This window comes from Mycolicibacterium monacense (assembly GCF_010731575.1).
In the GTDB taxonomy this organism is placed as follows: domain Bacteria; phylum Actinomycetota; class Actinomycetes; order Mycobacteriales; family Mycobacteriaceae; genus Mycobacterium; species Mycobacterium monacense.
The window spans coordinates 2582566-2691789 of sequence record NZ_AP022617.1 but is presented as its reverse complement, the minus strand read 5'-3'; the positions used below and the strand labels follow the sequence as shown (position 1 = coordinate 2691789).

The window sequence follows — 109224 nt, the reverse complement described above, 5'->3', positions numbered from 1 at the left end:
TGTAGTGGTCGGCGATCAGGTCGACACCGTCGCGCATCGGCACCCGCACCCCGCGCTCGACGGCGAAACCACTGGTGTGCGAGGGGACGGAGAGCAGCCGGCTGATTGCGTTGCCGACGGAACGGCGCAATACCGCGGGACCGGTTGACGTCATCCGGCCAAGGGTAGTCAGCGGGGCCCGACCGCCCTTCGGTAGATGTGTCAGTAGATGTAGTGCGGCGCCAGTTCGTGCGCCTTCTGCAGGTTGGTCTGCATGCAGTCGACGTCGGGCTGCGAGTAGATCGGCGAGTAGAACAGCACCTGCTGGATGACGCCGTAGCTGGTGTCGAACGCGACCGCGCAGGTGGTCCACCACCGGTTGTTCCAGTCGGTGGGCTTCATGATCCAGTACTGCGCGGCCCGGTGACCGGCGATGTCGAGTTGGACGGCGTCGGGCGGCAGGGTCTCCTCGTAGGTCCGCCAGACGAATGCCTCGATGGTCATCTGGTAGTTGCCCGCGTCGTACTTGCAGCGCAGCGCGTCCTCCGGGGCAGGCGGCGTGTAGGCCAGGCCGGCCCGCTGGACGACGTCGAACGGGATGTCGCGGCACGGGTCGAACGGTGACGGGTCGACGGTTTCGACCACCGGGTACTTGATGGTCGTCGATCCGGTCAGCGGCAGGAACGTCGAGCGCAGGTCGACCCGGCCGGTGGCCGATTCACCCGTCGGGTTGGTCGCGATCACCACCATGACCGCCGCGAACAGCGCACACAACGCCGAGAGCACTCTCAGCTTGGCGGCCATGTCACCCCCTGTGATTCTGGCGGAGCGCCGCCGTCGTGATCCGACCCTGGAAGGGGAGTGTAACCGTCCGCACTCTCGCGCAGAACCGGGAATGAGAACACGTTCTAGTTGCTCGGGTCGGCGGTCGGCGGCGGATCAGTAGGCTGGTGGGCTGTGGCGACTCACCAGAACTCCCGCGACCGGCGACCGGTGCTGTGGGCGATCAGCGACCTGCACACGGGTCACACCGGGAACAAGCCGGTCACCGAGTCGCTCTATCCCTCCTCCCCGGACGACTGGCTGATCGTCGCCGGTGACGTCGGGGAGCGCACCGACGAGATCCGCTGGGCGCTGGACCTGCTGCGGAAGCGTTTCGCGAAGGTGATCTGGGTGCCGGGAAACCACGAGCTGTGGACGACGAGCAAGGATCCGATGCAGATCTTCGGCCGCTCGCGCTACGACTACCTGGTCACGATGTGTGACGAGATGGGCATCGTGACCCCGGAGCACCCCTTCCCGGTGTGGACCGAGGAGGGTGGTCCCGCCACGATCGTGCCGATGTTCCTGCTGTACGACTACAGCTTTTTGCCGCCGGGCACCGCGTCCAAGGCCGAGGGGCTGGCCCTGGCCCGCGAACGCAACGTCGTCGGCACCGACGAGTTCCTGCTGTCCGCCGAGCCCTACGCCACCCGGGACGCCTGGTGCCGCGACCGGGTCGACTTCACCCGCAAGCGTCTCGAGGATCTCGACTGGATGACGCCGACGATCCAGGTGAACCACTTCCCGATGGTGCGCGAACCCTGTGAGGCGATGTTCTACCCGGAGTTCTCGCTGTGGTGCGGTACGACGGCGACCGCGGACTGGCACACCCGGTACAACGCGTCGTGTTCGGTGTACGGCCATCTGCACATTCCGCGCACCACCTGGTACGACGACGTGCGCTTCGAAGAGGTGTCGGTCGGCTATCCGCGAGAATGGCGGCGCCGCAAGCCGTATCGATGGCTGCGCCAGATCCTGCCCGAGCCGAGGTACCCGACCGGCTACCTCAACGAATTCGGCGGCCACTTCCAGATCACCCAGGAGATGCGGGAGAACGCCGCGAAGATGCAGGAGCGGATCAGGGCGAGGCGCGGATGAGCCCGCAGGTGACGCTGCTGCCGGAGGTGTTGGGGGACAAGGCCGTCTCCGCTGAACGCTACGACGATCCGCCCGACATCGCGCCGCTGCCCGAAGAGGAACCGTTGATCGCGCGCTCGGTCGCCAAGCGCCGCAACGAGTTCGTGACCGTACGGTTCTGCGCGCGCGAAGCGCTCGGCGAACTCGGCCTCCCTCCGGTGCCGATTCTCAAGGGAGACAAGGGCGAACCGTGTTGGCCCGACGGGGTGGTGGGCAGCCTCACCCATTGCGAGGGCTTTCGCGGTGCCGCCGTCGCCCGCCGCGGTGACGCGCGCTCGATCGGGATCGACGCCGAACCGCACGGCGTGTTGCCCAAGGGTGTCCTCGACGCGATCAGCCTGCCCGCCGAGCGCAGCGCACTGGCGGCGCTGCCCGGCGGCCTGCACTGGGACCGGATCCTGTTCTGCGCCAAGGAGGCCACCTACAAGGCCTGGTTCCCGCTGACGCATCGATGGCTCGGCTTCGAGGATGCCCACATCACCTTCGACGTCGACGGGTCCGGGCAGACCGGACGGTTCGTCTCCAAGGTGCTCGTCGATCCGGCCGCCGAATCCGGTCCGCCGCTGAGCACCCTGGAGGGCCGGTGGTCGGTGCGTGACGGGCTGGCGCTGACGGCGATCGTGCTGTGAGCGGTGCGGGGGTGGGCGGCGGCATCGTCATCGTCGACAAACCCGCAGGCATGACCAGCCACGACGTGGTCGGCCGGTGCCGGCGGATCTTCGGCACCCGCAAGGTCGGTCACGCGGGCACGCTCGACCCGATGGCCACGGGGGTGCTCGTCGTCGGCATCGACCGCGCCACCAAACTGCTCGGGCTGCTCACCGCGACCGACAAGTCCTACGAGGCGACCATCCGGCTCGGGCAGACGACGACGACCGAGGACGCCGAAGGCGACGTCGTCGAGACCACACCGGCGACCGGGATCACCGACGAGCAGATCGGACACGCGGTCGCAGCGCTGCGCGGGGAGATCGACCAGGTGCCCTCTGCGGTCAGTGCCATCAAGGTGGGCGGCCAGCGCGCCTACAAGCTCGCGCGGGAGGGGCAGACGATAGAACTGGCGGCCCGGCGGGTGCGCATCGACCGTTTCGAGGTGCTCGCGATCCGCCGGGTGGACGGGTTCGTCGACGTTGACGTCGCGGTGGACTGTTCCAGCGGCACCTACATCCGCGCTCTGGCCCGTGATGTCGGCGACACGCTCGGGGTCGGCGGGCATTTGACCGCGCTGCGCCGCACCCGGGTGGGACGGTTCGGGCTCGACGAGGCGTACCCGCTGGATGCACTGGCCGACGAACCGCGGCTGAGCCATTCGCTGGACGAGGCGTGTCTGCTGTCGTTCCCGCACCGCGACCTGACCCCCGCGGAGGCGGAGTCCACCCGGCACGGGCGGGCGCTGGCGCCGGCGGGGATCGACGGCGTCTACGCGGCCGCCGCGCCGGACGGATCGGTTCTCGCGCTGCTCGAGGACGGACCGCAACGGACGAAATCGGTGGTGGTCCTCCGCCCGGCCACCCTTTAGCGGCAGGGGTCGTCAATGCGAGCATGGTGGCATGACTGACCTTCCCTCCGCAGGTTCGATTCAGGTCTCGACACTCACCGGTGACGCGGTCGTGCGTGTGCCCGCCGACGCCACGGTGGCCGACGTGGCGACGGCGATCATCGACAAAGAGGTGGGCGCCGTCCTCATCGGGGACGACGATCGGCCCACCGCACTGGTGTCCGAGCGCGACGTCGTCCGCGTGGTGGCCTCCGGTCGTGACCCGGCCACCGTCCGTGCCGACGAGGTGGCCACCACGAACCTGGTGTGGTGCGAAGGCGACGCGACGGTGGACTTCGTGGCGACGCGGATGATGGATCGCTACATCCGCCACGTGCTGGTCGAGCAGGACGACAGGTTGGTCGGCATCGTGTCGGCCCGCGACCTGCTCGGGGTGTACGCCGCCGACGCGGATCTGCCTCGCTGACCGCGTCTTTCGCGCCGGGTTCTCGCGACTAGCCCGCGACGACCCAGATCGCCTCGGCGGCGGGGCTGCCCAGATCGACGGTGGTCTCGGTGTCGGTGGCGCCGCCGTCGGCGCTCTCGGGGCTGTCTACGGCGACCGTGATCAGTCCGGCGAAGTCGCGCCGGGCCAGCACCCGCAGTCGTGAGTCCAGGCTGATCCCGACGCTGTCGAAGTACCGCAGCATCTCCGGGTCGGCGTCGGAGATCCGGGCGACCGTGCCCGCGTCGCCGTCCTCGCACTCCGACAGCTGGCGCGCGGGCGGGGTGGGCACCCGCCCGTCGGCGGCCGGTATCGGATCGCCGTGCGGATCGCGGGTCGGGTGGCCCAGTTTGGCGTCGATGCGCGTCAGCATCAGATCCGACACCGCGTGCTCGAGGACCTCGGCCTCGTCGTGGACCTCGTCCCAGCTGTAACCCAGCTCGTTGACCAGGAACGTCTCCATCAGCCGGTGCCGTCGCACCATCTGCAGGGCCGCATGCCTGCCCGCATCGGTCAGCGTCACCGCGCCGTATTTCTCGTGGTTGACCAGACCCTGGTCGGCGAGTTTGCGGATCGACTCCGACGCGGTGGACGCCGACACGCCGATTCGTTCGGCCAGCAACTTCGTGCTGACTTTTTCGTGCGACCACTCCTGCGCGGTCCAGATGGTCTTGAGGTAGTCCTGAGCGACCGTCGTCAGATCGCGGGAGTTGCTGTCAGGACTCACAGTCACAAAGTTTAGGCATTCGGCGGCCGATCCGGTGATCTACCGGAGCCGGTGAGTGTGGCGCGCCGTAGGCTTGCGGTCGTGCAGCGCTGGCGGGGTCAGGACGACATCCCCACGGACTGGGGGCGATGTGTCGTCACCATCGGAGTGTTCGACGGTGTCCACCGGGGGCACGCGGAGTTGATCGACAACGCGGTCAAGTCGGGCCGTTCCCGCGGTGTGCCGACGGTGTTGATGACGTTCGACCCGCATCCCATGGAGGTCGTGTTCCCGGGGAGCCATCCGGCCCAGCTGACGACGCTGACCCGCCGGGCGGAGCTCGTCGAGGAACTCGGCATCGACGTGTTCCTGGTGATGCCGTTCACGGCGGACTTCATGAAGCTGACGCCCGAGCGCTACATCCACGAACTGCTCGTCGAACGGTTGCACGTCGTCGAGGTCGTCGTCGGCGAGAACTTCACGTTCGGCAAGAAGGCGGCCGGCAACGTCGAGCTGCTGCGCAAGGCGGGGGAGCGGTTCGGCTTCGCCGTCGACAGCCTGTCGCTGGTCGCCGAACACCACCGCGACGAGACCGTCACCTTCTCGTCGACCTACATCCGCTCCTGCGTCGACGCCGGTGACGTCGTCGCGGCCGCGGAGGCATTGGGCAGACCGCACCGCGTCGAGGGTGTCGTGGTGCGTGGCGACGGCCGGGGCCGGGGGCTGGGCTTTCCGACCGCGAACGTGGCCCCGCCGATGTACTCGGCGATTCCGGCCGACGGCGTGTACGCCGCCTGGTTCACCGTCCTGGGGCACGGTCCGGTGATGGGGACGGTGGTGCCCGGTGAGCGCTACCAGGCCGCGGTGTCGGTGGGCACCAACCCGACGTTCTCCGGGCGCACCCGCACCGTCGAGGCGTTCGTCCTCGACACCGCCGCCGACCTCTACGGACAGCACGTCGCCGTCGACTTCGTGGCCCGCATCCGCGGGCAGGAGAAGTTCGACTCGGTCGACGACCTGATCGCCACGATGGGCACCGACACCGAACGGGCCCGCACGATCCTGCGCAATTCTGTCTAGCGGCACCTCGCTGTTAGACTTCTCGGCGTCAACGACGTGTGCTGCAGTTCGCGGCGGCCGCGTCGGCCTTCTTGTGAGGGCACTGTTTTGTTTCCCGCGGACCGATGGATGGAGTTGTTTTCGTGGCGCTTACCGCCGAGCAGAAAAAAGAGATCCTGGGCCAGTACGGCCTGCACGAGTCGGACACCGGCTCACCCGAGGCGCAGGTCGCCCTGCTGACCAAGCGCATCTCGGACCTCACCGAGCACCTCAAGCAGCACAAGCACGATCACCACTCGCGGCGCGGACTGCTGCTGCTGGTCGGTCGTCGCCGCCGGCTGCTGAAGTACGTCGCGCAGGTCGACGTCGAGCGCTACCGCTCGCTGATCGAACGACTGGGTCTGCGTCGCTGACGCCCGATCCGCTCGACCCCGGCCGCGGCCGGGCCCGTCCACACGTCGGGTCCGCCGCGGCTTCGTCGTACATGGGGGCGAATCGCCGCTCGGTCGTCCGGGCTCGGGTCGCAGATACCCGCCATGTAGCATTGGTGTGTTCGACGCGATGCGCGAACACAATATTGGGTGCGAAACACGCGGTCCGCGGGCTTCGTTCCCGTGTGTCATGCCAGGAGCCGCCTGATCGGGCGGTCTTCGGTAGTGGCTGCCGGTGACGCGAGTCCCCGGCCGCTTCGATCGACGGCCGTAGCCGCATCAAGGCCGGTGGTTCATCCGCTGTGAGTGTTCCCGGCGTGACGACGCGAAACAGCTGAATGAATTCAGAGAGGCTGTACGGACGTCAATGTCTGTAGTTGAAATTGAAGACGGTGTGTACGAATCGACCGCCGTCATCGACAACGGGAGCTTCGGCACCCGCACCATCCGTTTCGAGACCGGCCGGCTGGCCCAGCAGGCCGCCGGCGCCGTCGTCGCCTACCTCGACGACGAGACCATGCTGCTGTCGGCCACCTCGGCCAGCAAGAGCCCGAAGGACCACTTCGACTTCTTCCCGCTGACGATCGACGTCGAAGAGCGGATGTACGCCGCGGGTCGCATCCCCGGCTCGTTCTTCCGTCGTGAGGGCCGTCCCTCCACCGACGCCATCCTGACCTGCCGGTTGATCGACCGTCCGCTGCGTCCGACATTCGTGTCCGGACTGCGCAACGAGATCCAGGTCGTCGTCACGGTGATGAGCCTGGATCCCAAGGATCTGTACGACGTGGTGGCCATCAACGCCGCGTCGGCGTCCACGCAGATCGCCGGGCTGCCGTTCTCGGGTCCGGTCGGCGGCGTGCGCGTCGCGCTGATCGACGGAACCTGGGTCGCGTTCCCGACCGTCGAGCAGCTCGAGCGCGCGGTGTTCGACATGGTCGTCGCCGGTCGCAAGACCGCTGACGACGTGGCGATCATGATGGTCGAGGCCGAGGCCACCGACAAGGTCGTCGAACTGGTCGCCGGCGGTGCCCAGGCGCCCACCGAGGCCGTCGTCGCCGAGGGGCTGGAAGCGGCCAAACCGTTCATCAAGGTGCTCTGTGAGGCCCAGCAGGAGCTGGCCGGGCGCGCCGCCAAGCCGACCGCCGACTACCCGCTGTTCCCCGAGTACGGCGAGGACGTCTACTACGCGGTCGCGTCGGTGGCCACCGACGCGCTGTCGGAGGCGCTGACCATCGCCGGCAAGGAAGAGCGCAACAACCGCACCGACGAGATCAAGGTCGAGGTGCTCGGACGGCTCGCCGACCAGTTCGCCGGCCGCGAGAAGGAGATCGGCGGGGCGTTCCGCTCGCTGACCAAGAAGCTGGTGCGCCAGCGCATCCTCACCGACCACTTCCGCATCGACGGCCGCGGCGTCACCGACATCCGGGCGCTGTCGGCTGAGGTCGCGATCGTTCCGCGCGCCCACGGCAGCGCGCTGTTCGAGCGCGGTGAGACCCAGATCCTGGGCGTCACCACGCTGGACATGGTCAAGATGGCCCAGCAGATCGACTCGCTGGGACCCGAGACCAGCAAGCGCTACATGCACCACTACAACTTCCCGCCGTACTCGACCGGTGAGACCGGCCGCGTCGGTTCGCCCAAGCGTCGCGAGATCGGCCACGGTGCGCTGGCCGAGCGGGCCCTCATGCCGGTGCTGCCGAGCGTCGAGGAGTTCCCGTACGCGATCCGCCAGGTGTCGGAGGCGTTGAGCTCCAACGGTTCGACGTCGATGGGGTCGGTGTGTGCGTCGACGCTGTCGCTGCTGAACGCCGGTGTGCCGCTCAAGGCCCCGGTCGCGGGTATCGCGATGGGTCTGGTGTCCGACGACGTCGAGGTGGACGGCAAGACCGAGCGCCGCTTCGTGACGCTGACCGACATCCTCGGTGCCGAGGATGCGTTCGGCGACATGGACTTCAAGTGCGCGGGCACCAAGGACTTCGTCACCGCCCTGCAGCTCGACACCAAGCTCGACGGCATCCCGTCGCAGGTGCTGGCGGGCGCGCTGGCGCAGGCCAAGGACGCACGCATCACGATCCTCGAGGTGATGGCCGAGGCCATCGACGCGCCGGACGAGATGAGCCCCTACGCACCGCGGATCACCACGATCAAGGTGCCCGTCGACAAGATCGGCGAGGTCATCGGGCCCAAGGGCAAGATGATCAACTCGATCACCGAGGAGACCGGCGCGTCGATCTCCATCGAAGACGACGGCACCGTGTTCGTCGGCGCCTCCAACGGCGAGGCCGCCCAGGCCGCGATCGACAAGATCAACGCGATCGCCAACCCGCAGCTGCCGAAGATCGGCGAGCGGTTCCTCGGCACCGTGGTGAAGACGACCGACTTCGGCGCCTTCGTCTCGCTGCTGCCGGGCCGCGACGGTCTGGTGCACATCTCCAAGCTGGGCCGCGGTAAGCGCATCGCCAAGGTCGAGGACGTGGCCAAGGTGGGCGACAAGCTGCGCGTCGAGATCGCCGACATCGACAACCGCGGCAAGATCTCCCTGGTCCTCGTTGCCGAGGAGGAGGCCGCGGAGGCTTCGGACAACGGTTCGGCCACGCCGTCGGACAAGGCGCCCGCGACCGCTGATGCGACCACTGCCGGCAATTAGTCGGCAATCGCTGCGGCGCAGCACAGCAAGCGTGGAGGCGGCCACCGTGGATGACACCACGGTGCGCCGCACCACGCTGCCCGGTGGCCTGCGGGTGGTCACCGAACGCATTCCCTCGGTGCGGTCCGCGTCGGTCGGGGTGTGGGTCAACGTCGGTTCCCGTGACGAGGGACCGACCGTGGCGGGCGCCGCGCACTTCCTCGAGCATCTGCTGTTCAAGTCGACACCGACCCGCACCGCCGTGGACATCGCCCAGGCGGTGGACGCCGTCGGCGGTGAGTTGAACGCCTTCACCGCCCGCGAGCACACCTGCTACTACGCCCACGTACTCGACGCCGACCTCGAGTTGGCGGTCGACCTGGTCGCCGATGTCGTGCTCCGCGGCCGGTGCGCCGTAGAAGACGTCGAGGTCGAGCGCGACGTGGTGCTCGAAGAGATCGCCATGCGCGACGACGATCCCGAGGACACCCTCGGCGACGTGTTCCTGTCGGCGATGTTCGGGTCGCATCCGGTCGGCCGGCCGGTGATCGGCAGCGTCGAATCGATCGAGGCGATGACCCGCAACCAACTGCATTCCTTCCACGTCCGGCGCTATGTGCCCGAACGGATGGTGCTCGCGGTCGCGGGCAACATCGAACACGACGACGTCGTGGCGATGGCGCGGAAGTACTTCGGGCCGAGGCTGATTCGCGGCCAGTCTGCGGTGCCGCCACGTAAGGGCACCGGACGTGTTCCGGGGCGCCCGACACTGCAGCTGATCAACCGCGACGCCGAGCAGACGCATCTGTCGATGGGTGTGCGCACCCCCGGGCGGCACTGGGATCACCGGTGGGCGTTGGCCGTGCTGAACACCGCTCTCGGCGGCGGGCTGAGTTCCCGTCTGTTCCAGGAGATTCGCGAGACCCGCGGTCTGGCGTATTCGGTGTACTCGACGGTCGACACCTTCTCCGACAGCGGGGCGCTGTCGATCTATGCGGCGTGTCAGCCGGAACGCTTCGACGAGGTGGTCCGGGTGACGACGGCCGTGCTCGAGAACGTGGCTCGCGACGGGATCACCGAGTCCGAATGCCGCATCGCGAAAGGCTCGTTGCGTGGCGGTCTGGTACTGGGACTTGAGGATTCCGGCTCCCGTATGCACCGAATCGGCCGCAGCGAACTGAACTACGGTAAACACCGCAGCATCGACCACACGCTCGAGCAGATCGGCGCAGTCACCCGCGACGAGGTCAATGCCGTTGCGCGGCAACTGCTCACACGTTCATTCGGCGCGGCGGTGCTGGGCCCGCACCGCACGAAATCGTCGCTGCCGAAGCCACTTCAGACCGTCGGCCGCTGACCCCCGTCGACCGCACGGCCGCCAGCCGGGTGACAATCGGGGTATGACGTATTCACTGACGCGCAGACGGTTGTTGTCGGCCACGGCGGTGCTCGGCGGCGCCGCGGCGTTCGCCACCTATGCCGGCAGGCCCGCGTACGCCCAGCCCGTCGCAGGGCTGGATGCGCTGGAACGCGCCAACAACGCCGTGGTAGGCGTGTTCGCGGTGAACCTGGACACCGGCCGCACGGTGGCGCACCGGGCGCAGGAGTCGTTCGCGATGTGTTCGACGTTCAAGGCCTACCTCGCCGCGCATGTCCTGCAACTCGTGGGTCGGGGTGAGCGTTCGCTCGAGCAGGGGCTGTACGTGGATGCGGCCGACATCCTGCCGAACTCGCCGCGCACCGAACCCCGGGTGGGCGGCGAGATGACGCTGGCCGAGTTGTGCCAGGCGATCCTGCAGGTCAGCGACAACGCCGCCGCGAACATTCTGCTGCGCGACGTCGGCGGGCCGCCGGCCGTCACCGCCTTCGCCCGCGGGATCGGGGACCCGCGGTCACGCCTGGACCGCTACGAGATCGAGTTGAACTCGGCGGTCCCGGGAGATCCGCGGGACACCAGTACACCGGAGGCGCTGGGCGGCGGGTTCCGGACTCTGCTCACCGGCGACGTACTCGCGCCGCCGCAGCGCCGCCTGCTCGAGGATTGGATGCGGGCCAACGAGACCTCGAGTATGCGGGCGGGGCTGCCGCCCGGCTGGACCACCGCCGACAAGACCGGCAGCGGCGACTACGGCACCACCAACGACGTCGGCATCGCGTACGGGCCGCAGGGTCAGCGGCTGCTGCTGGCGGTGATGACGCGGTCGGCCACCGACGATCCGGATGCGGAGAACATGCGGCCGCTGATCGGTGAGGTGACCGCGGCGGTGCTGCCGGAGTTGTTGCGCGGCTAGTGCAATTCACCGATCCGTGCCCGTGCGGTAGCGGCGATCCGTACGGCCGGTGCTGCCGGCCGCTGCATGTGGGGGAGCGCCACGCCGACACCGCCGAACAGCTGATGCGGTCGCGCTTCAGCGCCTACGCCGTCGGCGACTCGGACTACGTCTGGCGGACGTGGCATCCGCGCACGCGACCCGCCACGATCACCCTCGACCCGGGTCTTGAGTGGGTCGGGCTCGAGATTGTCGACGTCGCCGCGGGAGGGCGCGACGACGACACCGGGGAGGTCGAGTTCCTGGCGGTCTACCGCCAGGGCCGGCGAACGGGGACCCTCCACGAGCGGTCCCGGTTCGCCGTTCGCGCCCGGCGCTGGTTCTACCTCGACGGTGACGTCGGATGACGGTCAGGCGAGGACGGTCGCCGGATCGGTAAAGGGCAGGTCGAGGTCGGCCGCCACCTGCTCGCTGAGTAGCGCACCGGCGTGGGTGGACAGACCCTTGGCCAGGGCGGGGTCGGCCTGGCATGCGCCGCGCCAGCCCTTGTCGGCCAGTTTGAGCACGTAGGGCATGGTCGCGTTGGTGAGGGCAAACGTCGAGGTGCGCGGCACGGCACCCGGCATGTTGGCCACGCAGTAGAAGACCGCGTCGTGCACCTTGAACGTCGGGTCATCGTGCGTGGTGGGCCGTGAGTCCTCGAAGCAGCCGCCCTGGTCGATCGCGATGTCGACCAGTACCGCACCCGACTTCATCTGCGCCACAGTCGAATTGGTGACGAGCTTCGGTGCTTTCGCGCCGGGGATCAGCACGGCGCCGATCACCAGGTCGGCCTGCGTGACGGCCTCCTCCAGTTCGAGGCGAGAGGAGTAACGGGTCTCGATGGCGCCGCCGTACTCGGCATCGATCTTGCGCAGGATGTTGATGTTGACGTCGAACACCGTGACGTGTGCGCCCATTCCCCAGGCCACGGCGGCGGCGTTGTCGCCGGCCATACCGCCGCCGATCACCACGACCTTGGCCGGGGCGACGCCGGGGACGCCGCCCATCAGCACGCCGCGGCCACCCTGCGTGCGCATCAGGTGGTAGGCGCCGACCTGAGCGGAGAGCCGGCCGGCCACCTCGCTCATCGGCGCGAGCAGCGGCAGCGCACCGTCAGCGGTCTGCACGGTCTCGTAGGCGATCGACGTCGTCCGGGATGCGAGCAATGCGTCCGTGCAGGGTTGGGACGCGGCCAGGTGCAGGTAGGTGAACAGCGTCTGGCCCTCCCGCATGCGGGAGTACTCGGGTTCGATCGGCTCCTTGACCTTCAGCAGGAGGTCCGCCTCGGCCCACACTTCGTCCGCACCCGCGATGAGTTGGGCGCCTGCCGCTTTGAAGTCGGCATCAGAGATGGCCGACCCTTCGCCTGCGCCGGATTGGATCAGCACATCGTGTCCGTGGCTGGTCAGTTCCGCCACCCCGGCGGGGGTGATGGCGACGCGGTACTCGTTGTTCTTGATCTCGGTCGGGATCCCGACGCGCATGATTCTCCTCAAGTAGGTGGTGTCAAAATTGTGAAGAAACTTCGGCTTGAGCGCAATCGTAATGACGGCTCTTCGGTATATTGATCCGATGGTTGAAGAAACGTCGAATTCGGGGGTCAGGGCGGCGCGCACGTCGAAGGATGTTCGGCCCGCGGACATCGACGAGGTCGACCGCCGAATCCTGGCCGCTCTGCACGCCGACGCGCGGATCTCCAACAGCGCGCTGGCCGAGTCGATCGGGATCGCGCCGTCGACCTGTCACGGCCGCGTTCGGCGACTGCAGGAACTCGGCGTGATCCGCGGCTTCTATACCGACATCAATCCGTCGGCCATGGGTCTGTCGCTCCAGGCGATGATCTCGGTGACCCTGCAGTCGAACGCGCGCGGCAAGATTCGCAACTTCATCCAGCACATCCGGAGCAAGCAGCAGGTGATGGACGTGTACTTCCTCGCCGGCGCTGACGATTTCATCCTCCACGTCGCAGCGCGAGACACCGAGGATCTGCGTGCGTTCGTCGTCGAGAACCTCAACGCCGATGCGGACGTGGCCGGGACGCAGACGTCGTTGATCTTCGAGCATCTGCGGGGTGCCTCGCCACTCTGATTGCAGCGCCGCGTTATTCGGGCTCGTCGTCTTGACCGTCGTCATTGTCGGTGAGGTAGCGGTGGGGGTGGAAGTGGTTGTTGATGCGGGGTTGGCCGGTGTCGTGGTCTTCGGGTGGGGTCCATTGGGTGCGGCCGTTGCCGGGGCGGTGGGTGGTCCATCCGGTTTTCTCGATGAGCAGGTTGGCGGGTTGACACGCCAGGGTGAGGTCGTCGATGTCGGTGCGCCCACCGCGGGAGTAGTCCTCGGTGTGGTGGGCCTCGGTCCAATAGAACGGCACGGTGCAGCCGGGGTGGGTGCAGCCCCTGTCGCGGGCGAACAGGGCTAGGCGTTGGGCGGTGGTGGCGCAGCGTTTGGCGCGGCCGAAATAGAGGATTTCTTCGGTGTGGTCGTCGAAGACCGCCAGGTAGTGCCGGGAGTGGGCGGCCATCCGGATCAGATCGCGGATGGGGATCTTGTTGCCGCCGCCGGTGTGCGCCCACCCGGCGGCGCGTTCAAGCTCGCTGAGCGTCATCGTCGCGACGATGCTGGCGGGAACGCCGGCGACCTGGCCGAGGGAGCCGGAGGCGACCGCGTCGCGTAGGACGGTGGTGATCGCGTCGTGGTGGCGTTGGCCGGTGGTGCGGTCGTCGCGGCCGGTGTGGGTGTCGTCGTGGGGCAGGTTGGTGCCGGGGGCGGCGTATTTGGCGGCGATGAGGTCCCAGTGCGCGCGGGCTTCGGGGGTGAGCCAGCCCGTGACCCGGCTCATCCCGTCGGCCTGTTGGCGGCCGACGGTGAACTCGCGGCGGCGTTGGTGGGTGTGGTGGTCGGGTTCGGTGCCGTCCTGGTCGATGAACCCCAGCAGGGTGTCGGCGACCTTGCGGAAGTCCTCGGGCCGCAGTGCGCTGGCGTGGCCGACCAGGTCGCGTTCGTAGTGGTCGCGGCGCTCCCAGGACACCCATGCCGGAAGTTTCTTGACGAACTCCTGAATGATGCGCACGTGGGCGGTGCCGATGTCGCCGCGGGCGACCGCATCGGCGGTGTGGGCCAACTCGGTCTGCACCCGCTCCCCGGTCAGGGTGTAGCGCGGCCCCAACTGGCGCGCGTCAGTGAGGCGATCACCGGCGGCTTTGCGGGAGATGCGTAGGTGGTTGGCCAGCACCTCCTTGATAGAGGTGGCGCCGAGTTCATGGGGGTCGGCGTCCATCAGCCGCGCGGTCAGGCGGTGCTCCACACTGGGCACCGCCCACACCGCTGCTTTGATGCGGTCCAGTTCGGTGATCACCTGCGGGTGTGTCAGATCGTCGACGGGGGCGCTCTGCAGCTCAGCGACCGCGGCCAGTAGGCGGTCGACGGCGCCGGGAAACCCTCCATCCATGCTTCGAACACTAGTTCGACCCACCGACAAAACCGCCAGCAATGTGACTGTGGAAACCACTGTGACGAAAGAGGTTTCGAGCAATCCGCGAAGGTGGGCAAACTGCTGCGAAACCTGCGGCGCGTCGGGTGTAGACACGCACCCTCGCGCGGACCCGGAAGGGGTGTTGGGCCGCCTATTAGGGTGAGCGCATGCGAGTAGGCGTGCTGGGTGCGAAAGGCAAGGTCGGGGCGACGATGGTGCAGGCGGTCGAGGCCGCCGACGATCTGACGTTCACTACCGGCGTCGACGCCGGCGATCCGCTGAGCGCGTTAGTCGACACCAGAACCGACGTCGTCATCGACTTCACCCACCCCAGCGTGGTGATGGACAACCTGAAGTTCCTGATCGACAACGGTATTCACGCGGTGGTGGGCACCACCGGCTTCACCGACGAGCGGATCTCGCAGGTGCAGGACTGGCTCGCGGACAAGCCCGAGTCGGCCGTGCTGATCGCCCCGAACTTCGCGATCGGCGCCGTGCTGTCCATGCACTTCGCTCAGCAGGCGGCGCGGTTCTTCGAATCGGTCGAGGTGATCGAACTGCATCACCCGCACAAGGCGGACGCCCCGTCGGGCACCGCGGCACGCACCGCGAAGCTCATCGCCGCCGCGCGAAAAGACATGCCGCCCAACCCCGATGCCACCAGCACCGGCCTGGAAGGTGCGCGCGGGGCGGACGTCGACGGTATCCCCGTGCACTCGATCCGACTGGCCGGCCTGGTCGCGCACCAGGAGGTTCTGTTCGGCACCCAGGGTGAGACCCTGACCATCCGGCACGACAGCCTCGACCGGACCTCGTTCGTCCCCGGAGTCCTGCTGGCGGTGCGCAAGGTGTCCGAGCGTCCCGGCCTGAGCGTCGGTATCGAGCCGCTTCTCGACCTGACATGACCGACGACCGGCGCGCCCTGCGCACACAGGTGCTCATCGGCCTCATGTGCGTGGCGCTGGTCGTGTACTTCCTCCTGCTCGGCCGGATCGCGTTCGCGTTCATCGAGACCGGTGAACTGGCCGCCGTCGGACTGGGTGTCGCGCTGCTCGCGCTGCCGTTGATCGGGGTCTGGGTCATGGTCAGCACCCTGCAGGCAGGCTTCGCCCACCAGCGGTTGGTGCGATTGGCCCGGGAGCAGAACATGGACCTCGACGTGAGCGATCTGCCGCGCCGCCCGTCCGGGCGGATCGAGCGCGACGCCGCCGACGCGCTGTTCGAGCTTGTTCGCGCCGAACTGCACGAGGACCCGGACAACTGGATCCGCTGGTACCGCCTCGCGCGGGCGTACGACTACGCGGGCGACCGCGGCCGGGCACGGGCGGCGATGCGCAGGGCGGTCGAGCTCGAAGAGTCCGCGTGAGCACCCTGCTGATCGTCCACCACGCCCTGTCGCCCGCGACGCACGAACTCCTCGAGGCGGTGCTCGCAGGCGCGCGCGATCCGGACATCGAGGGGGTGGACGTCGGGGTGAGGCCCGCGCTGGCGGCCTCGCTGCCGGACATGCTCGACGCGGACGGCTGCCTGTGCGGCACCACCGCGACCCCCAATGTCGGGCGCGCTGAGACACTATTTGGGCGAAAACCCGCTTATTAGGCGAAGGGGCTAGCCAGTGCCACGTCTGCTGATCATCCACCACACACCGTCTCCGCATTGCCAGGAGATGTTCGAGGCAGTGCTGGCCGGAGCGACCGCCCCCGACATCGAAGGCGTGGAGGTCGTGCGGCGACCGGCACTGACGGTCTCAGCGGTCGAGATGCTGGAGGCCGACGGCTACGTGCTGGGCAGCCCGGCGAACCTGGGCTATATAAGTGGCGCCCTCAAGCTGGCGTTCGACCAGTCGTACTACCAGCTGCTCGACTCCACCCGTGGCCGACCGTTTGGGCTGTGGCTGCACGGCAACGAGGGCACCGAGGGGGCCGAGCGCGCGGTGGAAGGGATCACCGCGGGGCTGGGATGGGTGAAGGCGGCGGAGACGGTCGTGGTGATGGGCAAACCGACCAAAGCCGACGTCGAGGCGTGCTGGAATCTGGGCGCGACAGTCGCCGCGACGTTGATGGGGTGAAACACCTACGAGGTGTTGACCTTGTCCGACCGCGGCGCCGCCGGGGTGTACGCGCGTTCGCAGACGAACGCGCAGAAGCACGGCAGGCTGCTGCAGGGTGAGCCGAATCTGAGAACAAATGCAGCATTTTCTCGCAGGTCAAATTTCCAACGCGGCGTTGAAAGATCGTCGATTCCGATCACCTGGGGTGCCCGGCGCCGGCGCGTCGGCGCGTGGGTGCTGCGCGGCGGCGAGCGCGGCCAGTCGCGCCATGTCACCGCGTAGTGCATCGGTGCGGTCGTCGTGAGTGGGTATCAGCACCGAGACCAATCGTGATAACCACAGCGGCATCGACACACCCTGGAACGCCTGCGTGAGCCGGGTGCCGGTGGCGGTGGGCTCAAGCCGAAAGTGCCAGGCCGTTGCGTCACCGAGACCGCCGGAGGTGACGTAACCGAACTCGAGAGGCTCGTCGTAGGTGAAGATCGTGCAGTTGCGCGACCATCGATAGCGGCCGCTGCGGTTGGTCCCGCGGAATCGCCGGCCCAACCCCGCCGACGTCGTACCGTCCAGGAATCGCACCCGGCGACACTCGTGGCTCCACCGCGGAACACGCACCGGATCGGCGACCTGTTTCCATACTGCTTCGATCGGGGCGGCGATCTCCACGCTGATCTGCCCATTGAATTTCCGGTGCAGTCGGGTGTGCTGCGGCAGGTACCAACAGCGCCATACGCAGCGCTCATACCTACGGGTGGTGAAGGTCTCGATCGCCCACGCAACGGGCTTGGGCACCAGGGATCGGACCACCTCACGGTCCTCCTCGCTGGCGTCATCGAACAACCACAGCGCGGTGAAGGCCAACTCGGCAGGCTTGAGCGGCTTGACGGCAGAGGCCTGCTCGATAGCCTCCCATTCCGCCCTTGTCACCGCCGCCGACACTACCGGCATCATCTCGGTCTCCTCGCGCTGCAGATGCGGCAGCATCACCGCCGCAAGCTCGTCAAGCGCGGTGGCCACTTCGGTTCGCGCAGAGGGATTTTGGATGTAGCGACCGGCGGTTTCGGTGAGCCGGTCGATCGCCGGTATCAATGCGTGGTGGTCGGCCTCCATCGCGTCCAGAATCTGAGCTGCCCCAGGGACGCGTTCCCGCACCAGGGGATACAGGCCATCATCCTCGATGTGATGGTGGCGATGAAGGAACTCCATCATCCACGCCAGGTGCTTCGCGATCGCGGCGCGCTGGCTGGGATCGGGATAAGGCCACCGCGTCAGCGCGGATTGCGCGCGAGCGATGTCGCGGCGCAACGCGTTGTGGACAATGCCCATCATCCGGGTGTCGGCGGGCTGAGCGTCGGGTGTCACAGCACGGTCCTTCTGGCGCTTGGTCTTATTGAAGCCGAGTTCGTCGAATCGCGGCACCCGCTGCCCACGTCGCTGCGCCTCGGAGTCCAGCCGCAGCCGCAGCCGCCGACCCGCAGACATCAGGTACGCGGCCCGACGCACAGGATTGGCAGAAAGGACGAAGTCGTTGAGCGCTCGCTCAGCCGTGAACTCGACGTATTCACCGACATTGCGGCATTGCCCCGTCACGCTGATGTTTTCTTGGCTTTCAAACGCCGGCCCATGTGTGTGGAACGTCAGGCAGGCCGCCCCGTCGACGATCTCGCAGCCGACGGGTGGACGCAGCCGGAAGCCGCCGGGGATCTGCTCGGCGTGGCGCACGCGGACGGGTATCGGCCAGCCGTCGGGTGTCACGCTGGTCAGGACCGGCATGCCTAGCCGGTCGAGCGCACCGCGCACCCGCACCCGCCAGTCCTCCGGTGCGCGCGTGTTCCAAGACCCGGCACCGGGTCCGACCGGCGCAGGATCAGACGGCGGCGCGGTGGGCGGGATCTCTGGCTCCCAGAGCTGCGGGCGGTGATCGAGATTCCCGCCCGGCCACCACAGCACCCGCACAGGGGTGACTTCGATCCAGATGCGGGCCCAGTACCAAGCCATCCGACGCAGCACCACAGCGGGGATCCTGTCGAAGGCTTCGGGTAAACGCGTTGCGACTTCGGCGAGGTAGCGGGCCGAGTTGGCCCGCAGGTCGGCGTCGCGGACCGTGGCAAGCCCATGGATCACGAACGTCGCGGGGTCGGCGAGCCCCGAGCCGAGCGGCTGCGAAAACGACAGCGTCACTTTCGGATTGCGCCGAGCCCGCTCGGCCTTGAGGGGGTAGGTGAGGCCGGTAGCCACATCGATGGTGCGCCCATCGGCGCCCAGATACGGCGTGACCGGCCAGGTGATCGGGGCGCCGCGGCGGTCCAGCGACGCGTACTCCGTGGTCACGAACGCGGCCGCCTGCTCACGGATGATGGGCCAGTCCAAGGTGGCTTGGGTGTCGGCTATGGCTGCCATGGCAACCTCCGAAGTATGCTTAACTGGAGCTAGACGTATTGAATAGAGTCAACTATAGGAACTGCCTACCATAGTGTCAACGACATCCCGGCCCCGGCCATCTCGCAAGTACGACAACAGTCGGCGCCGCGCCGACGCCGAGGCGCGTCAGCGCAGAATCGTCGACGCGGCGACCGACCTGTTCGTTGAACAGGGGTTCAGTGCCACCTCGATCGACCAGATCGCGGCCGCAGCCGATGTGTCGGCACCAACGATCTACGCAACGTTCGGCTCAAAGTCCGGTGTGCTGGCCCGTGCGATCGACGTCGCCCTCGTCGGCGACTACAGCGACGTCCCGGTGGTGGACCGAATTCTGAGTCTTATCGAAGAGTCCGGCACCCAAGAACTCCGACAATTTGCCGCGGTCGCACAGTTCATCCGCACCGTCAACGAGCGCGTGGCACCGTTGATCCGGGTGATGGAGCAGGCGGCCTCGACCGACCCGGCCCTGCAGAAGCTGCGCACCAGATTGGTCGGCGCGATCCGTGCCGACTGCGCACCGGTGATCGAGAAGTTTTGGCGAACCTCACTCGGTCCTGGGCTCTCCGCGGACGAAGCCGCCGATGCGATGGCGACGATGATGTCACCAACTGTGTATTCGATGCTCATCGTCGACATGGGCTGGTCACCCGATCGCTACCAAGAGTGGTTGGCTCATGCGTTACCGCAACTGCTCCTGCGGGCGGAACTCTTACGTGAGTGACCCGACCGATGAGTCCGACGTTCCAGTGCAACCAGCCACGAGCTGATCAAGGCGTCCCGGCAACAACGACACCGTCGGAGCGGTCAACGCGGTAGAAAGACTCGCGACGGGGTTGGGTCTCGAGAAGTCGGCCGATGTCCTGGAGGTGGTCGGCACCGTCGACGCCGCGGTCCGCGAACGTGCCTACGAACTGGGCGGCACGCTGGCGGCCATGTTGATGGAGTGAAGGGATGAACGTATGCCGGGAATCGCCGATATCGCCCTGGGGGCCGCTCCGATCGCCGGCGGCGCACTGCTCGGTATCGCCGCGGGAGGTCTGAGGGGACCCGACGTCCGCGGCATGATCGCCAAGGACATGGAGCTGCTCGAGCGACTTCCCGAAGAGCAGGTGGAACTGCGTGCGCGGCTCAGGCGAAGCATCGACCAACGCATCGAGGACCTCGTCACCACCGCCGAGCGCAGCCGCGAACTGCGCATCGCCGCGATGTCGTACGAGGGCAACTGGCGCGACGTCCTGGTGTTCATCTGCACCGTGCTCTTCACGGTCGTGTGGTGGCATGTCAGCCACAGCCGCTCCAACTGGCTGGTGATGTTCATCGTGCTGATCGTGCTGACGGTTGTCGCAGGCGCTTATGCGGCGCGAGGAATCCGCCGCGCGCTGGGCCGAAAACGGCGCAACCGCAGGGGTGCCCTCTAACTCGGCAGCGAGCTCGCGAACAGCTCCTGCATCGCGATCCAGTGCCGCTGCGCCGCCTCCTCGTCGTAAGGCGCGTTGTCGGGCACCGCGAACCCGTGGCCCGCCGGGTAGATCTCCACGGTGTGCCGCACACCCGCCGCGGTGAGCGCCTTGTCGAGCGTCTCGGCCTGTTCGTTGGTGAAGGAATTGTCGTTCTGCGCGCCGGCCACGTACACCGTCGCGGTGATGCGGTCGGCGAGCAGGTGTGGGCTGGTCTCGTCATCGGTGACCAGCCCGCCGCCGTGGAACGATCCGGCGGCCGCGACCCGCTCGGGGACCCGGCCCGCGACGATCAGCGCGGTCCGCCCACCCATGCAGTAACCGCACACCCCGAACCGGTCACCGCGCACCTCGGGCCGGCCGGCGAGGAAGTCGAAGAAAGCCGCGGCGTCGGTGGCCATCTTGTCCGGGGTCACCGATCCGATCATCCCGAACAGCCGGCGGCGTTCGGCCTGGTCGCCGAACACGGTGCTCATGTCGAACGGCTCCCACTCACCGCGGCGGTAGTACACGTCCGGCAGCAGCACGGCGTGGCCGAATGCCGCCAACCGGTCCGCCATCTCGTGGAATGTGGGGCGCACGCCGCCGGCGTCGGGATACATCACCACACCCGACCACGGACCGGGTCCGTTCGGCGTGTGCAGGGTCACGGGGCAGGCGCCGTCGGGCGTCGTGACGGTCGCGGTGATAGTCGGCATGCCATCCGTTCTACTCGCCGCCTCTGGAAGTAAGCTGGCCGACGTGCCGATCCCCACGCCCTACGAGGATCTGCTGCGTCTCGTATTCGAGCGCGGCACCCCCAAATCGGACCGCACCGGAACCGGCACCCGCAGCCTGTTCGGTCACCAGATGCGCTATGACCTCGCCGCGGGGTTCCCGTTGATCACCACCAAGAAGGTGCACCTCAAATCGGTGGTGTACGAGCTCCTGTGGTTCCTGCGGGGTGAATCCAACGTGCGCTGGCTGCAGGAGCACGGCGTCACGATCTGGGACGAATGGGCCAGCGAGACCGGTGAGCTCGGCCCCGTCTACGGCGTGCAGTGGCGGTCGTGGCCGACCCCGTCGGGCGGGCACGTCGACCAGATCAGCGCGGCTGTCGACCTGCTGCGGACCGACCCGGACTCGCGCCGCAACATCGTCTCGGCGTGGAATGTGGGGGAGATCCCGCAGATGGCGCTGCCGCCGTGCCATGCGTTCTTCCAGTTCTACGTCGCCGACGGCCGGCTCTCCTGCCAGCTGTACCAGCGCAGTGCCGACCTCTTCCTCGGCGTGCCGTTCAACATCGCCAGCTATGCGTTGCTCACCCACATGATGGCCGCGCAGGCCGGACTGGGTGTCGGTGAGTTCGTGTGGACCGGCGGCGACTGCCACATCTACGACAACCACGTCGAGCAGGTCACCGAGCAGCTCTCCCGCGACCCTCGCCCGTATCCGGAACTCGTTCTCGCGCAACGAGATTCAATATTCGACTACACCTACGAGGACGTCGTCGTCAAGAACTACGATCCGCACCCGGCGATCAAAGCCCCGGTGGCGGTATGAGGTCTGCTTGCAGGACCGAGAGTCGATGATGACGGTCGGACTCATCTGGGCGCAGTCGACCTCGGGCGTGATCGGACGCGACGGTGGGATCCCGTGGCATCTGCCCGAAGACCTGGCCCGGTTCAAGGAGATCACCCTCGGTCACCCCGTCGTGATGGGCCGGCTCACCTGGGAGTCACTGCCACCGAAGGTCCGGCCGCTGCCGGGACGGAAAAATGTCGTACTCACCCGGCAAGCTGACTACATGGCTGAGGGAGCTGAGGTCGTGACGAGCCTCGACGACGCGTTGGGTGACGAGGAGACGTGGGTGATCGGCGGTGAGCGCATCTACACGCTGGCGCTCGGCCGGGCCACGCGATGCGAGGTCACCGAGGTCGAGATCGAACTCCACCGGCAGGACGCCGACGCCGTCGCACCCGTCCTCGGGGAGGCCTGGGTCGGTACCGCGGGGGACTGGCTGACCAGCGTCTCCGGCTTGCGCTACCGGTTCCACAGCTACCAGCGCGCATGAGGCTCACCGGCGCCCAGGCCCGCCGGATCGCCGTCGCCGCGCAGGGGTTCGCCGAACCCAAACCGCGCGGCCCGGTCACGCGCGCGCACCTGCGCAGGCTGGTCGACCGCATCCAGGTGCTGCAGCTCGATTCGGTGTCGGTGGCGGTGCGGGCCCACTACGCACCGGTGTTCAGCCGGCTCGGCCCCTACGACCGCGGTGTGCTGGACGGCGCCGCCTGGTCGCATTCGACGCGGGCGCCGCGGCTGCTCGTCGAGTACTGGGCGCACGAGGCCGCGCTGATGGCCGTCGACGACTGGCCGCTGCTGCGCTGGCGGATGCGCGAATACACCCACGGCCGGTGGGGCACCCACATCGTCAAGGCCAACCCGCAACTCGCCGATGACATCGTCACCGCGGTCACCGAACTCGGGCCCGCCACCGCCGGCCAGATCGAGGAGTACCTCGGCGCCGAACAGCGCGGTCGTAAAGGGCCGTGGTGGGACCGCAGCGACACCAAATGGGTGACCGAGGCGCTGTTCGCCTCCGGTGTGCTCACCACCGCGACGCGCGTCGGCTTCGCGCGCCACTACGACCTCACCGAGCGGGTGCTGCCCGCGGACGTGGTGGCCCGTCAGATCGACGACGCCGACGCGGTGCGAGAACTGTGCCTGCGGGCGGCCGGCGCGCTGGGCGTGGCCACCGAAGCCGACATCCGCGACTACTTCCGGCTGGCGGCCAAACAGGTCAAACCGGCGCTCGCCGAGCTGGTCGCCGCCGGTGAACTCGTGCCCGTCGAGGTCGACGGCTGGGCGGCGCCGGCCTATCTGCGGGCCGGGCAGACCGTCCCGCGCACCGACCGCGGCACGGCGCTGCTGTGCCCGTTCGACCCGCTGATCTTCTTCCGCCCGCGGGTGGAGCGGCTCTTCGGATTTCACTACCGCATCGAGATCTACGTGCCACAACACAAACGGCAGTACGGCTACTACGTGTGGCCGTTCCTGCTCGACGGCCGGCTGGTCGGCAGGGTCGATCTCAAGGCGGAGCGGACCCGCGACGCGTTGCACGTGGTGGGCGCATTCGTCGAACCCGGGGAGGACCCCGCACGGGTGGCCGTCGCGCTGGCCGGCGAGCTGAAGACGATGGCGCAGTGGCTGGGACTGGCCGTCGTGACGGTCGGGGACCGCGGCGATCTCGTGGCGACCCTGCGGGAGTCCGCCGCGTTAGGGTGACGCCGTGGCCGAAACCGCGCCGCTGCGCGTGCAGCTGATCGCCAGGACCGAGTTCACGGTGCCGCCCGACGTGCCGTGGGAGACCGACGCCGAGGGGGGTGCCGCGCTCGTCGAGTTCGCGGGGCGGGCCTGCTACCAGAGCTGGTCGAAACCCAACCCGCGCACGGCCACCAACGCGTCGTACCTGCGCCACATCATCGAAGTGGGACATCTGTCCGTGCTCGAGCACGCGTCGGTGTCGTTCTACATCACGGGCATCTCCCGGTCGTGCACCCACGAGCTGATCCGCCACCGGCACTTCTCGTACTCGCAGCTCTCGCAGCGCTACGTCCCCGAGAACGACTCACAGGTCGTCGTGCCACCAGGTATCGAGGGCGACGCCGAACTCGAGGGACTGTTCACCGCGGCCGCCGACGCCAGCCGCGCCGCCTACGCCGAACTGCTGGCGAAGCTGGAGGCCAAGCTCATGGGCGATGAGCCCAGAGAGGGACGGGCCACGCTGCGCCGTAAACAGGCCAGGCAGGCGGCCCGATCGGTACTGCCGAACGCCACCGAGACCCGCATCGTCGTCACCGGCAACTACCGCGCCTGGCGCCATTTCATCGCGATGCGGGCCAGTGAGCACGCCGACCTCGAGATCCGCCGGCTGGCCATCGCCTGCCTGCGGGAACTGGTCGCCGTCGCACCCGCGGTGTTCGCCGACTTCGAGATCTACCCGCTGGCCGACGGCACGGAGGTGGCGACCACCCCGCTCGTCACCGAGGCCTGAGCCCAAGCGGGTAATCTTGTCACCCGTGAGTATCAGCGGATTCGACGTGACGGCCCGGTTGGGCACCGTGCTCACCGCGATGGTCACTCCGTTCAAGCCCGACGGCACCCTCGACACGGACGCCGCCGCCCGTCTGGCGAACCACCTCGTCGATTCCGGCTGCGACGGTCTGGTGCTGTCCGGCACCACCGGTGAGTCCCCGACCACCACCGATGACGAGAAGCTCGCGCTGCTGCGCACCGTGCTCGAGGCGGTCGGCGACCGCGCCCGTGTCGTCGCCGGCGCGGGCACCTACGACACCGCCCACAGCGTGCACCTGGCCAAGTCGTGTGCGGCCGAGGGCGCGCACGGTCTGCTCGTCGTGACCCCGTATTACTCCCGCCCGCCGCAGGCCGGCCTGCTCGCGCACTTCACCGCGGTCGCCGACGCAACCGACCTGCCCGTCGTGCTGTACGACATCCCGCCGCGGTCGGTCGTCCCGATCGCCTGGGACACCATCCGCACGCTCGCCGAGCACCCGAACATCGTCGCGATCAAGGATGCCAAGGGCGACCTGCACGGCGGCGGTCAGATCATCGCCGAGACCGGTCTGGCGTACTACTCCGGCGACGACGCGCTGAACCTGCCGTGGCTGGCGATGGGCGCCGTCGGCTTCATCAGCGTGTGGGGCCACTTCGCGGCCAGCCAGCTGCGAGAGATGCTGTCGGCGTTCAACTCCGGCGACATCGCGACCGCGCGCAAGATCAGCGTGGCGCTCGGCCCGCTGAGTGACGCGCAGGCGCGTCTGGGTGGCGTGACGATGTCCAAGGCCGGGCTGGGCCTGCTGGGCTTCGACGTCGGGCTGCCGCGGCTGCCGCAGATTCCGCCGACGCCCGACGAGCTGACGGCGCTGGCCGAGGACATGCGCGCCGCGGCGGTGCTGCGGTGACGCCGTGAACAACGACCTCGTCCCGCCCGGCCCGCTCGCGGTCGGCGGGTTGCGCGTGACCGCGCTGGGCGGCATCAGCGAGATCGGCCGCAACATGACCGTTTTCGAGCATCTCGGCCGTCTGCTCATCATCGACTGCGGGGTGCTGTTCCCCGGCCACGACGAACCCGGTGTGGACCTGATCCTGCCGGATCTGCGCCACGTCGAGGAGCGTCTCGACGACGTCGAGGCGCTGGTGCTCACCCATGCGCACGAAGACCACATCGGCGCCGTGCCGTTCCTGCTCAAACTGCGGCCCGACATCCCGGTCGTCGGTTCACGGTTCACCCTCGCCCTGGTGCGCGAGAAGTGCCGCGAACACCGGATCAAGCCGAAGTTCGTCGAGGTGGCCGAGGGGCAGCGCAGCACCCACGGCGTCTTCGAATGCCAGTATTTCGCGGTCAACCACTCGGTGCCGGGATGTCTGGCCATCGCGCTGCACACCGGCGCCGGAACCGTGCTGCACACCGGTGACATCAAACTCGATCAGCTCCCGCTCGACGGGCGGCCCACCGATCTGCCGGGGATGTCGCGCCTCGGTGACGCCGGCGTCGACCTGTTCCTCTGTGATTCGACCAACGCCGACCGCCCCGGTGTCGGACCGTCGGAGAGCGAGATCGGGCCGACGCTGCACCGGCTGATCCGCGGCGCGGACGGACGCGTGATCGTCGCGTGCTTCGCCTCCAACGTCGACCGGGTGCAGCAGATCATCGACGCGGCGGTGGCGCTGGGCCGTCGGGTGTCCTTCGTGGGCCGCTCGATGGTGCGCAACATGGGCATCGCCCGCGAACTGGGATACCTCAAGGTCGACGACAGCGATCTGCTCGACATCGGCGCCGCCGAGATGATGCCGGCGGAGAAGGTCGTGCTGATCACCACCGGAACGCAGGGTGAGCCCATGTCGGCGCTGTCGCGGATGTCGCGCGGGGAGCACCGCAGCATCACGCTGACCGACGGGGACCTGATCATCCTGTCCTCGTCGCTGATCCCCGGCAACGAGGAGGCCGTCTACGGCGTCATCGACTCACTGTCCAAGATCGGGGCCAGGGTCGTCACCAACGCCCATGCGCGCGTGCATGTCTCGGGTCACGCGTACGCCGGCGAGCTGCTGTTCCTCTACAACGGCGTCAAACCGCGCAACGTGATGCCCGTGCACGGCACCTGGCGGCACCTGCGCGCCAACGCCGCGCTGGCCGAGCGCACCGGGGTTCCGCCCGAGTCGATCGTGTTGGCGGAGAACGGCGTCAGCGTGGATCTGGTCGCCGGGAAGGCGAGCATCGCCGGTGCGGTCGGCGTCGGGAAGATGTTCGTCGACGGGCTGGTCACCGGTGACGTGGGTGAGACCACACTGGGTGAGCGTCTCGTTCTCTCTTCGGGTTTCGTCGCGGTCACCGTCGTCGTGCATCGGGGGACCGGCCGCCCGGCCGGCCCGGCCCACCTGGCGTCCCGAGGCTTCTCCGAGGACCCCAAGGCGCTCGAACCGGTCGCGCGCAAGGTCGAAGAGGAACTCGAGAGGCTGACCGCCGATACGGTCACCGACCCGGGCCGCATCGCCCAGGCGGTGCGGCGCACCGTCGGCAAGTGGGTGGGCGAGACCTACCGACGCCAGCCGATGATCGTGCCCACGGTCATCGAGATCTGACCCTCCTCTCGGGCGCAATCAAAGATCACCCGTTCGTACGAGGTGCTGCGCGGCCGATGGTGGTTTCTTTGGCGGTAGCGTCAATTCGAGGAGATCACGATGCCGAGAGTCTGTCGCCGGTAGACCCCGAAGCCGTCCTCCGCCGATGTGCGGAGAGCCCGCGGATACCCGCCATTCGCCCCTTCGATCTTGGAAACACCATGCATGCCAACCAATTGATGCACCCGCGGCAGTTCGTGACGACGTGGATCGTGCATCGGCCCCCGAAGCATCAGACCGTGATCACCGTTCAAGAGGTGGAGCTCGCCACCGCCGCTGCGGCGGCACCGGCCGCCGCTGCCCTGGCGCGGGCCGAGTCCCGACACCGGGTGTTGAAGTGGCCGGCACCGCATGTCCTGCCGGAGAGCCGTTCGCACTACTACCCGCGCCGGTGTGCGTACTTCGAGACCTCGACGATGTCCCGCTTGATGGATCACCTCTGACGAGGTGACCGGACTGATCAGCGCTTGTTGACGAAGCCCGCGTCCACCGGCAGCGTGACGCCGGTGATGTAGCGCGCCTCGTCGGACGCCAGGAAGGCGACGGCGGCGGCGATGTCCTCGACCTCGAGGGCCTGCACCGGCAGGGCGTTCGTCATGTTCGGCGCCATCTCGCCCCTGCCCCGGGTCTCCTGCGCGAGCCCCTCGAGCCAGCTGCGGGTGAACTCGTTGTCGATCATCGGGGTGTTGACCCCCGCGGGGTGCACCGAGTTCACCCGGATGCTGTGGGTGGCAAGGATGTTCGCGTACACGCGCATGATCCCGACGATGCCGTGTTTGGCGGCGGCGTAGCCGATCGACCCGGCCATCGGCGACGCGAGGCCGACGAGGCCGGCGACCGAACTGGTCAACACGATCGATCCGCCGTTGCCCGCCTTGATCATCGGCCGCATCGCGACGTCGACCGTGTGGAAGACCCCGGTGAGGTTGACGTCGATGACGTCCTGCCAGGCGTCCTCGCCGGCCATCGGCGCGATCCCGGCGTTGGCGACGACGACGTCGAGCCGCCCGCCGAGCCGTTCCACCCCGTCCATCAGTGCGGTCTTGAGCGCGGCACGGTCCCGAACGTCGGCCTGCGAGGCGACGATCCGCCCCCCGGTCTCCTCGACGAGCTTGACCGTGGCCGCCAGGTCGTCCGGAGTCGCCAGCGGATACGGCACCGAGGCGATCTGATCGCACAGGTCCACCGCGATGATGTCGGCGCCGTCGGACGCCAACCGCACGGCATGGGCTCGGCCCTGGCCGCGGGCCGCGCCGGTGATGAAGGCGACCTTGCCCTCCAGGGGGCGCACCGGTGTCGTCACCGTCAGGGCCGCAGCCGGCCCTTGGCCGGGTCGCCGGCCGGGACCGGTTCCAGCATCTTGATGTCGGGGGCGCCGTCGAGGTGCTCACCGACCTCGGCGAACAGCGTCGTGACGCCCGGCGCGGTGCTGTGGGTCTTGAGCGCATCCGCGTCGGCCCACTGTTCGACGAACACGAACGTGCCGTTGGCCTCGTGCAGCGAGTAGAGGTCGCAACCCGGCTCGGAGTGGACGCTCTCGATGGCCTTCTTGCAGGCCTCCCGCACGGTGTCGACCGATTCGGGCTTGGCGGTCATGGTGGCGACGACGACTACGGGCATGCGCGGTGAACTCCTCGATGAGTGGCGGCCGGACCGGACAGGTGTCCACCCTACTCACGGCTACGCGGCCGAGATGCAGGTGAAACCATTCTGTGACCCGTGTGGCTGATGGTGATTGTGGGGCCAATGCGACTAGGCTGGCACCCATGGCTGGTAAGACCGTCGCCCGCTCTGGCGCCCGTACGAGCAGGTCAAAGGCCGGAGCGCGGAGTGGTGCCCGGCCCGGTCGGCCCGCGAAGGCCGCACCCCGGCGCAAACCCGCGTCGCGGCGCGGGCCGTCCCCCGTCGGCGCCGCCGGCGCCGCGGTCGGGCGCGGAGCCCGGGCCGGGTGGCTGATGTTGGCGCGCGGAGCGGGCAGCACGGCGCGCTCGGTCGGCCGCGCCCGCGAGATCGAACCCGGGCACCGCCGGGACGGAATCGCCCTCGCGTTGCTGGGCATCGCGGTCGTGGTGGCCGCCGGTTCGTGGTTCGACGCCGCCCGTCCCGTCGGGCAGTGGATCGACACGGTGCTGCGCACACTGGTCGGTGACGCCGTGGTCCTGGTGCCCGTGGTACTCGCGGCCATCGCCGTCGTGCTCATGCGCAGCGAACCCGATCCGGAGGCCCGTCCCCGTCTGATCCTCGGCGCGGCGATGATCACCCTGCCCGCGCTGGGACTGTGGCACCTGTGGTCGGGGTCCCCGCAGGCGCCGGGGGAGCGGCAGCAGGCGGCCGGATTCACCGGCTTCGCCATCGGGGGCCCACTCGCCGACGGCCTCACCGCCTGGATCGCCGCACCCCTGTTGTTCATCGGGGTGCTGTTCGGTCTGCTTCTGGTCACCGGGACGACGATCCGGGAAGTGCCGGAGACCGTGCGCGCGATGTTCTCCACCCGCGGATACCGCGACGAGGACTACGACGAATACGACGATTACGACGACGAATACGACGCTGACGACCCGGATTCCGCTGCGCCCGAGGACTTCTCGGACGGCTACTACGACGACCCGGCGACGTCGCGCGACGAGCAGCTCTGGCCGTCGGGTTCGCCGATGGACAACTATCCGCTCGACCCGCAGGACGCCGACGCACCCACGTTGCCCGAGGTGCCCGCCCTGCCCGCCGCGCCTGCGGCCGAGGTCAAGCCCAAGCGCAAGAAGGCAGCCCAGGAGAAGAAGCCGGTCGAGGATCAGGACACGCTGTCGCTCGACCGCGTCGTCGAAGGGCCCTACACGCTGCCGTCGCTGGACCTGCTGATCGCCGGTGACCCGCCGAAGCTGCGCAGCACGGCCAACGACCGCATGATCGATTCGATCAACTCGGTGCTGCAGCAGTTCAAGGTCGACGCCGCGGTCACCGGCTGCACCCGCGGGCCGACCGTCACCCGCTACGAGGTCGAACTCGGACCCGGTGTGAAGGTCGAGAAGATCACGGCGCTGCAGCGCAACATCGCCTATGCGGTGGCCACCGAGAGTGTCCGCATGCTCGCCCCGATCCCGGGCAAGTCGGCCGTCGGCATCGAGGTGCCCAACACCGACCGCGAGATGGTGCGGCTGGCCGATGTGCTCACCGCACCGTCGACCCGCCGCGACCACCACCCACTCGTGATCGGGTTGGGCAAGGACATCGAGGGCGACTTCATCTCGGCCAACCTGGCCAAGATGCCCCACCTGCTGGTCGCCGGCTCGACCGGCTCGGGTAAGTCGAGCTTCGTCAACTCGATGCTGGTCTCGCTGCTGGCGCGGGCCACCCCGGACGAGGTCAGGATGATCCTGATCGACCCGAAGATGGTCGAGCTGACCCCGTACGAGGGCATCCCGCACCTGATCACGCCGATCATCACCGAACCGAAGAAGGCCGCCGCAGCGCTGGCATGGCTCGTCGAGGAGATGGAGCAGCGCTACCAGGACATGCAGGCCTCGCGGGTGCGCCACATCGACGTGTTCAACGAGAAGGTGCGATCCGGTGAAATCTCCACGCCGCTGGGCAGCGAGCGCGTCTACAAGCCGTACCCCTACATCCTCGCGATCGTCGACGAACTCGCCGACCTGATGATGACCGCTCCGCGCGACGTGGAGGACGCGATCGTGCGGATCACCCAGAAGGCCCGCGCCGCCGGTATCCACCTGGTGCTCGCCACGCAGCGACCGTCGGTCGACGTCGTCACCGGTCTGATCAAGACCAACGTGCCGTCCCGGCTGGCGTTCGCCACCTCCTCGCTGACCGACAGCCGCGTCATCCTCGACCAGCCCGGCGCGGAGAAGCTGATCGGTATGGGCGACGGCCTGTTCCTGCCGATGGGCGCCGGTAAGCCGATCCGCCTGCAGGGTGCGTTCATCACCGACGAGGAGATCCAGGCCGTCGTCTCGGCGACCAAGGATCAGGCCGAGCCGGAGTTCATCGAGGGCGTCACCGCCGCCAAGGCCGGTGAGCGCAAGGACGTCGACCCCGACATCGGCGACGATATGGACGTCTTCCTGCAGGCCGTCGAGCTGGTGGTGTCGTCGCAGTTCGGCTCGACGTCGATGCTGCAGCGCAAGCTGCGGGTCGGGTTCGCCAAGGCCGGCCGGTTGATGGATCTGATGGAGACCCGCGGGATCGTGGGACCCTCGGAGGGCTCGAAGGCGCGCGAGGTGCTGGTCAAACCCGACGAGCTGGCGGGCACGCTGGCGTTGATCCGGGGCGGCAGCGATGCGAACGGCGCGGACGCCGACGAGGAGTTCTGACGTCTAGAGGGTGAGCAGCATTCGGGTGTTGCCCAAAATGTTGGGTTTGACGTAGGACAGGTCGAGGAACTCCGCGACGCCGGTGTCGTACGACCGGCACATCTCCTCGTAGACCTCCGCGGTGACCGGGGTGCCGTCGATCTCGGCGAAGCCGTGGCGGGCGAAGAACTCCACCTCGAAGGTCAGCACGAAGATCCGCTGCAGACGCAGTTCGCGCGCCACGTCCAGCAACCGCTCGACGATCAGATGCCCGACCCCGCGGCCCCGGACCTTGGGGTGCACCGCCACCGTGCGAACTTCGCCGAGGTCGGCCCACAGCACGTGCAGGGCGCCGCAACCGATCAGCTCGTCGTCGAGTTCGGCGACCCAGAACTCCTGCACCGCCTCGTAGATGTTGACGAGGTTCTTCTCGAGCAGGATCTTGCCGGCGTAGATGTCGACGAGTCCCTTGATCGCCGGGACGTCGGAGGTGCGCGCCCGGCGCACAGTGACTTCCCCGGCGACCTCGTCGGCCGGTTTCTGATCCGCTGCACTCACGCTGCGAGAATATCGGCAGAGCCAACCGATATTCTGTTGCGGTGTCGGGCCCGTCTCCTACTGATCCGGTGGTGCCGCGCGCCCGAGTGGCCAATATCGCCAATGTGCTGACCGGTGTGCGCTTCCTTCTGGTACCGGTGTTCCTCGCCGCGCTCTTCGTCGGCGACGGGCATGAAACGTATTGGCGCGTCGTGGCTTTCGTGGTGTTCGCGGTGGCGGTGATCACCGACCGGTTCGACGGTGCACTGGCGCGCAGCTATGGCATGGTCACCGAATTCGGCACGCTCGCGGACCCGATCGCCGACAAGGCGCTCATCGGCGCCGCGCTGATCGGCCTGTCGATGCTGGGGGATCTGCCGTGGTGGGTGACCGGGGTCATCCTCGCCCGCGAACTCGGTGTGACCGTGCTGCGCTTCGCGGTGCTGCGCCACGGGGTGATCCCGGCCAGCCGCGGCGGCAAGGTCAAGACGCTCGTGCAGGCGGTGGCCATCGGGCTGTTCGTGCTGCCCCTGGCGGCCTGGCCCGGACCGTGGCTCGCGGTGGCGTGGGTGATCATGGTGGCCGCCGTCGTGCTGACCGTCCTGACCGGGCTGGACTACGTGCTGTCGGCGATTCGGGACTCCCGTGAACGACCCGCTGGTCACTGACGACGCCCGCGCACTGGTCGCCGATCTGACCGTGCGGCATCAGAGCGTGGCGACCGCCGAATCGCTGACCGCCGGGCTGTTGAGTGCGACGCTGGCCGGTGTCCCCGGCTCGAGTGCGGTACTGCGCGGCGGTCTGGTGACCTACGTCGAGGACACCAAGATCGCGCTCGCCGGGGTGGCCCCACAGGTGCTCGACGCCGTCGGACCGGTCGCCGCCCCCACCGCGCGGGCGCTCGCGGTCGGCACACGCCAGCGCTGCGGGGCCACCTGGGGCGTGGGGCTGACCGGTGTGGCCGGACCGGAACCGCACGGCGGGCACCCGGTGGGCACCGTATTCCTCGGCCTGGCCGGGCCGGTCGACACCAAGGTGGTGGAACTGCACCTGAGCGGTACGCGCTGGGACATCCGCAAGGCGGCGGTCGACGAGGCGATCGCCCACCTGCGGGCACTGGTCGAAGCGCAGTGATCTGAAACTCTTCCGGGGCCGGGAACCGGGTCGGCGCCTCCGGCGTTGTGCAGTTAGCAACCCAGCCAACGAAGGAGGGCACGATGGCGGCATTGCTGCGCGAGGTGATCGGCGACGTGCTGCGCCGTGCCCGCACCTCGCAGGGCCGGACCCTGCGGGAAGTCTCCGACACCGCCCGGGTCAGCCTGGGGTATCTCTCCGAGGTCGAACGCGGCCGCAAGGAAGCGTCCAGCGAACTGCTCAGTGCGATCTGCGGGGCGCTCGACGTCCCCCTGTCGCAGGTGCTCTCCGATGCGGGCGAGGAACTGGCTCATCTCGAACACGCCGCAGGCGTCCCGAACATCGACGTGACGACGAAGGTCGTGATTCCGCAGGCCGTCTCGATGGCGGTGGCGTGAACCCGGGCCCGAACCCGGCCTGAAACCGTCCCCTCATCTCTCGACGGGGTGTGGGGACGTGCGCAGAACCGATAAGTTGGCAGCAGGACCCAGTCGACAAGACCCGAAGGCGGAGTGAAGCGATGGCCAACCCGTTCGTCAAGGCGTGGAAGTACCTGATGGCGCTGTTCAGCTCGAAGGTCGACGAGTACGCCGACCCGAAGGTGCAGATCCAGCAGGCGATCGAAGAGGCGCAGCGCCAGCACCAGGCGCTGACCCAGCAGGCCGCCCAGGTCATCGGCAACCAGCGCCAGCTGGAGATGAGGCTGAACCGCCAGCTCGCCGACATCGAGAAGCTGCAGGTCAACGTCCGCCAGGCGCTGACGCTGGCCGATCAGGCCGTGGCGAACGGTGACGCCGCCAAGGCCACCGAGTACAACAACGCCGCCGAGGCGTTCGCCGCCCAGCTGGTGACGGCCGAACAGAGCGTCGAGGACCTCAAGGCGCTGCACGATCAGGCGCTGCAGGCCGCCGGCCAGGCCAAGAAGGCCGTTGAGCAGAACGCGATGATGCTGCAGCAGAAGATCGCCGAGCGCACCAAGCTGCTCAGCCAGCTCGAGCAGGCCAAGATGCAGGAGCAGGTCAGCTCCTCGCTGCGGTCGATGAGCGAACTGGCGGCGCCGGGAACCACACCCAGCCTCGACGAGGTGCGCCAGAAGATCGAGCGGCGTTACGCCAACGCGATGGGTGAGGCCGAGCTCGCGCAGAACTCCGTGCAGGGCCGCATGCTCGAGGTCCAGCAGGCCAGCGTGCAGATGGCCGGCCATTCGCGGCTGGAGCAGATCCGCGCGTCGATGCGGGGTGAGGCACTGCCGTCCGGTGGCGCCACCCCGGCGGCCAGCCCCGCCACCCCGGCCGCAAATCCGGCTCAGCAGGCGCCGGAAAACCCGTTGTCACAGTAGTTCTCGTGAGGTGAGGCAGTGAAGACGCAGACCAGGCAGGCCCCCACGGCGTGGCGCTCGATGCTGCAACGCGGGGTGGACACCGCTGCCGAACTGTCCGACGTGGTGGCCGACAGACTGCACGCCGCCGCCGATCCGCGCGCCAAGCTGCTGCGCAAGCGGCGCTGGGCGTTGCGGCTCGGGTTGTTCTTCACGGTCACCAGCGTGTTCTGGATCCTGGTCACCGCCGTGCTGGCCGCCTGGAGCACCCCGTTCTGGGTGTTCATCATCACCGGGGCGATCGCCGCGGGAGCGATGTTCCCGGCCACCCTGCTGCTGCTTCGCTACCGGTGGCTGCGCGCCGAACCGCTGCCGCCCGCCCGCAGCAGGGCGTCGCGCCGGCTGCCACCGTTTCACTCCGCCGCCCGCGCTCCGATGGCGGCCCTGGCCTCCGCCGAACGCGGGTTGTTCTCCCTGCTCGGGGTGATGGAGCGGGGCCGGATGCTGCCTGCCGAGGAACTGCGGGAGCTGACGATGGCCGCCCAGCAGAGCGCGGCGACCATGGCCGCCACCGCGGCCGAGGTGGTGTCGATGGAGCGCGCGATGGCCTCGACGCCGATGTCGCGTGGGCACCTGATGCCGACGGTCCGCGCGTTCACCGCGCAGATGGATCAGGGTGTGCGCCAGTACCACGAAATGGTCGACGCGGCAGCGCAACTCGTGTCGGCGGCCAACACCGGCACGATGTCGAGTTCGCCGCTGTCCAACAACACGATGTACGGACGGCGCTACCGCGACGAACTGGTCAACGCCACCGACCGGCTGCAGGGCTGGGCGCAGGCATTCGACGAACTGGGAGCGGCCACGCCGCATCAATACAGGTCAGCCTGACCGGCTACCGGCGTCGACCCTAGAGCGTGGGCCGAAGCGCCGGGAACGGCACGGCCAGCAGCCCGCGCACCGTCGCCTTGAGGAAGTCGACCGTGTCGAAGTAGTCCCGCCACAGCGTGATCCGGCCGGCGTGCACCTCGAAGACCCCGCAGACCCAGAACTGCAACCGCACCGGGCCGAGGACCAGGACGTCGGTGCGTTCGGTCAGCACCGCGTCGCCCTCGGCGGCGATGCGGTGGATCTTCACCTCGAACCCGAGCTTGCCCTGACCGCGCCGGAACAGCTTGGTGATGCGTTCACGACCGCGGATCGTCGGGAACCCCACGTTCTGCCAGGCGATGTGGTCGGCCATCAGCGAATCCGCGGCGTCGAAATCCTCGTCCTGAAGAGCGAAAAGGAACGTCTCGACCGTGCGCGCGTTGGTGGTGCTCTGCAGGGCCGAGGTGGACCCGTTGCTCGATTCGGTCATGCTGGCCAAGGGTAGTCCCTCACCCGGGCGCCGTCGGGGGAACAGCTGTGGCAGGGTGGGCGGGTGCGTGTCGCCGTCGTCGCCGGTCCCGACCCCGGTCACGCCTTCCCCGCGATCGCGCTGTGCCAGAAGTTCGCCGCCGCCGGTGACGAACCGACCCTGCTGACCGGGGTGGAATGGCTCGACACCGCGCGGACGGCGGGGGTGCCCGCCGAGGAGCTGCTCGGCCTCGACCCCACCGAGGCGGACGACGACACCGACGCCGGGGCCAAGATCCACCGGCGGGCCGCACGGATGGCGGTGCTCAACGCGCCGGTGATCGACGCGCTGGCCCCCGACCTCGTGGTCTCCGACGTCATCACCGCCTGCGGCGGCCTGGCCGCCGAACTGCTCGGGCTGCCCTGGGTCGAACTCAACCCGCACCCGCTGTACCGGCCGTCGAAAGGGCTGCCGCCGATCGGCAGCGGCCTCGCCCCCGGTCGGGGTGTGCGCGGGCGAGCGCGGGACGCGGTGATGCGGGCGCTCACGGCCCGGTCCTGGCGGCAGGGGCTGCGTCAGCGCGCCGAGGCGCGGGCGGGAATCGGCCTGCCCGCCGAGGACCCCGGCCCCCTGCGGCGGCTGATCGCCACGCTGCCCGCGCTGGAGGTTCCGCGTCCGGATTGGCCGGCCGAGGCGGTCGTGGTGGGTCCGCTGCACTTCGAGCCGACGGCGCAGGTGCTGCCGATACCGCCCGGCGACGGGCCGGTGGTGCTGGTAGCGCCGTCGACGGCGAGCACAGGGGAGCGGGGTGTCGCCGAGGTGGCGCTGGAGGCGCTGACGCCGGGTGAGGTCCTACCCGCAGGTGCGCGGGTCGTGGTCTCCCGATTGTCGGGTCCCGACGGGTTGGTGCCACCGTGGGCGGTCGTCGGGCTGGGCCGCCAGGACGAACTGCTCAGCCATGCCGACGTGGTGATCTGCGGCGGCGGGCACGGCATGGTGGCCAAGACGCTGCTGGCCGGGGTGCCGATGGTGGTCGTGCCCGGTGGCGGAGACCAGTGGGAGATCGCCAATCGCGTTGTGCGTCAAGGCAGTGCGCAACTGGTGCGGCCGCTGAGCGCCGAGGCGCTGGCGACGGCTGTGCGTGAGGTCCTCGAGGCGCCGAGTTACCGGGCGGCGGCCCGGTCGGCGGCGGCGACCGCGGGTCAGGTCACCGATCCGGTACAGGTGTGCCACCGGGCGCTCGCGTAATTTGGTGTCGTGCGACTGACGGAATTCCGCGAACTCGTCGATGGCCAGTTCGGCTCGATGCGCGGCCGGTCGCTGCTCGTCGACCATGTCCTGAGTGGGCTCGGCGGACGCACCGCGGCCCAGGCCATCGAGGACGGCGTCGAACCACGCGACGTGTGGCGCGCGCTGTGCGCCGACTTCGACGTCCCGCGCGACCAGTGGTGAGGCGGGTCAGTCCGCGGCGGACCCCGGCTTGACCGCACCGCCGGTGCGCGCGTCGCCGCCGTCGTCCACCCCGCTGTCCGGTTTCGCGGTCGTCTGGCGACCCTCGTAGGGCGGTACGGCGGGTTCGGCGTCCGACGGCGGCGCCTCGGTCTTCTCGCGTCCGGTCTGTCCGGACCCGCCTCCCTCGTGGGCCGGCACCGTCTCGTCGCCGTGGTAGGTGCCCGACGGCCGGTCGGTCGGCCCGCCCGACGGTTGGTCGGAGCCGGTGTCGCGCGAACCCGGTGCGCCCCGCTGCTCCTGAGGTTCTTCGGACAGGTGTTCGTTCGAGGTGCTCATCTCGCCTCCTCTCGAGCGGCCGTAGCACACGGCCGCGGGTCATCTACTGTGTGGGCGCCCCTTGGTTGACGGCGGTGCGGATCTCGTTGACGAGGTCGAGCGTCGCCTGCGTCGCGGCCGTCAGCGCCGCGACGTCGTCCTCGGTCAGCGCGTCGCAGACCCAGTCCCAGTGCGCGGCGACAGGGTCACCCGGTCGCGGGGCGGGGATCAGCGACGATCCGTCCCTGCGCCACCGCACCCGCTCGGAGACGGCCGCGCCGAGCGCCAGCGTGCCGCCGTCCACCGTCAACGGACGCGTACTCACGACGACATGGTCGCCGTCCACGGATTCGACTGTCCCCGAACGGATTCGACATTGCTGCATGATCCGTATCGGTGTGGTCGGGTCGCGGTCGAGGAAACGCGCCCACGGATAGACGACGAATACGTGAAAGCTGTGGTGGGCCAGCGCCGTCCCGGCGGGTACGGCATCGAGCAGACCCGTCACCTGTCCGGTGAAGGCGCGTCGCAGCGCCACCAGGAGTCCCTCGGCATCGACGTCATGCAGCAGGCCGCCGCCGATCCAGTAACTGCGCACCACGTCCTCGTCGAGGACGTCGGTGTCTCCTGCGGCCGCGGCCAGTGCTCGCAGGTACGGCCACGCGCCGTCGAACTCGCGGGCCTGTCCGGCCAACTCGGAGACCCCGCCGACGGTCGCGCTACCCGGCGGACCGCAGTATCCGAGTTCGTTCGGCGGGAAGGCGTACCGGGCGAAGAGCGTGTCGCCGCGGCGCCGCGTCGGCAGCATGTCAACAGATCCGGGGTAGCTGTTCGCCGATCGGCAGGTCGACCACCCGCGTACCACCCAGTGCGGTGCGGGCGACGACCATCCCGGGGTGGTCGGAGACGCAGGTGCCGATGACGGCGGCGTGGGCGCCCAGCGGGTGTGCCCGCATCGCCTCGACCACACGATCGGCGTCGGCGGCCGGCACGAACGCCACCAGCTTGCCCTCGTTGGCCACATACATCGGATCGAGGCCGAGCAGGCCGCAGGCGTCGCGCACCTCCGGTGGCACCGGAATCGATCGTTCGTCGAGCACCATGCCCACCTCGGCGGCCTTGGCGATCTCGTTCAGAGTGGCGGCCATCCCGCCGCGGGTGGGGTCGCGAAGTGCGTGGATGTCGGCGCCGGTCTCGATCATCGCCGCCACCAGACCGTGCAGGGGCGCGGTGTCGCTGGCGATGCTGGTCGCGAACTCCAGACCTTCGCGGCAGCTCATAACGGCGACCCCGTGGACGCCGATGTCGCCGCTGACGATGACCGCGTCGCCCTCGGTGGCGCGCTGTGGCCGGATGTCGGCCCGCCGGTCGATCACCCCGATACCGGTGGTGTTCACATAGATTCCGTCGCCGTGCCCGGAATCGACGACCTTGGTGTCGCCGGTGACGAGTTTGACGCCGGCGGCCAAGGCCGCGGTGCCGACCGCATGAGCGACCCGCGCCAGATCGTCGAGTGAGGTGCCTTCCTCGAGGATGAACGCCGTCGACAGCACCATCGGCGTCGCGCCGGCCATCGCGAGGTCGTTGACCGTGCCGTTGACCGCCAGCTCGCCGATCGTGCCGCCCGGGAACACCATCGGCTTGACGACGAACGAATCGGTGGAGAACGCCAGCCGGGTCCCGCCGATTTCGACGACGGCCGAATCGCCCATCGCCGCGTCCGCGGCCGGACCGAACGCGGGCAGGAACAGATGCTCGATCAGCTCACCCGACATCGCGCCGCCACCGCCGTGACCCATCACGACGTTCGGCGAATCCCGCAGCGGCGCCGGGCACACCCAGCTCTCCATGTCGATCGCCGCGCGGGTCTCACGCATGGCTGACCTCGAGGCGACGGTAGAGGTAATAGGCCGCGCAGGCGCCCTCGGAGGAGACCATCGTGGCGCCCAGCGGATTGCGGGGTGTGCACACCGTGCCGAAGGCCGCGCATTCGTGCGGTTTGATCAAGCCCTGCAACACTTCTCCCGATCGGCACAGCGTCGACTCGTCGGTGTGGATGCCGGTCACGGCGAAGCGGTACTCCGCGTCGAAGTCCCGGTACGCCGGTGACAGCCGCCAGCCGCTCTGCGGGATCATCCCGATACCGCGCCAACTGCGGTCGGTGACCTCGAAGACATCCGCCAGCATCGTCTTGGCCGCCGGATTGCCCTCGGCGCGTACCGCGCGCGGATAGGCGTTCTCCAGTTCGTGTCGGCCCGCCTCGAGCTGCACAACCGTGCGGCGGATGCCCTCGAGGATGTCCAGTGGCTCGAAACCGGTGACCACGATCGGGATCCCGTACTTCTCGCACAGCGGCGGGTACTCGGCAGTGCCCATCACCGAGCACACGTGACCGGCCGCCAGGAACGCCTGCACGCGGCACGTCGGGGACTCCATGATCGCCGCGATCGCCGGCGGCACCAGGACATGGGACACCAGCAACGAGAAATTGGGGATGCCCTGCCGCTTGGCCTGGTAGACGGTCATCGCGTTGGCCGGGGCGGTGGTCTCGAAGCCGATACCGAAGAACACCACCTGCCGGTCCGGATTGTCCTTCGCCACGGTCAGTGCGTCGAGCGGTGAGTACACCACCCGCACATCACCGCCACGGCTCTTGATCTGGAAGAGGTCGCTCTCGCTGCCGGGCACCCGCAGCATGTCGCCGAAGGAACAGAAGATCACCTCGGGACGCGACGCGATCTCGAGCGCCTTGTCGATGATCTCCAGCGGAGTGACGCACACCGGGCAGCCGGGGCCGTGGATCATCTCGATCTGGTCGGGGAGCAGCTGGTCGATGCCGTGCCGGATGATCGAATGCGTCTGCCCGCCACAGACTTCCATGATCGACCAGCGCCGAGTCGTGACGGATTTGATCTGCTCGATGAGCTTGCGCGCCAACTGCGGATCGCTGAATTCGTCGAGATACTTCATCCCTGTGCCCTCTCACCATTCGGGTTGGCCAGCCCGGCCTGACGTGCGGCGAGTTCGAAACCGTCACCGAACTCCTCCTCGAGCACCCCGAGGTGCTCGAACTCCCGCAGCGTGCGCATCGCCGATTCCTCGTCGAGACGCTGGATCGCGAAACCCACGTGCACCACGACGTACTGCCCGACCTGCGCGTCCGGGATGTACTGCAGGCATACGTCTTTCTTGATGCCACCGAAGTCGACGACGGCCATCAGCGTGCCGTCACGGTCGGTGACGCTGTCGATCTTTCCCGGTACCGCCAAACACATCAGCGTCCTCCTCTACTCCGGCCTCACCCTGCGTTGGCCACCATCAACTGACCCAGTGCGATGCCGCCGTCGTTCGGCGGCACCCGCCGGTGGGTCAGCACCTCGACACCGCGTTCGGTCAACGCGCGCAACGTCATGCGCAGGAGCAGGGCGTTCTGAAACACCCCGCCCGACAGCGCCACGGGGTCGCGGGCTCCTTCGGCCAACCGTACGACGAGGTCGGCCACCGCACGGTGGAATCGCCATCCGATCACCGCGGCCGCCGTGCCGCGCCTGCGGTCGGCGACGATCGCCTCGACCACCTCGGCGGCGCCGATCATCGCCGTCGCCGAGGTCTCGGTGACGGTGAAGGCGTAGGGCGCGGGATCGTCGTCGACGGTGCGCGCCAGCGCCTCGAGCTCGATCGCCGCCTGCGCCTCGTAGGCGACGGTCTGCCGGACCCCCGCGAGCGCGGCGACGCAGTCGAACAACCGCCCCATGCTGGAGGTGGGCACGCAGTTCAGGCCGGTCTCCAATTGGTGGCGCAGCACCCGCCGCTCGTCTTCCGGACACGCCTGCACCGGCGGCAGGTCGTCGGCCCACGGCAACCCGGCGGCCCACAGATGTGCGAGCGCCATCCGGTACGGCCGCAGGACGCTGACATCGCCGCCGGCCAGTGGCACGTACTGCAGCGCCGCGATCCTGCGGAAGCCCTTGTAGTCGGCGAGCAGCACCTCCCCGCCCCACACCGCGCCGTCGGGTCCGTATCCGGTTCCGTCGAAGGCGAATCCGAGTACCGGCGCCGAACCGTCGAGCCCGTGCTCGGCCATCACCGCGGCGATGTGGGCGTGGTGGTGCTGCACCGCCCGCACCGGCCGGTCACCGGCGTGCCGGTGGGCCCATCCGGTCGAGCGGTACCGCGGGTGGGCGTCGGTCGCGAGGATCTGCGGGGCCACCCCGGTGAGTTCGCGCAGATGCCGTTCCGCGGCGGTGAACGCCGACAGTGTCGCGACGTCGTCCATGTCGCCGATGTGCTGGCTCAGCCAGGCGTATCGCCCGTCGGCGACGGCCATGGTGTTCTTCAGGTCCGCACCGACCGCGAGTGTCGGCGGTACCGCGACGGGCAGGGCCACCGGCAACGGGGCGTACCCCCGGGAGCGCCGGATCGGCAGTTCGACGCCGTCGACCACCCGGACCACCGAATCGTCACAGGGCACCAGGATCTCGCGGTCGTGCATCAGCCAGCCGTCGGCCAGTGCGCGCAGCCGGGTGACGGCGTCGTCGTCGGCGTAGCAGAGGGGTTCGCCCGCGAGGTTCCCCGACGTCATCACCAGCACCTGGGGGCCCGGTTCGTCACCGGGCAGCCCGAAGAGCAGCGTGTGCAGCGGCGAATAGGCCAGCAGCACGCCCAGGTCCGGGTTCCCGGGCGCCACCGCGGCCGCCACCGTGGTCGGTGTCCGTCGCGGCGCCAGCACGATCGGCCGCTGCGGCCCGCCCAGCACGTGCTGTGCCACCTCGTCGAGCACGGCGATCCGGCCGGCCGCGGCCGCATCGGGCACCATGACCGCGAAGGGCTTGTCGCCGCGCTGTTTGCGGCGGCGCAGTTCGGCCACGGCGGTGTTGTTCTCGGCATCGCAGGCCAGGTGGTAGCCGCCGATGCCCTTGACCGCGACGACACCCCCGTCGCGGAGCAGCCGCCGCGCCCGGCGCAGACCGTCCTCGCCCGCGGTGTGGCGTCCGTCGGCGTCGCGGAAGGTCAGGGTCGGGCCGCAGTGCGGGCAGCACACGGGTTGTGCGTGGAAGCGGCGGTCGGTGGGGTCGGCGTACTCGCGGGCGCAGTCCGCGCACATCGCGAAACCGGCCATCGACGTGGCGGCCCGGTCGTAGGGCAGCGACGCGATGATGGTGAACCGGGGTCCGCAGTCGGTGCAGTTGACGAACGGGTGCCGGTAGCGCCGGTCGCCGGGGTCGCGCTGTTCGGCGGCGCACTGCGCGCACATCGCGACGTCCGGTGAGGCCAGCGTGCGGCCGCGGCCGCGAGAGGTGTCGGCGATGAAGAACCCGGTGCCGCCGACGGGCGGAAGGTCTTCGGTGTCAACGGATTCGATGACCGCGAGCGGTGGCGGCCGGGTGTGCAGCCGCTCGACGAAGCGGGTCAGCGCGTCCGGGTCGCCCTCGATCTCGACGACCGCGCCCGCGCTGTCGTTGCGCACCGACCCGGTCAGTCCGAGCGCCGTCGCGGTGGTGTACACGAAGGGCCGGAAGCCGACGCCCTGGACCACGCCGCGCACACACAACCGCATCCGACGGCGGGTCACGGTGCGGCCTCCGGGTCCGGCGGTCCGCCGCGGCCCATGAGTTCGAGTCCGGCCATCGCCGCGTCGGCCCCCGCCCGGTCGGTCTTCTCCACGACGAATCCCATGTGGATGATCACCCAGTCGCCGGGGCCGAACGTCTCCTCCGGCAGCATCCCGATGTTGACCCGGCGGTGTTCGCCCGCGACGTCGACGAGTGCGAGTTGACCGCCGTAGCCGTCGAGCATCCCGACGACCTGTCCGGGGATTCCGAGGCACATGGCGTCACACCCGACCTGGTTGCGTCGTCTGCCCGGACACCACTGCGCCGACCGCCCGCACGGCTTCCGGCACCGCTGCCGCGACGGGCGGGGACAGCCCGATGCCCTCGGTGACGTCGGCGGCCTCGCACCCGATGACCACGGTGCGCGGTGGGGCGCCGCCCAGTGCGGTGAGGCTCGCGAACACGGCGGCGGGATCCATCGCGTGTGCGTCGAGACCGCCTGTCGCGCAGAGCGCGTCATGATCGGCTTCGAAGACGTGCAGGGTGCCGGGCGACCCGCGGTCCGGCAACGCGTCGACGAGCACCAGCAAGTCCCAGGGCTCGAGCAGGTCGTAGGCGAGGTGCATACCGCGGATGCCGTAGTCGACCGCGCGTACGCGGGGGTCGGTGATCAGCGGCGCGGCGCGGCGCAGCACCTCGGGGCCGAAGCCATCGTCACCGAGGAAGATGTTGCCGATTCCGGCGATCAGCATGTCGGACGTGGTGTCACCCTGCTACATCCGGCGCATCTTGAGGTAGCGCTTGGCGTCCGGTATGGAGCGCAGCCCCAGGGATACGGCCAACAGCGTGACGATCGCCGCGATGATCACAGCGATCCAACCGACTACTTGCATGACGGGCTCCCATCGTTGAGCGGTTCCACTTCGTCGGGTGCGAAGTACAGGTAGCGGCCGTACCAGTCGTGCAGGTCGGCGGCGGGGTCGTCGTCGAGCACGACGCCGATCTGCGCATCGCCGTCGACGGTCTCGTGCACGGAGGTCACCCGCGCGAGCCGGTCGGCGTAGAACAGGTCCTGGGCGTCGGCGCGCCGCGCCGGGTGCAGGCGCACCCGGCTGCCACGGCTCACCCGCACGCCGCCGACCAGCACCGCATCGCGGTCGGGCGCGACGGCACTGTCGGCCAGCGGATCCCACCAGTCGACACCGTCGGGGACCTCGGGGATCAGGTCGGGCCCCGGCGCGGCGTGCGGATCACGCAGCACCCCGTGCAGGTTGAGCATCGCCTCAGGAGACATGCTCTCGCAGCGGTCCACGATCGCGGCCGCCCGCGGGTCGGTCGCGCGCGCCTGCGCCTTCTCCTCGTCGGTCATGGTCATGACGCGCAGGGTCAGGATCTCGTCGATCTCCGTCGCGTCGTAGAGGTCGCCTCCACTCTGCTCGGCGATCTCGGGGTGGTCGTAGAGGATGATCGGCGAGATCAGCATCAGGTCCCGGTCGCCGGGGGCGCCGGCCAGGACGGGGAAGCAGCGGTGGTGGTGGCACCGGGTGACCGCGTCGACGGCGGTGGCCGGCGGGTCGAGCAGGGAGACGAACTCGCCGTCATGGACCTCGGCGATGACGTGGGTGCCGATCAGGGAACGCGCGATCGCGGTGTCCTTGTCGTGGACGTCGTGGACGTCGGCGCCCGCGCCGGTGTTCCGCACGCTCACCGTCACCCGGGTGAGGTCGCCCTCGGGCTGTGCGTGGACGGTCAGTTCGGCGTGCAGATCGCACCGGCCGCGCACCAGGCGGCCGCCGTCGACCGGTTCCACGTCACGACCGGATGCGACGGTGAACGGCAGCGTCATCGTCACCTCGACCAGGGAGACCGGGTCCACGGCGACCTCACGGGCGACCGCCTCGTCCCACGTCACCCATGAGCCGTCCGCGGTGCGCAGTTCCTCGACGGGGACGAATGTGCCGTCCGCAGTGGACTTCTCGGCGCGCCGGTGCTGCAGCTGCAGGAAGCGGACCGCCAGGGAGATCGAGGCCTGCCCGGTGTGGTCGACGAGCAGCTGGGCGCTCAGGTGATCGTCCTCGCCGATTCCGGCCGCCGCGGCGCCCGGTGGGCCCAGCACCCCGAACTGCCACCGCGCCTGGTTCTTCCGCGACGTCGCGCGGTACGGGTACAGCAGGTACCCCTCGTAGAGAACAGCGTCGGCGACCTTGCGCGCCCTGGCCCAGTCGGCGTTCACGGCACCTCCTGCCTGGCCTGTGACAACAGCGCGGTGACGGCGTCGTCGCAGGACAGGAGTCCGTGTGCGGACCGGTAGGCGGTGAGCGCGGCGATCGTGTCGTGCGACAACCGCAGCCAACCGGTGTTCGGGTAGTGCAGTGCGATCAGGTCACGCCACACCGTCACCGGCAGCCGGTAGGTGTCCTCGCGGTCCCACGAAATCTGCGTCACGGCGAATCCCCGCTCACCGCGGGTGAACAGCGTTCCGCTGAACAGGAACTGCAGCGGGATCACACCGTCGCGCAGGGCGTGCATGTATTTCGCCGCGGCGACCTCCACGTCGTACGTGCACTCCAGGGGCAGGTCGACGTGCGTGCCGCCGGAGAATCCGGGCACCATCGTCACGCTGTGCTGCCACAGGAACGTGTGTTGGGTGGTGCCCCAACGCTCGCGTGGACCGAACAGGTCGGCGAGACCTTCCGCCTCCTCGTCGGTGTAGCCGCGCCGCAGCGGGTCGATGCGGACCTGACAGCGCAGCGCGATCGCGTGCACCGGGTCGTCACCGGTGGCGGTGACCTCGATCCGTGCGGTCAGAACCGGTGTGACGGCGTAGCGTTCGGGCGTCACATCCTGCACGGTGAACCTCACATCGGCGGTCACCGCGACACCGTCCTGCACCGTTCGGCGACCGCGTCGAAGAACCCGGTGAGATAGTCGCGGACCTCGGCGCCGCCGTCGAACCCGTGCCACAGCATGCGCATCCGGCCGACCAGTTCGTAACAGGCGTCGATCGGCAGCAGGTAGCCGCGCGGCGAGGCGTCGGTGTCGGTGCGCTCCGGCATGCGCACCAGCAGTGCCTCGGTGTCCTCGGCGGGCAGGTCCACCCGCGGGTCGGCCAGCCGGATGTCCTGCCATGCGGTGAGGTCGAGTTCGGATTCGGTCGCACCGGCGGGTCCCGGATAGAACGCGACCACCCGCCCGAGGGCCGAATTGCGGAAGAAGAACGCCAGACCGACAGGAATCTGCAGCGCCTCCCAGTGCCGGCGGTCGAGTGCGAAGTCCTCGAAGACGAGGTAGCGGTCGGGCACCGCGCGATACCGCAGCGCGGCGTGCGTGTCGGTGAACAGCAGATAGCAGCCGCGGCAGACGCACATCAGTTGCCGGCCCTCGACGTTCACCACGTGCTGGTGCTCGTCGGCGATCGGCTCCGCGCACATCTCGCACCGCTCGCCCGCGGGCCGGGGTTCGGTGCGGGCGGCCCGGATCCGGGCCAGGATGTCGTAGGCGGAGGTCGTCATCAGGCCACGCTCTCGGCGATCGCGACCGCCCACACGCCCTGACGCCGCAGTACCGGCACCGGTTCGAGCCGGTCGAGACCTTCGAGGCCCGCCCCGGCGTGCACCACGTCGAACCCGGCGTCGCAGCGCGGGCACCGCAGCACCTCGCCGGTGAGGCGTGCGCCCGCCATCGAGGCATCGCAACGGCCACACCGGTCGCGGTAGGCGTAGAGCGTCTCGTCGAGCCGGCAGACCAGGACCGGCGTTCCGGCGACGGCGAACCCGCCGACCTCTCCGGGCAGGATCTCGGCCAGCCCGGGTACGGGCAGCCAGGACGCCGAACCGTGCACCCGGGTGAACAGCGACTCGGCGGGGATGACCGTATCGGCCGGATCACGGTCTTCTGCAACGACTTCGATGGTCTCGATCTCCGGCGCGGCGGCGCGGATCGCGTCCTCCACGGCCAGCTCGAGGGTGACCGCCGAGGACGGACAGCTCTTGCAGCTGCCGGCGAACCGCAGCCGCGCCGTGTCCCCGTCGACACCGAGCAGGTGGACATCGCCACCGTGCGAGCCGAGGTAGGGCCGGACGGTGTCGAGCGCGTCGGTGATCCGCCGCTCGACGCTGTGCGGGTGCATACCGTGTACCAGCAGCAGGCTGGCGACGAGCGGGTCGGCCGCGACGGCGTCGACGAGGTCGGGATCGGCGCTCACCGCGAGGTCGAGCATCCGGCCCAGCGCCGCCCCGTACAGGTCGGTGACCTCGCCGACCAACTGCTCGGCGCGTTCCCGCGCGGCGGCGCCGCCCGCCGAACTGGCGTCCAGCAGCGTCTGGATGCGCTCGCCCGCCGTGCGCCAGCGCGTGTCCGCGTCCGCATCGTGTTCACTCGGCGCGGCCGGACACATGCCCTATTCCCCGGTGACGGACTGGGTGGGGGAGTGCAGCAACTCCAACGACTTCCCGCCGCCCAGGTACATGTGCACCCCGCAGGGCAGACACGGGTCGAAGCTGCGCACCGTCCGCATGATGTCGATGCCCTTGAACTTCTCCCGACCGTTCTCCTCGAAGATCGGTTGACCCTGTACGGCGTCCTCGTACGGTCCCGGTGTGCCGTAGCTGTCGCGCGGGTTGGCGTTCCACGGCGTCGGCGGATACGGGTGGTAGTTGGCGATCTTGCCGTCGCGAATCACCATGTGGTGGCTGAGCACCCCGCGCACCGCCTCGGTGAAGCCGCAGCCGATACCTTCGTCGGGCACCTCGAAACGCTCCCACGTCTTGGTGCGGCCGGCCCGGATCTCCGTCAGCGCCTTCTCGGCGAAGTGCAGCGCGCACGCCGCCGCATAGGCCTGGAAGTACGTGCGGGCCCGGTTGCGTTCGAGCGTGTTGCTGCCGTACTGCGGGATCTTCCACTCGAGTTCCACCGGACCCTTGAGCGCGGTCTTGGGCAGGTTGATCTGCACACTGTGACCGGTGGACTTCACGTAGCCGATGTCGACGAGATTCGCCAGTGCCGTCGACCACAGACGCGCCAGCGGCCCGCCGCCGGTGTCCAGTGCCAGGTGGTCGTTGCCGTCGAACCAGCGCGGTGACATCACCCAGCTGTAGTTCTCGTCGAAGTCGCGCTTCTGCGGTTTGGGGTTGGTGTGCTGATTCCACGGGTGCCGCCGGTCGACCGGATTTCCCAACGGGTCGGTCTTGACGAACATCTCCTGATCGGTCCAGTCCTCGTAGTAACTGTGACCCAACAGGATTCGGATGCCCAGGTTGATGTCGACCAGCGATGTGGTGACGAGTTTGCCGTCCACCACGACGCCGGGGGTGACGAACATCTTGCGACCCCAGGCCTCCATGTCCTTGTAGCTGAAGTTGCAGTGCTCGGGATCCTGGAACGAACCCCAGCAGCCGAGCAGCGTGCGTCGCAGCCCCACCTGGTCGTAGCCGGGTAGCGCTTCGTAGAAGAAGTCGAACAGATCGTCGTGCATCGGCACGACCTTCTTCATGAACTCCACGTAGCGCATCAGCCGGGTCATGTAGTCGGTCATCAGCTGGACGGTCGCCGTGGTGCCGATCCCGCCGGGATACAGGGTCGACGGGTGGACGTGCCGACCTTCCATGAGACAGAACATCTCTCGTGTCCACCGGCTGACCTGCAGTGCCTCCCGGTAGAACTCGCCGGTGAACGGGTTGAGCGCCCGCATGATCTCGGCGATCGTGCGGTAGCCGTGCATGTCGGCGTGCGGCGCCTGGGCGTTCTCCGCCTTGGCCAGCACCGACGGGTTGGTCTCGGCGACCATCTTCTCGCAGTAGTCGACCCCGACGAGGTTCTCCTGGAAGATGTTGTGGTCGAACATGTATTCCGCGGCCTCGCCGAGGTTGACCAACCACTCGGCCAGGTGCGGGGGCTGCACCCCGTAGGCCATGTTCTGCGTGTAACACGAGCACGTGGCGTGGTTGTCTCCGCAGATACCGCAGATCCGGCTGGTGATGAAGTGGGCGTCGCGCGGATCCTTGCCCTTCATGAAGATGGAGTAGCCGCGGAAGATCGACGAGGTGCTGTGGCACTCCACGACTTCGCGGTTCTCGAAGTCGACCTTGGTGTAGATGCCGAGGCTGCCGACGATGCGGGTGATGGGGTCCCAGGCCATCTCCACCAGTTGGCCGGGTTCCCGCTTGACGTGCGACGGGTCGGGGATAGTCGTGGTCATCGAATCCTTCTCTCGTGCTCAGCAGTCCGCGCGCCGACGGGGATCAGCCGACTCCGGCGCGCAGGTGCGGACGCGACGACGCGCACCTACCAGGTGCGCGTCGCGCCCGTCTCGAGTTTCGTTCCGGGGTGGCGCCACTTCGGTTCTTTGTCGACGGTGCGGCCGGTGACGTGGCGCAGGCTGCGGATGACCGATCCGTACAGGGTGGATGCGGTGGTCGAGACCTTGCCGCCCGGTGGTTCGTCCATGAACGGCATGAACTTGTCCGGGAAGCCGGGCATGGTGCATCCGATGCAGATGCCGCCGACGTTGGGGCACCCCCCGACACCGTTGATCCATCCTCGCTTGGGCACGTTGCATTTCACCACCGGGCCCCAACAGCCCAGCTTCACAATGCATTTCGGCGACCCGTACTCGGTGGCGAAATCACCCTGCTCGTAGTAGCCGGCGCGGTCACACCCCTCGTGTACTGACTGACCGAAAAGCCACTGCGGCCGCAGAGCATCGTCCAACGGGATCATCGGCGCCTGATCGGTGGCCATGTAGAGCAGGTAGGTGAGCGTCTCGGCCAGGTTGTCCGGATGTATCGGGCACCCCGGAACGCAGACGATCGGTATGCCCGCCTTGCTCTTCCAGTCCCAGCCGAGATAGTCGGGCACACCCATGGCTCCGGTGGGATTACCCGCCATGGCGTGGATGCCGCCGTAGGTCGCGCAGGTGCCCACCGCGACCACTGCGGTCGCCTTGGGCGTCAACCGGTCGAGCCACTCGCTGGTGGTCATCGGTTGGCCGGTGGCCGGGTTGTTACCGAACCCGCACCAATATCCCTCGTCCTTGATCGCCTCGTTCGGGATGGATCCCTCGACGACCAACACGAACGGTTCCAATTCGCCTCTGTCCGCTCTGAAGAACCATTCGAGGAAGTCGTCGGCGCCCCCGTTCGGTCCGCATTCGAAATCGATCAGGGGCCAGTGAACGGCGATCTTGGGCAGTCCGGGGAGGGCGCCGAGCGCGATCTCCTCGATACTGGGCTGGGTGGCGGCAGTCAGCGCCACAGAATCACCGTCGCAACTCAATCCGGCATTGATCCAGAGAACATGGATCAGCGCCTCTTCCGCTTTGACTGCTGCCTCAGTCGGCATCGCCACAGCTTTCCGGGGTCGGGGCTGACGACCCCTGCGCCGCCGGAGTCGACCCTCGGCCCACTTGCGCGGCGCTAAGTTCTGGGTCTACTCCGACGCGATTGTTCTGTCAACGGGTCTCACGACATGATCGGGTTCTTGGACGGGTTTGCCAGGAATTCGATCCACCCGTACCACTGCTCGAGACCTCGGCCCGTGGTGGCCGACACCGGCAGCACGCCGACGCCCGGGTTCAGCGATTGGGCGTAGCGGGTGCACGCGTCGACGTCGAACTCCACGTACGGCAACAGATCGGTCTTGTTGACGATGATCAAGCCGGCGGCGGCAAACATGTGCGGGTACTTCAACGGTTTGTCGGTGCCCTCGGTGACCGAGATGATGACCACCTTGCCGTGCTCACCGAGGTCGAACAGCGCGGGGCAGACGAGGTTGCCGACGTTCTCGATGAACAGCAGCGTGCCGGGGTCGGGGTCGAGCGCCTCGAGGGCGCGGCGCACCATCAGCGCGTCGAGGTGGCACCCGGCGCCGGTGTTGACCTGCACGGCCCGGGCGCCTGCCGCCCGGATGCGATCGGCGTCGAGCGCCGTCTCCTGGTCACCCTCGATCACGGCGATGGGGCGGTGCGCACCGAGTTCGCGGATGGTCCGTTCCAGCAGGGTGGTCTTGCCCGCCCCCGGGGAACTGGTGACGTTGAGCGCGAGGATGTCGCGCTCGGCGAGCCAGCGGCGATTGTGCGCGGCGATGTCGTCGTTGCGCGCGAGCACCTTCTGTTCCAGGGTCACCGTCTCGGTGTGGGGGTGGTCGTGATCATGGTCGTGCTGGTGCGGGTGGTCGTGCTGGTGCGGGTGCGGGTGATCGTGGCCCAGGGTGATCACCGCGTCGTCGCCGCCGCAGCCACAGGTTGCGCACATGGTCAGCTCACTTCCATCGAGAGGATCCGCAGGTCGCGTCCGGCGCGCACTTCCACGTCGGCGCTGCCGCACGGGCACAGCAGGATCAGGTCGGTCAGTTCGAAGTCGGTGTCACAGGTGCGGCAGCGCGCGAGTCCCGGCCGCACATCGAGGTCGAGGCGGGCGCCGTCGGCGGCGGTGCCCTCGGTGGCCAGCTCGAAGCAGAACCGCATCGCATCGGGCACCACGGCGCACAGTGCGCCCACCTCGAGCCGGACGCTGTGCACGCGTCGGCCGGCGGCGTGGTCACAGACCGCGTCGACAACGCTCTGGGTGATCGCCATCTCGTGCATCGGTGTGCCGTCCTCGACGGGGGCGGTGCCCTCACGATAGGCCGGTGCGCAGCCCCGGCGGGTGGAATCACCGATCGCCGTGGTGGCCATCGGCGTGTCCACTTGAGTCGAACAGGTGTTCGTCTATGGTGGGTGGTGTTCGACGGCTAGATGCCTGCTCACGCCGACTTGTCGGTGGGTCCCTCTAGCGTCACGGCCAACTGACCGGCACCGGTCAACCGAACATCACGAGGATGGAGACAGACATGGCACCGCAGGCACCCGATCGCGAGAAGGCCCTCGAACTGGCGCTCGCGCAGATCGAGAAGAGTCACGGTAAAGGCTCGGTGATGCGGCTCGGCGACGAGGTCCGCGCGCCGATCTCGGTCATCCCGACCGGCTCCATCGCCCTGGACGTGGCGCTGGGCATCGGCGGCCTGCCGCGCGGCCGCGTCATCGAGATCTACGGTCCGGAGTCCTCCGGTAAGACCACCGTCGCATTGCACGCGGTGGCCAACGCCCAGGCCGCCGGCGGCATCGCGGCGTTCATCGACGCCGAGCACGCGCTGGATCCCGACTACGCCAAGAAGCTCGGGGTGGACACCGACTCGCTGCTGGTCTCCCAGCCCGACACCGGTGAGCAGGCTCTCGAGATCGCCGACATGCTGATCCGCTCCGGTGCGCTGGACATCCTGGTCATCGACTCGGTCGCCGCACTGGTGCCCCGCGCCGAGATCGAGGGTGAGATGGGCGACAGTCACGTCGGTCTGCAGGCCCGGTTGATGAGCCAGGCGCTGCGCAAGATCACCGGCGCGCTGAGCAATTCGGGCACCACCGCGATCTTCATCAACCAGCTCCGCGAGAAGATCGGCGTGATGTTCGGCTCGCCCGAGACCACCACGGGCGGTAAGGCGCTGAAGTTCTATGCCTCGGTCCGCATGGATGTCCGCCGCATCGAGACCCTCAAGGACGGCACCGATGCGGTGGGTAACCGCACCCGGGTCAAGATCGTCAAGAACAAGGTGTCGCCGCCGTTCAAGCAGGCCGAATTCGACATCCTCTACGGCAAGGGCATCAGCAAGGAAGGCTCGCTCATCGACATGGGCGTGGAGCACGGCTTCATCCGCAAGTCCGGTTCCTGGTTCACCTACGAGGGGGAGCAGTTGGGCCAGGGCAAGGAGAACGCCCGTAAGTTCCTGCTGGAGAACGGCGATGTGGCCAACGAGATCGAGAAGAAGATCAAAGAGAAGCTCAACATCGGTGCCGTGGTGACCGCTGATGACGTCCTTCCCGCACCCGTCGACTTCTGAGTCCGGTCCCGACCCCGACTCCGAGCCGAACCGCGAGGAGCAGGCGCACGCCTACTGTCTGCGCCTGCTCACCGCGCGGGCCCGCACTCGCGCGGAGTTGTCAGGCAAGCTGACACAGCGCGGCTACGACGAACCCGTCGTGGCCCGGGTGCTCGACCGGTTGGTCGAGGTCGGGCTCGTCGACGACGAGGACTTCGCCGAGCAGTGGGTGCGGTCGCGCCACCTGTACGCCGGAAAAGGCAAGCGCGCGTTGGCCGCTGAGCTGCGCCGCAAGGGTGTCGACGACGAGGTGATCAGTTCGTCGCTCGCCGACATCGATGCCGGGGCCGAACGCGACCGGGCCGAGCGATTGGTCCGCGACCGGCTGCGCCGCGAGAAACTCGACGACGAACCGGGTTCGGACCTCAAGGTCAAGCGGCGGATGGCCGGCATGCTGGCCCGCCGCGGCTACAGCCAGTCGATGGCGCTCGACGTGGTCACCGTCGAGCTCGCCGGCGAGCGGGAGCGGCGCCGGGTCTGAGCTCAGCGCCAGTCATCGGTGAGCTGTTGCAGCAGCCGAACGAACGTGGCGCGGTCCGCGGCCGACAGCCTCGACAGCCAGCGGTTCTCGCCGCGCTGAATGTCGTCCTGCGCGGCATCCTTCACGGCGCGGCCGGCCTCGGTGATCGCCAGCAGGCGCACCCGGCGGTCGTCGGGCGCGGGGTGACGCTCGATGTAGCCCCGGCTCTGTAGGTCGTCGAGGGTCGGGATGATGCGGGTCTTGTCCGCGTTGATCGCCTCGGCCAGCGCGGCCTGCGTGCGCATCGGTGAGCGGTCGAGCGCCACCAGCACGCTGTAACCCCACATCGTCAGGCCATGCTCTTCGAGTATCGGCACCTCGGCGGCGGCCAGGTCGCGGAGCAGTGGCGCCAGCATCGCCGCGAGGTCGGGACGCTTGCGCCGCGATGTCATCAGTCGATCTTAGGCATTGTCAAATAATAGGCGTACGCATACGATATGCACATGCTTACAAATATCGACGTACGCCCCTATCACCGCACCGCTGTCGAGACCTCGGTGCGGATCGTCTCGACCGTCACCCCGGCCGATCTCGGCCGGCCGACCCCGTGCGCGGGCTGGGATCTGGGCGACCTGCTCGTACACATGACCGTGCAGCACCGCGGGTTTGCGGCGGCCGCGCGTGGCCGCGGTGCCGACCACGGCGTGTGGGATCCCGCCACCGTCGCCGACGCCGTGCGATCGCGGCCTGCCGACAGCTATCGGGCCGCCGCCGAGGACGTGGTGGCGGCCTTCGCGGCCGACGACGTGCTCGACGCACCGTTCGCGCTACCCGAATTCGGTTCCGACGCAACGTTCCCGGGGGCGATGGCGATCCAGTTCCACTTCGTGGACTACGTCGTACACGGCTGGGACGTCGCACGTGCGTCGGGGTTGTCGTTCGACATCCCGGCCGACGTGGTGAGCGCGGCCGCGCCGATCGCCTTCGCCGTGCCCGACGGCGAGATCCGCGGTGCGGACAACTCGCCGTTCGCGCCGGCACTGCCCGCCTCGCAGGGCGGGAACGAACTCGACCGGATGCTGCGTCACCTCGGCAGGTCGCCGGACTGGCGGCCGTGACCGCCTCAGCGCACGCCGGCGTGCCGCCGACCGAGCCCGGACATCAGGGTGCGGGTGAGAAGGTGGCGGAGGAGGACCACCGCGGCGGTGACGGCGATCACCGGCCACCCGGCATCCGACGTCAAACGTAGGAGCCCAGCGGCGAGAAGCAAATCGAGCAGCACGTGCAGGGCGAGCGCGGGCCGCCGGAACACCACCAGACACGCGGTGCCCAGGACGATCCCCGCGCCGGCGATCAGCCACGAGAGATCGGCGACGGTCATCGCGGGGACGCATCGGGCGCCGACCGCGCGGCCCGGGCCTCCTCGACCGCGCGCTGCTCCTCGGCGATCTCACGGGCGAGGAAGTAGTTGAACGCGGTGCGGATCGCGGCGATCGCCGCGAGCTTCCCGATCTCCTCGAACGACGGAGAGATCGCCGTGCGCAACACGTCGCTGGCGAGCTGGAATTCCAGACCGAGGGCGAGGAACCGGCCCAGTGTCAGCCGGACCGAGGAGAACTCGCCGATATCGCGGCGTGCCAGCGTCACAGCGAATTTCACGATCGCGATGACGGCCCCGACCACGATCACCACGGCGCCGCACGCCTCGACCAGGCGGACCATGACGTCGACGGCGCTGCGCAACGTCGACTCGGGAAGGATGTCCAGCGCCGTAACGGTCTCGATCATCCGATCAGTCTGTCGCGGCCGGGGTCGCTACACCACCTTCGCGCCCGGCGCGCCTTCCTGCTCGATGGCCTCGGTGTCCAGCGGCGCCGGTCCGCGCCGCGACCGCCGCATCCGGCGTTCGAGTTTGGTCGCCAGGGCGGACAACGCGAAGTTCACGCTGATCATCAACACGGCGATGACCATGAGGGCGGGGATGTAGTTGCCGTAGGACGAGCCGACGACGGTGCCCTGACGCACCATCTCGACGAACGTGATCTGGTAGCCGATCGCGGTGTCCTTCAGGACCACCACGAGTTGGGACACCAGGACCGGCAACATCGATGTGACAGCCTGCGGCAGCAGGATCGAGCGCTGGGTCTGCCCCCAGCGCAGGCCCAGCGCCGAGGCGGCCTCGGCCTGACCGCGCGGCAACGCCTTCACCCCGGCCCGGACGATCTCGGCGATCACCGCGCCGTTGTAGAGCGTGAGGCCGGTGATGACGCCGGCCAGCGCAAGGTGTTTGGAGGGGAAGACGTCGTAGAACGCGTACAGGAAGTACGCGAAGATCATCATGATCAGCACCGGGACCGCGCGGAAGAACTCCACGATCACCGCGCACACCCAGCGGATCGGGGTGATCACCGACAGCCTGCCGACTCCGAGCCCGAATCCCAGGATCAACGCCAGCACGATCGACACCGCCGCCGCGGTCAACGTGCCCTGCACGCCGGGCAGCACGTAGGTGGTCCACAGGTTCGGCGTCAGGAACGGCTCCCACTTCGCCGCGGTGAGCTGACCTTTCGCGTCGAGCCGCGAGTACACCACCCAGACGATCAGCGCGGTGATCGCCAACGTGATGAGCGTGATGACGACGTTGCGTCGCCGGGCGCGCGGCCCGGGCGCGTCGAACAGGACGGTGCCGCTCATCGGTTCCGTCCGTTCTTCGCGCAAGCGCTCATCGGTTCCGTCCGTTCTTCGCGCAAGCGCTCATCACCGAGCCACCGCCAGGCGTTTCCCGAGCCATCCGAAAACCAGCCCCAGCGGCAACGTCAGGATGATGAAACCCAGGGCGAAGATCGACCCGACCACGAGCAGTGCCGCGGTGTTCTCGATCATCTCCTTCATCAGCAGCGCCGCCTCGGCCACGCCGATCGCCGAGGCGATCGTCGTGTTCTTCGTCAGCGCGATCAGTACCGAGCCCAGCGGGATGATCACGGAACGAAAAGCCTGCGGCAGCAGGATCATTCGGAGATTCTGACTGAACGTCAGGCCCAGGGAGCGGGCCGCCTCGGCCTGGCCCAGCGGCACCGTGTTGACGCCCGAGCGCACCGTCTCGCACACGAACGACGCGGTGTACACGGTCAGCCCGAGCACCGCCAACCGGAAGTTGCTGTCCTCGATCGAGGTGCTCGACTGCGGGTCGACCAGCGTGATCCCGAGGGTCTGGGACACCCCGAACGAGCAGAACAGGATGATCAGCGTCAACGGCGTGTTGCGGATGACGTTGACGTAGGCGGTGCCCAGCCAGGACAGCATCGGCACCGGCGACAGCCGGATCCCGGCCAGCACCGTGCCCAGGATGAGCGCTCCGACCGCGGAGTAGACCGTGAGCTGGATGGTGGTCCAGAACGCCTCGAAGATCTGCGCGCGGTACTCGGTGAATATCTCCACGGCCGGAGCCAGACCCTCGACTCAGTTGCTGTCGACCGGCGGCGGGGTGGGCGCCGTGATACCCGCCGGGCCGAGGTTCTTGTCGAAGGCTTCCTTCCAGGCGCCGCTGGACTCCATCTTCTCGATCGCGGCGTTGATCTTGGCCCGCAGTTCGCTGTCGTCCTTCTTCAGCCCGACGCCGTAGCGCTCCTCGGAGAACGTGTCCCCGACGATCTTGAAGGCGCCCGGGGTCTGCGCGGCGTAACCGGCCAGGATCACCTCGTCGGTGGTGACCGCGTCGATGGCGCCGTTCTTCAGCGCCTCGATGCACGCCGAGTAGGTGTCGTACTGCTGCAGCTGCACACCCGGGTACTCGTCCTTGATCTTCTGCGCGGGAGTCGAACCCGACACCGAGCACAGCCGCTTGTTGTTGGCCAGCGACGCGGCGCCGGTGATGTCGGTGTTGTCGTTGCGCACCAGCAGGCTCTGGCCGGTGATCAGGTACGGCCCGGCGAAGTCGACCTTCTCCTTGCGGGAGTCGGTGATCGAATAGGTCGCCACGATGTAGTCGACCTGGTCGTTCTGGATCAACGTCTCACGCTGTCCGGACGGCGATTCCTTCCACTCGATCTGCTCGGGGGTGTATCCCAGTTCGCCGGCCACGTAGGTCGCGACGTCGACGTCGAAGCCGCTCATCGAACCGTCGGGGTTGCGCAGGCCCAGGCCCGGCTGGTCGAACTTCGTGCCGATGACGATGGTGTTCTCGTCACCGCCGCCACCTCCGCACGCGGTGGCCGCGAACGGCACAGCGAGCGCCAGCGCGACGGCGGCCGTGACGCGCCTGCGAGACAGCATCGAGAAGGACGGCATGGGTGGGGTTTCCTTTCGCCGGGCGTTTAGTGATGGAGGATCTTGCCGAGGAAGTCCTTGGCGCGGTCGGTCTGCGGATTGTCGAAGAACTGGGCCGGCTCGGCGTCCTCGACGATCGCCCCGTCGGACATGAAGACCACCCGGTCCGAGGCGCGGCGGGCGAAGCCCATCTCATGGGTCACCACCAGCATGGTCATACCCTCGCTCGCCAGCGCGGTCATCACCGACAGCACCTCGTTGATCATCTCGGGGTCCAGCGCGCTGGTCGGCTCGTCGAAGAGCATCACCTTGGGGTTCATCGCGAGCGAGCGGGCGATCGCGACGCGTTGCTGCTGACCGCCCGACAACTGGGCGGGGTACTTGTCGGCCTGATTGGCGACCCCGACCCGCTCCAGCAGCGCCATCGCGGCCTCCCTCGCGGCGTCCTTGCCGAGTCCGCGCACCTTCATCGGCGCCAGCGTGACGTTGTCGAGGATCGTCTTGTGCGCGAACAGGTTGAACGACTGGAACACCATGCCGACGTCGGAGCGCAACTGTGCGAGCTTGCGTCCCTCGTCGGGAAGCACCTCGCCGTCGATGGCGATCGTGCCCGAGTCGATGGTCTCGAGCCGGTTGATCGTGCGGCACAGCGTGGATTTGCCGGACCCCGACGGGCCGAGCACCACCACGACCTGACCCCGCTCGACCCTCAGGTTGATGTCCTTGAGCACGTGGAGATCGCCGAAATGCTTGTTGACCTCCTGCATCGAGATCATCGGCACCGCCTGACTGGCGTGCCCGGCCGTTTCCATGGGTGCTGACCTTACCCACGGAACGCCCACTGTGCCCGGAACTGATCAATCCGACGCCCCGTACCATGGGGCCGTGACTTCGACGGTGACGCAGCAGGCGGCGAACGCGCTGCCGCCGGTGGCGCGCACCTATCAGGTTCGCACCTACGGCTGCCAGATGAACGTGCACGACTCCGAGCGACTGGCCGGGCTCCTGGAGGATGCGGGCTACCGGCGCGCCGCGGACGGCGCCGACGCCGATGTGGTGGTCTTCAACACATGTGCGGTGCGCGAGAACGCCGACAACAAGCTCTACGGCAACCTGTCTCACCTCGCGCCGCGCAAGCGGTCCGAACCGCAGATGCAGATCGCGGTCGGCGGCTGTCTGGCGCAGAAGGACCGCGACGCCGTGCTGCGCCGCGCGCCGTGGGTGGACGTCGTATTCGGCACCCACAACATCGGCTCCCTGCCGACGCTGCTCGAACGCGCCCGCCACAACCGGGCCGCGCAGGTCGAGATCGCCGAAGCCCTACAGGAATTCCCGTCGACGCTGCCCGCCGCGCGCGAATCTGCCTACGCCGGATGGGTGTCGATCTCGGTGGGCTGCAACAACACCTGCACGTTCTGCATCGTCCCGTCGTTGCGCGGCAAGGAGGTCGACCGCAGGCCGGGCGACGTCCTCGCCGAGATCCAGACGCTGGTCGACCAGGGCGTCCTCGAGGTGACGCTGCTGGGCCAGAACGTCAACGCCTACGGGGTGTCGTTCGCTGCGGACGAGCGCTTGCGCGAGGACCCGAGGATGTGGCAGAGCGCGCCGCACCGCAATCGCGGGGCGTTCGCCGAACTCCTGCGCGCGTGCGGGCGGATCGACGGGCTCGAACGCGTCCGGTTCACCTCCCCGCATCCGGCAGAGTTCACCGACGACGTGATCGAGGCGATGGCCGAGACGCCGAACGTCTGCCCGGCCCTGCACATGCCGCTGCAGTCCGGATCCGACCGGATCCTGCGCGCCATGCGCCGGTCCTACCGCGCGGAGAAGTACCTGGGGATCATCGACCGGGTGCGGGCGGCGATCCCCGACGCGGCGATCACCACCGACCTCATCGTCGGCTTCCCCGGCGAGACGGAGGAGGACTTCCAGGCCACGCTCGACGTGGTGGCCGCCTCCCGGTTCTCCAGCGCCTTCACGTTCCAGTACTCCAAGAGGCCCGGGACGCCCGCCGCCGATATGCCCGGTCAGCTCCCGAAAGCCGTTGTGAGCGAACGCTATCAGCGTCTGATCGAGCTGCAGGAGCGGATCTCGCTCGAGGAGAACCAGGCCCAGGTCGGCCGTACGCTCGAACTGCTCGTGGCCACCGGCGAGGGCCGTAAGGATGCGGCCACCGCGCGCCTGTCCGGACGCGCCCGCGACGGCCGGCTCGTGCACTTCGCACCGGGTGCTGCCGCCGATGAGCCGCTTGCGCGAAGAGCATTCGACCAAGTCCGCCCCGGTGACGTCGTCACCACCACGGTGACCGGCGCGGCCCCGCACCACCTCATCGCCGACGGCGCCCTGTTGACCCACCGACGCACCCGCGCCGGCGACGCCCACGCGGCGGGCCTGCGGCCCCGCACCGGGGTCGGGCTGGGCATCCCGGGTGTCGGGGCGCCCGCACCCGCCCCCGTGACCACGGGATGTGCGCTGTGAGCACCCCGGACGGCCCCGACGGATTCGACTCCTACAAGGGCGACATCGAAGACGTCGAGCGGCGGGTGGCCGGTGAGTTCGACCCGGGCGCGCGCGCCCTGGTCGTCGCCGTCCTCGTCTTCGTCGTACTGCTGTCGTTCGTGTTGCCGCACGCCGGCGGCGCCAGGGGCTTCGACGTGCTGACCGGCACCGACGCCGCCGCCGAGGCGGGGATCTCCCTGCCGTCGCGGGTGTTCGCCATCCTGGCCATCGTGTTCTCGGTCGGGTTCTCGATCGTCGCTCTGCTCACCCGGCGCTGGGCGATCGCCTGGGTGGCGCTGGCGGGTTCGGCGGTGGCCAGCGCGATGGGCATGCTCGCCGTGTGGTCCCGCCAGACCGCGGCCGAACCGTATCCGGGCCCGGGCATCGGGCTGATCATCGGTTGGCTGGCGGTGATCGTGCTCACCTTCCACTGGGCGCGGGTGGTGTGGACGCGCACCGCGGTGCAGTTGGCCGCGGAGGAGGAGCGCCGCCGCCGCGCCGCGGAGAACCAGGGCAAGGGGCTGCTGGACTTCGGCGACGAGCCCCGCGACGACCAGGACGGCCCCGCCCGACCGGGCGTCTAGCGTCGCTTGCCCAGCGCCTCGACCGCGGCGTCGGCCCACTGACGCCACTGTTCGGCGTTCGCGCGCGCCTGTTCGGCGTCCTTGGTGCGACCCGCGGCCTCGGCCTTCTCCGCCTGCCGCTCGTACTGTTCGGCACGGACCCGGAACTGGTCGGCGCGGGCCTGCGCCTCGGGGTCGGTCCAGTTCGACGACGCGGCGTCGCGGACCTTCTTCTCCACCGCGCGCAGGCGTCGATCGAATTCGGCGACCCGCTCGCGGGGCACCTTGCCGATGGCGTCCCATTTGTCGCCGATCGCGCGGAACGCGGCGCGCGCGGCGTCCGGGTTGGAGGTGTCGATCTGTTCGGCCTGCGCGAGCAGGGCCTCCTTGGCCGCGGCGTTCGCCTTGAACTCCGCGTCGCGCTCGGCGGTCGCGGCGTTGCGTGCCGAGAAGAAGACGTCCTGGGCGGCCTTGAACCGCTGCCAGAGGGCGTCGTCGACATCTTTGGCCGCCCGGCCCGCGGCCTTCCACTCCGCGAGCAGGTCACGGAACGCGGCGCTCGTCGCACCCCACTCGCGGGACCCGGACAGCTCCTCGGCACGTTCGCACAGCGCCTCCTTGGCCTGCCGTGCCCCCGCGCGGCCCCGGTCGAGTTCGGCGAAGTGCGAACCGCGCCGCCGGTTGAACGTCTCGCGGGCCGCCGAATAACGCTTCCACAGCGCATCGTCGGTCTTGCGGTCCAGGCCGGTGATCGTGCGCCACTCGTCGAGGATCTCGCGGAGCCGGTCGCCTGCGGTCTTCCACTGCGTCGAGTTGGTGGCGATGTCCTCGGCCTCGGCGGCCAGCGTCTCCTTGCGCGCCAACTGGGCGGCCCGCTGTTCGTCGCGGCGGGCCCGCTCGGCCTGGGCCTCCTCGTCGGCGTGTTCGACGATCGCGGTCAGTCGCGTCGCCAGCGAGTCCACGTCACCGAGTACGTGGGCCTCCGGCAGGCTCTCGGCGAGTGCGGCCGCGGCGGTCTTGATCTTGCGGGCGTCGCCGGCGTGGGTGACCAGCCGCTGCTCGAGCAGCACCACCTCGGTCTGCAGATCGTCGAAGCGGCGCCCGAAGTGGGCGTACGCCGCTTCGGGTTCACCCGCCTGCCAGGAACCGATGACACGCTCACCCGATCCCGTGATCAGCCACACGGTGCCGTCGGGATCGACCCGGCCGAACCGGTGCGGGTCGCTGGCCGGTGGCGCCACCACGGCGGGCACCGGTGTCGACCGGCCCGGTCGAGGGGCAGGCCGCGGCGGCCCCGGTCGGGGTGAGGGCCCGGGCCGGGGCGCGGGCCCCGGCGCCGGACGTGGCGTCACCTCGTTGTTCGCCTCCGAGGTCGCACCCGGCTCGCTGGTTGTCATCTCTCGTTCCTCGCACCCTCCGCGCGGTGGACCGCGCACTGCCGCGCAACGCGGCGCCCTTGCCTGTCGATATGGATCGGTCTGCCTGGCCGTCGGAGCCATTGAAGGCTATTGAAACAGGTCGGCCGGGGGTCTGCGCACACCTTCGGCGCGCCGGTTTGCGGGACCACCCGCCGTCCGGGCACGCTCATGCCCGCTACGACGACGAGGAGATTGCGATGGCCAGGGCGGATATCGCCGCGCTGCTGGCGCTGGGCGCCGCCTTCTTCATCGCGATCGGCGATGTCATCCACCAGCGCTCCGCACACGAGGTGACCGACGAGGCGGTCGGGCATCTGCAGCTGTTCCTCCAGCTGTTGCGCGACCGGCAGTGGTGGCTGGGCAGCACCGTCGCGGCCCTGGGCTTCGGTCTGCAGGCCGCCGCGCTGGGGTTGGGGTCGGTGCTGCTGGTGCAGGCGCTGCTGGTGACGTCGCTGCTGTTCGCGCTGCCGATCAACGCCCGGCTGACCGGACGGCGGGTGACGCGCTGGGAGTGGTTGTGGGCCGCCCTGCTCGCCGGTGCGGTGGCGGTGATCGTGACGGTGGGCAATCCGACCGCCGGGCAGGCCCGCGCCTCCTGGGAGACGTGGATGGTGGTGCTCGCGGTGCTGGTCCCGGCGCTGGTGGTGTGCGTCGTCGGGGCGCGGATCTGGTCGGGTCCGCCCAGTGCGGTGCTCCTGGCGCTGGTGTCCGGTGCGCTGTGGGGTGTCTTCGCCGTCCTGACCAAGGGCGTCGTCGACCGGCTCGACGACGGTCTGTGGGCGGTGCTGCAGATGCCCGAGCTCTACGCGCTCGCGGCCGTGGCCGTCGCCGGGACGGCGTGGCAGCAGGCGTCGTTCCGGTCCGGCGCCCTGACGGCGTCGCTGCCGACGATGACGGTGACCGAACCGGTGGTCGCGTCGGTGCTCGGGGTGGCGGTGCTCGGGGAGACCATGCGACCCGGTGAGTCCGGATGGTTCACGTTGGTCGTCGCGGCCGCGGCGATGGTCCTGGCCACCGCGGCGCTGGCTCGCGGCGAAGCGGCCGGCGCCGAAGCCCAGGCCTCCGTCGCGCACTAGTTTGGTGGCGTGCTCACCGCGATCGCCCTCGTGCCGTCCGCGCCGGTGATGGTGCCCGAACTGGCCGGCGGCGCGGCCGGTGAGCTGGCCGACCTGCGCGCGGCGGTGGCGCGCTGTGTCGAAGGACTGCCCGACCGCTGGATCGCGATCGGCGTCGGGGCCGTCGACGAGGTGCTCACCCCGCCCAAGGTCGGGACGTTCGCCGGCTACGGCGTCGACGTGCGGGTGGCCCTCTCACCGGACGCCGACGCCGCACCCGTCGAGCTTCCCCTGTGCGCGCTCATCACGGCGTGGGCGCGCGGTGAATACGCCCCGCGGGCCGCCGCGGAGGTCCGCGTCTTCTCCGGCGACCTCGCTGCCGACACCGCACACACCAGGGGCCGGGAGCTGCGCGCCCTGCTCGACGACGCCGACGGCCCCGTCGGGGTGCTGGTCGTCGCCGACGGTTGCCACACCCTCACCCCGCCCGCCCCGGGCGGGTACGACCCCGACTCCGTCGCCGTCCAGGCGCAGCTCGACGAGGCACTGGCCGCGGGTGATCCCGCCGCGCTGAGCCGGCTGCCGGACTCGGTCGTCGGTCGGGTCGCGTATCAGGTGCTGGCGGGACTGACCGGACCCGCGTCCGGTGCCGCCGAGGAGTTCTACCGCGGGGCGCCGTACGGGGTCGGCTACTTCGCCGGTCGCTGGACGCCATGAGGCCGCTGGCGATCATCGGGCCGACCGGAACCGGCAAATCGGCGCTGGCCCTCGACGTCGCCGAACGGCTCGGCGGCGAGATCGGCGTGGAGATCGTCAACGCCGACGCCATGCAGCTCTACCGCGGGATGGACATCGGCACCGCGAAGTTACCTGCCGCGCAGCGCCGCGGTGTCCCGCACCACCAACTCGACGTCCTCGACGTCACCGAGACCGCCTCGGTGGCGCGCTACCAGAGCGAGGCCGCCCGCGACATCGAGACCATCGCGGCCCGCGGCGCGGTCCCGATCATCGTCGGCGGGTCGATGATGTACGTCCAGGCCCTGCTCGACGACTGGGCGTTCCCCGCCACCGATCCCGCAGTCCGAGCCAGGTGGGAGCAGCGGCTCGTCGAGGTCGGGGTCGCGACGCTGCACGGTGAACTGGGCAAGGTCGACCCGGACGCAGCAGCATCGATCCTGCCCACCGACGGCCGCCGAATCGTGCGGGCGCTGGAGGTGGTGGAACTCACCGGGCAACCGTTCGCGGCGTCGGCGCCCACCATCGGCGCGCCGCGCTGGGATACGGCGATCATCGGGTTGGACTGGGAGACATCGGTTCTCGACGAACGGCTGGCGGCTCGCACCGATTCGATGTTCGCCGAAGGGCTGGTGGCAGAGGTGGCCGGCCTGCTGCGGCACGGCCTGCGTGAGGGCGTGACCGCGTCGCGGGCGCTCGGGTACGCCCAGGTCCTGGCCGACCTCGACGCCGGCGGCGACGGCTCGGCGGCGCGCGAGCCCACGTTCGTCGGCACCCGCCGTTACGTGCGCAGGCAGCGCTCGTGGTTCCGCCGCGACCACCGGGTGTGCTGGCTCGACGGTGGGTCACCGGACAACGTCGACCGCACCCTGCGCGCCTGGCGCGCCGTATCCTGACCAGGTGCAGTTCGCCAAAGGTCACGGGACGCAGAACGACTTCGTGCTGCTGCCCGATCTCGACGCCCGGCTGGCTCTGACGCCGGCCGTCGTCTCCGCGCTGTGCGACCGGCGCCGCGGGCTCGGCGCCGACGGCGTGCTGCGGGTCACCACCGCGAAGGCGGCACTGTCGGCCGGTGTGTTCGAGCGGCTCCCCGAGGGTGTCGGGGCCGGCGACTGGTACATGGACTACCGCAATGCGGACGGGTCGATCGCCCAGATGTGCGGTAACGGCGTGCGCGTGTTCGCCCACTACCTGCGCGCGGCGGACCTGGAGTCGCGCGACGAGTTCGTCGTGGGGTCGCTGGCCGGGCCGCGGCCCGTCGTCCTGCACGGCTTCGACCTGGCCCACCGGTCGCGGGCCGAGGTGACCGTCGAGATGGGCAAGGTCAACCTGCTCGGCAGCGGGTCGGCGGTGGTCGGCGGGCGCCGATTCACCGGGCTGGGAATCGACGTCGGCAATCCGCACCTGGCCTGCGTCGACACGACGCTGACCGAGGCTGAACTCGCGGCGCTCGACGTGGCCGCCCCGGTCGACTTCGACCCCGCCCAGTTCCCGGACGGGGTCAACGTCGAGGTGCTCACCGCGCTGCGCGATGGGGCGGTGTCGATGCGGGTACACGAACGGGGTGTGGGCGAAACGCGTTCGTGCGGTACCGGGACAGTCGCTGCCGCCGTCGCGGCGTTGGCCCAGGAGGGAGCCGCGGTGGGCACGCTCGACGTCCGCATCCCCGGTGGCGTGGTCACCGTCTCGGTCACCGACACCACGAGTTTCCTGCGCGGACCGTCGGAACTGGTCGCCACCGGCGAACTCGCCGGGGAATGGTGGCAATCTCATCAGCGTTAATTGGGGTGCATGAAAAGTGATCTCCGTGCGAACCTTGATTCGCTCATGACGTTTCCCGAATTTCCCGCACACCAGACCCCCAGCGCCGGCGAACTGGCGCTCGAGGACCGCTCCGCGCTGCGCCGCGTCGCCGGGCTGTCCACCGAACTGGCCGACATCTCCGAGGTCGAATACCGCCAGCTGCGCCTCGAACGCGTGGTGCTGGTGGGCGTGTGGACCGACGGCAGCGCGGCCGACGCCGAAGCCAGCCTCGCCGAACTCGCCGCGCTCGCCGAGACCGCGGGTTCCGAGGTGCTCGAGGGGGTCGTCCAGCGGCGCGACAAACCCGACGCGTCGACCTACATCGGCTCGGGCAAGGCGGCCGAACTGCGCGAGATCGTGCTGGCGACCGGCGCCGACACGGTGATCTGCGACGGTGAGCTCAGCCCCGCTCAGCTCACGGCGCTGGAGAAGATCGTCAAGGTCAAGGTCATCGACCGCACCGCGCTGATCCTCGACATCTTCGCCCAGCACGCCACCAGCCGCGAAGGCAAGGCCCAGGTGTCCCTGGCGCAGATGGAGTACATGCTGCCCCGGCTGCGTGGCTGGGGTGAATCGATGTCACGGCAGGCGGGCGGGCGCGCCGGTGGCGCCGGTGGCGGTGTCGGCACCCGCGGTCCCGGTGAGACGAAGATCGAGACCGACCGTCGCCGCATCCGCGAGCGGATGTCCAAGCTGCGCCGCGAGATCAAGGACATGAAGAAGATCCGCGACACCCAGCGCAGTGGGCGTCGGCGCACCGAGGTGCCCTCGGTCGCCATCGTCGGCTACACCAACGCGGGTAAGTCCAGTCTGCTCAACGCTCTCACCGGCGCCGGCGTGCTGGTCGAGAACGCGCTCTTCGCCACCCTCGAACCCACAACGCGCCGAGGCGAATTCGACGACGGTCGGCCGTTCGTCCTGACCGACACCGTCGGTTTCGTGCGGCACCTGCCGACCCAGCTCGTCGAGGCGTTCCGCTCGACCCTCGAGGAGGTCGCCGACGCCGACCTGCTCGTCCACGTCGTCGACGGTTCGGATGCCAACCCGCTGGCCCAGATCAGCGCGGTCCGCGAGGTGATCAACGAGGTCATCGCCGAACAGAACGCCAAACCCGCGCCGGAACTGTTGGTGGTCAACAAAATCGACGCGGCCGACGGGCTCTCGCTGGCGCATCTGCGGCGCGCCCTGCCTGAGGCGGTGTTCGTCTCGGCGCGCACCGGACAGGGCCTGGACCGGCTCTCGGCCCGGATGTCGGAGCTGGTCGAGTCCACCGACGTCACCGTCGACGTCACGATTCCCTACGACCGGGGCGACCTTGTGGCCCGGGTGCACAGCGAGGGACGCATCGACGCCACCGAGCACACCACGGACGGCACGCGGGTCAAGGCACGGGTGCCGGTGGCGCTCGCTGCGGGCCTGCGGGACTTCGCAACATTCTGATGCGCTAGACTGTCCTCAACGCCGACGTCACCGACGACGGCTCGTCGTGGAACGCTTACCATCGCGTCCGGCTCAAGCTCTTCTCGCGGCGATCGATGTTGCCGACCGGCAATCTCGCCACTTGTGTACCCATTTCCTGTGCCGTCCGACGGCGCTGCGCGGGGTGCGCGACACTGCCCTGAAAGGCAAACACCTGCATGACAACTGCACAATCATTCGCCGACCTCGGTGTGCGCGGGCCGCTGCGCCGTGTCCTGGAGAACCGGGGCATCGACAGCCCGTTCCCGATCCAGGCCGCGACGCTGCCCGACAGCCTGGCCGGCCGTGACGTGCTCGGCCGCGGCAAGACCGGCAGCGGTAAGACGCTGGCCTTCTCGCTGCCGCTGGTGAGCCGGCTCGCCGACGCCAAACGGCGTTCGTCGCGCCCCTCCGGCCTGGTACTCGCACCGACGCGTGAGCTGGCCACCCAGATCACCGCCGTACTCGAACCCCTCGCCGCCGCATACGATTTGAAGGTCGCCACCATCTTCGGCGGCGTTTCGCAGAATCCGCAGGCCTCAGCGCTGCGGGCCGGTGTCGACATTGTCGTCGCCTGCCCCGGCCGCCTCGAGGACCTGATGCGCCAGCGGATCATCTCGCTCGACAGCGTCGAGATCACCGTGCTCGACGAGGCCGACCACATGGCCGACCTCGGCTTCCTGCCCGGTGTCACCCGGATCCTGGCCGCCACACCCGCGGGTGGTCAGCGGCTGCTGTTCTCGGCGACGCTGGACAACGGCGTCGACAAACTGGTGCGCCGCTTCCTGCGGGAGCCCGTCACCCACTCGGTCGACGAGGTCAACGCACCGCCGCCGGCGATGACCCACCACGTGTTCCACGTGGCCGGTGCGCACGAGAAGAAGGCGCTGGTGCACACGCTCGCCGCGGGCACCGGACGCCGAATCCTGTTCATGCGCACCAAACATCAGGCCCGCAAGCTGGCCCGACAGCTCACCGAGTCCGGGGTGCCCTCGGTCGACCTGCACGGCAACCTGTCCCAGAACGCCCGCGAGCGCAACCTCGCCGCGTTCTCGGCGGGAGACGCCAAGGTGCTCGTCGCCACCGACATCGCGGCGCGCGGTGTGCACGTCGACGAGGTCGAACTCGTGGTGCACGTCGACCCGCCGGTCGAGCACAAGGCCTATCTGCACCGCTCGGGCCGCACCGCGCGCGCCGGCAGTGCCGGTGACGTCGTCACCGTCGTGCTGCCCGAGGAGCGGCGGGACACCGCCGCGCTGCTGCGGCGCGCCGGCATCAACGTCGCCCCCCAACAGGTCGGTGCCGATTCACCGTCGGTGGCCGCACTGGTCGGCGAGGTCGCGCCGTACCGCGCGCCCGTCGCCAAGGCCGTCGAGCAGCCCCGCGCCGCCTCTGACCGTCCCCGTAGGCGCTCCACGCCGCAGGGCCACGGCGAGCGGCAGGGACGCCCGCAGGGTGGCGGCGCCGGTACGCGTTCGCGCGGTCCGCGCCGACGCCCACAGGCCGCCCGCTAGATGTACCGAGACAGGACGTTGGTAGCGGGCGTGTTGGCTTGATGTGAGGAGAACCTCCGGGTGGGGTGTGGCTTGTCTAGGTCCATACCGTCCGGAGGTTCTCGTGTCCCACCGTAATGTGACCTGTTCCCGGTTGTCCGGACGGTTTCTGTTGGGTGTTCACGCCGCCGTGTTGGTGGTGTGAAGTCTTTCGTAGTCGATGGGGCTGCGGTAGTCCAGGGCGCTGTGGCGGCGCACGGGGTTGTAGAACGCTTCGATGTACTCGAAGATCGCTGTTGCGAGTTCGGCGCGAGCAGTCCAGGTTCGGCGGTCAAGGAGCTCGATCTGCATCGATCCGAAGAACGATTCGATCATGGCGTTGTCGAATGCTGAGGCCACTTTACCCATCGAGCCCAGCAATCCGGCCTCTCTCAGACGGTGGCCGAAAAGCCAACTGGTGTATTGGGTTCCGCGATCCGAATGGACCACCGTGCCGACGGGTTTGCGGCGCAGCCGGGCCATGTCGAGGGCGTCGGCGACCAGTTCGGTGCGCAGGTGATCTGCGATCGACCAGCCCACCACCCGGCGAGAGTAGACATCGAGGACGACCGCGGCGTAGACCCAGCCCTCGGCGCTGCGGTGCTGGGTGATGTCGGTGACCCACAACCGATCGGGCGCCTCGGCCCGGAACTGGCGGTTCACCAGGTCCGGCCACGATGCCGGCGAGGGCTTATGCCGGCGCCACCGTCTGCGGTGCACGCCCTGCACACCCACCAGTGTCATGCATCGCCACACCCGCTTGTGGCTGATTGCCAGGCCGTAGCCGTAGCGTAGTTCGGCACGGATTCGGCGCACCCCGTAGGTCTGGCGCGAATCGGTATGGATCGCGGCGATCGTGTTGGCCAACTCGGCATCCGCGCGGTCGCGCGTCGAGGCCGGCCGGGATCGCCACTCGTAAAAGCCTGAGGTCGATATCTTCAGGATCCGGCAGGTCACCGCGACAGGGAAACCCTGCGCAGCCAGCTCACAGACCAGCCGGAACCCTATTTTGGGAGGATGTTTTCCCGGGCGAAGTTGGCGCTGGCCCGCTTGAGGATTTCCACTTCCATCTCTAACACCCGCTTCTCGCGGCGTAGCCGGACGAGTTCGGCGCGCTCATCGCGGCTCAGGCCCTCCTTATGACCCTCATCGACATCGGCCTGGTCCATCCAGCGACGCAGACAGGACTCACTGATACCGAGGTCCTTGGCGATCTGGGCGATCGGCTTCTCCCGCAACCGGGCCAATTCCACCGCACGGCGGCGGAACTCCTCGGGATGAGCAGCAGGCATACGGACTCCTCTCCAAGACGATCATCGCCTCAGAATCGGTGTCCGGGAAACCGGGAACAGGTCAGAGCCGACACAGGAACACCGCCCCACACCGGGGCGGTGTTTCTCTGTCAGCGCTGCCGGATCACCGGCGGTTCGTGCGCCCGCACCGGCGGGATCGGGCCGGAGAATTTCTCGACCTGCACCAGCACATGGGCCCCGGTGCTGCCACGAGCCAGCGACGAGGTGCCGACGTCGTCGGTCAGCACGTTGGGATTGCCGTGCACGCACATCGCGTCGTAGTCGGCCGGATCGGCCGGATCGAACCAGGCGCCCGTCGGCAGCTGTACGACACTGCGCCGCAGGCGGTCATCGATCACCGCACCGGCGAGGCAGGCGCCGCGGTCGTTGAACACCCGCACCACGTCGCCGTCTGCCACACCGCGGGCGGCGGCGTCATCGGGATGCATCCTGATGGCTTCGCGGCCAACGACTTTCGCGGACTGACTGGTGGAACCGCCGTCGAGCTGGCCGTGCAGCCGGGTCGCCGGCTGGTTGGCGACGAGGTGTAGCGGATACGTCGCGGCACGTTCGCCGCCGAGCCACTCGGTGGGCTCGAACCAGGTGGGATGTCCCGCGCAATCGGCATAGCCGAAACCCGCGATGTCCTCGGAGAAGATCTCGATGCGGCCACTCGGGGTGCCGAGCCGGTGCGCGACGGGGTCGGCGCGGAAGTCGCCCAGCAGCGTCAGGCCCCGTTCGGTGGGCAGGCGGAGGCTGCCGTCGCGCCAGAACTGCTCGAAGGTCGGCACCGCGAAATCCAGCTCCGCCGACCACTTCTCGTAGAGGTGGGCGAGCCACTGCCGGGCGGTGCGCCCTTCGGTGAACTGTTCGCCGAATCCGAGCCGATCGGCCAGCGCGGCGAACGTCGTGTAGTCGTCGCGGCTGTCGGCATACGGTTCGACCAGTTTCGGCATCGCCATCAGCACGGGATCGTTCTTCGAACCCGAGTAGTCCTCGCGTTCGAACGCCGTGGTGGAGGGCACCACGATGTCGGCGTGTTTGGCCATCGCGGTCCAGTACGGATCGTGCACGACGACGGTGTCCACGCGGGCCAGCGCCCGCCGCAGCCGGGGGATGTTCTGGTGGTGGTGGAACGGGTTGCCGCCGGCCCAGTACACGCAACGGATGTCGGGGTAGGTCAACCGCATCCCGTTGTAGTCGAACGTCTCACCGGGGTGCAGCAGCATATCGCTGACCGCGGCGACCGGGATGAACGTGCTCACCGGGTTGATGCCCTGCGGCAGCCGCGGCAGACCACAACGCAACGGCGGCAACCCCGGTTCGTTCATCGATCCGTAGCCGTGCCCGAAACCCCCTCCGGGAAGGCCGATCTGACCCAGCATCGCGGCCAGCGTCAAACCCAACCACGGGGCTTGCTCACCGTGCCGGACCCGCTGCAGCGACCAGCTGACGGTGACGATGGTGCGCTGCGCCGCCATCCGCCGGGCCAGCGCGGTGATCTCGTCGGCGGGCAGACCGCAGATCGCCGCCGCCCACTGCGGGCTCTTCGCGACACCGTCGTCGGCGCCGAGCAGGTACCGCTCGAAACGGTCGTAGCCGACGCAGTGAGTCTCGAGGAACCCGCGGTCGGCCAGTCGTTCGGTGGCCAGCACATAGGCCAAGCCCAACATGATCGCGACATCGGTGCCCGGCACCGGTGCGTACCATTCACACTCACCGTCGACGTCGTCGCGCAGCGGTGAGAACGACACGATCCGGCCGCCGCGGCCGCGGAACCGGCGCAGTGCGTCGCGGGCCGGATGTGCCGTCGTTCCACCGTGATTGGTGCCGGTGTTCTTCATCGCCAACCCGCCGAAGCACACCAGCAGATCGGTGCGCGCGGCGATGACGTCCCAGTCGGTGGAGCGTTTGAACAGATCGTCGTGGGTGCCGACGACGCGTGGCATGATCACGCCCGTCGCGCCGAGGCTGTAGGAGTGACGCGAATAGGTGTATCCGCCAAGCATTTTCAGGAAGCGGTGCACCTGGCTCTGGGCGTGGTGGAACCGGCCTGCGCTGGCCCATCCGTACGAACCGCCGTAGATGGCCTCGTTGCCGTGGGTGTCGACCACACGGCGCAGTTCGGTCGCGAGAAGGTCGGTGAGCTCCTCCCACGACACGGCGACGAATTCGTCCGCGCCGCGTCGCCGGCTGGGGCCCGGCCCGTCGTCGAGCCAGCCGCGCCGGATGGCCGGACCCGCGATGCGCGAACGGTGCCGCACCGAACCGGGCAGATTGCCCAGCAGGGGAGAGGGATCGTCGTCGCCGGGCAGAGGTGTGACGGCCGCGATGTCACCGGACGAAACCTCGGCGGAGAAACCGCCCCAATGGGTGAGGCTGGTCGGGCGGGCGGGCATGGCGGGAAGTCTAGGACCGCGCGATCTCACACCGCAGCGCAGCGGGCCGCCGCGCGGTCGGCAGCACCCGATCGCACGGTTTCGGGCCCCTATGGTCGGAATACGCGTTCACATGGGCCCGATTTGCAAGTATCTTGCCGAAAATTGCCTGTCGTGTCCGCGAAAAGGACGTCGGCTGTCACAAGATTGGCTGGCGCGATACTTTCGTGACACTTTCGCGCCGAATACGGGAGGTTCGATGAGCGGGCGGCGAACCCTGCTGCACACGGCGCTGACGCGCGTGACGGTCGGTCTGGCGGTGGCGGCGGCGGGACTGTTCTTCGCACCTCTCGCGACGGCGGATCCGGCTACCGAGGCCAACGACGCGATCACTGCGGCCTACGACGGCAGCGGTGGTCCCACCGGTCCGCTCGGCATGCGCGAAGGCGGTGTCTACCCCGTCGGCGACGGATTCGGCCAGAACTTCGCGGCGGGCAAGATGTTCTTCACCCCGGCGACCGGTGCGCACTGGATGCAGGGCGCAGTCCTCGAGAAGTACGAATCCCTCGGCGGACCGGCCGACAGCGACCTGGGCTTTCCGACCATCGACGAGGGTCCCGGCCGGGTCGGGCCGGACAGCCGCAACGCCACCTTCTCGGCCGCGGACAAGCCGGTCATCTTCTGGACGCCGGCCACCGGTGCGCGCGTCGTGCGCGGTGCGATCAACGCCGCGTGGGACCGGCTCGGCGGGTCGGCCGGCGTGCTCGGTGTACCGGCCGAGGACGAGGTGTACCGCGGTGACGTGGCCTCCCAGAAGTTCACCGGCGGGCAGCTGTCGTGGAACCGCAAGGACAAGACGTTCACCACGGTTCCGCCCGAACTCGCCGACCAATTGAAGGACCTGCAGGTCCCGGAGGACGCGACGTCGGCCATCGCGGCCGCGCGGCGCGCTGCGGGCGGCGCCCTGGGACCGCTGGGCGCCAAGGACGGGCCGCAGTACAAGATCGGCGAGGACGGGGTCGGTCAGAACTACACCGGCGGCAAGATCTTCTACACCCCGCAGACCGGGGCGAACGTGGTGACCGGTCAGGTCCTCGAGAAGTACGAGAGCGTGGGCGGGCCGGAAGGCGATCTGGGCTTCCCGACCAGCAGCGAAGCCGACGGCGGGCTCGGGTCGAACAGCCGCATCAGCACGTTCGCCGCCAAGGACGAGCCGGTCATCTTCTGGACCCCCGACTACGGCGCCGTGATCGTGCGGGGCGCGATGAACGCGGGGTGGTCGAAGCTCGACGGCGCGAAGGGCCCGCTGGGCGCGCCCATGGCCGATCAGACCGAGAACGGCGACGTCGTCACCCAGCGGTTCAGCGAAGGGGTGCTGTCCTACGACCGGTCGACGGGCAGGTTCAGCACCGAGCCGGCGAATCTCGCCGCACGGCTCGCCGGATTGGAGGTGCCGGGCGAGGACGTGCCGAACGCACCGGCGGAGCCGCAGTCCTCGGCCGCCGAGGACGACGGTGAGTGGTTGAGCTGGCGGTGGAACTGGTGGTGGCTGCTCGCGCTCATCCCGGTGCTGCTCGTGGTCGGTCTGATCGTGGGGGCGGCGCTGTGGAGGCGCCGACGCGACGACCGGGACCACCACTTCCGCGACGACGAGGACATCTTCGCCGACGCCGCGCGATACCGGCCGTCCGACGGTGGCCCGTCGGACGACGGCGAGGGCGCCGACGAGCACGGGCGGTATCTCGGTGGCTACGGTGCGCCGGCGACAACGGCGAACCCGTGGGACCCCCGTGCCGACTCCGCGGACGAGGCCGTTGCGGCCGACCGGCCATCCGCGCCCGACCGGCCATCCGCGCCCGACCTCTTCGGAGGGCAGGACGATCCCGACTCGATCGACACCGCGCCGACGCGTATCGAGGCGCCGATCAGCGACGAGGAGCGTGCGCAGTCCGCGTTGGAGGAGCCCTCCCTGCCCGCGCCCACGCTCGGGGGGTCGACCGCGCCGGAGCCGGCGGACATCGAACCGGCCGACGTAGGAACGGCTGACGAAAAACCGGCGGACATAGAACCGGCTGACGAGGAACCCACGGACGAGGCATCGTCGGTGCCCGGGGCGTTCGTGGTGGCTCCCTTCGTCGACGATGCGCCGAGCGGCAGGCATGCGGCCATCGACATCGACGAGCCGACGCCCGGCCGCACCGCGATCCAGTTGGCCGTGGACGCTTCGGGTGTGGCGCCGACCGGTTACCCGGTGAAGGCGGATACCAGGACGGGCCTGTACTGGGTGCCGGGCAGCCGTGGCTACGACGACGCGGTCGCGGAGATCTACTTTGCCAGTGAGGAGTTCGCCCGCACCAACGGGTTCGTCCGCGGCGACTGAGCCGGCGTCAGATCTTGCGGATGACCGTGACGACCTTGCCCAGCACCGCCGCGTCGTTACCGGGGATGGGCTCGAACGCGGGGTTGTGCGGCATCAGCCACACCTGACCGCGGCTGCGTTTGAAGGTTTTCACGGTGGCCTCGCCGTCGATCATGGCCGCGACGATGTCGCCGTTGTCGGCGACGGCCTGTTGCCGGACGACGACCCAGTCGCCGTCGCAGATCGCGGCGTCGACCATCGAGTCGCCCACCACCTTGAGCAGGAACAGCGACCCCTCGCCGACGAGTTCGCGCGGTAGCGGGAACACGTCCTCGACCGCTTCCTCCGCCAGGATCGGCCCTCCGGCGGCGATCCGGCCGAGCACCGGTACGAACGTCGGTTCGGGTAGCGCGTCGCTGCCCGCGACGTCCGTGGTGACCACCGGCGTCGCCGGCTCGTCGGACAGGCGTACGTCGACGGCGCGGGGCCGGTTGGGGTCACGCCGCAGATAGCCCTTGCGTTCGAGTGTGCGCAGCTGATGCGCCACCGAGGACGTCGACGTCAGGCCGACGGCGTCGCCGATCTCCCGGATGCTCGGGGGGTAGCCGCGGCTGGTCACCGAGGCGCGGATGACCTCGAGGATGGTGCGTTGTCGTTCGGTCAGGCCGGCGTCTGCGCCGCGGCGCCCGCCGGTCCGGGTCTCGCTGCTGTCGTCGCTCATGGGCCTGAATCTAGTCGCCCGACGCCCGATGATCAAACATGTGTTCGACGCGTGTCGTGGTCGGACGGACTTGTCGGACCCCTCGCTTATCGTCGGCAACAGTTCGATCACACGTTCTATCCATCGAACACCTGATCGACTACATTCGAACACACAGGCGAACACCCACCAGGGAAGGGGCACGCACATGACGATCCTCGAAGTGAGGCAGACCCAGCAGCATCCGGCCGCGCGCGGGGTGCGCCGCCCGGTCGACGCCCGGCGGCCGCGGGCAGGTCGGCCCGCCGGGGCGGCGCTGCGCCACCGGGGCAACGGTGTGCTGGTCTCACGTGCCTCGCACCGGCGCCGTCCCATCACGCCCGCGACGACGGTGCTGCTCGCACTGGTGGCCGCCGGCATCACGGTGTGGCTGGGGCTGGTCGCGAACCTGGGCGGCGTCGCGGGCCAGCAGGCGCCCGTACCCGCTGACCTGGCCGTGGTGCAGGTGCAGATGGGGGAGAGCCTGCATCAGGTCGCGCAGCGGGTCGCCCCCGACGCCCCGGTCGGTGCGGTGGTCGAACGGATCCGCGAGCTCAACCAGCTGGATTCGGCGGCCATCGACGCCGGGCAGACGCTGATCGCCCCTGTCGGCTGACGTGCGTCGTGGACAGTGAATCGTGGTGCGGGGCACCGTCGCTGCTCTGCGCGCCGGATACGGGGTGGCCCTGGGCCCGCGCCGTCGGCGGTGGCGATGGCACCCGAGTAGGCTCGGAGAGGTTCGAAGGACGAACCCGGTGGTCTGGCGAAGGAGCGGTGATGCACTGTCCGTTCTGCCGTCATCCTGATTCGCGCGTCGTCGACTCCCGTGAGACCGATGAAGGTCAGGCGATCCGGCGCCGCCGGTCCTGTCCGGAGTGCGGCCGGCGGTTCACCACCGTTGAGACCGCGGTGCTCGCGGTGGTCAAGCGCAGCGGTGTGACGGAACCGTTCAGCCGCGAGAAGGTCATCAAGGGTGTGCGCCGGGCGTGCCAGGGGCGCCAGGTCGACGACGACGCACTCAATCTGCTCGCCCAGCAGGTCGAGGATGCGGTCCGGGCGACCGGTTCACCGGAGGTTCCCAGCCACGAGGTGGGCCTCGCCATCCTCGGGCCGCTGCGCGATCTCGACGAGGTCGCCTATCTGCGCTTCGCCTCGGTGTACCGATCCTTTGAATCCGCAGCAGATTTCGAGCGCGAGATCGAAGCCCTGCGCGCACACCAGGACGTCACGCGGTCGGGCTGAGAGAGGTCAGTCCACGCGGCGCCCGGCGTCGGCGACGACCCGCCCGGCGATGCTGACCCACCCGTCGGGACTCCACACGGTGTGGATCACCGAACCCTTGCCCTGCACGATCGTCAGATCGCGGCTCAGGTAGTCGGTGATGCGCACGGCCGCAGCGCCGGTCGCCTCATCCTCCGGCACTCCGAGATCCGGGGCGAACATGCGCGCGCGGATGTGCCCGGCATCGCGGTCGGTCCACGTCCACAGGTAGTGGTGGGCGTCGTCGGAATAGTCGCCCGGATCGGCGGCGGCCAGGACCTCGGTGGAGGACAGATCGTGGATCGCGAACTCCGGCGCCCAGTCGGAGCGCGCCCTGACCACGGTGAGGTCGCCCTCGTAGCCGACCTGCACGATGCCGGCCGGAACCTGCAGGGTGTGCACCGGCAGCCCGTTCTCCCGCAGCCACCACGCCGCGCCGACCGTGGGATGCCCGGCGAACGGAAGTTCGGTGGCAGGGGTGAAGATCCTGATGTGGGCGGTCGTCGCACCGGCCTGCGGGATGTCGACGAAAATCGTTTCGCTGTAGCCGAGTTCACGGGCGATGCGCTGCCGGTCGCCGGGATCGACGGCGGCCGCGTCGACGACGCCGAGCGGGTTGCCGTGGTTGCCGTCGGGATCGGTGAAGACACGCAAGACCTGGACATCGATGGCCATGCGCCGATGCTACGTGTTCGGCGGTGACGGGGCGGTCAGGTCGCGCTGCGTTCGTCGCTGCCCATCGCGTCGAGGACCGCGACGCGGGTGTCGACGGACCCGCTGATCGCCGATTCGCTCAGGCCGGTCCGCAACAACTGGCGCAGGAGTTCCTGGTCGTGGTTGGCCGGCTCGGTCGAATCGATGAAGCGCTCCACGATTTCGACGAACCGGTCCGGATCGTCGTGGAAGGGGAAGTGTCCGGCCCCCTCGAAGACCTCCAGCCGGGATCCGGGCATCGCCGCGTGCGCCAGCCGGGCATGGCTGACCGGGATCACCGAATCGTGGGTGCCCCAAACCAGCTGCACCGGAACGGATTCGGTGAGATAACACCGGTCGAGCATGGTGACCACCTGACCGCGCCAGTCGACCACTGCGCGCAATGTCCTGGCGAACGCCGATGACGCCGTCGGTTCGGGCAGATCGGCGAGTATCCGCATCATCTCGGCGAGATCCCGGCCCATCTTGGTGGTGCCGAGCACCGTGCCCGCGAGCCGTCCGGCGACCTGCAGCGTCGGCAACACCAGCGGCAGGCGCAGCAGTGCGAGCGCCTCACTTCCCATCGGCAGGGAGGCCACCCGCAGGGCGATGTTGACGTCCTTGGTGACTCCACCGGCGCCGACCAGGATGAGGCGGTCGACGAACTGCGGGAACTGGTAGGCGAACTGCATGGCCACGCCGCCGCCCAGCGAGTGGCCGACCACCGTCACCCGGTCGATGTCGAGGACGCTGAGCAGATCCCGCATGCCGTTGGCGTAGGCGGCCACCGAATAGTCCGCGCGCGGTTTGTCCGACTTGCCGTGTCCGAGCAGGTCGGGTGCGATGACGGTGAAGCGCTGCGCGAGTTTGGTCTGCACCGTGTTCCACGTCGTGGAGTTGTCGCCGATGCCGTGGATCAGCAGAATCGCGGGACCCTCGCCGGCGATCCGGAAGGCTCGGCGGTATCCGTGGATGGTGCGGTAATGCAGCGTGGGCGTCACGTCGCGGACCGGGCGGAGGTTGGGTGTGCGGTCAGTCAATTCGCCAACCTCGTCATCGGGCCGCGAACACTCCGGCGGCGTGCGGTCTGTTCAGCTACGGTCCTCGCCGTCGGAGAACCCGTCCCGGTACCGGTCCTCTTTGTCCTTCTCGCCGGCCTGCTGCGCGAGGAACCGTTCGAATTCGGCGCCGAGTTCGTCACCGCTTGGGAGGTCTTCGTCGTGCGCGAGCAGCGACCGGTTCTCTTGAGCGGCGACGAACGCATCGTACTGGCGCTCCAGTGCGGTCACCACCTGAGCAACCTCGACGCTGGCCTCGACCTGCTCGTTGATCTTGGTGTAGACCTCCGCCCCGGCCTCCCCGAGTGCGGTCAACGGGATCTGCAGTGCCGCCGTCTTGGCGACCTCGGCGAGCAACGACTCGGCCGCGGGCGGGTACGCCGTCTGGGACAGGTAGTGCGGCACGTAGACGGTGTAGCCGACCACCTCGTGGCCATGCTGGGCCATCCGGAACTCCAGCAGGCTCGACACACTCGCCGGTACCTGCACCTCGCCCACCCACGGTGTGTGTTCGGCGATCAGCTCTTTGTTGTTCGAATGTGCAGTCATGGTCACCGGCCTGGTGTGCGGTACCGCCATCGGGATCGAGCCCAGCCCGATGGTCTGGCGGACGCCGAGCTGTTCGGCCAGCAGTCGGACCGCGGTGATGAACCGCTCCCAGCGCAGGTCCGGTTCCATCCCCGCCAGCAGGAGGAAGGGTGTGCCGACGGTGTCGTGCATGGCGTAGAGGTTGAGTTCGGGTTCCTCGTAGGCGGAGAAGTGGTCGGTCTTGAACGTCATCAGCGGCCGACGCGAGCGGTAGTCGAGGAGTTCGTCGATCGCGAACGACGCGACGAGTTCGGTGTCGAGGCTGTTCTTGAGGTGCGCGGTGGCCAGCCGGACCACGTGACCGGCATCCGAGAAGCCTTCCAGCGCATGGAGCAACACCGGTCCGCGCCCGTCGGCCGCCGACAGCTGCGGAGCGGGGAACTCCAGCTCGTACATGCCGGTCTGCTCCGGTTGGTACTGCTGCTCTGGGATGTCTGGATGGTCTGCCATCTCGTTCGCCTCCTCGCCGCGGTGTCAACGCCTCTAACAACGTCGCGCCGTGACCATAAGTGTCCCGCATTTTGCGGTGCCCACTGACGCGGGTACCGCACCCGGGCCCCATACGGTACGGGTGATACCGCGTGCCATGCAGGATGCCCGGATCGGCCTCGGCTGAACCGGTTGTCGCCGTCGGGCACCCGACTGTGACCGGGGGGCGTTCCGCCCGGTGCGCCTGACCCGCACGGTGGCGACGCGGTGAGACGATGACCGCAATGGACGGCGTGCTCGTGCGGGGTGCATCGGGTGCGGTGGTGGCGCTCGCGGGCGTGCTGCTGTGCGGGTGCGTACGGGTCACCGACGGCACCGCGTCGCTGGCCGCCGATGCGAAACCCGTCGTACTCGCCGATGCGCTCCTCGAACCGTTGCGCTTCCCACCGGCCTACCGGGCGGCCGTCCTCGACCCCCAGGCCACCGGTGAGGCCGTCGCCGCCGTCGAGGGTGTGCCCGTCGGCGCCGCCGTCGAGCCGCCCGGATGCGCACCGCCCCGCGTCGGACCGGGACCCGAGCACGCGGTGGCCGCCCAGGGTGTCGACTCGGCCACCGGGGCCGCGCTCACCGTCATCCTCACCCGCACCGATACCGCGCTCTCCGCCCGGCGTGACCAAATCGCCCGGTGCGCGGCGCTGACCGCCACCGCGGGCGAGGTGGTCAGCACCGTCGACACCGTGTTGCTGGCCCCGCCGCCGGTGGATGCCGACGAGTCGTTGGCGAGCGAGGCCACCATCCTGCGGTCCACCGAACCGGCGGTGCGGGTGCTGACGTTGAGCGCCCAGATCGACGAGGCGCGGCTGACCGTCGCATGGCTGAACAACGACCCCGCCGTCGAACCGGACACCTCCGCGCTCGACGTCCTGTTCACCGACGCGCTGCTGACACTGCGGCGCGCCGCCCGGTGACGCCCGAATTCCCCAGCGGCGAATTCATCCACAGATGAGGCCGGCGCAGAGGTCGCGGCGGCCGGACTGACGGCGGGGGCCGCCACTGTTCGAGCATGACCACATCGCATACCCCCGACTTCGAACTCGACCGTCCGGGCACGCTCATCGCAGCCGTGCCCGCCGTCCTTGGCTTCGTGCCCGAGATGTCCCTCGTGCTGATGACCGTGGAACGCGGCGACCTCGGCTGCGTCCTGCGGATCGACCTGGGTGACGACATGGAGGAACAGATCGCCCACCTCGCCGAGGTGGCGGCGGCCGGCCGGCCCGACGGCGCGGTCGCCGTGATCGTCGACGAGCACGGGGCGGGCTGCCACCCCTGCAACGACGACTACCGGGAACTCTCCGATCTGCTCGCCGAGCAACTGGCCGCCTGGGATATCGCGCTGCTCGGCGCGCACGTGGTCGACCGGGTTGCCACGGGCGGGCGGTGGCACTGCGCCGACGGTTGCGGCCGCGGCGGTGTGATCGAGGATCCGTCGGCGTCGCCGCTGGCGGTGGCCGCAGTGCTCGACGGCCGCAGGCTCTACACCCGCCGGTCCGAACTGCAGGCGGTGGTGGCCGCCGACCCGGAGCGCAGTGCGGAACTGTCCGAGCTGATCTCGGCCGGTTCGGAACGCTTCGGCACGATGACCGACGGAGAGGCCTGCGCGGCGATCGAGGAAGCGCGGGCCGCGGCGGCGCACGTCGCCGACGGCGGTGCGTTGTCCGACGGAATGGCCGCGCGGGTGGGCCGCGCACTGCGCGACGTGCGGGTGCGGGACACCCTGTTCGCGCTGGCCGTTGGGAAGGACGCCGACCGGGCCGAGGCGCTGTGGGTGACGCTGGCGCGTATCTTGCCCAACCCGTGGCGCACCGAGGCGCTGGTGTTACTGGCGTTCTCCGCCTACGCCAGGGGCGACGGACCACTGGCCGGTGTGTCGCTGGACGCCGCGTTGCGCGTCGACCCCGGCCACCGGATGGCCGGAATGCTCGATCAGGCGCTGCAGTCCGGGCTGCGTCCGGAACAGATCCGCGAACTGGCCGTCACCGGATACCGGCTGGCCGAGGAACTGGGTGTGCGGCTGCCGCCGCGGCAACGGATACGTCGCCGCGCGGGTTAGACCTTCTCGACCTTGACGGCGTGGGCCATGTGGTGCGGCAACTCGACCTGTTCATGGCCGGGGATCACGATGTTGACCCCGCCGTGGTCGGCGGACTCGACGGTGACCCGGGCGTTGGGCACCACACCGGCGTCCTTGAGCCGCGCGATGAGGTCGGCGTCGCCCTGTACGTGTTCGGTGAGTTGGCGGACCACCACCGCGACCGGCATCCCGGCCGGCAGTTCGGTGAGCCGGACGAGGTTGACGACCTCCGCCCGCGACAGCGAGTCGAGCCCGAGTTCGGACAGGCCGGGGATCGGGTTGCCGAACGGGGAGGTGGTGGGGTTGTCGAGCACCTGGACCAGGCGCCGCTCGACGTCCTCGCTCATCACGTGCTCCCAGCGGCAGGCCTCGGCGTGCACTTCCTCCCACGGCAGGCCGATCACGTCGACCAGCAGCCGCTCGGCGAGGCGGTGCTTGCGCATCACCGCGATGGCGAGTGCGCGGCCCTTCTCGGTGAGCTCCAGATGCCGGTCCCCGGCGACCTGCAGCAGCCCGTCACGCTCCATGCGCGAAACGGTCTGGCTGACCGTCGGACCGCTCTGGTCGAGGCGCTCGGCGATGCGCGCGCGCAGCGGCACCACGCCCTCTTCCTCGAGGTCGTAAATGGTGCGCAGGTACATCTCAGTGGTATCGACCAAGTCGTTCATTCGGCGCCTCTCAAGACCCTCTGTCGTGTCGAGTCTACCGGTTGACCCGCCTCATCTGCGGTCTCCATCGGCGACGACACACACGGCCGGATGTCGGGTTGACGACATCGTGCCCGCCGGTGTGATCGGCGGGCACGATGCATGTTGGGGTTTCGGTCAGCTCGCGTAGGAGCGCAGTCGGTCGGCGCGTTCGCCGTTGCGCAGCTTGGCCATCACTTCGCGCTCGATCTGGCGGACCCGTTCGCGGGAGAGCCCGAAGAGCTTGCCGATCTGGTCCAGCGTGCGCGGCTGCCCGTCGTCGAGTCCGAACCGCAACCGGATGACCTGCTGCTCACGCTCGTCGAGCGTGGCCAGCACGTGCCGGATGTCGGTGTGCAGCAGTTCCGAGATCACCGCGTTCTCCGCCGACATCGCCTCGGCGTCCTCGATGAAGTCGCCCAGCGGGGCCTCTTCGTCGCTGCCGACCGGCATGTCCAGGCTCACCGGATCGCGGCTGTGCTCGAGCAGATCGGCGATCTTCTCGGCCGGGATCCCGGACTCCTCGGCGAGTTCCTCGTCGGTGGCCTCGCGGCCCAGGTTCTGGTGCATCTCGCGCTTGATCCGGGCCAGCTTGTTGACCTGTTCGACCAGGTGCACAGGCAGCCGGATGGTGCGGCTCTGATCGGCCATGCCGCGGGTGATGGCCTGACGGATCCACCACGTCGCGTACGTCGAGAACTTGAAGCCCTTGGTGTAGTCGAACTTCTCCATGGCGCGGATCAGACCGAGGTTGCCCTCCTGGATGAGGTCGAGCAGCGGCATGCCGCGGCCGGTGTACCGCTTGGCCAGCGACACCACGAGGCGCAGGTTGGCCTCGAGCAGGTGCCGGCGGGCGGCCTCGCCGTCGCGGACGACCGCGGCCAGATCGCGCTTGCGGCTCTCGCCGAGACGCTTCTTCGTGTTCAGCAGATGCTGGGCGTACAGCCCGGCCTCGATGCGCTTGGCCAGCTCGACTTCGTCGGCGGCGTTCAGCAGGGCCGTTTTGCCGATGCCGTTGAGATACACGCGCACGAGGTCAGCGGCCGGGCTCTGAGCGTCCAGATCGCTATCGACGCGGCTTGTGGTGGCATTTGCCATAACGGCCTCCTGATCAGCTCGGTCTGTCATGAGCTTCAACGTTCAAGTGCCGTCAGTAGTTCCCGGGTATCGCCTGCTTCACACGTCTTGATCAGCGGTTTTTTGCCGACGACCTGAGAATGGACTGAGAATGGCCGGTGGCGACATTCAGCGCGCGGCGTCGGGCTCTTCGCCCGGGATGTCCGGTTGCGGTGCCGGACGGGTGGGATATTCCAGTGCGGGCCGCTCCGCGGTGGGGAACAGCGGGATCCGCCTGTTGTCGAAGCGGCGGGGCTCCTCGGCGCGCCGCGGCGGGCGGTCGTTGGCGATCAGAACGGCCATCCACGGCAGCGGGATCGACAGCACCACGATGCCCAGCGAGATGAGGCCGTTCTCCCAGATGCTGTAGGCGACCGCGGCGAGGATGAGTGCCGGGATGCGGAACGACATCAGCGTCAGGTACTTGCGGACGCGGGCACGATGCTGCTCCTCGTACGCGGGTGCGGCACGAGTGATCAGTACCGGCCGACCCTCATCGTCGAAACTCAGCTCGGAGCCGTGTTTCATACCTCCACTGTTCCACACGAACCACCCGCGGCGCCCGTCGCATTTATTACCAAATTTATTACCGGATCCTGGCCGGGCACAATGGGTGTATGCAGACGCAGACGATCGAGCGCACCGACACCGACGAACGTCTCGACGACGGGACCGACAGCGACACCCCGAAGTTCTTCCACTACGTCAAGAAGGACAAGATCGCCGAGAGTGCCGTGATGGGAACCCATGTCGTCGCGCTGTGCGGCGAGGTGTTCCCGGTGACGAAGTCGGCCAAGCCCGGTTCACCGGTGTGCCCGGACTGCAAGCGGATCTACGAGGCGCTCAAGAAGTAGCGGGTTCGTCCGGCGCGACGGGCGGTGCGGACCGCTCGGGCGAGGTCCGTTCCTCCAGCCAGACCTTCGCGCGGCGCGCATGGGTGCTGGGCGCCGGCCACTGCTCCTCGACCGCGGCATTGAGTTCGGCGCCGATCATGATGGCGAAGCCGAGGAAGAACGCGAACAGCAGGAAGGCGATCGGCGTCGCGAGCGCGCCGTAGGTGTAGCCGGTGCTGGTGATCCACGTCAGGTACACCCGCAACCCGAGTGTGGTGACCAGGAACACCACCGTCGCCAGTATCGAGCCGAGGATCAGGCGGTGTGACGGCAGCGGTTTGGGCAGTGACACCCGGTAGAGGATGTTGACCGCGACCAAGAGGCTGAGGAACAGCGCCGGCCAGTAGCCGAACCGTAGGACGGCATCCCACTCGTCGGGGATCAGCGCCGCGACCTTGCGGGGGCCCAGGGCGAGCAGGGGAGCGGTGCCGACCGCGAACACCAGCATCACCACGTACAAGCCCAGCGCGTAGAAGCGTTGCCGGACCGGATGCCGCAGGGGCGTCTGGTCGTGGGCCTCCACGATCGAGTCGACGAACGCCGAGATCGCCGACGACCCCGCCCACAGCGAGATGACGAACCCCAGGGACACCACCTCGCCGCGGGCACCCTTGACGATGTCGCTCACGGTCGGAGCGATGATCTCGTTGACGACGTTGGACGAGAAGAAGCTGTTCGCGGTCCTGATCAGCTGGTTCTCGATCGTCGGGAGGACGTCCGGGCCGAACAACGGCGCGATATAGGCCAGGCTGCCGAGCATCCCCAACAGCAGCGGGGGCAACGACAGCGCGCACCAGAACGCCGCCTGGGCCGACTCCGAGAAGATCGAGTCGTCCCAACTCTTCGACAGTGTGCGAACGAGGGTGCGGCGAACGTGGTGGCGGGTCGTATTTACCGGCGGGGGCTGGTCTGTCATTACCAGACCAGCATTACTGACGACGGGCGGGAAACCCCTGAATGGCTGATGCCGTGTTGGCGGGCCGTGGTCGGACTTACGCCTCGACAGGACTCACTTCGAGGACGGCTGCGAGTTCGACCAGCTTCGCCTCGTGCTCGTTGGCATGATGCTGGCAGAACAGCAATTCCGCGCCGGAGGGCAGCTTTGCGCGCACGCGCGCCGCGGCACCACAGCGATCGCAGCGATCAGCCCGCGTGAGTTCGGGGCTGGTCAGAGTTGCGGTCATGGCTCCTCCGTTTCCTCTTCTGCGATCGGGCGGTTCACCCTCTCGCGTATCTCCACTCTGTCAGACGTATTCAGTTCCGGCCTTGTTCCCTAGGGGTTCACCGGTGTGTCGTGTCTCACGTCAAGCCGGGTTGCCGGACAGGCAGGCTAGACGTATGTACCCACATTCGACCCCGAAACCACCTGTCCTCTTGCACTTGTGCAGTGCGGCCGAGTGGCAGGCGATTTCAGCCGAGGGCGAACATCGGCCGGACTCGCTCGGCAGTGTCGGCTTCGTCCATCTGTCGACACCTGAGCAGGTGCACCTGCCGGCCAACCGACTCTTCGCCGGCCGAACCGATCTGGTGCTGCTCCACATCGACCCGGCCCGGTTGACCGACCCGGTGCGTTGGGAGCCCGGTCTTCCAACGGATCCCGAGGCGATGGTGTTCCCGCACCTGTACGGCCCGCTGCCCGCCGAGGCCGTGAGAGATGTCACCCCCTACCGGCCGGGACCCGACGGCAGGTTCGCACCGTTCGATCAACCGACGTGAGCGTCGGCCTCGATCTCGACGTACAGGTCAGGGGAGATCAACGCCGACACCTCGACCATCGTCGACGCGGGCCGGACCGCGCCGAACACCTCCGCGTGCACGGCACCCACGTCGCGCCAGCGGGCGATGTCGGTGACATAGATGCGGGTGCGCACCACGTCCGACAGTGACGCGCCGGCCTGGATCAGTGCGGATTCGATGCGGCGCAACGCGTCTCGTGTCTGCGCGACGATGTCGTCGCCCGAGCCGGTGGTACCTGCCACCAGGACCTGGTTCCCGATCCGCACCGCGCGTGAATAGCCCACCAGCGCCTCGTACTCGGAACCGGACCCGAAATCGGTCCGGTCGCCGGGCATCAGACGGGCTCGGCTTCCAGGATCGACAGCGGAGTCACGGTGCCGGTGACGTGCGTGAGTCGAAAACCGGTGCGTGACAACAGGTTCGCGTACTCACCGCGGGTGCGTTCGCGTCCGCCCGCGGCGACCAGCATCTCGAGGTCGAGCAAGAGCCCGATGAATGCGTTGGCACGTTCGGGCAGCACCATCTCGATCAGGAGGAGTTTGCCGCCGGGCGCCATGGCGGTCCGGATGTTGCGCAGGATCGTCGCCGCGTCGTCGTCGGACCAGTCGTGGATGATGTTCTTCATCACATACAGGTCGCCGCCGTCGGGCACCGAATCCATGAACGACCCACCGGTGGCCGAGGCGCGGTCGGCCACACCGGCGGCCTCGAAGGTGGGGCCGGCGTCGGCCACCACCTCAGGCAGGTCGTAGAGCACACCGCGCGCCTGCGGGGCGCTGCGCAGGATGGTGCTCAGCACCGAACCGTGTCCGCCGCCCACATCGACGACGAGCTTGAACCCGGAGAAGTCGTAGGCGCCCAGCGCGACCTCGTCGGTCACACCGCTGGACGCGGTCATCGCGTTGTTGAACACCGCGGCGAACTCCGGGTCGGTCTCGAGGTACTCGAAGAACGGACGGCCGTGCAGTTCGGCGAAGGCCGTCTTGCCCGTGCGCACGGAGTGTTCGAGGTTGCCCCAGTCCGCCCAGCGGATCGGGTGGCCGATGAACAACACCATGTCGCGCAGCGAGCCCTCGGCGTCCGAACGCAGCGCATCGCCGACGCGGGTCAGGGTGAACGAACCGTCGGCGTGCTGGGTGAGCACACCGCAGCTGGCCAGTGCCCGCATCAGCCGGTGCACGCCGTCGTGGTCGGCGCCGACGCGGTCCGCGACGTCGTTGGAGTGCTTCGGCCCGGCCGCCAGCTGGTCGGCGATCCCCAGCTTCGCGGCGGTGTACAGCGCGGCGGTGGTCCAGGCGCCGGTCGCCAGTTCGAGCAGGGCGATGTTGCCCGGTGCGGTCGTGCGGTGCAGGCGCTGCAGACCGGCACGGACACGGTCGACTGCGCGCACCACCCGCTGAGGCGGAACTCTCGGAGGCTTCGGCACGGGTCAGTCGAGGTAGTCGCGCAGCACCTGCGACCGGCTGGGGTGCCGGAGCTTGCTCATCGTCTTCGACTCGATCTGGCGGATGCGTTCCCGCGTGACGCCGTAGACCTGGCCGATCTCGTCGAGCGTGCGCGGCTGGCCGTCGGTGAGGCCGAACCGCAGCCGTACCACGCCGGCCTCGCGCTCCGACAGCGTCTCCAGCACCGACTGCAGCTGATCCTGCAGAAGCGTGAACGAGACCGCGTCCACGGCCACCACGGCCTCGGAGTCCTCGATGAAGTCGCCGAGCTGGCTGTCGCCCTCGTCGCCGATCGTCTGGTCCAGCGAGATCGGCTCACGCGCGTACTGCTGGATCTCCAGCACCTTCTCCGGCGTGATGTCCATCTCCTTGGCGAGCTCTTCGGGCGTGGGTTCGCGACCCAGGTCCTGGAGCAGCTCGCGCTGGATGCGGCCCAGCTTGTTGATGACCTCGACCATGTGCACCGGGATGCGGATGGTGCGCGCCTGGTCGGCCATCGCGCGGGTGATCGCCTGCCGGATCCACCAGGTGGCGTAGGTGGAGAACTTGTAACCCTTGGTGTAGTCGAACTTCTCGACCGCGCGGATCAGACCGAGGTTGCCCTCCTGGATGAGGTCCAGGAACGCCATGCCACGGCCGGTGTAGCGCTTGGCCAGCGACACCACCAGGCGGAGGTTCGCCTCCAGCAGGTGGTTCTTGGCGCGGTCGCCGTCGCGGCAGATCCACTGCATGTCGCGGCGCTGCTGCACCGGCAGCTTCTCACCCTTTTCGGCGAGTTCGGCCAGCTTCTGGGTGGCGAACAGACCGGCCTCGATGCGCTTGGCGAGCTCGACTTCCTCCTCGGCGTTGAGCAGCGCCACCTTGCCGATCTGCTTGAGATACGCGCGCACCGAGTCGGCGGAGGCGGTGAGCTCGGCGTCCTTGCGGGCCTGCCGCAGCGCCTCTGACTCCTCCTCGTCCCAGACGAAGTCGCCGGAGGCCTTGTCCTTCTCGGAGGGCTCGGCGATCTCCTCGTCCTCGGTGGCGGGGGCGGCGGGCACCGCGCCGCCCTTGGGGGCGGCCTTGACCTTGGCGTCGGGGGTGTCGGCGTCGTCGCCGTCGTCGGACGAGTCGTCGTCGGTGTCGAGATCCTCGAGGTCCAGGTCGGCGTCGTCGACGTCGATATCCGGTTCGGCCTCGAGGGTGTCGTCGGTGTCGAGGTCGTCGTCGGCGAGGGCGTCGGCGGCACCGGCCTCGGGTGCGGTGGACTTCTTGCCACGACCGCGCGGGGCGGCGCCGTCCTTCTTGGCCGGGCCGCGGGTCGTCGCCGTACCCTTGGCCGCGCGTTTGGCTGGGGCCTTCGCCGCGGCGGTCTTCTTCGCGGGGGTCTTGGTAGCGGTGCGCTTCACCGGCTCTTCGGTTGCCGGGCTTGCCTTTGTCGCTGCCACGTACACCCTTTCGGTCTTACTGTTCCGGTGGGCACCCGAGACCCCAACGGATGTTGGGGAGCAGGCGCCAACCCGAAATGTCGGCTATGTCGAATGTCGGCGTGATCTCAACTCGGATATCTGCCGCGTATTCGGTTGGCGGCCGCCGGGGTCCATTGTAACGACACTGTGGGGGGACGCCGTGCCGAGCGGCGAAAATCGACCGCCCGGGCGAGCCGGGACGGCCTGGTTACCGGTTGGTAGCTGAGACGTCCACCTCAGCGGCCATCGCCGCGCCGACGATTCCGGCGGAGTTCTGCAGCGCGGCGGCCACGACCGGCGTGCGGTTCTTCAGCAGCGGCACCCACTTGTCGGCCTTGCGGCTGATACCGCCTCCGGCGATGAACAGGTCGGGCCAGATCGCGTTCTCGATCGCCACGAGGACCTTGGTGACCTCCTGGGTCCAGCGCTCGTAACTCCAGTCCTTGCGCTCCTTGACCGACGACGCGGCGCGGTGCTCGGCTTCCTTGCCGCCCACCTCCAGATGACCGAATTCGGTGTTGGGCAGCAGGATGCCGTTGTGGATGACCGCCGAGCCGATACCGGTGCCGAAGGTCAGCAACACGATGACGCCGGTGTTGTCGCGGCCCGCGCCGAAACGCTCCTCGGCCAGCCCCGCCGCGTCGGCGTCGTTGAGCACCGTGACCGGCTGACCGTCGAGGGCGGCGCTGTAGATCTCCTGGGCGTTGACGCCCAGCCACGACTTGTCGACGTTCGCGGCGGTGTGCACGACCCCGTGGGTCACCACGCCGGGATAGGTGACGCCGAGCTTTCCGGTCCAGCCGAACTCCTTGACCACCGCGGCGATGGTCTTGGCGACGGCGTCGGGGGTGGCGGGCTGCGGGGTGGGGAGTTTGAACCGCTCGCCGATCAGTTGACCGGTGTCCAGGTCGACGACGCCGCCCTTGACGCCGCTGCCCCCGACGTCGATACCGAATCCGCGACGCGCGTCCCCACCGGCGGCGTCCGGATCTGCGACGGGCGAATCGGTGGCGGTCATCAACGCTCCTCACAGTGGCGGCCCGGCGGTACGCGTCCCAACACCCTAGTGGCTACCAGCAGGGCACGGGCGGCGGTCCGGGCAACCGGCGGAGACAATTTCGCGCCGGCGTGATGCGATGTCGGGATGGACGCCGCTGAACGAAAAGACGATCCGCTGGTGTTGCGTGAGGTGGCAGAGCAGTTGGCCGCGGAGGCAGCCGCATTCGTGCGGACGCGGCGCGGCGAGGTGTTCGACGCGTCCTCCGGTGACGCCGCCGCGGGCGCGGTGGCCGCCAAGAGCACACCCACCGACCCGGTGACCGTCGTCGACACCGAGACCGAACGGCTGCTGCGCGACCGGCTCGCCGAATACCGGCCCGGTGAACAGATCCTCGGCGAGGAGGAGGGCGGCGCCGCCGATGCGGGCGCCGGTCAGCTGACGTGGGTGCTCGACCCGATCGACGGGACGGTGAACTTCGTCTACGGCATCGAGGCGTACGCGGTGTCGGTCGCCGTGCAGCGGGACGGCGAATCGGTCGCCGGTGCGGTCGCCGACGTGGCTGCGGACGCGGTGTACTCCGCCGCGCGCGGACACGGTGCGCAGCTGCGCCGCCACGGCACGGTGCGCCCGTTGCGCTGCAACGCGCCCGAGCGCCTGGCGATGGCGCTGCTGGGCACCGGGTTCGCCTACGCCCCGGAACGTCGCCGCCGGCAGGCCGAACTCCTCGTCGAGCTCATGCCCCGCGTGCGCGACGTCCGCAGGATCGGATCGTGCGCCCTGGATCTGTGCATGGTCGCGGCCGGACAGCTGGACGCCTACTACGAGGACGGCGTCAACGTGTGGGACTGGGCGGCCGGGGCTCTTGTCGCCGCCGAAGCCGGGGCCGTGGTGTCGTTGCCGACCCCTGCCGGCGCGGTCGGCGGGGCCGGGCTGGTCATCGCCGCGGCCCCCGGTATCGCCGCGGAGCTCGACGAGGCGCTGCGCAGCGTCGGGGTGCGGACCTGACCGGTCAGCAGGTCCCGGTGTGGATCCGCTTGAGCAGTTCGGGATCGGCCGGCGCGGTCGCGTCCGGCCGCAGGCTGGCCAGCACCGCGTCAATGTCGTCGCTGGCGGTCAGTTCGGCGAACTCGGTGCCGATGGCCAGATCGACCGTCGGGTCGGGCCGTTCGTCTTCGAACAGTTCGGTGCACGGCGCCACCAGCCACACCGCGGCGGCCGCGGCGCGTCCGGACGGACCGAAGCGGATCTGCCCCTGACACTGCAGGCGCGCGGTCACGTAGATCGGGTCGTTGGCCGCCTCGGGCTGGGCGAATCCGAGATCCCGGAGTTCGCTGGCGATCTCACCGGCCTGACCGCCCTGACCGCTGGCGTTGAGCACGCGGATCCTGGTGTCGGCCAGTTTCGCCGGGGTGACGTCGGTCATGTCGACGCGTGAGACCTGCTTACCGAGGGCGGGCGGTGGCGGTTCGGCGGCCGGCGCCGGTGGCGGCGGGTTGCAGACGGCGGCCTCGCGCACGTCGGTCGGCTGGTTGAGGGCGATCACCCACACCACCAACGCGACGACCGCGAGTGCGCCGATGGTGAGGAGGCCGGGCACGTAGTTGCGCCGGCGGAAGGGGCGACCGTGTCTGTCGAACGCGGTGCCTTCGGTGATGCTCGAGACCACCCATGCACTCTAGAGCCCCCGGCCGTGCTGGTCACCGGCGGTCGCTCGACCGCCACCGGAAGAATGTGATGTAAATCACACCATGACGAAGGGGGTAACGGGCACGAATCGTTTGGGGAATGCGTTCGACGCTGGTACAAAGCACTGCTGCAAGGCTCACCGGAGGGGACAAGACGATGGCAACCGACTATGACGCCCCACGGCGTACCGAGACCGACGATGTCTCCGAAGACTCGCTCGAAGAACTGAAGGCGCGGCGGAACGAGGCGCAGTCCGCGGTCGTCGACGTCGACGAATCGGAGACCGCCGAGAATTTCGAGCTGCCCGGCGCGGATCTGTCCGGAGAGGAACTCTCCGTGCGGGTGATCCCGAAGCAGGCCGACGAGTTCACCTGCTCCAGCTGCTTCCTGGTCCACCACCGCAGCCGTCTCGCCAGCGAGAAGAACGGCGTGATGATCTGCTCGGACTGCGCGGCCTGACCGTCAGCGGCCGAGCGCGGACAGCACCCGGTCGGGGTGGCGGGTGCTCACCAGCCAGTAGGGCGTGGGGTCCTCGGGATCGTCGAGGACCAGCAGGATCATCGGGCCGACCCAGGCCCGGTGCACGACATAGGCGGCCGGGTCGAGTTGGCGCCCGAGTGCCGCGGATTTCGCCGTCCTGGGCACCTCCGCCGATTTCGCGACGACGCTGACCGGCAGGTGCGCGTCTCCGACCCACAGTTCGGTCTCGCCGGCGGGGCCGCCGACCACGCGGATCTCGGCGCGGCCGAACCACGCCAGCACGACGGCGGCCACCGGGAGCAGAACGGCGAACGGCACCCAGTCCGGCAGGGCCTCGACACCGAGGTTGACCTCGTAGGCGATCAGTCCCGCCAGCCCGAGTCCGGGTAGCCACCACCACCACGGCACGGAGAGCCGTTCGCGGTAGCGCACCGTTTGGGTGGTTGCGCGCGTGTCGGACACGGGCCTCAGAGTAATCTGTGACGTCGTGTCCACCTCTCTGGCGGTCCTGCGTCTGGACCGCGAGCTACCGATGCCCGCCAGGGCTCATGACGGTGACGCGGGCGTCGACCTGTTCAGCGCCCGCGATGTCGAACTGGCCCCGGGGCAGCGGGAGCTGGTGCCGACGGGGATCGCCGTGGCGATTCCGCACGGCATGGTGGGCCTGGTTCATCCGCGGTCGGGTTTGGCTGCGCGCGTGGGGCTTTCGATCGTCAACAGCCCGGGGACGATCGACGCCGGCTACCGAGGGGAGATCAAGGTGTCGCTGATCAACCTCGATCCGCACGCGCCGATCGTCATCCGACGCGGGGACCGCATCGCCCAGCTGCTGGTGCAGCGGGTTGAACTACCTGAGCTGGTCGAGGTGACGTCGTTCGACGAAGCCGGGCTGGCAGAGACCACCCGTGGCGAAGGCGGCCACGGATCCTCCGGCGGACATGCGAGTTTGTGATGGCATTCGGAAAACGTAAGAGCAGCGGCAAGATCGGTGAGCCGGCCACCCAGCCGACCCCCGAGCCGGTCGTCGAACCGGCGGGCGAGGAGGACCTCGAGGGCCCGTTCGACATCGAGGACTTCGACGATCCGGAGGTGGCCGCCCAGGGCCGGCTGGATCTGGGTTCGGTGCTGGTGCCCATGCCCGCCGCGGGTCAGGTGCAGGTCGAGCTCAACGAGGCCGGTGTGCCCAGCGCGGTGTGGGTGGTCACCCCCAACGGCCGCTTCACCATCGCCGCCTATGCGGCGCCGAAATCCGCAGGGCTGTGGCGCGAGGTGGCCGGTGAACTCGCCGACTCGCTGCGCAAGGACGGCGCTGCGGTGAGCATCCAGGACGGTCCGTGGGGCCGCGAGGTGGTCGGCACGGCGACCGGCATGGTCCGGTTCATCGGTGTCGACGGCTACCGCTGGATGATCCGATGCGTCGTCAATGGCGTCGCCGAGAGCATCGAGGCCCTCACCCGGGAGGCGCGGGAAGCGCTGCGCGACACCGTGGTTCGCCGCGGCGACACACCGCTGCCGGTGCGCACGCCGCTGGCGGTCCAGCTGCCCGAGCCGATGGCCGCCCAGTTGCGGGCCGCTGCCGCCGCGCAGCAGGGCCAGCAGCCCGATCAGCAGCAGGCGCCGCCCCCGCCGCCACCGCCGGAGCCTGCCGCGCGCCGCAGCGCACAGGGTTCGGCGATGCAGCAGCTGCGCACCATCACCGGCGGTTAGGGCGCCCGGTCGCACGCCTCGGCGAGCGCTGCGAGGCATGCGACGCCGAGCACCGCGGGTTCGGCGCCCATCTCGTCGAGGGTGACGGTCCGCAGCGCCGCGCACGGCGCCGCGGACACCCACTCCATCCCGACCTCCAGCGGGTGCACCGGATCGTCGGTGGCCGAGGCCACACCCATCGGCACCCTCAGCGCCTCCAACTGCGCGCACGTCGGCGCGACATAGCCGGCCGCCTCGTCCATCGCCTCGGGCAGCGCCGGCCACTGCGCCACCCACGAGCGGGTCAGCTCCTCACCGAGCCAGCGCGGGCTCGACGCGCGCATCTGTGACGTCGCCGCCACCAGTCCGTCCCGCCGCAACGCGTGCGCCGAGTAGCGCGCCATCATCGCCGCGGGCGCCGTCGCCGGCGAACCGGTCCACGCGGGCAACGCCGCGAGCACCGCCACCGCAGAACCGGGGTTGGCGAGCGCCCATTCGACGGCGACCGCCGCGCCGATCGACACGCCCCCGACGGCCACCGGTCCGCCGGCGGCGGCCTCCTGCAGCGCCTCCCGGTACCCCGCGAGCAGCCGCTGGGGCTGCGGCGGCGGGGTGACGACGACTGCGCCGGCCTCGTGCAGGGCGGGCGAGAACGCCCGGTACGCGTAGTCGTCGTCGGACCCGGTTCCGGGCAGGAGCACCGTTGTCACACCGCGCAGATCGACCGTCATCACACGATCGTGCACCGTCCGCAGAACCGGCATGGTTAGAACCGCGCGGCGTGGTCAACCCCGCATGGCATAAGGGAACCAACAGGTCTACCGTGGCGTTGGATTGAGTGCGGGTCCACGGTGGATCTGCGAAAGGTCAGGAGAGGCCATGGCCACGGCCGAAGGGTATCTGCGTCGGCTCACCCGACGTCTGACGGAGGACCCGGAGCAACTCGACGTCGAGGAGCTCAGCGATGAAGCCGCGCAGACCGGCGCCCAGAAGGCGATCGACTGTCAACGCGGTCAGGAAGTCACGATGGTCGGCACCCTGCGCAGCGTGGAGACGAACTCCAAGAATTGCGCGGGCGGTGTCCGGGCCGAGTTGTTCGACGGCACCGACACGGTGATGCTGGTGTGGCTCGGGCAGCGGCGTATCGCGGGCATCGAGTCCGGCCGGACCCTGCGGGTGCACGGTCGGGTCGGCAAGCTCGAGAACGGGACGAAGGCGATCTACAACCCGCACTACGAAATTCAGAAGTGAGCGACCCGGTCACCGAATCAGACGAGGCCGCCGAACCGGACAAACCCACCGGCGCACAGGCGATCCTCGCCCAGATGGGCGGCGTCAGCGGCCTGATCTACTCCTCGTTGCCCGTCGTGGTGTTCGTCCCGGTCTCCTCGATCGCGGGCCTGATCCCGGCGATCGTCGCCGCGCTCGGTGTCGCCGCGCTGATCCTCGTGTGGCGGCTCGTGCGCAGGGACACCGTGCAACCCGCGATCTCGGGATTCATCGGGGTGGGCGTCAGCGCGCTCATCGCCTACCTGGTCGGCGAGTCCAAGGGCTACTTCCTGCTCGGGATCTGGATGTCGCTGTTCTGGGCGAGCGTATTCGCCCTCTCGGTGCTGATCCGTCGTCCCGTCGTCGGCTACATCTGGGGCTGGATCAACGGCCACAGCGACCAGTGGCGCAAGATGCCAACGGCGGTGCGGGCATTCGACTTCGCCACCGTGACCTGGGTGGCGGTCTTCCTGTCCCGGTTCATCGTCCAGCGCCACCTCTACGACGCCGACCAGACGGGGTGGCTCGGCGTCGCCCGCATCGCGATGGGCTGGCCGTTGACCGCCGTCGCGGCCCTGGTCACCTACTTCGCCATCCGCAGCGCCCAGCGTGCCCTCCACGCCGCGCTTGCCGCGACGGACTGATCCTCAGCGCTGCTTGGGATTGAGCAGCAGGCGGCTGAGCTCGTCCTCGACCTCCGCCGACGCGACGAACAACAATTCGTCGCCGCCTTCGAGTGGCTCGTCGCCCTCGGGGACGATGACCCGCGGACCGCGAAGGATCGTGACGAGCGCCGAATCCCGGGGCAGTTCGAGGCGTTTGACCGCTTTACCGCCCCACGGCGTGTCGTCGGGCAGGGTGATCTCCACGAGGTTGGCCTGCCCCTTGCGAAACTCCATGAGCCGCACCAGATCACCAACGGCGACCGCCTCCTCGACCAGAGAGGCCAGCATCCGGGGGGTCGACACCGCGACGTCGACGCCCCAGTTCTCGTCGAACAACCACTCGTTGCGCGGGTCGTTGACCCGCGCGACCACCCGCGAGACCCCGAATTCGGTCTTGGCCAGCAGGCTCACCACCACGTTGACCTTGTCGTCGCCGGTGGCGCCGATCACCACGTCGAAATCCTCGAGGTGGACCGACTCGAGCACGGAGATCTCACAGGCGTCGCCGAGCCGCCAGTGCGCGGCGGGTATCGCGTCGACGTCGATGTGGTCGGGGTTGCGTTCGAGCAGCGTCACCTCGTGGTTGCTTTCGAGGAGTTCCCTGGCGATGGACCGGCCCACGGCGCCGGCCCCGGCGATAGCTACCTTCACGAAACGGCCACCTTCACGAGTCGTCCTCACCCGGGGGCAGCGCGCTGATCGCCATCGCCTCCGCGATATGGCCTGCCACGGCGGCGATGTAGACCTGATCGCCGGCCTGGATGACGGTCTTGGCGTCGGGCAGCACACCGCTGCCGAAGCGGATGAGGAACGCCACCCGGCCGCTGGTCGCCGCCTCCAACTGGGTGACGCGGTGGCCCACCCAATCCTCGTGCAGGGGTAGCTCGGCCACCCCGACGTTGCCCGACGGGTCGCGCCACTTGGTGGTCTCGGTCTCACGGGTCAGCACATTGAGCAGCCGGTCGGTGGTCCACGGCACCGTGGCGACGGTGGGAATGCCGAGGCGTTCGTAGACCGCGGCGCGTTTCGCGTCGTAGATGCGGGCCACCACCCGTTCCACGCCGAAGGTCTCCCGGGCGACACGCGCGGAGATGATGTTGGAGTTGTCGCCGGAGGAGACCGCGGCGAACGCACTGGCCTCCTCGATACCGGCGCGCAGCAGCACGTCCCGGTCGAAGCCCATGCCCAGCACCCGCTCACCCACGAACTCGGGACTGAGCCGGTGGAAGGCGGTCGCGTCCCGGTCGATGACAGCCACGTCATGACCGATCCGCGACAGGCTGTCGGACAGGGAAGCCCCCACCCGACCGCATCCCATCACCACTACACGCACCTGCGGTTCCTTTCGGCTCTGCTGCTGTGAAGCCAGTAGCGAATCTCCGCAACCGGAACGCTACAGCCCTGCGTCACTGGGCATACCCTTGGACCTCGTGTCCAAGCTTTCTACCGCGGCGCGGCGACTGGTGCTCGGGCGGCCGTTCCGCAGTGACCGGCTTTCCCACACGCTGTTGCCCAAGCGGATCGCGCTACCGGTGTTCGCCTCCGACGCCATGTCGTCGGTGGCGTACGCGCCGGAGGAGATCTTCCTCGTGCTGTCGGTCGCCGGGCTGACGTCGTACACGATGGCGCCGTGGATCGGCCTCGCGGTGGCAGGCGTGATGCTGATCGTGATCGCCAGTTACCGGCAGAACGTGCACGCATATCCGTCCGGCGGCGGCGATTACGAGGTGGTCACCACCAACCTCGGGCCGACCGCCGGGTTGACGGTGGCCAGTGCGCTGCTGGTCGACTACGTGCTCACCGTGGCTGTCTCGATGGCCTCGGCGATGTCGAACATCGGGTCGGCGATCCCGTTCGTCGCCCAGCACAAGGTGCTGTTCGCCGTCATCGCCATCCTGCTGTTGGCGTCGGCGAACCTGAGAGGCATCCGCGAGTCCGGCACCGCGTTCGCGATCCCGACGTACCTGTTCATGGCCGGCATGTTCGTCATGCTGGGCTGGGGGCTGTTCCAGATCTACGTGCTCGGCGAGCCGCTGCAGGCGGAGTCGGCGGGCTTCGAACTGCACGCCGAACACGACGACATCATGGGGTTCGCGCTGGTCTTCCTGGTTGCCCGGGCGTTCTCCTCGGGCTGTGCCGCGTTGACCGGGGTCGAGGCGATCAGCAACGGCGTCCCGGCCTTCCGCAAGCCGAAGTCCCGGAACGCCGCGACCACGCTCGCGTTGCTCGGCGTGATCGCCATCACCCTGTTCATGGGCATCATCATGTTGGCCAAGGCAACCGGCGCCAAGGTGGCCGAGCGTCCCGCGGAGCAGCTGGGCGGAGCCCCGGAGGGATATCAGCAGAAGACGCTGATCACCCAGCTGGCCGATGCGGTCTTCCACGGTTCGTCGATCGGCCTGCTGCTGATCGCGGGCGTGACCGCCCTGATCCTCGTGCTGGCCGCCAACACGGCGTTCAACGGTTTCCCCGTGCTCGGCTCGATCCTGGCGCAGGACCGCTTCCTGCCGCGTCAGCTGCACACGCGTGGTGACCGCCTTGCCTTCTCGAACGGCATCCTGATGCTGGCCTTCGCTGCGGTCGCCTTCATCGTGGCCTTCCGCGCCGAGGTCACCGCCCTGATCCAGCTCTACATCGTCGGGGTGTTCGTCTCGTTCACCCTCAGCCAGATCGGCATGGTGCGGCACTGGACCAGGCTGCTGCGCACCGAGACCGACCCGGCGGTGCGGCACCGGATGATGCGCTCGCGGGTGATCAACGGTATCGGCCTGACCTGCACCGGTTCGGTCCTGGTCATCGTGGTGGCGACCAAATTCGTTGCCGGCGCGTGGATTGCGATCCTGGCGATGGGCAGCCTGTTCATCATCATGAAGTCGATCCGCAGGCACTACGACACGGTCGCGCGCGAGCTAGCCCAGCAGGAGGACGAAAGCGACGACATCGTGCTGCCGAGCCGCAACCACGCGATCGTGCTGGTGTCGAAACTGCACCTGCCCACGCTGCGCGCGCTGGCGTATGCCCGGGCCACCCGGCCGGACGTGCTGGAGGCCATCACCGTCAGCGTCGACGACGCCGAGACGCGGGCGCTGGTGCACCAGTGGGAGGACAGCGATGTCACCGTGCCGCTGAAGGTGATCGCCTCGCCCTACCGCGAGATCACCCGCCCGGTGCTCGATTACGTCAAGCGGGTCACCAAGGAGTCGCCGCGCACGGTCGTGACCGTGTTCATCCCGGAATACGTCGTGGGCCACTGGTGGGAGCAGGTCCTGCACAACCAGAGTGCGTTGCGGCTCAAGGGCCGGCTGCTGTTCATGCCCAACGTGATGGTGACATCGGTTCCGTGGCAGCTGAACTCGTCGGAGCGGTTGAAGTTGCTCGAACCGCAGTCCGCGCCGGGCGATGCCCGACGAGGTTTCCTGGAGTGAGCGGATCCGAGAGCGCGCCAACCGAACTCGTCCTGCAGGTCGGTCCTCCCGCCAACGGTGGCAGCTGCGTGGCGCGTCACGACGGCCGGGTGGTCTTCGTCCGGCACGCGTTGCCGGGGGAGACCGTTCGGGTCCGCGTGCTATCCGACCGCGGGTCCTACTGGCACTCCGACGTCGTCGAGGTCATCGACCCGTCGCCCGAGCGGATCCCGTCGCTGTGCCCGATCGCCGGTGTGGACGGGGCGGGCTGCTGCGATCTCGCGTTCGTCACGCCCGAGGCTGCGCGACGGCTCAAGGGCGCCGTGGTGGCCAATCAGCTCGCCCGGCTGGGCGGATTCCAGTGGTGTGACGAGGACCGCGCGAGCGCCGAGGCGATCGGCGACGGTGCGGCGACGCAGTGGCGCACCAGGGTCCGGCTGGACACCGGGGCCGACGGTGCTCCGGGATTCCACCGCTACCACAGCGCGGAACTGGTCACCGACCTGCGGTGCGCCCAGTTGCCGCCCGAACTGCTCGACGATGTGCACCTGCTGCGCTTCCCGCCGGGTGCGCACGTGCACGTCGCGATCGACGACGACGGCGCCCGCCACATCGTGCAGAGCGGTCCGCGCGCGGGGCGCGGTACGCCGACGACGGTGGTGTCCGGCAGCTACGAGGCGACCCAGCGCATCGGTGGTCGTGTGTGGCGGGTGCCGGTGACCGCGTTCTGGCAGGCCCATCGCGACGCCGCCCGCCGCTACAGCGAGCTCGTCGTCCAGTGGGCGGCGCTGGGCCCCGGGCAGACGGCGTGGGACCTCTACGGTGGCGCAGGGGTTTTCGCCGCTGCGCTGGCCGATCAGGTCGGTGACGGCGGCCGGGTGCTGACGGTGGACACCTCGCGGGCGGCGGGCCGGTCGGCGCGCGCCGCACTGGCCGACCTCCCGCAGGTCCGCGTCGTCACCGATTCGGTACGCCGGGCGCTGTCGGCCGAGCGCGGCGCCGCCGACGTGGCGGTGCTCGATCCGCCGCGCGCAGGCGCGGGACGCGAGATCATCGACGCGATCAGCGCAGCCGGCGTGCCGCGCATCATCCACATCGGTTGTGAGGCAGCGTCTTTCGCGCGAGACGTCGGGTTGTACCTGCGTGCCGGTTACACCGTCGAGGAGGTGCGGGTGTTCGACTCCTTCCCGCTGACCCATCACGTCGAATGTGTCGCGGTGCTGACCCGGTGAACGCCCTGCGCGCAGCCTGGCTGGAGTTCGTCGGTGAGGAGACGACCCCGGCGGGCACGGCCTCGATCCTCGGCCTCGCCGCACTCGGGGGATATCTCGCTCCGCGGCTGGCCGGCCGGCGGCTCGGCGCGGCGCGGGCCACGCTGCTGGTGGTGGCGGCGGTCGACCTGTGGGGTGGGGTGTTGGCCAACAACACCGTGGCGTGCGCGCGCTGGTACGAGCGGCCCGGGCAGACCGACGCGGACCATCTGCGGTTCGCGGTCGCCCACGTGCATCCGCTCGCGCTGGCCTGGCTCGACGGCGGCGGCCGGACGCGTTGGCGCTGGGCCGTGGCGAACTATGGCTACCTGCTGGCGGCGACGGCGCTCATCCGGTACGCGCGACGTCACCGCCGCGCGGCCGGGGTCGTCACGACCCTGGGCGGCATCTGCGTGGACCGGGCACTCGGACCGTCGAACACCGCGCCGTGGTTCGGTCCGGTGTTCTACAGCAAGTTGCTGCTCGGCCATGCAGGGGCGGCGCTGTGGTCGGATGCGACGCTCGCGGCACGCCGCTGAGCCGCCCGGTCCTCACATCTGCGTCGGCGCGCCCGGCGGTGACCTGTGTGCCCGCCAGCGGTCGAGGACGGCGGGCATCTCGTCCAGCAGGAAGGCGTAGAAGTCCCGCATCTCCAGAAGCCGTGTCCGCGCGGCGGAACCGGTCGGGCTCACGGCGATCCCGTCCTCGGCGGCCTTCCGCAGCCCGGCGAGGATCTCGTTCTGGGTGGTGTACAGCACCGCCCACGCATCGTCGCGCAGCCGGTAGTGGTCCCGGCGGCTCCCGGGCGCAGGCACCCGCTCGACCAGGCCGACGGAGACGAGCATCTTGACGGCGCCGGAGATCGCGCCCGCGCTGGCCTGCAGGCGGGCGGCGAGTTCGCCGGCCGTCAACGTCGGCTGTTCGGTGAACAACAACGCGGCCAGCACCCTGGACGTCATGCGTTGCAGACCGTGACTGGTCAGGACGAGGGCGAGTGCTTCGGCCGCCTCGGTCGCGTCCTCGTCGGCCACTCTGCCTCCCAAACGGTTTCACAAATTACTGAAAGTTCAGTATAGTCGCTGACGGTGCTCCGGGAAGTCTGGTCGGAATGTGGTATCCCGCTGTCGAAAGGCACCCATCGTGACGCAATCGGCCCGCCTGCACCAGTCCCCGTCGGCCGGAACCGACGAGGTGATCCGTGTCCGCGGCCTCACCTACGCCTATCCCAAGGCGGCCGAACCCGCGGTGCGCGGGATGGACTTCGAGGTCGGCCGCGGGGAGATCTTCGGATTCCTCGGCCCCAGCGGTGCCGGGAAGTCCACCACTCAGAAGCTGCTGATCGGCCTCCTGCGCGGACACGGGGGAGACATCGCCGTCTGGGGTCGCGAACCGTTGGACTGGGGCCCCGACTACTACCAGCGCATCGGTGTCTCGTTCGAGCTGCCGAACCACTACCAGAAGCTCACCGGGCTGGAGAACCTGCGCTTCTTCGCGTCCCTGTACGACGGGCCCACCCTCGACCCGGCGGAACTGCTCTCCGCGGTCGGGCTCGGCGAGCACGCCGGCACCCGGGTGGCCAAGTACTCCAAGGGAATGCAGATGCGACTGACGTTCGCACGATCGTTGCTCAACGATCCCGATCTGCTGTTCCTCGACGAACCGACGTCGGGCCTGGACCCGGTGAACGCGCGCAACGTCAAGGACATGATCCTCGAGCTGCGAGCGCGCGGTCGCACGGTGTTCCTCACCACGCACGACATGGCCACGGCCAACGAACTGTGCGACCGGGTCGCGTTCGTCGTCGAAGGGAGGATCGTCGCGCTGGACACCCCCGCCGAACTGCGGATCGCCCGCGGCAGGCGCGTGGTCCGGGTCGAATACCGCTCGCCTCGAGGCGAACTCGCCGAAGCCGAGTTCGCGATGGACGGGCTCGCCGACGATCCCGCCTTCCACGACGTGCTGCGCGCGCACCATGTGGAGACCATCCACAGCCGCGAGGCCAGCCTCGACGACGTGTTCGTCGACGTGACCGGACGGCGGCTGACATGACCCGGCTGCTCAGCGTCCTGCGTCTGGAACTCACCCTGCAGAACCGGCAGCGGTTCCTGCATGCGGCGGTGTTCTCCGGGCTGATCTGGCTGGCGGTGCTGCTGCCGTTGTCGCACGGGCTGCGCGCGGCGGCCGAACCCTACGTGCTGGTGGGCGACATCTCCATCATCGGCTTCTTCTTCATCGGCGGCTCGGTGTTCTTCGAGAAGCAGGAGCGCACGCTCGGCGCGATGATCTCCACCCCGCTGCGCTTCGGCGAGTATCTCGCCGCGAAAGTGACTGTGCTGTGCTCGGTTTCGCTCCTCGTGGCCGTCACGGTGGTCACGATCGCACACGGCGTCGCATACCGTCCCGTGCCGATGGTGGCCGGTGTGGTGCTCGGCACGCTGCTGATGCTGCTGGTCGGGTTCATCACCTCGCTACCGTTCGCCTCGGTGAGCGACTGGTTCCTGGCCGGCACGGTTCCCATCGCGGTGATGAATCTTCCGGTGCTGCACTATTCGGGCGTGTGGCCCCACCCGGCGCTCCACCTCGTCCCGACACAGGGACCGTTGATGCTGTTGGGCGCCGCCTTCGACCAGCTGCACCTGCAGCCGTGGCAGGTGGTGTACGCGATCGGCTACCCGCTCGTGTGTCTGATCGGGTTGTACCTGGCCGCGAAGGCGATGTTCGTCCGCCACGTGGTGCGATCGGCGGGTTCGTGATGGCTACTCCGGTGGTCCGCGCGTGGCGGGCGTTCGGGCGCAACGACATCCGCGGCGCCTACCGCGATCCGCTGCTGGTGATGATCGTATTCGCCCCCGTCATCTGGACCTCGGCCGTGGCTCTGCTCACGCCACGGGTCACCGAGATGCTCGCCGAGAAACAGGGATTCGACCTGGTGCCCTATTACCCGGTGATCCTCACCGGCTTCCTGCTGTTGACGAGCATCATCATCGCCGGCGCCCTGGCGGCCTTCCTGGTGCTGGACGAGGTGGACGCCGGTACGCTCACCGCGCTGCGCGTCACCCCGGTGAAGCTCTCGGTGTTCTTCGCCTACCGTGCGGTGACGGTCGTCGTGGTCACCACGGTCTACGTCGTCACGACGTTGTCACTCAGCGGCATCCTGCAGCCCGGGATGACCGGTGCGCTGATCCCCATCGGTCTGCTCTCCGGACTGTCGGCAGTCGTCACGCTGCTGCTCATCGTCGCCATGGCGGGCAACAAGATCCAGGGACTGGCGGCAGTGCGCGGGCTCGGCATGCTCATCGCCGGCCTACCGTGCCTGCCGTGGTTCATCGACTCGGCGTGGAATCTGGCGTTCGGCGTCCTGCCGCCCTACTGGGCCGCCAAGGCGTTCTGGGTGGCCGGCGACCACGGCACCTGGTGGCCGTACCTGCTGGCCGGCGTCGTCTACAACGGTGCGGTGGCCTGGCCGCTGTTCCGCCGGTTCCTCGCCAAGAACGGGTGACCGGCCACGGCGCTCACGAGACGAGGTCGCGACGCCGGTAGCCGGCGACGCCCGCGGCGGCCAGCCCGGTCCCGATGACCAGAAAGGCCACGATGGCACCGGTGTTCGGCGGCTCCGCGGGCACCGACGCCACATGGGGGAACGGCGACACCTGCTGCAGGTGCCGCGGCGCGTGCAGGCTGTCGGCGAGAACCTCGAGCAGGAAGCCGCCGGCGACCGGAACCGCTCCCACCGCCGTGACGGCCGACGGCAGCCAGCCCACCGCCAGCCCTGCCGCGCCCAACGCCAGGAACGCGACGGGAGCGGGGTTCAACGCGCCGGCCAGGGCGGAACCCCACCGCAGTGGTCCGCCGGTGACCGCCGACCCGAGCCACATCGCCAGCGCGGCCACGGTGTGCAGCATCAGCACGCCCACGGCCGTCACCCCGATCTCCTGCGCGGCGACGCGCGCCCGCGGCACGGGTGCCGCGAGCACCGTCGTCCACCGGCGTGCCCTCTCGTCGGCGACCAGCGCGGCCAGCCTGGTCGCTGCGAACAGGCCGGTGGCAATGGCGAGCAGACGGAACAGCGCCGCGGCGAACCCGTCGGCCGAGCCCAGCCCCGAAAAGCCCGCCGCGGCGGCCAGTTCGGCGAATCGTGGGTTCTCCGTGAGGAACTCGAGAATCGAGGTGAGCATCGCGCCGAGTAGCAGGAAGTACGTCGCGATCCCGATCGACCAGCCCAGGGCCGGGCGCAGCGCACGCCGGAGCGCGAACCCGCCGACCGATCCCAACAGGAGTATCCGGGGCCGGCGACGGGTCGACACGCTCACCACCCCGCCCCCCACGTCGCGATGGCGTGCGGTCGCCAGCGCAGCCGCACCGATCAGCGGCGGCACCGCGACCAGCACGAGCAGCGGCAGGATGTCGTTGTGGGCGTACGGCGCGACACGTCCCAGCAGCCCGAACGGGGTGAGCCATGCCGTCCACGCCAGCGCCGCCACCCCGTCGGAGAGCATGCGCAGCAGCAGCGCCGCGCCGAGTACCGCGACGGACGCGCCCACCGCCGCCGATCTGGTCGGCATCGCCTGTGCCGCCAGGGCGCCGACAGTGGCGAACCACGCCGCGGTGCCCGCGACGCCGGCCGCGTAGAGCGCCGCGCCGCGCGGGTCGGTTCCCGCGGCGACCATGGCGAGGCCGACGGCCGTGCCGATCACCACCGCGGCGCCGACGGCCGCGAGGAGACAGCGCGCGGCGGCGTCGACCGTGCGCAGCGGTCCGGCCAGGAGCAGATCCCAGCGGCCGGCCTCCTCCTCGCCCCGGGTGATGCGGATGACGGCGAGCAGAATCCACACCGCGGCGATGACGAGCACCGGTGTGCCGGTCCGCCACACCGTGAACCCGCCGGGATCGTCGAGGGCCAGCGGCGGGCCGAACAACACCCGCACCGCCGGGTTCTCGGCCAGCGCGCGCAGCGCACCCTGGTCGAGTTCACCCGAGAAGGTGCTCTGGTACTGGGCGGCCACCAGGGCCGACATGCCTGCGGCGACACCCGCCACGATCAGCGTGCCCCGGCGCACCTGGCGTACCGCGAGCCGGCCGACGGTGCGCGCGACGGGTGGCGCCGACGCGGTGGGGGCGGCCGGCATCGTCGCGGTGGTCATCGGGACGTCTCGCCGTAGTAGTCGAGGAAGATCTCCTCGAGTGTGGGTTCGTGCATCCTCAGCGCGGTCACGTCCACCGACGACAGCGCCCGCAGGACCAGCGTCGGTGGCCCCGACAGCGTGAACCGCAGGCGCCGGCCCTCGAGACGCTCGATGTCGGAGACACCGGCGACGCCGGTCAACTGTGGCGCGGCGTCGCGGTAGCCGACCTCCACCACGGTGCGGCGCAACCGACGGAGGTCGGCGATGTTGTCGATCTCGACGAGCCTGCCGGACCGCAGGATCGCCACCCGGTCGCAGACGGCTTCCACCTCCGCGAGTTGGTGCGAGCTCAGGAACACCGTCTGGCCGCGGTCGCGCGCCTCGCGGATGCAGCGGCGGAACTCCCGCTCCATCAGCGGGTCGAGTCCGCTGGTCGGCTCGTCGAGCACGAGCAGCGGGGCCCGGGTGGCGAAGGCCGCCACCAGCGCCACCTTCTGCCGGTTGTCGGTCGAATAGGCCTTGCCCGGCCGGTCGAGGTCGAGGTCGAAGCGCCGGATCAGTTCGGCGCGGTAGTCGGTGTCCACACCGGGGCCGATGTTGCCGAGCAGTTCGAGGGTCTCGGCACCGGTCAGGGCCGGCCACAGTGCGACGTCGGCGGGGACGTACGCCAGGAGGCGGTGGACGCGGCGCACGTCGCCGGCGTCGATCCCGAAGACGTGGGCCGACCCCTCGCTGGGCCGCAGGAATCCCAGCAGCATGCGGATCGTCGTCGACTTGCCGGCACCGTTGGGGCCGAGGAAGCCGAACACCTCGCCCGGCGTCACGCTCAGGTCGAGGCCCTCGACGGCGAGGACCGGGCCGAACCGTTTGCCGAGTCCGTCGGTGTGGATGGCGAGTGGGGATTCGGCGCGCGCAGTCGCCGGTGGGATGGCATGCAACGGAAGCCCTTTCAGGAGTCGGGTCAACTGTCTGCCGACCAGACTTCCCGGCGCACCGAGGATGAATGTACTCCGCGGGAGGGCCTCGCGAGGCTCGATCGCCTAGGGTGGTGTGCGAATACGGTGTGCCGGGAAGTCTGGTCGGCGATGTGATGACCCCTACCCCTGGTGAGGCCGATTTGACGAACACCCCCGCCCCGCGAGCACGACGCTCGGTACTGTCCCGGGGCTCCTGGTCGGAGACGGCGCGCATCGCCGGGATCCTGCGCAAGGAGACCGTCGGCGGTGCGGTGTTGCTGGTGGCGTCGGCCGTCGCCCTGGTGTGGGCCAACTCGCCGTGGGCCGAGTCCTACTTCGCGCTGCGCGACCTGAAGATCGGGGCGGAGCCGTTCGGCCTGCACCTGAACCTCACCCTGGGCACCTGGGCGGCCGACGGCCTGCTGGCCGTCTTCTTCCTCGTCGTCGGCCTCGAACTCAAACGGGAATTCGTCGCGGGCGATCTGCGGGACCCGGCGCGGGCGGCCCTGCCGATGGCCGCGGCCGTCGGCGGGATGGTGGTTCCGGCGTTGATCTTCGTGGCCGTCACCGCCCCCGTCGGTGACGGCGCCACCCGCGGCTGGGCCATCCCCACGGCCACCGACATCGCGTTCGCCGTCGCGGTGCTCGCGGTGATCTCCACCCATCTGCCCGCCGCGCTGCGCACCTTCCTGCTGACACTGGCCGTCGTCGACGATCTGCTCGCGGTGACGGTGATCGCGGTGTTCTACACCGACGAGATCAACCTCACAGCGCTCGGGTTGTCGATCGTCCCGCTCGCGCTGTTCGCACTGTGTGTGCAGCGGCGGATCCGGTCGTGGTGGCTGCTGCTGCCGCTCGGCGTGGCCACCTGGGTGCTGGTGCACGAATCCGGGGTGCACGCCACCGTCGCCGGGGTCCTGCTCGGATTCACCGTTCCGGTCCTGCGCAGCGTCGCCGCGGGCGGGCCCGAGGCCGGGCCGGGGCTGGCCGAGCACTTCGAGCACCGCCTTCGTCCGCTGTCGGCGGGGGTGGCGGTGCCGGTGTTCGCCTTCTTCGCCGCCGGGGTCGCGATCGGCGGGGTGAGCGGTCTCACCAGGGCTTTGAGCGATCCGATCACCCTCGGGATCATCCTGGGCCTGGTGGTGGGCAAACCGGTGGGCATCTTCCTCACGACCCGCGTGCTGACCGCGGTCACCCGGGCCAACCTCGACGACGCGCTGCGCTGGATCGACGTGTTCGGCGTCGCGTTGCTGGCCGGGATCGGTTTCACGGTGTCCCTGCTCATCGGCGACCTCGCCTACGGTCTGGGGTCCGATCGTGACGATTTTGTGAAGGTCGGGGTGCTCACCGGATCCCTGGTCGCGGCGTTGATCGCGGCGGTGCTGCTGAGGGTCCGCAACCGCCACTACCGGGCAGTTTGGCTGCAGGAGACGGCCGATACGGACCGCGACGGAGTGCCCGACGTGTACCAGTCTCAACGCGACTGAGCCCTGGGGTCGTGCGTAGACTGACGGAATGCTTGAACAGATCCGCGGTCCCGCCGATCTGCAGCACCTTTCGCAGTCTGCGCTCAGCGAATTGGCCGGGGAGATTCGCCAGTTCCTCATCCACAAGGTTGCTGCCACCGGCGGGCATCTGGGCCCGAACCTCGGCGTCGTCGAGCTGACGCTCGCCCTGCACCGGGTTTTCGACTCGCCGCACGATCCGCTCATCTTCGACACGGGTCATCAGGCCTATGTGCACAAGATGCTCACCGGGCGCTCCCACGAGTTCGACTCGCTGCGCAAGAAGGACGGCCTGTCGGGCTACCCGTCGCGCAGTGAGAGCGAGCACGACTGGGTGGAGTCCAGCCACGCCAGCGCCGCACTGTCCTACGCCGACGGGCTGGCCAAGGCCTTCGAGCTGACCGGGCACCGCAACCGTCATGTGGTCGCCGTCGTCGGCGACGGCGCGCTGACCGGCGGCATGTGCTGGGAGGCGCTCAACAACATCGCGGCCGCCCGCAGGCCCGTGGTGATCGTCGTCAACGACAACGGACGCAGCTACGCGCCCACCATCGGCGGGTTCGCCGACCACCTGGCCGCGCTGCGCCTGCAGCCCGGATACGAACGGGTGCTCGAGGAGGGCCGCAAGGCGGTACGCGGACTGCCGGTGATCGGCGAGTTCTGCTACCAGTGCATGCACAGCGTCAAGGCGGGCATCAAGGACGCCCTGTCGCCGCAGGTGATGTTCACCGATCTCGGGCTCAAGTACGTCGGTCCCATCGACGGCCACGACGAGCACGCCGTCGAGTCCGCACTGCGCCACGCCCGCGGCTTCAACGCCCCGGTGATCGTGCACGTCGTCACCCGCAAGGGCATGGGCTATGCCCCGGCCGAGAACGACGAGGCCGAACAGATGCATGCGTGCGGCGTCATCGACGTCGCGACCGGCCGCGCCACGATGGTGGCCGCACCGGGGTGGACGTCCTCGTTCTCCGAGGCGCTCATCGACTACGGCGCCAAGCGGCGCGACATCGTCGCGATCACCGCGGCCATGCCCGGCCCCACCGGCCTCAGCGCTTTCCGTGACCGGTTCCCGGACCGCTTCTTCGACGTCGGCATCGCCGAACAGCATGCGATGACGTCCGCGGCGGGCCTGGCCATGGGCGGCCTGCATCCCGTGGTGGCCAT

At 69.0% G+C, this 109224-nt stretch carries 123 protein-coding genes and 3 pseudogenes (2 of these 126 cut by a window edge); 66 read left to right on the top strand and 60 right to left on the bottom strand.

Annotated features, from left to right (window positions below; translation table 11 throughout):
* Both G6N49_RS12895 and G6N49_RS12890 read right to left on the bottom strand, forming a co-directional pair.
* Positions 1–154, bottom strand: the start of a protein-coding gene (locus tag G6N49_RS12895; RefSeq protein ID WP_064916741.1) for a CocE/NonD family hydrolase. The gene continues 1502 nt to the left of window position 1, outside the view; only the first 154 of its 1656 coding nucleotides appear in the window; its start codon is at positions 152–154; the stop codon falls past the left edge of the window.
* A 47-nt stretch (positions 155–201) separates the two neighbouring features.
* Entirely contained in the window at positions 202–783 is a 582-nt protein-coding gene (locus tag G6N49_RS12890) for a DUF3558 domain-containing protein (protein WP_011559490.1), read from the bottom strand.
* A gap of 153 nt (positions 784–936) precedes the next feature.
* Here G6N49_RS12890 and G6N49_RS12885 point away from each other — a divergent pair, with 153 nt between their 5' ends.
* From G6N49_RS12885 to G6N49_RS12870, 4 genes are read left to right on the top strand one after another with little or no spacing between them, the layout of a single operon-like run.
* Complete coding sequence (locus G6N49_RS12885; protein ID WP_011559491.1) at positions 937–1899, top strand: ACP phosphodiesterase PptH; 963 nt, start codon at positions 937–939, stop codon at positions 1897–1899.
* Positions 1896–2567 (top strand): 4'-phosphopantetheinyl transferase PptT, encoded by a 672-nt coding sequence (pptT, locus tag G6N49_RS12880; protein WP_011559492.1) that lies wholly within the window; start codon positions 1896–1898, stop codon positions 2565–2567. Before G6N49_RS12885 ends, pptT begins: the two co-directional genes overlap by 4 nt.
* Positions 2564–3457, top strand: coding sequence for a tRNA pseudouridine(55) synthase TruB (gene truB, locus G6N49_RS12875; RefSeq protein ID WP_083044601.1), 894 nt, complete (start codon positions 2564–2566; stop codon positions 3455–3457). The genes pptT and truB overlap by 4 nt, the downstream gene beginning before the upstream one ends.
* Before the next feature lie 31 nt (positions 3458–3488).
* A complete protein-coding gene (locus G6N49_RS12870) occupies positions 3489–3902 on the top strand; it encodes a CBS domain-containing protein (protein WP_011559494.1) in 414 nt (137 codons plus the stop codon).
* Between the two features lie 28 nt (positions 3903–3930).
* Here the strand turns inward: G6N49_RS12870 and mntR are convergent, their stop codons facing one another.
* Positions 3931–4647, bottom strand: a complete 717-nt coding sequence (gene mntR, locus G6N49_RS12865) for a manganese-binding transcriptional regulator MntR (protein ID WP_041309596.1) — start codon at positions 4645–4647, stop codon at positions 3931–3933.
* 81 nt (positions 4648–4728) lie between these two features.
* On the opposite strand from mntR, the gene G6N49_RS12860 reads away from it, so the two are divergent.
* The 6 genes from G6N49_RS12860 (at position 4729) to G6N49_RS12835 (ending at position 11419) form a co-directional block, all read left to right on the top strand.
* Positions 4729–5706, top strand: coding sequence for a bifunctional riboflavin kinase/FAD synthetase (locus G6N49_RS12860; RefSeq protein ID WP_041309599.1), 978 nt, complete (start codon positions 4729–4731; stop codon positions 5704–5706).
* A 122-nt stretch (positions 5707–5828) separates the two neighbouring features.
* Positions 5829–6098 (top strand): 30S ribosomal protein S15, encoded by a 270-nt coding sequence (rpsO, locus tag G6N49_RS12855; RefSeq protein WP_011559497.1) that lies wholly within the window; start codon positions 5829–5831, stop codon positions 6096–6098.
* A 385-nt stretch (positions 6099–6483) separates the two neighbouring features.
* A complete protein-coding gene (locus tag G6N49_RS12850; protein ID WP_011559498.1) occupies positions 6484–8763 on the top strand; it encodes a polyribonucleotide nucleotidyltransferase in 2280 nt (759 codons plus the stop codon).
* 46 nt (positions 8764–8809) lie between these two features.
* Positions 8810–10099, top strand: a complete 1290-nt coding sequence (locus tag G6N49_RS12845) for a M16 family metallopeptidase (protein WP_011559499.1) — start codon at positions 8810–8812, stop codon at positions 10097–10099.
* 43 nt (positions 10100–10142) lie between these two features.
* On the top strand, positions 10143–11033 hold the full coding sequence (bla, locus tag G6N49_RS12840; RefSeq protein WP_011855382.1) for a class A beta-lactamase: 891 nt from the start codon (positions 10143–10145) through the stop codon (positions 11031–11033).
* The gene (locus G6N49_RS12835) at positions 11033–11419 is read left to right on the top strand and encodes a YchJ family protein (protein ID WP_011855383.1); all 387 of its coding nucleotides are present in this window, start codon (positions 11033–11035) and stop codon (positions 11417–11419) included. Before bla ends, G6N49_RS12835 begins: the two co-directional genes overlap by 1 nt.
* Positions 11420–11422: 3 nt before the next feature.
* Here the strand turns inward: G6N49_RS12835 and ald are convergent, their stop codons facing one another.
* Complete coding sequence (gene ald / locus G6N49_RS12830) at positions 11423–12538, bottom strand: alanine dehydrogenase (RefSeq protein WP_011855384.1); 1116 nt, start codon at positions 12536–12538, stop codon at positions 11423–11425.
* 88 nt (positions 12539–12626) lie between these two features.
* Between ald and aldR the strand changes: the two genes are divergently transcribed.
* Positions 12627–13142 (top strand): HTH-type transcriptional regulator AldR, encoded by a 516-nt coding sequence (aldR, locus tag G6N49_RS12825; RefSeq protein ID WP_041925028.1) that lies wholly within the window; start codon positions 12627–12629, stop codon positions 13140–13142.
* Positions 13143–13155: 13 nt separating this feature from the next.
* Here the strand turns inward: aldR and G6N49_RS12820 are convergent, their stop codons facing one another.
* Positions 13156–14499, bottom strand: coding sequence for an HNH endonuclease signature motif containing protein (locus tag G6N49_RS12820; protein ID WP_083044600.1), 1344 nt, complete (start codon positions 14497–14499; stop codon positions 13156–13158).
* Between the two features lie 191 nt (positions 14500–14690).
* Here G6N49_RS12820 and dapB point away from each other — a divergent pair, with 191 nt between their 5' ends.
* The 4 genes and pseudogenes from dapB to G6N49_RS12800 all read left to right on the top strand — a co-directional run bounded on the left by dapB (position 14691) and on the right by G6N49_RS12800 (position 16591).
* Positions 14691–15428 (top strand): 4-hydroxy-tetrahydrodipicolinate reductase, encoded by a 738-nt coding sequence (gene dapB, locus G6N49_RS12815; RefSeq protein WP_011855387.1) that lies wholly within the window; start codon positions 14691–14693, stop codon positions 15426–15428.
* Entirely contained in the window at positions 15425–15889 is a 465-nt protein-coding gene (locus G6N49_RS12810; RefSeq protein WP_011855388.1) for a hypothetical protein, read from the top strand. The genes dapB and G6N49_RS12810 overlap by 4 nt, the downstream gene beginning before the upstream one ends.
* A pseudogene (locus G6N49_RS12805) lies at positions 15886–16068 on the top strand (flavodoxin); the annotation flags it as partial. The gene G6N49_RS12810 and the pseudogene G6N49_RS12805, both read left to right, overlap by 4 nt.
* A 70-nt stretch (positions 16069–16138) precedes the next feature.
* Positions 16139–16591, top strand: a complete 453-nt coding sequence (locus G6N49_RS12800) for a flavodoxin family protein (protein WP_011855390.1) — start codon at positions 16139–16141, stop codon at positions 16589–16591.
* A gap of 138 nt (positions 16592–16729) precedes the next feature.
* On the opposite strand, the gene G6N49_RS12795 is transcribed toward G6N49_RS12800, so the two are convergent.
* Positions 16730–18973, bottom strand: coding sequence for a hemerythrin domain-containing protein (locus G6N49_RS12795; RefSeq protein ID WP_011855391.1), 2244 nt, complete (start codon positions 18971–18973; stop codon positions 16730–16732).
* 73 nt (positions 18974–19046) lie between these two features.
* On the opposite strand from G6N49_RS12795, the pseudogene G6N49_RS29510 reads away from it, so the two are divergent.
* The 4 genes and pseudogenes from G6N49_RS29510 to G6N49_RS12780 form a co-directional block, all read left to right on the top strand.
* A pseudogene (locus tag G6N49_RS29510) lies at positions 19047–19256 on the top strand (TetR/AcrR family transcriptional regulator); the annotation flags it as partial.
* The gene (locus G6N49_RS12790; protein ID WP_234786838.1) at positions 19257–19715 is read left to right on the top strand and encodes a hypothetical protein; all 459 of its coding nucleotides are present in this window, start codon (positions 19257–19259) and stop codon (positions 19713–19715) included.
* A 58-nt stretch (positions 19716–19773) separates the two neighbouring features.
* Positions 19774–19941: pseudogene (locus tag G6N49_RS12785) on the top strand (flavodoxin); the annotation flags it as partial.
* Between the two features lie 12 nt (positions 19942–19953).
* Positions 19954–20412 carry a hypothetical protein gene (locus G6N49_RS12780; protein ID WP_011559508.1) on the top strand — a complete coding sequence of 153 codons (459 nt, stop codon included), beginning with the start codon at positions 19954–19956 and terminating at the stop codon, positions 20410–20412.
* Here the strand turns inward: G6N49_RS12780 and G6N49_RS12775 are convergent.
* Positions 20409–21149: a dienelactone hydrolase family protein gene (locus G6N49_RS12775; RefSeq protein ID WP_011559509.1), complete on the bottom strand. Its 741-nt coding sequence runs from the start codon at positions 21147–21149 to the stop codon at positions 20409–20411. The genes G6N49_RS12780 and G6N49_RS12775 overlap by 4 nt on opposite strands.
* Before the next feature lie 43 nt (positions 21150–21192).
* On the opposite strand from G6N49_RS12775, the gene G6N49_RS12770 reads away from it, so the two are divergent.
* The 7 genes from G6N49_RS12770 to G6N49_RS29505 all read left to right on the top strand — a co-directional run bounded on the left by G6N49_RS12770 (position 21193) and on the right by G6N49_RS29505 (position 27575).
* Entirely contained in the window at positions 21193–21993 is an 801-nt protein-coding gene (locus tag G6N49_RS12770) for a thymidylate synthase (RefSeq protein ID WP_011559510.1), read from the top strand.
* Positions 21994–22018: 25 nt separating this feature from the next.
* Positions 22019–22504, top strand: a complete 486-nt coding sequence (locus tag G6N49_RS12765) for a dihydrofolate reductase (RefSeq protein ID WP_011855393.1) — start codon at positions 22019–22021, stop codon at positions 22502–22504.
* The gene (locus G6N49_RS12760; protein WP_011855394.1) at positions 22501–23715 is read left to right on the top strand and encodes a winged helix-turn-helix domain-containing protein; all 1215 of its coding nucleotides are present in this window, start codon (positions 22501–22503) and stop codon (positions 23713–23715) included. Before G6N49_RS12765 ends, G6N49_RS12760 begins: the two co-directional genes overlap by 4 nt.
* A gap of 4 nt (positions 23716–23719) precedes the next feature.
* Entirely contained in the window at positions 23720–24484 is a 765-nt protein-coding gene (thyX, locus tag G6N49_RS12755; protein ID WP_011855395.1) for an FAD-dependent thymidylate synthase, read from the top strand.
* A 79-nt stretch (positions 24485–24563) separates the two neighbouring features.
* Positions 24564–25412, top strand: coding sequence for a 4-hydroxy-tetrahydrodipicolinate synthase (gene dapA / locus G6N49_RS12750; RefSeq protein WP_235679612.1), 849 nt, complete (start codon positions 24564–24566; stop codon positions 25410–25412).
* 4 nt (positions 25413–25416) lie between these two features.
* Entirely contained in the window at positions 25417–27093 is a 1677-nt protein-coding gene (locus G6N49_RS12745; protein ID WP_011559515.1) for a ribonuclease J, read from the top strand.
* A 278-nt stretch (positions 27094–27371) separates the two neighbouring features.
* On the top strand, positions 27372–27575 hold the full coding sequence (locus tag G6N49_RS29505; protein ID WP_225891981.1) for a hypothetical protein: 204 nt from the start codon (positions 27372–27374) through the stop codon (positions 27573–27575).
* 17 nt (positions 27576–27592) lie between these two features.
* Here G6N49_RS29505 and G6N49_RS12735 read toward each other — a convergent pair whose 3' ends face one another.
* Both G6N49_RS12735 and G6N49_RS12730 read right to left on the bottom strand, forming a co-directional pair.
* Positions 27593–28423: a mycofactocin-coupled SDR family oxidoreductase gene (locus tag G6N49_RS12735; RefSeq protein WP_011559517.1), complete on the bottom strand. Its 831-nt coding sequence runs from the start codon at positions 28421–28423 to the stop codon at positions 27593–27595.
* A 14-nt stretch (positions 28424–28437) separates the two neighbouring features.
* Positions 28438–28752: a putative quinol monooxygenase gene (locus G6N49_RS12730; RefSeq protein ID WP_011559518.1), complete on the bottom strand. Its 315-nt coding sequence runs from the start codon at positions 28750–28752 to the stop codon at positions 28438–28440.
* 146 nt (positions 28753–28898) lie between these two features.
* On the opposite strand from G6N49_RS12730, the gene G6N49_RS12725 reads away from it, so the two are divergent.
* Positions 28899–31457, top strand: coding sequence for a DNA translocase FtsK (locus G6N49_RS12725; RefSeq protein ID WP_179967753.1), 2559 nt, complete (start codon positions 28899–28901; stop codon positions 31455–31457).
* A gap of 3 nt (positions 31458–31460) precedes the next feature.
* Here the strand turns inward: G6N49_RS12725 and G6N49_RS12720 are convergent, their stop codons facing one another.
* Entirely contained in the window at positions 31461–31943 is a 483-nt protein-coding gene (locus tag G6N49_RS12720; protein ID WP_011559520.1) for an amino-acid N-acetyltransferase, read from the bottom strand.
* A 92-nt stretch (positions 31944–32035) separates the two neighbouring features.
* On the opposite strand from G6N49_RS12720, the gene pgsA reads away from it, so the two are divergent.
* The 5 genes from pgsA to pspM all read left to right on the top strand — a co-directional run bounded on the left by pgsA (position 32036) and on the right by pspM (position 35316).
* Entirely contained in the window at positions 32036–32641 is a 606-nt protein-coding gene (gene pgsA / locus G6N49_RS12715; RefSeq protein ID WP_011768195.1) for a CDP-diacylglycerol--glycerol-3-phosphate 3-phosphatidyltransferase, read from the top strand.
* Entirely contained in the window at positions 32619–33107 is a 489-nt protein-coding gene (locus G6N49_RS12710; protein WP_011559522.1) for a CinA family protein, read from the top strand. Before pgsA ends, G6N49_RS12710 begins: the two co-directional genes overlap by 23 nt.
* Positions 33108–33190: 83 nt before the next feature.
* Positions 33191–33505, top strand: a complete 315-nt coding sequence (clgR, locus tag G6N49_RS12705; RefSeq protein ID WP_011559523.1) for a transcriptional regulator ClgR — start codon at positions 33191–33193, stop codon at positions 33503–33505.
* A 122-nt stretch (positions 33506–33627) separates the two neighbouring features.
* The gene (gene pspA / locus G6N49_RS12700) at positions 33628–34446 is read left to right on the top strand and encodes a phage shock protein PspA (protein WP_011559524.1); all 819 of its coding nucleotides are present in this window, start codon (positions 33628–33630) and stop codon (positions 34444–34446) included.
* An 18-nt stretch (positions 34447–34464) separates the two neighbouring features.
* Positions 34465–35316, top strand: coding sequence for a phage shock envelope stress response protein PspM (gene pspM / locus G6N49_RS12695; protein WP_011559525.1), 852 nt, complete (start codon positions 34465–34467; stop codon positions 35314–35316).
* A gap of 19 nt (positions 35317–35335) precedes the next feature.
* On the opposite strand, the gene G6N49_RS12690 is transcribed toward pspM, so the two are convergent.
* Positions 35336–35785 (bottom strand): limonene-1,2-epoxide hydrolase family protein, encoded by a 450-nt coding sequence (locus G6N49_RS12690; protein WP_011559526.1) that lies wholly within the window; start codon positions 35783–35785, stop codon positions 35336–35338.
* 63 nt (positions 35786–35848) lie between these two features.
* On the opposite strand from G6N49_RS12690, the gene G6N49_RS12685 reads away from it, so the two are divergent.
* Both G6N49_RS12685 and G6N49_RS12680 read left to right on the top strand, forming a co-directional pair.
* On the top strand, positions 35849–37012 hold the full coding sequence (locus tag G6N49_RS12685; protein WP_011559527.1) for a glycosyltransferase: 1164 nt from the start codon (positions 35849–35851) through the stop codon (positions 37010–37012).
* Positions 37013–37021: 9 nt separating this feature from the next.
* Positions 37022–37216 (top strand): DUF3046 domain-containing protein, encoded by a 195-nt coding sequence (locus G6N49_RS12680; RefSeq protein ID WP_011559528.1) that lies wholly within the window; start codon positions 37022–37024, stop codon positions 37214–37216.
* 6 nt (positions 37217–37222) lie between these two features.
* Here the strand turns inward: G6N49_RS12680 and G6N49_RS12675 are convergent, their stop codons facing one another.
* From G6N49_RS12675 to G6N49_RS12600, 17 genes are all read right to left on the bottom strand, one after another.
* The gene (locus G6N49_RS12675) at positions 37223–37552 is read right to left on the bottom strand and encodes a hypothetical protein (RefSeq protein WP_011559529.1); all 330 of its coding nucleotides are present in this window, start codon (positions 37550–37552) and stop codon (positions 37223–37225) included.
* A 43-nt stretch (positions 37553–37595) separates the two neighbouring features.
* Entirely contained in the window at positions 37596–38339 is a 744-nt protein-coding gene (locus G6N49_RS12670) for a DUF6390 family protein (RefSeq protein ID WP_011559530.1), read from the bottom strand.
* A 1-nt stretch (position 38340) separates the two neighbouring features.
* Positions 38341–39408 (bottom strand): hydrogenase expression/formation protein HypE, encoded by a 1068-nt coding sequence (hypE, locus tag G6N49_RS12665; protein WP_011559531.1) that lies wholly within the window; start codon positions 39406–39408, stop codon positions 38341–38343.
* Positions 39401–40501, bottom strand: a complete 1101-nt coding sequence (gene hypD, locus G6N49_RS12660; RefSeq protein WP_011855397.1) for a hydrogenase formation protein HypD — start codon at positions 40499–40501, stop codon at positions 39401–39403. Before hypD ends, hypE begins: the two co-directional genes overlap by 8 nt.
* Positions 40498–40806: a HypC/HybG/HupF family hydrogenase formation chaperone gene (locus G6N49_RS12655; protein ID WP_011559533.1), complete on the bottom strand. Its 309-nt coding sequence runs from the start codon at positions 40804–40806 to the stop codon at positions 40498–40500. Before G6N49_RS12655 ends, hypD begins: the two co-directional genes overlap by 4 nt.
* Positions 40807–40829: 23 nt before the next feature.
* On the bottom strand, positions 40830–43088 hold the full coding sequence (gene hypF / locus G6N49_RS12650; RefSeq protein WP_011855398.1) for a carbamoyltransferase HypF: 2259 nt from the start codon (positions 43086–43088) through the stop codon (positions 40830–40832).
* Between the two features lie 11 nt (positions 43089–43099).
* Positions 43100–43360, bottom strand: a complete 261-nt coding sequence (locus tag G6N49_RS12645; protein WP_011855399.1) for a HypC/HybG/HupF family hydrogenase formation chaperone — start codon at positions 43358–43360, stop codon at positions 43100–43102.
* Between the two features lie 4 nt (positions 43361–43364).
* Complete coding sequence (locus tag G6N49_RS12640; protein WP_011855400.1) at positions 43365–43835, bottom strand: hydrogenase maturation protease; 471 nt, start codon at positions 43833–43835, stop codon at positions 43365–43367.
* Between the two features lie 21 nt (positions 43836–43856).
* Entirely contained in the window at positions 43857–43976 is a 120-nt protein-coding gene (locus tag G6N49_RS29855; protein WP_085975391.1) for a DUF6893 family small protein, read from the bottom strand.
* Entirely contained in the window at positions 43967–45316 is a 1350-nt protein-coding gene (locus G6N49_RS12635; RefSeq protein ID WP_011855401.1) for a hypothetical protein, read from the bottom strand. The genes G6N49_RS29855 and G6N49_RS12635 overlap by 10 nt, the downstream gene beginning before the upstream one ends.
* Entirely contained in the window at positions 45313–45957 is a 645-nt protein-coding gene (locus G6N49_RS12630; protein WP_011855402.1) for a DUF6084 family protein, read from the bottom strand. Before G6N49_RS12630 ends, G6N49_RS12635 begins: the two co-directional genes overlap by 4 nt.
* On the bottom strand, positions 45954–46595 hold the full coding sequence (locus G6N49_RS12625; RefSeq protein ID WP_011855403.1) for a DUF5947 family protein: 642 nt from the start codon (positions 46593–46595) through the stop codon (positions 45954–45956). The genes G6N49_RS12630 and G6N49_RS12625 overlap by 4 nt, the downstream gene beginning before the upstream one ends.
* A complete protein-coding gene (locus tag G6N49_RS12620) occupies positions 46595–47479 on the bottom strand; it encodes a NifU family protein (RefSeq protein WP_011855404.1) in 885 nt (294 codons plus the stop codon). Before G6N49_RS12620 ends, G6N49_RS12625 begins: the two co-directional genes overlap by 1 nt.
* 3 nt (positions 47480–47482) lie before the next feature.
* Positions 47483–49279, bottom strand: a complete 1797-nt coding sequence (locus G6N49_RS12615; protein WP_011855405.1) for a nickel-dependent hydrogenase large subunit — start codon at positions 49277–49279, stop codon at positions 47483–47485.
* Positions 49280–49365: 86 nt separating this feature from the next.
* Positions 49366–50421, bottom strand: coding sequence for an NADH-quinone oxidoreductase subunit B family protein (locus G6N49_RS12610; protein WP_011559542.1), 1056 nt, complete (start codon positions 50419–50421; stop codon positions 49366–49368).
* A gap of 119 nt (positions 50422–50540) precedes the next feature.
* Positions 50541–51332: a hydrogenase nickel incorporation protein HypB gene (gene hypB, locus G6N49_RS12605; RefSeq protein WP_011855406.1), complete on the bottom strand. Its 792-nt coding sequence runs from the start codon at positions 51330–51332 to the stop codon at positions 50541–50543.
* A gap of 2 nt (positions 51333–51334) precedes the next feature.
* On the bottom strand, positions 51335–51664 hold the full coding sequence (locus G6N49_RS12600; protein WP_011559544.1) for a hydrogenase maturation nickel metallochaperone HypA/HybF: 330 nt from the start codon (positions 51662–51664) through the stop codon (positions 51335–51337).
* Positions 51665–51909: 245 nt separating this feature from the next.
* Here G6N49_RS12600 and recA point away from each other — a divergent pair, with 245 nt between their 5' ends.
* Together recA and recX are read left to right on the top strand one after the other, a co-directional pair.
* Positions 51910–52953 carry a recombinase RecA gene (gene recA / locus G6N49_RS12595; protein ID WP_011559545.1) on the top strand — a complete coding sequence of 348 codons (1044 nt, stop codon included), beginning with the start codon at positions 51910–51912 and terminating at the stop codon, positions 52951–52953.
* Positions 52922–53473: a recombination regulator RecX gene (recX, locus tag G6N49_RS12590; protein ID WP_011855408.1), complete on the top strand. Its 552-nt coding sequence runs from the start codon at positions 52922–52924 to the stop codon at positions 53471–53473. The genes recA and recX overlap by 32 nt, the downstream gene beginning before the upstream one ends.
* A 2-nt stretch (positions 53474–53475) precedes the next feature.
* On the opposite strand, the gene G6N49_RS12585 is transcribed toward recX, so the two are convergent.
* The gene (locus tag G6N49_RS12585; protein WP_011855409.1) at positions 53476–53904 is read right to left on the bottom strand and encodes a MarR family winged helix-turn-helix transcriptional regulator; all 429 of its coding nucleotides are present in this window, start codon (positions 53902–53904) and stop codon (positions 53476–53478) included.
* Between the two features lie 51 nt (positions 53905–53955).
* Here G6N49_RS12585 and G6N49_RS12580 point away from each other — a divergent pair, with 51 nt between their 5' ends.
* Complete coding sequence (locus G6N49_RS12580) at positions 53956–54570, top strand: TIGR03086 family metal-binding protein (protein WP_179967752.1); 615 nt, start codon at positions 53956–53958, stop codon at positions 54568–54570.
* Between the two features lie 5 nt (positions 54571–54575).
* Here the strand turns inward: G6N49_RS12580 and G6N49_RS12575 are convergent, their stop codons facing one another.
* The 6 genes from G6N49_RS12575 to G6N49_RS12550 form a co-directional block, all read right to left on the bottom strand.
* Positions 54576–54833, bottom strand: a complete 258-nt coding sequence (locus tag G6N49_RS12575; protein WP_011559549.1) for a hypothetical protein — start codon at positions 54831–54833, stop codon at positions 54576–54578.
* Complete coding sequence (locus G6N49_RS12570; RefSeq protein ID WP_011855411.1) at positions 54830–55240, bottom strand: DUF1622 domain-containing protein; 411 nt, start codon at positions 55238–55240, stop codon at positions 54830–54832. Before G6N49_RS12570 ends, G6N49_RS12575 begins: the two co-directional genes overlap by 4 nt.
* Positions 55241–55267: 27 nt before the next feature.
* Positions 55268–56146 (bottom strand): amino acid ABC transporter permease, encoded by an 879-nt coding sequence (locus G6N49_RS12565; protein WP_011855412.1) that lies wholly within the window; start codon positions 56144–56146, stop codon positions 55268–55270.
* A 63-nt stretch (positions 56147–56209) separates the two neighbouring features.
* A complete protein-coding gene (locus G6N49_RS12560; RefSeq protein ID WP_011855413.1) occupies positions 56210–56890 on the bottom strand; it encodes an amino acid ABC transporter permease in 681 nt (226 codons plus the stop codon).
* 21 nt (positions 56891–56911) lie between these two features.
* A complete protein-coding gene (locus tag G6N49_RS12555; protein WP_011559553.1) occupies positions 56912–57739 on the bottom strand; it encodes a glutamate ABC transporter substrate-binding protein in 828 nt (275 codons plus the stop codon).
* Positions 57740–57765: 26 nt separating this feature from the next.
* On the bottom strand, positions 57766–58494 hold the full coding sequence (locus tag G6N49_RS12550) for an amino acid ABC transporter ATP-binding protein (RefSeq protein ID WP_011768198.1): 729 nt from the start codon (positions 58492–58494) through the stop codon (positions 57766–57768).
* 13 nt (positions 58495–58507) lie between these two features.
* On the opposite strand from G6N49_RS12550, the gene miaB reads away from it, so the two are divergent.
* Entirely contained in the window at positions 58508–60196 is a 1689-nt protein-coding gene (miaB, locus tag G6N49_RS12545; RefSeq protein WP_407665054.1) for a tRNA (N6-isopentenyl adenosine(37)-C2)-methylthiotransferase MiaB, read from the top strand.
* Positions 60184–60801 (top strand): Rv2732c family membrane protein, encoded by a 618-nt coding sequence (locus tag G6N49_RS12540; RefSeq protein ID WP_041925032.1) that lies wholly within the window; start codon positions 60184–60186, stop codon positions 60799–60801. The genes miaB and G6N49_RS12540 overlap by 13 nt, the downstream gene beginning before the upstream one ends.
* On the opposite strand, the gene G6N49_RS12535 is transcribed toward G6N49_RS12540, so the two are convergent.
* Positions 60798–62177, bottom strand: a complete 1380-nt coding sequence (locus tag G6N49_RS12535; protein WP_011559557.1) for a DUF349 domain-containing protein — start codon at positions 62175–62177, stop codon at positions 60798–60800. The two genes, G6N49_RS12540 and G6N49_RS12535, sit on opposite strands and share 4 nt — an antisense overlap.
* Before the next feature lie 218 nt (positions 62178–62395).
* Between G6N49_RS12535 and G6N49_RS12530 the strand changes: the two genes are divergently transcribed.
* The 6 genes from G6N49_RS12530 (at position 62396) to G6N49_RS12505 (ending at position 68763) form a co-directional block, all read left to right on the top strand.
* Positions 62396–63274, top strand: a complete 879-nt coding sequence (locus G6N49_RS12530; protein ID WP_041309614.1) for a DMT family transporter — start codon at positions 62396–62398, stop codon at positions 63272–63274.
* Between the two features lie 9 nt (positions 63275–63283).
* Positions 63284–63970 (top strand): class III extradiol ring-cleavage dioxygenase family protein, encoded by a 687-nt coding sequence (locus G6N49_RS12525; protein WP_011559559.1) that lies wholly within the window; start codon positions 63284–63286, stop codon positions 63968–63970.
* Complete coding sequence (miaA, locus tag G6N49_RS12520) at positions 63967–64884, top strand: tRNA (adenosine(37)-N6)-dimethylallyltransferase MiaA (RefSeq protein ID WP_011855416.1); 918 nt, start codon at positions 63967–63969, stop codon at positions 64882–64884. The genes G6N49_RS12525 and miaA overlap by 4 nt, the downstream gene beginning before the upstream one ends.
* A 4-nt stretch (positions 64885–64888) precedes the next feature.
* A complete protein-coding gene (gene dapF, locus G6N49_RS12515) occupies positions 64889–65770 on the top strand; it encodes a diaminopimelate epimerase (protein WP_011768200.1) in 882 nt (293 codons plus the stop codon).
* Positions 65771–65815: 45 nt separating this feature from the next.
* Entirely contained in the window at positions 65816–67231 is a 1416-nt protein-coding gene (gene hflX, locus G6N49_RS12510) for a GTPase HflX (protein ID WP_085976249.1), read from the top strand.
* Positions 67232–67428: 197 nt separating this feature from the next.
* Positions 67429–68763 carry a DEAD/DEAH box helicase gene (locus tag G6N49_RS12505; protein ID WP_011559563.1) on the top strand — a complete coding sequence of 445 codons (1335 nt, stop codon included), beginning with the start codon at positions 67429–67431 and terminating at the stop codon, positions 68761–68763.
* A 159-nt stretch (positions 68764–68922) separates the two neighbouring features.
* Here G6N49_RS12505 and G6N49_RS12500 read toward each other — a convergent pair whose 3' ends face one another.
* From G6N49_RS12500 to G6N49_RS12490, 3 genes are all read right to left on the bottom strand, one after another.
* Positions 68923–69777 carry an IS3 family transposase gene (locus G6N49_RS12500; RefSeq protein ID WP_268949413.1) on the bottom strand — a complete coding sequence of 285 codons (855 nt, stop codon included), beginning with the start codon at positions 69775–69777 and terminating at the stop codon, positions 68923–68925.
* A gap of 8 nt (positions 69778–69785) precedes the next feature.
* On the bottom strand, positions 69786–70073 hold the full coding sequence (locus G6N49_RS12495; RefSeq protein WP_011855418.1) for a transposase: 288 nt from the start codon (positions 70071–70073) through the stop codon (positions 69786–69788).
* A 110-nt stretch (positions 70074–70183) separates the two neighbouring features.
* On the bottom strand, positions 70184–72472 hold the full coding sequence (locus G6N49_RS12490; protein ID WP_011855419.1) for a molybdopterin-dependent oxidoreductase: 2289 nt from the start codon (positions 72470–72472) through the stop codon (positions 70184–70186).
* Between the two features lie 238 nt (positions 72473–72710).
* Here G6N49_RS12490 and G6N49_RS12485 point away from each other — a divergent pair, with 238 nt between their 5' ends.
* Complete coding sequence (locus tag G6N49_RS12485) at positions 72711–74831, top strand: sunset domain-containing protein (RefSeq protein ID WP_011855420.1); 2121 nt, start codon at positions 72711–72713, stop codon at positions 74829–74831.
* Between the two features lie 7 nt (positions 74832–74838).
* On the opposite strand, the gene lexA is transcribed toward G6N49_RS12485, so the two are convergent.
* Positions 74839–75531, bottom strand: a complete 693-nt coding sequence (gene lexA / locus G6N49_RS12480) for a transcriptional repressor LexA (protein WP_011559566.1) — start codon at positions 75529–75531, stop codon at positions 74839–74841.
* 187 nt (positions 75532–75718) lie between these two features.
* Between lexA and G6N49_RS12475 the strand changes: the two genes are divergently transcribed.
* Both G6N49_RS12475 and nrdR read left to right on the top strand, forming a co-directional pair.
* On the top strand, positions 75719–76165 hold the full coding sequence (locus tag G6N49_RS12475) for a LysM peptidoglycan-binding domain-containing protein (RefSeq protein WP_011559567.1): 447 nt from the start codon (positions 75719–75721) through the stop codon (positions 76163–76165).
* A gap of 161 nt (positions 76166–76326) precedes the next feature.
* Positions 76327–76791: a transcriptional regulator NrdR gene (gene nrdR / locus G6N49_RS12470; protein WP_011559568.1), complete on the top strand. Its 465-nt coding sequence runs from the start codon at positions 76327–76329 to the stop codon at positions 76789–76791.
* A 6-nt stretch (positions 76792–76797) separates the two neighbouring features.
* Here nrdR and G6N49_RS12465 read toward each other — a convergent pair whose 3' ends face one another.
* The 3 genes from G6N49_RS12465 to G6N49_RS12455 are packed head-to-tail and all read right to left on the bottom strand — an operon-like array spanning position 76798 to position 79598.
* Positions 76798–77484, bottom strand: coding sequence for a PhzF family protein (locus tag G6N49_RS12465; protein WP_011559569.1), 687 nt, complete (start codon positions 77482–77484; stop codon positions 76798–76800).
* A gap of 35 nt (positions 77485–77519) precedes the next feature.
* A complete protein-coding gene (locus G6N49_RS12460; RefSeq protein ID WP_011855421.1) occupies positions 77520–78542 on the bottom strand; it encodes an alpha/beta fold hydrolase in 1023 nt (340 codons plus the stop codon).
* A gap of 51 nt (positions 78543–78593) precedes the next feature.
* Positions 78594–79598 carry a proteasome assembly chaperone family protein gene (locus tag G6N49_RS12455; RefSeq protein WP_011559571.1) on the bottom strand — a complete coding sequence of 335 codons (1005 nt, stop codon included), beginning with the start codon at positions 79596–79598 and terminating at the stop codon, positions 78594–78596.
* 254 nt (positions 79599–79852) lie between these two features.
* On the opposite strand from G6N49_RS12455, the gene G6N49_RS12450 reads away from it, so the two are divergent.
* The gene (locus tag G6N49_RS12450; protein WP_011855422.1) at positions 79853–80545 is read left to right on the top strand and encodes a hypothetical protein; all 693 of its coding nucleotides are present in this window, start codon (positions 79853–79855) and stop codon (positions 80543–80545) included.
* A 95-nt stretch (positions 80546–80640) separates the two neighbouring features.
* Positions 80641–81687, top strand: coding sequence for a DUF4192 domain-containing protein (locus tag G6N49_RS12445; RefSeq protein WP_011855423.1), 1047 nt, complete (start codon positions 80641–80643; stop codon positions 81685–81687).
* Here the strand turns inward: G6N49_RS12445 and G6N49_RS12440 are convergent.
* The 3 genes from G6N49_RS12440 to G6N49_RS12430 form a co-directional block, all read right to left on the bottom strand.
* Positions 81684–82376 carry an iron-dependent transcriptional repressor DtxR gene (locus tag G6N49_RS12440; protein ID WP_011559574.1) on the bottom strand — a complete coding sequence of 231 codons (693 nt, stop codon included), beginning with the start codon at positions 82374–82376 and terminating at the stop codon, positions 81684–81686. The two genes, G6N49_RS12445 and G6N49_RS12440, sit on opposite strands and share 4 nt — an antisense overlap.
* 156 nt (positions 82377–82532) lie before the next feature.
* A complete protein-coding gene (gene sigB / locus G6N49_RS12435; protein WP_268793766.1) occupies positions 82533–83522 on the bottom strand; it encodes a sigma-70 family RNA polymerase sigma factor SigB in 990 nt (329 codons plus the stop codon).
* Positions 83523–83639: 117 nt separating this feature from the next.
* A complete protein-coding gene (locus tag G6N49_RS12430) occupies positions 83640–84038 on the bottom strand; it encodes a DUF3099 domain-containing protein (protein WP_235679516.1) in 399 nt (132 codons plus the stop codon).
* An 89-nt stretch (positions 84039–84127) separates the two neighbouring features.
* Between G6N49_RS12430 and G6N49_RS12425 the strand changes: the two genes are divergently transcribed.
* Complete coding sequence (locus tag G6N49_RS12425) at positions 84128–84364, top strand: DUF3039 domain-containing protein (RefSeq protein ID WP_011559577.1); 237 nt, start codon at positions 84128–84130, stop codon at positions 84362–84364.
* Here the strand turns inward: G6N49_RS12425 and G6N49_RS12420 are convergent.
* Together G6N49_RS12420 and G6N49_RS12415 are read right to left on the bottom strand one after the other, a co-directional pair.
* Positions 84354–85319 carry a YihY/virulence factor BrkB family protein gene (locus tag G6N49_RS12420; RefSeq protein ID WP_011559578.1) on the bottom strand — a complete coding sequence of 322 codons (966 nt, stop codon included), beginning with the start codon at positions 85317–85319 and terminating at the stop codon, positions 84354–84356. The two genes, G6N49_RS12425 and G6N49_RS12420, sit on opposite strands and share 11 nt — an antisense overlap.
* A gap of 76 nt (positions 85320–85395) precedes the next feature.
* On the bottom strand, positions 85396–85587 hold the full coding sequence (locus tag G6N49_RS12415; protein WP_011559579.1) for a DUF7455 domain-containing protein: 192 nt from the start codon (positions 85585–85587) through the stop codon (positions 85396–85398).
* 154 nt (positions 85588–85741) lie between these two features.
* Here G6N49_RS12415 and G6N49_RS12410 point away from each other — a divergent pair, with 154 nt between their 5' ends.
* Positions 85742–86119, top strand: coding sequence for a DUF952 domain-containing protein (locus G6N49_RS12410; RefSeq protein ID WP_049771549.1), 378 nt, complete (start codon positions 85742–85744; stop codon positions 86117–86119).
* On the opposite strand, the gene G6N49_RS12405 is transcribed toward G6N49_RS12410, so the two are convergent.
* The 4 genes from G6N49_RS12405 to ppgK all read right to left on the bottom strand — a co-directional run bounded on the left by G6N49_RS12405 (position 86107) and on the right by ppgK (position 90051).
* Complete coding sequence (locus tag G6N49_RS12405) at positions 86107–86475, bottom strand: RidA family protein (RefSeq protein WP_011855425.1); 369 nt, start codon at positions 86473–86475, stop codon at positions 86107–86109. The two genes, G6N49_RS12410 and G6N49_RS12405, sit on opposite strands and share 13 nt — an antisense overlap.
* Positions 86475–87566 (bottom strand): methyltransferase, encoded by a 1092-nt coding sequence (locus tag G6N49_RS12400; RefSeq protein WP_011559582.1) that lies wholly within the window; start codon positions 87564–87566, stop codon positions 86475–86477. Before G6N49_RS12400 ends, G6N49_RS12405 begins: the two co-directional genes overlap by 1 nt.
* A gap of 3 nt (positions 87567–87569) precedes the next feature.
* The gene (locus G6N49_RS12395) at positions 87570–89012 is read right to left on the bottom strand and encodes an RNA polymerase sigma factor (RefSeq protein WP_011855426.1); all 1443 of its coding nucleotides are present in this window, start codon (positions 89010–89012) and stop codon (positions 87570–87572) included.
* A gap of 229 nt (positions 89013–89241) precedes the next feature.
* Positions 89242–90051 carry a polyphosphate--glucose phosphotransferase gene (gene ppgK, locus G6N49_RS12390; RefSeq protein ID WP_011855427.1) on the bottom strand — a complete coding sequence of 270 codons (810 nt, stop codon included), beginning with the start codon at positions 90049–90051 and terminating at the stop codon, positions 89242–89244.
* Positions 90052–90177: 126 nt separating this feature from the next.
* Between ppgK and G6N49_RS12385 the strand changes: the two genes are divergently transcribed.
* A complete protein-coding gene (locus G6N49_RS12385) occupies positions 90178–91038 on the top strand; it encodes an inositol monophosphatase family protein (RefSeq protein WP_011855428.1) in 861 nt (286 codons plus the stop codon).
* Positions 91039–91042: 4 nt separating this feature from the next.
* On the opposite strand, the gene cei is transcribed toward G6N49_RS12385, so the two are convergent.
* Positions 91043–91699 carry an envelope integrity protein Cei gene (gene cei, locus G6N49_RS12380; RefSeq protein ID WP_011855429.1) on the bottom strand — a complete coding sequence of 219 codons (657 nt, stop codon included), beginning with the start codon at positions 91697–91699 and terminating at the stop codon, positions 91043–91045.
* Positions 91700–91875: 176 nt separating this feature from the next.
* On the opposite strand from cei, the gene G6N49_RS12375 reads away from it, so the two are divergent.
* Complete coding sequence (locus G6N49_RS12375) at positions 91876–92178, top strand: DUF4193 domain-containing protein (RefSeq protein ID WP_041309620.1); 303 nt, start codon at positions 91876–91878, stop codon at positions 92176–92178.
* Between the two features lie 3 nt (positions 92179–92181).
* Here the strand turns inward: G6N49_RS12375 and G6N49_RS12370 are convergent, their stop codons facing one another.
* A complete protein-coding gene (locus G6N49_RS12370; protein WP_011768202.1) occupies positions 92182–92661 on the bottom strand; it encodes a DUF3093 domain-containing protein in 480 nt (159 codons plus the stop codon).
* A 25-nt stretch (positions 92662–92686) separates the two neighbouring features.
* Between G6N49_RS12370 and dut the strand changes: the two genes are divergently transcribed.
* Both dut and G6N49_RS12360 read left to right on the top strand, forming a co-directional pair.
* On the top strand, positions 92687–93151 hold the full coding sequence (gene dut, locus G6N49_RS12365) for a dUTP diphosphatase (protein WP_011768203.1): 465 nt from the start codon (positions 92687–92689) through the stop codon (positions 93149–93151).
* Positions 93151–93906, top strand: coding sequence for a DUF3710 domain-containing protein (locus G6N49_RS12360; RefSeq protein WP_011559590.1), 756 nt, complete (start codon positions 93151–93153; stop codon positions 93904–93906). Before dut ends, G6N49_RS12360 begins: the two co-directional genes overlap by 1 nt.
* Here the strand turns inward: G6N49_RS12360 and G6N49_RS12355 are convergent.
* Complete coding sequence (locus tag G6N49_RS12355) at positions 93903–94616, bottom strand: alpha/beta hydrolase (RefSeq protein WP_011559591.1); 714 nt, start codon at positions 94614–94616, stop codon at positions 93903–93905. The genes G6N49_RS12360 and G6N49_RS12355 overlap by 4 nt on opposite strands.
* A gap of 148 nt (positions 94617–94764) precedes the next feature.
* On the opposite strand from G6N49_RS12355, the gene G6N49_RS12350 reads away from it, so the two are divergent.
* Positions 94765–95136, top strand: coding sequence for an OB-fold nucleic acid binding domain-containing protein (locus tag G6N49_RS12350; RefSeq protein WP_011768204.1), 372 nt, complete (start codon positions 94765–94767; stop codon positions 95134–95136).
* Complete coding sequence (locus G6N49_RS12345) at positions 95133–95798, top strand: DUF3159 domain-containing protein (RefSeq protein ID WP_011559593.1); 666 nt, start codon at positions 95133–95135, stop codon at positions 95796–95798. Before G6N49_RS12350 ends, G6N49_RS12345 begins: the two co-directional genes overlap by 4 nt.
* A 3-nt stretch (positions 95799–95801) precedes the next feature.
* Here the strand turns inward: G6N49_RS12345 and G6N49_RS12340 are convergent, their stop codons facing one another.
* A complete protein-coding gene (locus G6N49_RS12340) occupies positions 95802–96470 on the bottom strand; it encodes a potassium channel family protein (RefSeq protein WP_011559594.1) in 669 nt (222 codons plus the stop codon).
* 13 nt (positions 96471–96483) lie between these two features.
* The gene (locus tag G6N49_RS12335) at positions 96484–97152 is read right to left on the bottom strand and encodes a potassium channel family protein (RefSeq protein ID WP_167535180.1); all 669 of its coding nucleotides are present in this window, start codon (positions 97150–97152) and stop codon (positions 96484–96486) included.
* An 88-nt stretch (positions 97153–97240) separates the two neighbouring features.
* Here G6N49_RS12335 and G6N49_RS12330 point away from each other — a divergent pair, with 88 nt between their 5' ends.
* Genes G6N49_RS12330 through G6N49_RS12320 form a run of 3 tightly spaced genes read left to right on the top strand, consistent with a single transcriptional unit; the run spans position 97241 to position 101012 of the window.
* Positions 97241–99244 (top strand): APC family permease, encoded by a 2004-nt coding sequence (locus G6N49_RS12330; protein ID WP_183497770.1) that lies wholly within the window; start codon positions 97241–97243, stop codon positions 99242–99244.
* Positions 99241–100455, top strand: a complete 1215-nt coding sequence (locus G6N49_RS12325) for a class I SAM-dependent RNA methyltransferase (protein ID WP_083044595.1) — start codon at positions 99241–99243, stop codon at positions 100453–100455. Before G6N49_RS12330 ends, G6N49_RS12325 begins: the two co-directional genes overlap by 4 nt.
* Entirely contained in the window at positions 100452–101012 is a 561-nt protein-coding gene (locus G6N49_RS12320; protein WP_011559598.1) for a hypothetical protein, read from the top strand. The genes G6N49_RS12325 and G6N49_RS12320 overlap by 4 nt, the downstream gene beginning before the upstream one ends.
* A 12-nt stretch (positions 101013–101024) precedes the next feature.
* On the opposite strand, the gene G6N49_RS12315 is transcribed toward G6N49_RS12320, so the two are convergent.
* Entirely contained in the window at positions 101025–101504 is a 480-nt protein-coding gene (locus G6N49_RS12315; protein ID WP_011559599.1) for a GbsR/MarR family transcriptional regulator, read from the bottom strand.
* A 109-nt stretch (positions 101505–101613) separates the two neighbouring features.
* Here G6N49_RS12315 and G6N49_RS12310 point away from each other — a divergent pair, with 109 nt between their 5' ends.
* The 3 genes from G6N49_RS12310 to G6N49_RS12300 are packed head-to-tail and all read left to right on the top strand — an operon-like array spanning position 101614 to position 103972.
* Positions 101614–102522 carry an ABC transporter ATP-binding protein gene (locus G6N49_RS12310; RefSeq protein WP_085976250.1) on the top strand — a complete coding sequence of 303 codons (909 nt, stop codon included), beginning with the start codon at positions 101614–101616 and terminating at the stop codon, positions 102520–102522.
* Positions 102519–103226 (top strand): fluoroquinolone export ABC transporter permease subunit, encoded by a 708-nt coding sequence (locus G6N49_RS12305; RefSeq protein ID WP_011559601.1) that lies wholly within the window; start codon positions 102519–102521, stop codon positions 103224–103226. The genes G6N49_RS12310 and G6N49_RS12305 overlap by 4 nt, the downstream gene beginning before the upstream one ends.
* On the top strand, positions 103226–103972 hold the full coding sequence (locus G6N49_RS12300) for an Rv2686c family ABC transporter permease subunit (RefSeq protein ID WP_011559602.1): 747 nt from the start codon (positions 103226–103228) through the stop codon (positions 103970–103972). Before G6N49_RS12305 ends, G6N49_RS12300 begins: the two co-directional genes overlap by 1 nt.
* Positions 103973–103985: 13 nt before the next feature.
* Here the strand turns inward: G6N49_RS12300 and G6N49_RS12295 are convergent, their stop codons facing one another.
* Together G6N49_RS12295 and G6N49_RS12290 are read right to left on the bottom strand one after the other, a co-directional pair.
* Entirely contained in the window at positions 103986–105614 is a 1629-nt protein-coding gene (locus G6N49_RS12295; RefSeq protein WP_011855434.1) for an ABC transporter permease, read from the bottom strand.
* Complete coding sequence (locus G6N49_RS12290; RefSeq protein WP_011855435.1) at positions 105611–106534, bottom strand: ABC transporter ATP-binding protein; 924 nt, start codon at positions 106532–106534, stop codon at positions 105611–105613. Before G6N49_RS12290 ends, G6N49_RS12295 begins: the two co-directional genes overlap by 4 nt.
* A 152-nt stretch (positions 106535–106686) precedes the next feature.
* On the opposite strand from G6N49_RS12290, the gene nhaA reads away from it, so the two are divergent.
* Together nhaA and dxs are read left to right on the top strand one after the other, a co-directional pair.
* On the top strand, positions 106687–108039 hold the full coding sequence (gene nhaA / locus G6N49_RS12285; protein ID WP_011855436.1) for a Na+/H+ antiporter NhaA: 1353 nt from the start codon (positions 106687–106689) through the stop codon (positions 108037–108039).
* 28 nt (positions 108040–108067) lie between these two features.
* Positions 108068–109224: the 5' portion of a 1-deoxy-D-xylulose-5-phosphate synthase gene (gene dxs, locus G6N49_RS12280; protein WP_011855437.1), read on the top strand. 760 nt of this gene lie beyond the right edge of the window; only the first 1157 of its 1917 coding nucleotides appear in the window; the start codon lies at positions 108068–108070; its stop codon lies beyond the right edge, outside the window.

What these genes read in the sequence shown, in the direction of transcription:
- G6N49_RS12725 (WP_179967753.1), top strand. Translation starts at nt 28,899, where the DNA reads ATGGCTGGTAAGACCGTCGCCCGCTCTGGCGCCCGTACGAGCAGGTCA.
- G6N49_RS12565 (WP_011855412.1), bottom strand. Translation starts at nt 56,146, where the DNA reads ATGAGCGGCACCGTCCTGTTCGACGCGCCCGGGCCGCGCGCCCGGCGA.
- G6N49_RS12585 (WP_011855409.1), bottom strand. Translation starts at nt 53,904, where the DNA reads ATGACATCGCGGCGCAAGCGTCCCGACCTCGCGGCGATGCTGGCGCCA.
- G6N49_RS12385 (WP_011855428.1), top strand. Translation starts at nt 90,178, where the DNA reads ATGGACGCCGCTGAACGAAAAGACGATCCGCTGGTGTTGCGTGAGGTG.
- G6N49_RS12615 (WP_011855405.1), bottom strand. Translation starts at nt 49,279, where the DNA reads ATGACCACGACTATCCCCGACCCGTCGCACGTCAAGCGGGAACCCGGC.
- G6N49_RS12575 (WP_011559549.1), bottom strand. Translation starts at nt 54,833, where the DNA reads ATGACCGTCGCCGATCTCTCGTGGCTGATCGCCGGCGCGGGGATCGTC.
- sigB (WP_268793766.1), bottom strand. Translation starts at nt 83,522, where the DNA reads ATGACAGACCGAGCTGATCAGGAGGCCGTTATGGCAAATGCCACCACA.
- G6N49_RS12420 (WP_011559578.1), bottom strand. Translation starts at nt 85,319, where the DNA reads ATGACAGACCAGCCCCCGCCGGTAAATACGACCCGCCACCACGTTCGC.
- G6N49_RS12775 (WP_011559509.1), bottom strand. Translation starts at nt 21,149, where the DNA reads ATGCCGACTATCACCGCGACCGTCACGACGCCCGACGGCGCCTGCCCC.
- G6N49_RS12430 (WP_235679516.1), bottom strand. Translation starts at nt 84,038, where the DNA reads ATGAAACACGGCTCCGAGCTGAGTTTCGACGATGAGGGTCGGCCGGTA.
- G6N49_RS12620 (WP_011855404.1), bottom strand. Translation starts at nt 47,479, where the DNA reads ATGTGTCCGGCCGCGCCGAGTGAACACGATGCGGACGCGGACACGCGC.
- G6N49_RS12360 (WP_011559590.1), top strand. Translation starts at nt 93,151, where the DNA reads ATGGCATTCGGAAAACGTAAGAGCAGCGGCAAGATCGGTGAGCCGGCC.
- G6N49_RS12295 (WP_011855434.1), bottom strand. Translation starts at nt 105,614, where the DNA reads ATGACCACCGCGACGATGCCGGCCGCCCCCACCGCGTCGGCGCCACCC.
- ppgK (WP_011855427.1), bottom strand. Translation starts at nt 90,051, where the DNA reads ATGACCGCCACCGATTCGCCCGTCGCAGATCCGGACGCCGCCGGTGGG.
- G6N49_RS12415 (WP_011559579.1), bottom strand. Translation starts at nt 85,587, where the DNA reads ATGACCGCAACTCTGACCAGCCCCGAACTCACGCGGGCTGATCGCTGC.
- G6N49_RS12450 (WP_011855422.1), top strand. Translation starts at nt 79,853, where the DNA reads ATGACCGCAATGGACGGCGTGCTCGTGCGGGGTGCATCGGGTGCGGTG.
- G6N49_RS12300 (WP_011559602.1), top strand. Translation starts at nt 103,226, where the DNA reads ATGGCTACTCCGGTGGTCCGCGCGTGGCGGGCGTTCGGGCGCAACGAC.
- G6N49_RS12455 (WP_011559571.1), bottom strand. Translation starts at nt 79,598, where the DNA reads ATGGCAGACCATCCAGACATCCCAGAGCAGCAGTACCAACCGGAGCAG.
- G6N49_RS12850 (WP_011559498.1), top strand. Translation starts at nt 6,484, where the DNA reads ATGTCTGTAGTTGAAATTGAAGACGGTGTGTACGAATCGACCGCCGTC.
- G6N49_RS12625 (WP_011855403.1), bottom strand. Translation starts at nt 46,595, where the DNA reads ATGACGACCTCCGCCTACGACATCCTGGCCCGGATCCGGGCCGCCCGC.
- G6N49_RS12550 (WP_011768198.1), bottom strand. Translation starts at nt 58,494, where the DNA reads ATGATCTCGATGCAGGAGGTCAACAAGCATTTCGGCGATCTCCACGTG.
- G6N49_RS12375 (WP_041309620.1), top strand. Translation starts at nt 91,876, where the DNA reads ATGGCAACCGACTATGACGCCCCACGGCGTACCGAGACCGACGATGTC.
- G6N49_RS12690 (WP_011559526.1), bottom strand. Translation starts at nt 35,785, where the DNA reads ATGACCGAATCGAGCAACGGGTCCACCTCGGCCCTGCAGAGCACCACC.
- aldR (WP_041925028.1), top strand. Translation starts at nt 12,627, where the DNA reads ATGGTTGAAGAAACGTCGAATTCGGGGGTCAGGGCGGCGCGCACGTCG.
- G6N49_RS12675 (WP_011559529.1), bottom strand. Translation starts at nt 37,552, where the DNA reads ATGAGCACCTCGAACGAACACCTGTCCGAAGAACCTCAGGAGCAGCGG.
- G6N49_RS12730 (WP_011559518.1), bottom strand. Translation starts at nt 28,752, where the DNA reads ATGCCCGTAGTCGTCGTCGCCACCATGACCGCCAAGCCCGAATCGGTC.
- G6N49_RS12440 (WP_011559574.1), bottom strand. Translation starts at nt 82,376, where the DNA reads ATGAACGACTTGGTCGATACCACTGAGATGTACCTGCGCACCATTTAC.
- G6N49_RS12870 (WP_011559494.1), top strand. Translation starts at nt 3,489, where the DNA reads ATGACTGACCTTCCCTCCGCAGGTTCGATTCAGGTCTCGACACTCACC.
- G6N49_RS12445 (WP_011855423.1), top strand. Translation starts at nt 80,641, where the DNA reads ATGACCACATCGCATACCCCCGACTTCGAACTCGACCGTCCGGGCACG.
- hypD (WP_011855397.1), bottom strand. Translation starts at nt 40,501, where the DNA reads ATGAAGTATCTCGACGAATTCAGCGATCCGCAGTTGGCGCGCAAGCTC.
- G6N49_RS12355 (WP_011559591.1), bottom strand. Translation starts at nt 94,616, where the DNA reads ATGACGGTCGATCTGCGCGGTGTGACAACGGTGCTCCTGCCCGGAACC.
- G6N49_RS12640 (WP_011855400.1), bottom strand. Translation starts at nt 43,835, where the DNA reads ATGCTGATCGCCGGAATCGGCAACATCTTCCTCGGTGACGATGGCTTC.
- G6N49_RS12765 (WP_011855393.1), top strand. Translation starts at nt 22,019, where the DNA reads ATGATGACGGTCGGACTCATCTGGGCGCAGTCGACCTCGGGCGTGATC.
- G6N49_RS12410 (WP_049771549.1), top strand. Translation starts at nt 85,742, where the DNA reads ATGTACCCACATTCGACCCCGAAACCACCTGTCCTCTTGCACTTGTGC.
- G6N49_RS12820 (WP_083044600.1), bottom strand. Translation starts at nt 14,499, where the DNA reads ATGGATGGAGGGTTTCCCGGCGCCGTCGACCGCCTACTGGCCGCGGTC.
- G6N49_RS12405 (WP_011855425.1), bottom strand. Translation starts at nt 86,475, where the DNA reads ATGCCCGGCGACCGGACCGATTTCGGGTCCGGTTCCGAGTACGAGGCG.
- G6N49_RS12485 (WP_011855420.1), top strand. Translation starts at nt 72,711, where the DNA reads ATGAGCGGGCGGCGAACCCTGCTGCACACGGCGCTGACGCGCGTGACG.
- G6N49_RS12655 (WP_011559533.1), bottom strand. Translation starts at nt 40,806, where the DNA reads ATGTGTTTGGCGGTACCGGGAAAGATCGACAGCGTCACCGACCGTGAC.
- G6N49_RS12760 (WP_011855394.1), top strand. Translation starts at nt 22,501, where the DNA reads ATGAGGCTCACCGGCGCCCAGGCCCGCCGGATCGCCGTCGCCGCGCAG.
- G6N49_RS12645 (WP_011855399.1), bottom strand. Translation starts at nt 43,360, where the DNA reads ATGTGCCTCGGAATCCCCGGACAGGTCGTCGGGATGCTCGACGGCTAC.
- G6N49_RS12610 (WP_011559542.1), bottom strand. Translation starts at nt 50,421, where the DNA reads ATGCCGACTGAGGCAGCAGTCAAAGCGGAAGAGGCGCTGATCCATGTT.
- recX (WP_011855408.1), top strand. Translation starts at nt 52,922, where the DNA reads ATGACGTCCTTCCCGCACCCGTCGACTTCTGAGTCCGGTCCCGACCCC.
- G6N49_RS12495 (WP_011855418.1), bottom strand. Translation starts at nt 70,073, where the DNA reads ATGCCTGCTGCTCATCCCGAGGAGTTCCGCCGCCGTGCGGTGGAATTG.
- hflX (WP_085976249.1), top strand. Translation starts at nt 65,816, where the DNA reads ATGACGTTTCCCGAATTTCCCGCACACCAGACCCCCAGCGCCGGCGAA.
- G6N49_RS12570 (WP_011855411.1), bottom strand. Translation starts at nt 55,240, where the DNA reads ATGATCGAGACCGTTACGGCGCTGGACATCCTTCCCGAGTCGACGTTG.
- bla (WP_011855382.1), top strand. Translation starts at nt 10,143, where the DNA reads ATGACGTATTCACTGACGCGCAGACGGTTGTTGTCGGCCACGGCGGTG.
- G6N49_RS12350 (WP_011768204.1), top strand. Translation starts at nt 94,765, where the DNA reads ATGGCCACGGCCGAAGGGTATCTGCGTCGGCTCACCCGACGTCTGACG.
- G6N49_RS12490 (WP_011855419.1), bottom strand. Translation starts at nt 72,472, where the DNA reads ATGCCCGCCCGCCCGACCAGCCTCACCCATTGGGGCGGTTTCTCCGCC.
- G6N49_RS12505 (WP_011559563.1), top strand. Translation starts at nt 67,429, where the DNA reads ATGACAACTGCACAATCATTCGCCGACCTCGGTGTGCGCGGGCCGCTG.
- G6N49_RS12425 (WP_011559577.1), top strand. Translation starts at nt 84,128, where the DNA reads ATGCAGACGCAGACGATCGAGCGCACCGACACCGACGAACGTCTCGAC.
- ald (WP_011855384.1), bottom strand. Translation starts at nt 12,538, where the DNA reads ATGCGCGTCGGGATCCCGACCGAGATCAAGAACAACGAGTACCGCGTC.
- G6N49_RS12795 (WP_011855391.1), bottom strand. Translation starts at nt 18,973, where the DNA reads ATGGCAGCCATAGCCGACACCCAAGCCACCTTGGACTGGCCCATCATC.
- dapB (WP_011855387.1), top strand. Translation starts at nt 14,691, where the DNA reads ATGCGAGTAGGCGTGCTGGGTGCGAAAGGCAAGGTCGGGGCGACGATG.
- recA (WP_011559545.1), top strand. Translation starts at nt 51,910, where the DNA reads ATGGCACCGCAGGCACCCGATCGCGAGAAGGCCCTCGAACTGGCGCTC.
- G6N49_RS12580 (WP_179967752.1), top strand. Translation starts at nt 53,956, where the DNA reads ATGCTTACAAATATCGACGTACGCCCCTATCACCGCACCGCTGTCGAG.
- hypF (WP_011855398.1), bottom strand. Translation starts at nt 43,088, where the DNA reads ATGCGGTTGTGTGTGCGCGGCGTGGTCCAGGGCGTCGGCTTCCGGCCC.
- pptT (WP_011559492.1), top strand. Translation starts at nt 1,896, where the DNA reads ATGAGCCCGCAGGTGACGCTGCTGCCGGAGGTGTTGGGGGACAAGGCC.
- clgR (WP_011559523.1), top strand. Translation starts at nt 33,191, where the DNA reads ATGGCGGCATTGCTGCGCGAGGTGATCGGCGACGTGCTGCGCCGTGCC.
- G6N49_RS12535 (WP_011559557.1), bottom strand. Translation starts at nt 62,177, where the DNA reads ATGACAACCAGCGAGCCGGGTGCGACCTCGGAGGCGAACAACGAGGTG.
- dapA (WP_235679612.1), top strand. Translation starts at nt 24,564, where the DNA reads ATGGTCACTCCGTTCAAGCCCGACGGCACCCTCGACACGGACGCCGCC.
- G6N49_RS12600 (WP_011559544.1), bottom strand. Translation starts at nt 51,664, where the DNA reads ATGCACGAGATGGCGATCACCCAGAGCGTTGTCGACGCGGTCTGTGAC.
- G6N49_RS12305 (WP_011559601.1), top strand. Translation starts at nt 102,519, where the DNA reads ATGACCCGGCTGCTCAGCGTCCTGCGTCTGGAACTCACCCTGCAGAAC.
- hypB (WP_011855406.1), bottom strand. Translation starts at nt 51,332, where the DNA reads ATGTGCGCAACCTGTGGCTGCGGCGGCGACGACGCGGTGATCACCCTG.
- nrdR (WP_011559568.1), top strand. Translation starts at nt 76,327, where the DNA reads ATGCACTGTCCGTTCTGCCGTCATCCTGATTCGCGCGTCGTCGACTCC.
- pspA (WP_011559524.1), top strand. Translation starts at nt 33,628, where the DNA reads ATGGCCAACCCGTTCGTCAAGGCGTGGAAGTACCTGATGGCGCTGTTC.
- G6N49_RS12475 (WP_011559567.1), top strand. Translation starts at nt 75,719, where the DNA reads ATGACGATCCTCGAAGTGAGGCAGACCCAGCAGCATCCGGCCGCGCGC.
- G6N49_RS12530 (WP_041309614.1), top strand. Translation starts at nt 62,396, where the DNA reads ATGGCCAGGGCGGATATCGCCGCGCTGCTGGCGCTGGGCGCCGCCTTC.
- G6N49_RS12540 (WP_041925032.1), top strand. Translation starts at nt 60,184, where the DNA reads ATGTGCGCTGTGAGCACCCCGGACGGCCCCGACGGATTCGACTCCTAC.
- G6N49_RS29855 (WP_085975391.1), bottom strand. Translation starts at nt 43,976, where the DNA reads ATGCAAGTAGTCGGTTGGATCGCTGTGATCATCGCGGCGATCGTCACG.
- G6N49_RS12465 (WP_011559569.1), bottom strand. Translation starts at nt 77,484, where the DNA reads ATGGCCATCGATGTCCAGGTCTTGCGTGTCTTCACCGATCCCGACGGC.
- G6N49_RS12780 (WP_011559508.1), top strand. Translation starts at nt 19,954, where the DNA reads ATGCCGGGAATCGCCGATATCGCCCTGGGGGCCGCTCCGATCGCCGGC.
- lexA (WP_011559566.1), bottom strand. Translation starts at nt 75,531, where the DNA reads ATGAGCGACGACAGCAGCGAGACCCGGACCGGCGGGCGCCGCGGCGCA.
- nhaA (WP_011855436.1), top strand. Translation starts at nt 106,687, where the DNA reads ATGACCCCTACCCCTGGTGAGGCCGATTTGACGAACACCCCCGCCCCG.
- G6N49_RS12810 (WP_011855388.1), top strand. Translation starts at nt 15,425, where the DNA reads ATGACCGACGACCGGCGCGCCCTGCGCACACAGGTGCTCATCGGCCTC.
- hypE (WP_011559531.1), bottom strand. Translation starts at nt 39,408, where the DNA reads ATGCGTGAGACCCGCGCGGCGATCGACATGGAGAGCTGGGTGTGCCCG.
- G6N49_RS12890 (WP_011559490.1), bottom strand. Translation starts at nt 783, where the DNA reads ATGGCCGCCAAGCTGAGAGTGCTCTCGGCGTTGTGTGCGCTGTTCGCG.
- G6N49_RS12555 (WP_011559553.1), bottom strand. Translation starts at nt 57,739, where the DNA reads ATGCCGTCCTTCTCGATGCTGTCTCGCAGGCGCGTCACGGCCGCCGTC.
- miaA (WP_011855416.1), top strand. Translation starts at nt 63,967, where the DNA reads ATGAGGCCGCTGGCGATCATCGGGCCGACCGGAACCGGCAAATCGGCG.
- G6N49_RS12670 (WP_011559530.1), bottom strand. Translation starts at nt 38,339, where the DNA reads ATGCTGCCGACGCGGCGCCGCGGCGACACGCTCTTCGCCCGGTACGCC.